This window comes from Lacrimispora sp. BS-2 (assembly GCF_040207125.1).
In the GTDB taxonomy this organism is placed as follows: domain Bacteria; phylum Bacillota; class Clostridia; order Lachnospirales; family Lachnospiraceae; genus Lacrimispora.
In genome coordinates, this window is the sequence record NZ_CP157940.1 from 3,283,459 (window position 1) to 3,398,801 (window position 115,343).

The following is a 115,343-nucleotide window of genomic DNA, read 5'->3' on the forward strand; positions in this document are numbered from 1 at the left end:
CACACCAATTCCCACGGCTCCTCCGTCTACGATCATATCAATCTTTCCGTTCATATCCTGACATACATGGTCAGCCGTAGTGGGGCTGGGCCGCCCGGAGGTGTTGGCGCTGGGCGCGGCCACCGGAACTCCGGCCAGCCGTATGAGGGCATTGGCCACCGGATCGGCAGGCATGCGCACTGCCACCGTATCAAGCCCTCCGGTGGTTCCATAGGGAACCAGTTCGCTTTTAGGGAAAATCAGAGTTAAAGGCCCGGGCCAGAACGCTTCCATCAAACGCTTTCCTGCCTCGGGTATGGCAGAAACCAAGGGAGGCAGATCATCAAAATCCGCTATATGGGCGATCAGCGGGTTGTCCGAGGGCCTTCCCTTTGCCGCATATATTTTTCCTGCTGCCTTTTCATTTAAGGCATTGGCTCCCAGCCCGTAAACGGTTTCCGTGGGAAATGCCACCAGGCCTCCCTTTCTTAATATCTCCGCAGGTTTCTTTAACAGTTCTTCCTCCGGTTGTTCTTTATCTTCTATTATAATTCGTTCTGTCTTCATATCACTCTGCTCTTTTCTTATAGGACGCTGACTTTTCAGACACGCCCCAACTTCCATTAATCATATCACAGGGCAAGTCTCCATGCAACTTTTTTGCTGGCTGTCAAAAGCTTTCCTTCCTGCTCCTGGAAATAAAACAATGGTTGCACGTTTTTCATATTAGTGATACCATAATAAAAACATTTTATTTGGGAGGAATACTACATGGAACTCATCATACCGGAAAACTATGACCCTAAGCTCTCGGTCAGAGAGACACAGGAGGCCATTAAATACATCAGGGATACGTTTCAAAAAGAACTTGGTAAGGAAATGAATTTGGAACGGATCTCAGCCCCCCTGTTTGTAGAGCACAGCAGCGGCTTAAATGATGATTTAAACGGCGTGGAGCGCCCGGTGCGGTTTGACATCGCCGGCATTCCTGACGAAGCCATTGAAGTCGTACACTCCCTTGCCAAATGGAAACGTATGGCCCTTCATGAATACGGCTTTCAGCCCGGCGAAGGCCTTTATACCAATATGAACGCCATCCGGAGAGACGAAGATTTAGACAACCTTCACTCCTGTTATGTGGACCAGTGGGACTGGGAAAAGGTCATCACAAAGGAGGAGCGTAACGAAGAAACCTTAAAGGAAACCGTCCGCAATATCTTTAAGATCATCAAGCACATGCAGCATGAGGTCTGGTACAAATACCCTCAGGCCGTAAAGCACCTTCCGAAAGACATTACCTTTATCACTTCCCAGGAGCTGGAGGACCTCTATCCGGACAAGACTCCAAAGGAAAGGGAAAATCTGATCACAAAGGAACACGGCTGCGTCTTTCTTATGAAGATCGGGGACAAGCTTGGAAGCGGAAAGCCCCATGACGGAAGAGCTCCTGACTACGATGACTGGCAGTTAAACGGGGACATCCTGTTCTGGTTTGAGAATTTAAACTGTGCCCTGGAAATCTCCAGCATGGGAATCCGGGTGGATGAAGAATCCCTGACAAAACAGCTTGAAAAGGCTGGCTGCGAAGATAGGAAAAGCCTGCCTTACCATAAAATGCTTTTAAACGGAGAGCTGCCCTATACCATTGGCGGCGGCATCGGGCAATCCCGCCTCTGCATGCTTTTGCTGGACAGAGCCCATGTGGGAGAAGTCCAGGCAAGCATCTGGCCAAAGGAAATGCGGGAGGAATGCAGGAAGCATAACATCATTCTTCTGTAGGCTGAATGGACCTCATCCGCCTTAAAAGGATAAATTAAAAGAGGGTGTTGCAATAATAGCAGTTATAGCTATTGAGTAGCACCCCCTTCTCTTTAGCAGGGCGTTTTCAGCCTGAAGGTCTGAACCATTTCCTTCAGCGTTTCAGCCTGCTTATAAAGCTGGGCCATTGCAGCGGTGCTTTCTTCGGACGCTGCCGAATTTGCCTGCACCAGGTTGGATACCTGGCTGATCTCGTCGTTTATACGGGCTATGCCGAAAGCTTGCTCTGACGATGCGCCGGCGATCTTTTCCGCCAATTCAGCGACCTGCTCTATCCCTCCCACTATTTTGTTAAAAGCATCTGCAGTGGTCTTAGCAATATTCATTCCATGCTCGGCCTTCTGTATGGAACTTTCTATCATATCTGTGGTTTCCTTTGCGGCTTTTGCCGAACGGGCTGCAAGGCTCCGCACCTCATCTGCCACTACCGCAAAGCCCTTTCCGTACTCGCCCGCCCTTGCGGCCTCTACCGAGGCATTTAATGACAGCAAATTTGTCTGGAAAGCAATGTCCTCGATCGCCTTTATTACCTTTGAGATATTTGAAGCGGACACGTTGATTTCATCCATGGCTCTGAGCATTTCCTCCATGTGCCTGTTTCCATCCATGGCTCCGTGACTGACGTCATTGGCACATGTTCTGGCCATTGCCGCATTATCTGCGCTTAAGCCGATCTGGTTTTTTACCTCCGTTATGGCTGCAGCTAATTCCTGAAGGGAGCCTGCCTGATGGCCTGCCCCTTCCGAAAGCCGTATGCTTGCTTCTGATATCTGACCGGCGCCGCTCAAAACCTGCCCTGACGTATCGCATATTTGAGACAGAATGCAGTTATTTTTCTCTACGATGCTGCTTAAGGCCATGCCAAGGACATCCTTTTCCGAATTTATTTTCACCTGGACGGTTAAGTCCCCGCGGGCTATTGCCTCGGCTGTCTGAGCCTGGTTTCTGGTATTTTCCACCATGGCCTTAAAGGATTTCATTAATTCTCCCACCTCATCCTTTGTGAGGACCCGGACGTTTGCGCTTGCATCTCCCACGGACAGCTGCCTCGCAATATTGTTAAGTATTTTAAGAGGGCGAACAATGCTTCCGTTTAAGGCCCTGCATATTATTACGCTTGCAACAACGGATATGATAGTCAACAGAAGAATTGCTGCCGAAAAAAGTGTAAAAGTTGCAGATGAAACGCTGCCTGCGGAATATGATCCGTAAATGGTGAAAAAGCTTATCAAAAAAATTAGAACGGTTATCATGTTTACTACGCCGAATCCTATTGCCATCCTTTTGCTAAGGGCAATTGAATTCTGTTTTTCATGTTTTTCCATTTGAACTGCACCCCTTGTTTTTATTTATATAGTTATAGTATATATCGACAGGTTTTTGTATAATTTTAGCAAAATAAAGATTTTGTTTATCTGCAAAGGGAGAAATGGGTCATTAATAAATTTTGCTGATATGAAAACCACACAAAAAGCAGTTGGAAAAGTAATACTACCTCTCCAACTGCAGGTAAATACGGCGTTTTTCCAGAGAAGATAAATAGATGCCCTTGATCATCTCAAAAGTCTTTCTTCCCTCAAGGCCGTCTATGGTCACAGGCCGGTCATACAGAATGGATTCGTAAAAATCCCTTATCTAAAGATGAGGGCCGCTTCCCCATATGATTTCCTTTCTTATAGTTTACATAAATTGATAAATATTATATAGATTGATCCCAATGATAACTACCATCAAAAACAGGAAAAGCCTGTCCACCACCTTCTCGTCAATCCTTTTATTAATCACCCGGCCGCTCATCCCGCCTAAGATCCCTCCTATCACCATGAGAACTAAAAGCCAGATAGAGAATTCCGGTACTGTTCCTGTTACCAGGGAATTCATAAGCCCTGTGATCTGGGAAAACAGGATGATGTAAAGGGAATTCTGGGCGGCTGCCTTGGTATCCATGGAAAAAAAGAAAAACAGCACCACCAGATTAATGGGGCCTCCTCCAATTCCCAAAAATGAAGAAAGTATCCCAAGCACCAGTCCAATCAACACACAAATTACCGGATTGGTCACATGATGGGTATGGATCTTGTCCTTTTTTATGGTATAGATCAGCGTTCCAAGAGTAATCACCAGGAGACATGCTGCCTGGACGGCCCCCACCATGTCCTTGTCTGCAAATAAGGAAGAAACCGCCTGAAACATAGACTTTCCCACAACTCCGCCTATTGCCGCCCCTATGGCAAGAGGCGTTCCCGTCTTCATATCCACCAGGGACTCTCCGCTCATTTTTCCTTTAATCACAGAATAACAAGTCATTGCAAGCACCGTACAGCCTGACAGAAAGCTTATGGCAGCTACGCTTAACACTCCAAATGCATCCAGGGTGGGCTTTATAATAACGCCTCCGCCTATTCCACAAATGGCGCCTGCAATGGATGCGCCAAAGCTGATCAACAAAAACAATCCATATAAATAACCACTCATTTTTCAAGATCCTTCCTCGCCGGTATTAGCGGCATTCTCTTCCATGTACATATGCCTTAAGGACATTGTATTTTTCATCAACTACCACCTGCCCCTTTTTCAGAGCAGCTTCGCCATCAGAGAACCACCGTTTTTCTATGTCCAGCGTTTATCATATCACACTTCAGATAAAACAGGCAAATAAAAAGAGGTAACTCCTGTATTCCCTTATCTTCCATTCAAATACTCCGTAACCCCCATTTATGGTAAGGCATAATTCTACTAAACATGTATTAGCATTTGTATACACCTGATTCATTGAAAAATAAAGGATTTATGAGATTCAAGAAAACTACAAGACATTTTATTGCATGAATAATCCTATTAAAAAATCTGATCGGCGTAGACAAGGAGCAGACAAAAAGGCTGGCCCGAAATTTGGGATACCCCCAGCAATTTGTTGTAATATTTTAACAGTAGGTATAATATAATAAAAAGGGCAATCGCCACAGGGTGGTTGGCTAATTAGAAAAGCAAAGACCTTCCCAACCGGCCAAAGTACAGGGAAGGCTTTTTGCATTTAGCGACATGTCTTAATGACGAATGTCAGCAGTGCTAGAAGGAACATACCAAAAGACATTAGGTCCTTAAAGTCAAGATTCTTCATGAGCAACACCTCCATTCTATGTAGAATCGAGGCCTACCATCCTATACACGATTGCCAGCAGTTTGTACCTGCCAGTATAATTATATGTTCTTAAGTTGGAACATACTATTAAATATATCTTACAAATTCCCTTGGGACCCTATTTCGCCAATACCGGAAACTGCAGCGCACCGTCCTGATCCGGCGTGAGTGTCACCGATTCTACAACCATTTTCCCTTCACCGTCCAGACAGAAAACCTTTCCGGATTCAGCAATCAGGGTGCCCTTGAGCATGACGCCGTCTGTATTAAGATAATACCACCACCACCCTTGTACTTGTACCACTTATTTGTGATCATTATCCCGGCACCATCAAATTGAAAAAGGCCCAGGATTATCCCAGGCCTAAAAGTTGTGATATAACAACAATTATTCAGTTTTTCTAGACTGCTTAATAATCTGATCTACATATGTACTCAATCCGGCAACCAGGACCCCCTGCGTAATAGCCGTAAATACCGCCATAGCAATTTCCTGCCCGGTCTGGCAGCTACTTGTGCCCAACACGTATATACCGCACAACAAAATGCCTACAGCCCCATTGATAAGGGGGATATACTTACCCTTGATGGTCTGGCTCTTTTTAATCGCCTGTCCTAAAAAGTACAAAACTACTGCCACTACGATCAGTTCCGGTTTGACATAATTCGTAATCTGTTCCATAAATTAACCCTCTCTTTCTTCCGGTTCCTCCGGCATGGATAATAAATTGTCTTTAAGTCTCGTTGCCACATCATTCCCGCCCAGGTCATGATAGGCGTCGTACATCCGCTTTACATTCTCTTTGGCATAAATGGGACAAAATTTCTTATCTTGGTAATAATTGTATACCCCGATTATTCTATCTCTAAGCAGCGCTTGCATTCCGTCATGGAGTGCTTTATTTTTTACGCTTTCCTCTGCTTATCTCTTAGCAAGCCTTCAATACCCCAGCCCAATAAAGCGGAAATAATTAAAAATAACCATTCCACCCATTGCCTGTCCATATACTCTATGATTTCTAACAAAGGATCATACCTCATTCTTTCTTATATCAATTTATAATATGGCCGGTCTTCTCCAAACAGCCAGTAACGCAGCCAGTCATCCAATATGATCCCTGCCCCACTGATCCAGAACCAAAAGAAAGTAAATAGCGGACAGATCTGCCCCAAGATATTGCCGGGCATGTTGCTGTAATCCCAAATCCCCCAGCCCAGCCATATATTAACTACACAACCGGTTAAAAACTCAAAATATGTAATTATAGCCGCACCAATTAACATCTGCTTTAAAAGGGGCATCTGCCAAGGAATCAATTCATTGATCAGGCCCAGGCACACAAAACACACACCGCCTAATACAAACATGGTCCAATGTGAACGGCCGCGGAATGCCAGCTCCATACCTATGTAAATAAACCCTCCTACCAACCAAAGGAATAAATATTTAAAAGCCTGCTTCATCGCTTTTCCCCTTTCTGTCCGGACAAGGCGGAAATTTGTGCCAGATATGTTTTTAAGACTTCGGATTAATATTTTACCGGAACGTCAGCACCATAAAAGATCTCCGACTCTGCTCCGGATGCAAGCTGAGCCTGCAGACCACTTATCATATATCCACTCCGGCTCGCGAGTGCAGATGTAACTGTTATTCCGGTATGTATTCCTGCGGATTTACACCTGCAGGAGCTCCCGCCTGGATGCTCATTTCAAATTGAAGCGGATCCACCAGCTTCTTTTTACGGTTTCTCATTTCCTTAAGCTGCTTTGCAAGGGCTTCCTCTCTTTGAGCGGCAACATCTTCTGCGGCCTGCTTTTCTGCCTCCTCAATATCTATAGGGCATCCGGCCTTTGCTGTCCCCGTTTACCTCGGCAGCCTTAAATCCCTTTACCGCACAATAATGTTTGGAAACTCCCTATATTCTGCATTAAAGGCCGAAAAGAAAGGCCAGTCTGAAAACCGGATAAAGTATGGAGAATACTACTATAAACATTATATTTTGGATTCTGAAATTATGATTACCCAAGAATGTTTAGATATAGATAAAATACTATGTTTTTGACATGGAGCAGGGGGATCAAAATGCTGTAAACATCTATGAGGAATTCGCTTAATTTGTCTACCGCTAAAAAAGGCATTGACAAAAGGTAGACAAAGGGCACCTTTTCCTGGAAAAGATGCCCTTAAATCCCGTATTTTGTTATCTTCCATTCAAATACTCCATAACCCCCATGTGGATCGTCCAGGCCAGCCGGTCCTGGTAATCCGGGGAGTTTAAAAGAGCAGATTCCTTCCAATTGGTTAAAAAGCCGCATTCCACGATCACGATCGGGGTCCGCACATGTAAAAGCAGATAATAGTTGTCGTTAGGCTTTGCCAGTCTGGTATTCTTCTCTCCCAGCACATAATCAAACCGGCTCTGTAAAATCTCAGCCAGTTCCTTTCCCTTATCGGACCTTTTATAGTAAAATACCTGTCCTCCGAAAACGTCCTCCTGATGATAGCTGTTCTGATGGATGCTGACCGTAAGTGCCGGACTTACATCATTGATGATCTCACAGCGCTTACTCATGTCCGCCATCTTTTTTCTGCTGTCCTTTTCCGAGTACAGTCCGTTGTCATCTTCTCTGGTCAGAATCACTTTCACGTCAGAAGCTTCCAGATATTTTTTTAACCGGTTCGCTATCTGCAAATTTATATCCTTTTCCAGGGTTCCGTCAATGCCTATCTTTCCCGGATCATTTCCTCCGTGCCCCGCATCTATAACGACCACAGGTTTTTCTTTTCCGGCTTTTGCATTGACTCCTGCCGCCATCTTTCCAGCCTGACTTGATATCACATATACCAGCACCAGCAAAACCAGCGCCATAAAAGGTTCCCACTTCTTAAATTTCACATTTTCTACCTGATTCATCTTCTTAATGAATTATATCTTTCAGTGAAATAAAAAAGAACTGCTCCCTGTGACTTTCCTGTCATTCTGAACTTAATACATTATAGTCCTTTGTCCCATCCGCAGTGATCCATTCCAGATATTGAGCCAGAATGCTGGGATACCCTTCTTCCTCCCACATCTTGTAACCGGCCTTGGCTTTGGCCTTGTCCCTGATGTCTGTAACCTTTCCTGCATAGCAGGCGGCATTAAGCTCTGCATAAACCTTTGCCATCTGCTCCTTCTGGGATCTGGTTAGCCCTTTTAGTGTATCAAGCCTCTCAAATTCATCCTGAGCCTGATTGTAAAACACCTTGCTTAAAAATCTTTTTCCAAACTCATTAAAATTTAAAAGATTTTTATCCGTGCTTCCCGTCTTTTTGGCCCAATCCTTCATATCCAAAGACTTTGTATGGTAACGGAAGCTTCCGTCATCTCCATAATATAAGATCCCATATTGGCAGGGCGGCGTGGACAAGGAACTGGTCACGATCTCATAGATCCCGGAATCGCTGCGGGATCTCATATAGTGCTGCACATGAAGGTGTCCGCTTAAAAACAAGGGAACCTCCCAGCTTTCCAGCTGGTCAATAAGCTGCTCACTGTGTTCAATGGTACAGTCCTGTAAGTATACTTCACTTTCATCAAGAAGATTATGGTGGCCCACAGGAATCACATTCATTCCCAGATTCCAGGCTTCCTCCATCTGTTCCTCTATCCAGTCATATGTATCATCCCGTATCATTCCCCCAACCAGATTTTTCGGTTCGTACTGGCATGTATCAAGCATTAAGGCCCTGGTATAATCGTTTACCTGGTATACGTAGCTTAAGGATGCAGGATCCCGGCTGACCGCCTCATTGTATCCAAAATCCTGATAAATCTCTTCAAATTTATCCGGGGTTATATTTTCCGCTCCCAAAAAGGTATCTCCCACAAACTGAGCTGCCTTGGAGTTATTGATATCATGATTTCCCGGAATAACGATCACAGGAATTCCGGCATCTTCAATCTCTCCAAGCTTTTCGGCAAGCTCTTCATGGCTCTCCTTTTCTCCTTCATAGGTCAGATCCCCGCTTAAGATCACCAGATCAGGCCGTTCCTTCTTCACCTCTTCTACAAAAGCATCCGTGATCTCCCAAATATATTGCATCACCTTGCCGTCACCATGGTCCACACTGTATTGAAAGCCCTTCTTAAAATCCGTCAAATCCCTGGCTAAATAATGGATATCCGTAGCGACAATGATCTTGCAGCCGTTGTCAAAGGCTTCCTCAGAAGGCTGTGCAGCCGGGTTCTCCGAAGTCTTGGGAAATTCTTCTATGGTGGGCGGTTCTGTCCTCGTTGTCTCTGTTTCCGGCGGTGAAGTGCTCTCTGCACTGGTGCTTTCCGGCACTGTTCCTTTCAAAGAACAACCTGCCAGCATACATACCGTGGCCAATAATGCTGCCAATACGATCCTGTTTCTCATACCTGACCTTCCTGTCTGTTCCACGTCATTTGTTTATTTTTTATCCAGCCGGATTTCATCCCATAAGTCTGACGGTTCAAATCCCAGCTTCCAGCAGGCCACACCTGCCAGGCCATACTGCCTTATCAGATTCATCTTAAGGCCTATGGAGCGCTCTTCTTCCAGCCACAGCTTTTTAAGCCCTTCCTCTGTCTGCAATTCTCCGTAATACTGGCCAAGCTCCTCCTGCCAATATAATTCCACCTGATTTTCGCTGACCCATTCCTTTGCACGGGCAATGCCCATGGCGGAAGAGGCAGTCTTTCCGTCTGGTCCCTCGGTCCACACCCTTGTATAGAGAGGAATCCCGTTGATCACCTTTTCCTTTGGCACCTGAGCCAGGGTATCCTTGATGCCTTTTTCCACATAATTAATGGAAGCCACAGAACCGGCGTCCCCGCCTGCATAATGTTCGTCATATCCCATTATAATTACGTAGTCAGCCACGATTCCCTGCTCTTTTCGGTTATAAAACTGATTGCCGGGAGCAGGAACATAATTATCTACGGACAAGACGATCCCTTTCTTGCGGCAAGGGATGGAAAGCTCCCGTATGAACTGAATATAATGGACTCCTGCTTCTTCCTTGATTCCCTCAAAGTCCAGGTTAATTCCGTCAAGGCCGTACCTGTCCACCTCCGACATAAGGGCTTCAATCAGCTTCCGTCTGGTGGAGGTCTTTGACATCAGGATTTCCGTATTCACATCCGGGCTGAAATTATTGATGAGGGCCCAGACCTTCATTCCCTTGTCATGTGCTTTCTTTACATAATCCGCCTGGGCCAGGGAACGGAAATTTCCTTCATTATCCGAAAGCTCAAACCAGGTCGGGGAAATGACATTGACTCCCTTTGTATTAGCAATCAGATTGTCAAAAGAACCATTTCCATCAAGGTTGGTCATCTGATGCCAGGCAAGACAAACTGGTTCCTTCATGGAAACATTGGTGTAAACCGGCTTTACAAAGGTGCTTACAGGAACCTCGCTGGCCACATCTCCCAGACGCTTGCGTTCCACATAGCCTACAAATCCGTCTTCCGTCCGTACCTTGTCCCACCTTTTCATGGATTCCAGTACAGTAACCTGGCTTCCGGGAGAAACCCACGTTACTATGGGGCTTTTCAGTCCGCCTTTCACCCTCACATTGCCCTTCTCGGAAACCAGCGCCTTTTGCTGGGCCTCCCAGCTATTATTTATAAAAACCCGTTTATACTGAATGCCGTCATAAGCCGTTACGCGGATATCCGTATAATTAGCCACCAGGCCAATGGACAAATAAACTCCCTTTTTATCCACCCATATCAGGGGCTTCCCTGAATCCCCGACAGTGGAATGATCCGCATAGACAATGGAGTCCGGCAGGGCATACACAAGAAGATTTTCATGGCTGTCCCAGTAAAACCGCTCATTCAGCATATCATTCACCCAATCAATGGGGAGATAGGTTTGGCCCTGCAGGTAAAGACCCTTTGCCTCCTGCAGATCCTCATTGAGATAAAGAGCCACTTCATCTCCTTTTACTCCCAGCAGTTCGGCTATATCTGCCTGTTCCTTTGACGGAATATACCGCTCCAGAAACTGCACCCCGAAAAACCCGGCGGTCACTAATAAAATCAATCCTAGCGCCGCAAAAACCGGCACTGTTTTTTTCTTCATCTGCTTTCCTCCTGCTAATGGATCATATTATCTTTTGCCTGTACTATCTTTTAGATATATCATGAACCAGCGGTTCATGATCGACATTCAACTTTCGCGCCGATGAACAAACTCATCTTCGCTCATTATATCACAATTCTTATTTTTTGAAATTTACATTTTCATTACATTACAAATCCCCTGATCCCGCCCTGACGCACTTAAACGGCCTTCTTAAGGCTAAAGATGGCATCCCCTATGCGTCCCTTTTGGCACTTACTAAAATTTACCGGTTGTAAACCCGGTCAAATCTTATTTCCCTCAGCTTACCGGTCTTTCCGTCAGGAATGTAATCGGCCATATAAAAACTATTATCCTCTCTTATCTCAAATATTTTATTCCAATCTTCTTCCGGCAGCTCTTCCCCATCTATAAGGATGGCAATTCCCTGATCACGGTATTTTTTAAGCCCTGCCAGATACTGACCTCTATCTGTCTGCCTGTTTCTTTCCCTGGCATCTTCTTTTTTCATCCACATATCCCCTTACATTTCTCTTATGTGCCGTATGGCAGGGGGAGGACCACAAGGGTTATGCCGTGACACACTTCCTCCCCCAGCGTCTATAAAAGCTGCTGATAAAATCCTATAATTTCACCTGTGACAGCAAACACGTCTACTGAAACCGGAATTCGAGCGATGGGTATATTAAGCCTCTTTTCTGCATTCCTTCTGGCTTCCTCGCTGCCAAACGACACGAGCGTCTTCCAGCTCTTTTCCGCTTTTTTCCCTTTTCTCTCAAACTCCAGAAACGCTTCCAGCTGCCACTCGCTTAAGCTCCCGAGAACAAATTGCCTGTCGCATCTTAAAAATTCTTCCAGACTGCCCTCCTTTACGGTCCCGTAATCCACAATCACCGCCTGGTAACCAGATTTTTTACACAATAAAAGCGTATCAATCCCCGCTTTTTCATAATAATCCGCTTCCAGCATCTGAAAACATCCGGTTTGTGCCTTTTCCTTTTCGCACAGTTTTCTTAAATTCCTGAAATCCCCATGGCTGTTCCATTCCAATACTGCGCACCGCTTTCTAAGAACTCCTCCCAGGTATCCTGCTGTCATAACCGTAAAATGGGTCGCTCCCACTCCTCTGCCGGTTCCAATGATCCCAATGGTCTCCTGGCTGACCGTTTTTTTACCGGAGCGTATAAGCTTCCATACCTTTTTTACCGTTTCCTTCATAAGGCGTTTACCCTTTCCCAGGAATACGGCCTTTGCCTGGAAGCATCCGGAAAATCCACTCCCTGATCCGTATTCCAAATAAGTGTCCCCTTTTTTTCTTCCTGCTTTTTATTTCTAAAATTTCTTCCAGAAGAGTATTATAAAAATCTCCCGTTTCTGCATTCATTTTAAAAGGATTCGGATAATAAGGGGCTTTTAAGCATCGGGAAGGAACTGTCCCGTCAGGCAGCCTTACCCTGGTTCCTCTGGTTACATGATTATAAACGATCCCATAGGAACTATGGCCTTTTACCACATATTCTGCGGAGAAAAAGGCACTGCTTCTGCTCCAGCTGCTGCCGTCGCATACCAGTATCACCACATCGGGATTTCCCGTCAGCGCCTGATCAACACTTTTTCCATAATCCAGAATGCGGATCTTATAAGGCGGCTCCTTCAGCTTCACTCCCGGGCCGTAATAGGGTCTCCAAACAAAGCCCTGATACCTCATCAGGCCAAAATGGTCCCTCTTTGCGGCTGCAAAGTCACCAAGCCCGGTGCCCATGCCGGAGTCATTCTTTTCTACAAATAAATTGGGGTATCCATGATTTCTAAGATAAACAGACAGGCCGATTCCAATATGAGTCGTTCCGGCCCCTGATTTGCTCCCTGCAAGAGCAATTGTAAGAGATGATGATTGTAGACGGTTTTTTGCAGCCGTTCCCATGTTTTTAAGCTGTCCCAGCCTCTCCCCCAGCTCCTGTGCTGATGAAAACCGTTCTTCTTTTTCCTTTTTTATGCACCGCTTCAGGACGGCAGCCAGATCGGCATCCATTGATGAAGCCGGTTTATAGGGCAGTTTGGGAAATTCTCCTGTAAATAGATAATGGATGATAGCACCAATGGCATATATATCTGTTCGTTCATCCAGTACTCCATCCTTTGAATACTGCTCCGGCGCCGCACATCCTACGGTTCCGTACCGCTCTCCGGGCATATTTGCATCCTCCACGGATGCAGCAAGTCCAAAGTCAATCAATTTAACGGTGTCATGGCACAATAACAGGTTCTTCGGCTGTAAATCCAAATGTAATATGGGGTTTGGTCCTGCGAGATGCAGGTAACTGATGATGCCGGCCAACTGGATTCCATATGATATGGCCAGTTCCCGCGATAGATGGCCCTGCTCTTTTACAAGGTCAAATAAAGATTCTCCTTCCAGATACTCTTCGATTAAATAACTATAAAATTCGTCTTCCTCTACGTCAAAAATAATGGGAATTCCAGGATGGCGCAATTCCTTAAGAACAAGTGCTTCTCGCCTTAGAAGTTCAAATTTCAGAAAGCTTTTAGGTACCCGCTTAATTGCCCGGTACTCCTCAAGCCCAAGATGAACCGCCAGAAATACTGTCCCTGCCCGGCCGGTTCCCAAGATGCCGCATAGCTGATATTTGCCAAACAGAACGGCGCTTACTTAAACCACCTCCCTTTGTCTGTCCAATATCATCTCTTGGGGTATATTCTAATATATTCCGTTTGTTTTTTCAACTATTTTTTATGAAAACCTCAAATTTATAATTATAATAGCAATTAATAAAAATTAATGCCAGCATAATCTTTTTTTGTCTGGCATCATTACGAACAATTCAGGCTTCTTTGTTAAATATAAGCTTTTCTTTTATTTGTTCAATAGATAACCCTTTTTCTCTTAAACGCTTAATTTCATTCACTAATTTTACTGTTAACTCCCGATTGTAATACTTCGTCAATTTTATATCTTTTAGTTATCAGCTTTATCTTTCAAACCACCTTTTCCTTCCATGTGAGCAATGTATGAATCTCCCCATTTTTCCAGACTGTCCAAGACCGGCTTAAATTGAAGGCCCAGCTCGCTCAACGAGTATTCCACTTTGGGCGGGATTGTATTGTATACGGTACGGGTAATCAAGCCATGTTCTTCCAAATTGCGTAACTGTTTTGTAAGTGTAGCCTGGGTAATGGGAGCTAATTCACGCTCCAATTCCTTAAACCGTAATGTCCGCTCACTTAAATAGTGAAGAATCAGCAATGCCCATTTCCCGCTCAATACCTTTTGAGAGGTAAAATAGGGACAGACACCGAACAGGTCTTTTTTTTCACTTTCATTTTTCACGAGAAATCCTCCATTACTATCCAATTAGATACTTACTATATTAAAAAATCGTACTTGTAATTTAATCTGTGCACACTATAATTATAGCATAAAGCACGGCAAAATACAATTTGCCAATTAGAGAATGGAGGATCAATCATGATTGATTATGCAGCTGTTTTAAAGGAAAACCCCAACGGAGTCCTGGCGACACAGGATGGCAGCAAGGTAAAGACCCGGGTGTTCCAGTATCTGTTTACAGACGGCGACAAGGTATATTTCTGCACCAGTAATAAAAAGCCTGTCTACGACCAGATCAAGGCCAGCCCTTATGTTTCTTTCTGCACCTATCCCGCCAACTTTACACCAGTGGTATCTGTTAATGGTAAGGCAGTCTTTGTAAACGATGTTTCCTTAAAAACCCGTGCACTGGATGAAAATCCCGGCATAAAGGGCATATACAAAACACCAGAAAATCCTGTTTTTGAGCTTTTCTACATTGATGTAGAGGAAGTGGAAACTTTCAGCTTTACAGAAGGCCCCAAGACTTATACCATTTAATCCCAAGCATAAATGTACCATCTTCAGGATGATTTTGGCTGCTGCTTTTCTTCGGAAAAGGATAAAAAGGATTTCATGCACACCGGATAAAATCCCTTTCACCAACGGTATTTTTCTGCTATAATTTACTCAAACTCAAAGGTAATACACGAATTTATGAGGTGCAGATATGATTGAGGATTATATTATAGCCACAATGAATATAGATACTATAAAGAAATATGGTGCACTGGACTTGGTCTGGCAGGTTTTTCTGAAATTTGAAGCTCCGGATTATACACCGGTGAGAGCATTGCAGGAGTAATCGCAACCAGACAACCGTGCCACATTTCTCTTTTGTTTTTGGATAGGGAACACCACCGGCAAGGAATTGGGCGGAAATTATTTAATACCATAACATCTTTCTATAAGAATGCGGGTATCTATGAAGAAATAACGATCAATTCATCACCTTATGCAGTAGAGGTATATCATAAACTTGGTTTTGTGGATACAGACACCGAACAACTTGTAAATGGAATACGGTTTACTCCAATGAAGTATAAATTCACTTAATACTTCTTGGCACAAGCAGACAGAACAGAAGTCTCTTATTGTATCAGCATTCAAACCCTGTGCAAACTTTTATTCACAGCAAAACATCACCGCTATAGCTGACTTATACAAAGTACAATTTTTACTTTGATAAAAAATTATTAAAAAATAAGAACAAACCTAAAACTCTCTTTCTATGCAAGTTTTGGGATTTGTTCTTATAAATCAATATGGCAAATAATGTTAGCAGGCAATTCCATCCAGACTGACACACAGAGATTCCGAAAAAATCACACAAAATAATATAAAACTATCATCACATCAAAAAATAAAACCGGGAAATTCCAATAATCTTATAGGATTCCCGGTTATTAGCATACAAACCTTAAAATTATATAAATTTTTTCACATAGTAATTGCTTTTTCGCTATATTATATAGTATAGTTATGTTGAGGAAGTATGTAAATATTCATTCACCATTTTAAAAAGAACAGGAAGTGATCCTATGAAGATAGAACGTATTAACGAAAATCAAATTCGCTGTACGCTTACCAGCTTTGATTTAAGCGTCAGAAACTTAAATTTAGGCGAGCTTGCCTATGGCAGTGAAAAAGCCCGCAACCTGTTCCGCGAGATGATTCAAAAAGCCTCTAACGAAGTGGGATTCGAAGCAGAAGACATTCCTCTCATGGTAGAAGCAATTCCATTGTCCAACGAAAGCGTAATGTTAGTAATCACCAAAATCGACGACCCGGAAGAATTAGATACAAGGTTTGCAAAATTTTCTCCATCAGCCGACGAAGACTTGGATTCCATGCCAGGAGACTTAGCAAGCGAGCTTTTGGAAGGCGCCGACGGACTGTTGAATCTGTTAGGTATTGACAAGAAAGAAGAACCGGAGGCAGAAGAACCAACAAAAGAGCAATCAAGTGCTTCCTCTATAAGAATCTATTGTTTTCAGAGCCTGGATCAGATATCTGATGCTGCAAGGACCATCGGACAGGTTTACGATGGCGAGAATACATTATATAAAAAACCTGATACCAGACAGTATTATCTGGTGATCAGGAACACCCCTGACAAATCTTTAAATTTCAGCCGTGTCTGTAACCTGCTTGCAGAATATGGCTCCAAGATTCATCAGGACTACGCCTCCGAAGCGTACTACAGGGAACATTACGAGGTGTTGATTGAAGGCCACGCCCTTCAGTCACTGGCCAAACTTTAATCCGTTCCTTTGTTCATAGTACTTCATCACAAACCAAAAATGAGGTTCGGCCCCTGAAAAGGACCGAACCTCATTTTAAAATCCCAAAGCTCCTTCCAGAAAAAATGCAAAAATCAATTCAAAAGTGGCATCGGTTTCCTTACATGGAATCAAGATCCAGTCATGAACCATTTTAGCCCCTTTTTTATAAATGATTTCCGTTCCCTGCAATTTTCCCGCCTTTTCCGCTAACAGTTCGCAGTCCGGCGTAAGAATCTCTTCTGTCCCGGAAAATACCAGAATCTTTCCCAGATGATCCCAGTTCCCATAAAGGGGAGAAACAAAGGGATGTTCCGGTTCCAAAGGACCGCAGTAGCGGGCGCCGGCCTCTTTCAGCCCTTCCACGGGAAGGATCGGATCTGTTTTTTTCATTATTTTTATCTTTGGATTATTAAGGGCAATATCAAGCCACGGGGACACTACGGCAGTCCTCACCGGCATAGGAAGGTTCCCCATGTCCCGCAGCTCCTGTAAAAGTGAAAGGGCCAGACCGCCGCCGGAAAAATCCCCAAACAGAAAGAACTCATCTTCCGGATACTCTGACATTAGCCAGTTGTAAACCCTGACCAGATACCGGTGGACATCTAAGGCTGTATACTCCGGAGCCAGCGGGCAGGAAGGTATGGTCACCTTTACCTGCTTTTCTATGGCAAATTGCTCCGCCATTTCCCTGTAACGCTCTGACGGCTCCAGAGTATAGGCCCCTCCCGGCAGCATGAGGATATGGGCAGCCTTTGCATAGCTTCCGTTTATGGTGACTCCGGGAAACCCATCCACGTTCCAGGCTTTTACCCTCACCCTTTTTGTAAACCGTTCCTGGGCCAGGGCTAACCTGCCTCTGGCAGGCTGTTCCAGCTCAAGAGCCATCTTTCTATCCGCTTTTTTAAGCCCGGCAAAAATCCTCGTCATCTCCGTTTTCATGCTCATGGCTTCCATCTCTCCTTTCCCTGTATTCCATGTGTTACGATTCCTTGCATAATCTGTTTAATTTTTTCAATTCATACAGAACAAACTGGCTGACAATGACCATTGAAGTAATATCCGCCACAGGCCCTGCATACAGAATTCCTTCCAGACCAAATGAAAGAGGAAGGATAAGAATCAGCGGGATCAATAACAAAAGCTGGCGCAGCATGGATAAAATGGAAGCCTTTAAGGGTTGTCCCGTTGACTGGAAATAGCTGGTGGACACAACCTGGAAACCGGCAGTAAAGATTCCCAGCATATACACCTTCAGGCAGCGGATGGCAAACTGGGTAAACTGCACATCCTCCGTCCCAAACAGACTTATAATCTGCTCTGTGAACAGCTGACAGGCCAGCCAGCCCGTAAAGGCAACTGTGGTTGCTGCCGCTGCTGCCAAAAGAAAGGTCTTCCTCACACGCTTTGGCTGATTCGCCCCCTTGTTAAAACCAAGAATGGGCTGGGAGCCGATACCGATCCCGATACAGATGGAAATAAGGATCATTCCTATCTTATTTACAACACCCATGGCGCTTAAAGCCACATCACCGCCGATGGCCGTCTTATTTCCATAATACACCAGAGAATTGTTCATGACAACCTGCAAAATGGTAGATGCCACCTGGGTGATGCCGCTTGATATCCCAAGAGGCAGCGCCAGCCTGCAGATATCCCCGTTAATGCGTAAGCCATTTTTATGAAGGCGCATATGTTTTCCTCTGTACACAAAATACAGCACAAGCACAACTGTGGAAATGATCTGTGAAGTAATGGTGGCTATAGCCGCTCCGGTCACGCCCCAATGAAATACGAAAATATAAATCGGATCCAAAATGGTATTTAAAGCGGCGCCGACTAAAATAGCGCACATGGATAAGGTCGGATTCCCGTCTGTCCTGGCCATATTGCTTAACACCACGGAAAGCATGTTAAAGGGAGTGCCCAGCAATATAATAGAAGTATACTGCCTTGCATATTCCATGGTATTGGCGGTTGCTCCAAAAATCTTTAGCATAGGTGTCATAAGCGGGAATCCCACAGCCATAAGTGCTATACTGGCTGCCAGGGTCACAAGGAAAACGGTCCCAAGAGTCTTGTCCGCCTCTTCCTCATTCTTTTCGCCCAGCTTAATGGCTGCATAGGCGCTTCCGCCCGCTCCCAAGAGAGTCGACATGGCTAAAATGATGGTGACAATAGGAAACGCTATGGTAGTCGCCGCATTTCCCAGATACCCGACGCCTTGTCCGATAAAAATCTGGTCAACAATGTTGTAAACCGAATTTACCAGCATGGAAACAATCGCCGGAAGTGCAAACTGCAGCAGCAAATGCCCCACGGGCTTATATCCCAGGGGATTTTCCCCCTGTTTTATCCTGTTTTGTTCCATAAAATGTTCTATTCCTTTCCTTTCTGCTCCACAATGTGATCATGGGCATTGCAGGCCATGCGGATGAGCATTTGCTCCGCCAGATCACGTTCCTCTTTGGTAAACCCCTTTAATATAATTTCCGCCCATTCATTTACGCTCTCCAAGGTCTTCTTCACAACAGAAGCTGCCTTGTCGGTAACGTAAATCCTCCGGATCCGTTTATCCTCCTGTGCCATTTCCGTCACAACATATCCCTCTTCCTCCAGCTTCTTAACCGCGCGGGTAGCAGTTGCTTTATCGTAATGACCAAAAGAAGCCAGTTCATGCAGGTTCATACCCGGATTTTTAAAAATCTGCAATAAAAAAAACTGTTGTCCACAGCCTATCTGATAAGAAGATAATTGATTTGCAAAATACATATTGTTCAGTCTCTGGATAATCGATATATATTTCCCGATTTCCTTGTGCTCTTTCATATTTTCCACCTCCAAGCCTTAAGGACGGCATTTTATCTTTTTTTAGATGATAATCAGCATATCACAATATAGTTGCATTCGCAACTATTTTTTTATGTAATAAAAAGCGATACCGATTTCGCAGAACCGGTACCGCTTATCACGATAACTTTTTACTTTGTTTTAAAAATCTCGCAGGTCTTTCTGCAGGCAGCATCCGTAACTGCGCAGCCGCCAAGTGATGTTTCCCTTAATTCAAATGGGATGGAACGCCCCACCATCATCATGGTATCCACCATCTGATCAAACGGTATGAACTGTTCTACTCCTGATAATGCCATTTCTGCACACACCAGTGCATTGGCAGCCCCTAAAACATTACGGTTCTGGCAGGGGTATTCCACCAAACCGGCTACAGGGTCGCAGACCAGCCCTAAGAGATTTACGATTGCAGAAGTAGCTGCATCCATGCACTGCTTGGGCGTTCCGCCCATGATTTCCGTTGCTGCTGCCGCTGCCATTGCGGCAGCAGCTCCAACCTCAGCCTGGCAGCCAGCCTGTGCTCCGGCCACGGTAGCATTCCTCATAATCAGATAACCAACCGCACTTGCTGTAAAAAGGCCATCTATGATCTGTTCGTCGTCTAAAGAAAACTCTTCTTCCAGAGCAAGCAGCAGCCCAGGCAGCACCCCGGAGCTTCCGGCTGTTGGCGCGGCCACAATAAGGCCCATGGAAGCATTCACTTCTAAAACAGCCAGAGAATAGGTAATCGCCTTAGATAACATGCTTCCGCATATGGATTTTCCTGATCTCCTTCTGTTCCGTACCTTTGCAGCTTCTCCTCCGATCAATCCGCCGATGGAAGCCACAGGTTGATCTAACGGCTTGTGGCAGGCTTCCTTCATAATACGGTAAGCTTCCTTCATCCGGCTTATAGTCTCCTCCGAATCCGCGCCAAACTCACTGGCTTCACGCTCCCGCATCACTTCTGAAATCCGGCAGTGATTTTCTTCACATAATTTCAATAATTCACTTCCTGATATAAAATCCATAAAAGCCTCCTAAACCTGAATAAGCATAACATCTTCTACTTTCGGATGTTCCCGCAGCTTTTCCAGCAATTCCTGTGGAATTTCCTCATCAGATTCCACCACAGAGTAAGCAGTTGCCCCTTTCTGTTCCCGGAACAGGCGCATAAATGCAATATTTACATTGCGCTCACTTAAGCTGGTAGCAATATAGGCCACCATGCCGGGATAGTCTAAATGCCGTATGACCAGTGTGGAATATTCTCCGGTAAAGTCTACATCAATGCCGTTGATCCTGACAATTTTAACTTTGCCGCCTCCTAAGGAAACGCCGCGGACGGACATGGTCCCGCCCTCTTCTCCTGACACATGGATCTCTACTGTGTTTGGATGAACTTCTGTTTCCTTTTCATCTACGCGGAAAGAATACTTTATCCCGCATTCATCAGCCAGCTGGAAGGAATTCTTAATTCTAAGATCATACGTCTCAAACCCCTGGATTCCTCCAAGAAGTGCACGGTCGGTTCCATGGCCCTTATAGGTCTTTGCAAAAGAACCGTACAAAACAAACTCCACTTCGCTGATCGGCTCATTGAACATTTTTTTAACCAGAAGAGCAATCGCCACAGCACCTGCAGTATGGGAGCTGGATGGCCCTACCATATTGGGGCCGATTACTTCAAAAATACTGATAGACGGCATAAACAGCCTTCTCCTTTCGCAGTCACCTTAACCTTAGTTATCTTTCTTAATATATTTATGATAATACAAGTCAACCAGCGCGCTGATCGCATTATCTCCGGATACGTTACATGCAGTTCCGAAGCTGTCCTGTGCAATATACATTGCCTGTAAAAGGCTGGCAATATCTCCTACTGCAGGTATTCCTACAATCGGGAAGAATGGAGTCGCCGTAAAGATAGAGCCTCCCGGAGCTCCCGGAGATGCAACCAGAGCCACTCCCAGTACACAGATAAACGGGAACAGGGTAAGGAATCCATGAGGCATACCGTAAATGAGCAGGGTCGCGGTCACACAGCAGGTAATGGTGATCATTGAACCTGCCATATGAATGTTAGCACACAGCGGAATTACGAAATTACGGATTTCTTCTGAAATACCATTGCTTTCCGCACATTTAATATTAACCGGAATGGTGGCAGCGGAAGACTGGGTACCAATGGCAGTCAGGTAGCCAGGCAGCTGGTTCTTCAGCATGGTAAGCGGATTTCTCTTTGTCAATATACCTGCAAAGGTAAAAGCTGCAAGCAGATAGATCAAATGAAGAAGGATAACGATCACAAATACCTTCCAAAGCACTGACATAATCGCAAAGGTAGTTCCCTGATAAGTCATCTTGGCAAAGGTTCCGCAGATGTACAAAGGAAGAAGCGGAATGATCACCCGGCCCAATACCTTTGTAATGATCTCGGAAAACTCTTTGATCACATTATAGAGGGTATCTCCGATCTCTTTGCCCCGCATGGTGCTGATGCATACTCCCAGAACAAAGGCCAGTACAACAGCAGCCGTTGTTTCAAGCAGCGGTGTGATTTCCAGTGAGAAATATCCGCTGATAGCCTTGTCGCTTGCAGAAGCAACTTTCGCAACTACCTCTTCATTCACAAAAGAAGGGAAAAACGAACTTGCTACAGCGTAAGATGCGCTTCCTGCCAGCAGTGTGGAAGCATAGGAAATCGCTGCGGTAAACGCTAACAGCTTTCCGGCTCCCTGAGACAGGTCTGCGATTCCCATAGTAACAAAAGCTACCACCATAAGTGGAATAATGAACATTAAAAACTGTTTAAACAAATCCGATACTGTTATCAATATCGAAGTTACAAAACTGGGGCAGTACATACCAATCAAAATACCAATGATAATTGCAATAATCAGCCTTGGTACCAGTCCCAATCCCTTCTTACTCTTTTTACTTTCCTCCATATCAATACCTTCCTTTCACTCGAATAAAATAAATTTTATTATTTTGTTTATTTGGTGTAATTTATTTTATCACAGATAACTTCAGATTGCAATATTATTCTATTTTTCTAATAAATAAACAAAAATCCTGCGCGTTTTTTGTCACATTGCACAAAAAGTTGCAGGGCTTTGTTTTGTCAACCGATTCTGCTGTATTAATGTTTATTCGTTTTACTTTTCTGTATTTACGCCTGCGTTCCGAATGTGCATATATACGGTATTTTTTGAAATTCCCAAATAAACAGCCACCTTTACAACCGCATCTTTCAGGGTAAAAACCCCCTGCTGGTGCAGAGAATTAATGATCTCCTTGTTTTTAAGAGACGGAAGTATCCCATCATCTTCCATTACCTCCTTCCGAACCTCCTGGACTTTGCTGAAAATCAATTCATCTAAATTATTTGCAAAAGTTTCAGTTTTAACCAGGGAATGAGTGGATATTTGAGGAATATAGCTGGACAGGATCTCGGCAAAGCCTGTATTTAAGTAAAAATTGATGCATAAAAGTCCGATAATCCTTTTTTCTTCCCCTCGTACCACGATGGTAGAGGATTTTAACGGTTCTTCTTTTTTGTTCTTGGTAAAATAGGAAATATAGCTTTTTTCACCATCTTTTTCGATTTCTTCCAGCATCTGGAGAGCCAGGTCCGTAATCGGCATCCCTTCCGTACGTCCTGTGTGGTGCCCATTGATGATCTTAATGACAGAATGTTCCGTATCCTCCAGGCTGTGAAGCACCATCTCATAGCCTCCCCCCAGGTAATCCGCCAGCCCTTCCATCATGATCTTATAAGATTCCAGTATAACTCGGTCAATCAGTGTTAAATGTACATTATAATCCTTCATTGTAATCATCCCCTATGTTCATTTTTTCAGGAATAATGCATTAATTTATGGAATTATAACATGCTATAAAATATTTTTCAATAAAAAACAGTAGTTACTTGAAAATAATGTAATTTATTACATTGAAAAGTCCAGACAATGGCTGCCTGGACTCTTTTTTTATTCCGTTTTTTTCTCAATACAAAGGAGGAAAGAGGCAAGCCACATACCAGTCTCCTAAGCCTCTGTGGCCGTCATTGCGTTCACCAAACCAGCCATCGTCAAGAACAAACAGCTCGACTCCCGTTTCTTTTGCTTGTTCATGATAAATGATAGGCATAATTGGACTCCTTTTATAATTTTCCTCCTGATGTAGCAATTCCTTCTATAAACTGCTTCTGGAATATAAGATATATGATAATCATGGGAATACAGGCCAGTAAGGATGCCGCCATAAGCTCCGGATAGTTTGTTTCAAACTGCCCCTGCAGCTTTGCAAGGGCGGCAGACAAGGGCATGGTATTCTGCTCCGTGTTTACCACCAAAGGCCACATCAGCTCTTTAAATCCAAACAGCGCGGTAAAGATGCCAAGAGCCACCATGGAAGATTTTGTAAGGGGGGCCATCACATAGAGAAAGGTCTGGCCGATATTGCAGCCGTCAAGCCGGGCCGCCTCCTCCAGGGAGGAGGGCAGCCCCATATAGGCCTGCCTTAACAGGAAGGTTCCAAAGGCCGTCACAAGCCCCGGAAAAAGCAGGCCAAAGGAGGTGTTTAGCATTCCCAGCCTGCTCACCATTAAGTACTGTGGGATAATAAAAATCTGGGATGGTACCATCATCTGAAACAGAACCAGAGAAAACGCCAGATTCTTTCCCCTAAAGTGAAGGCGTCCAAAGGCATATCCCGCCATGGTTGCGGTGAGAACTGCACAAATGACACGTTCCACAATGAGCAAAAGGGTGTTCCAATACAGCCTCAAAAAGTTCATCTTGCTCACCACCGAAAGAAATGCTTCCTTCCGCCATACTGTTGGAAAGATGATGAACGGATTCATCTGAGTGGCCTCTGATGTGCTTTTAAAGGCTGTTAAAAACATCCACAAAAAAGGCACCAGCATAATAACGGACCCTATGACAAGGATTAAGTAAATGATGCCTGATTTGATTTTTCTATTCTTATCCATATTTCTCCTTTCCTAGCTATAGTTCACCCATTTTTTCTGGCAGAACATCTGGATCACCGTTATCAGAAGAATGACCAGAAGCAGCAGCATGACAATAGAAGAGCCGTACCCCTTGTTTCCTTCAATAAAGGAATATTTATAGAAAAGATACACCAGGGACTGGGTCTTTCCCAGGGCCGGATTACTTCTCCCCATCATCATATAGATGCTGTCAAACACCTGCATGGCTCCTATAACTCTTGTCACGGTCACAAAAAACATGGTAGGTGATATTAAAGGCAATGTAATCGTAAAAAACTGGCTGATGCCATCCGCCCCGTCAATCTGCGCCGCCTCATAATAATCCCGGGGTATTTCCTGGAGACCTGCAAAAAACAGCACCATATTGTACCCGATCACGGACCAGATTCCTACAACAGCAACAGAGATGAAGGCAATATTGGGATTGGATATCCAGTTTACCCCGGAAAAGCCCATTCCCCGCAGGATATGGTTAAGCAGCCCGAACTCCGAATTATAAAGCCATCTCCAGACCATTGCCACCGCAGCAGGAGCTGCCACCATGGGCAGGAAATAAATGGTCCGCCATATAGAGCGCCCCCGGATCTTACCGTTTAAAAAGACAGCTATTAAAAGGGCAATGGCAATGGAAAAGGGGACCTCCACCAAGGCATATTTACATGTATTCCACAAGGCCTGCCATACAGTCCCATCACTGAAAAGCTGACCGTAATTGTCAAGGCCAATAAATACATTGCCTTTGCCAAAAGCCCCTGTTTTAAAAAGGCTTTGATAAATGGTCTGGAAAATGGGGATGATATTTAAAATAATAAGACCCGCCATGGTTGGAAGCAAAAACAGCCACCCCCATAAAAATTCACTTCTCTCCCGCCTTGATACCTTTGATTTTCTATTCATGCAGACCCTCCGTATTTCTTTGTCAAACGGATATTCCCAATCCGCTTCACTGCCTGATCCGGTTAAAAAGGGGAGGCGCTTAAAAAACCTGCCTCCCCAGCTCCTCTTATTCCTGTGCCAGCATAGCATTCATTTCCTGAGTAATATCCTTGCAGACATCCTCCACGCTCCTGGCTCCGGTCCACGCATCAATCAATTTTTCGCCGGTCATATTGTTCCACGCAACCGTTGATTTTGAGTAGGGCCTGATGACCAGGTCGCTCATCATATCTAAGTATGCCTGAAGGTTAAAGCCTGAATATGCCTTTATCCAGTTATCCGTTGTTCCTTCATAAGCAGAAATAACGATTCCAAGGTCAGACTGTTTCTGCTGGGCTTCCTTTGATCCCATATACTCGATGAGCTTCCATGCTTCCTCAGGCATGCCGGTATTGGCGGAAGCCGCCCAGCCCAGTCCATTATAAATGGAGATTCTCTTTCCAGAGGCCCCATCCTTGGGAAGGAGTGCGATGTCCCCGTTTGCTTTTACGTAATCATTATTGCAAAGCTCCGGAAGCATCCAGGAGCCAGCCGTAATCATAGCTACCTTGCCGGCTTCAAACAAAGCTTCCTCTGTATTTTCTGCCATCACTTCATATGACGGCGCATATCCCTCTTTCATCAGGCCGGTTATAAATGTTAAGGCCTTGATGGTTCCCGGCTGGTCAAATCCGGAGGTTTTCTTATCATCGCTGATCACATAACCGCCCATATCATAAACGATATTGTTCCAGCCTGCCTGGTCATTGGTGGGCCTTAAAGCAAATCCATACTGGCTTCCATCCCCTTTGGTCAGCTTTTTGGCTGCTGCTGCAAAATCATCCCAGGTCCAATCCTTGTGGGGATAGGGGATTCCTGCTTCATCAAACATGGTTTTGTTGTACCAAAGCGCGATGGTATCAATATCTTTTGGCACCGCATACTGCTTTGTGCCTTCCCAATTATAGATCTGCACAATGTCTTTTGGGAATTTATCCATTTCCAGCGTCTTGCTTTCCTTGATCCGGTCCGTTAAGTCCAAAAGCATTTCGTATTCGGAATACCTTGCAATCTCATTGGAATGCATCCAGAAAACATCGGGAAGAGATCCGCCGGTTGCCCCTGCTTCCAGCATGGTCCAGTACTGCTCCCATGGGGTTACCTGAATCTGTGTCTTAATTCCCGTTTCCTTTGTAAAGTCCTTCATGATCTCCGTAAGTCCCGGCTCCTGGTTCTTGTCCCAGATTGCAACCGTCAGGGTTCCCTGGGCACCGGTATTTCCCGGTTCACCGGAGCTTTCCGCTGCCTCAGTTGTTTCTCCTGCGCTTGCAGGGGCAGTTCCATTCCCGGTCTTGCTCCCGCAGCCCGCCAGTGTTGCTGCCATAACTGCTGCCATTGCTGCTGTCAACCACCATTTGCGTTTCATTTTGTTACCTCCCTTTAATTAGTCGATTTATATAGTTAAATCTGATTTTACAGCATATTTTTATATACTTTTCCATCTCTTACTGCTGATTATAAACCATTTTTCATCTACATTACATAGACTAATGTGACAGGTACATGGTGTTTTGTTATATTTACCGAACCTCTTCTCTCATCTTCTTCCGATACTGGAGAGGGGATTCTCCCTCCGTCTGAAGGAAGCTTTTGCAGAATACCGAGGTATCATGAAAGCCGCAGGATAAACCGGTTTCCGTTACGCTGAGGCCCGTATCCTCCAGCAGGCGCTTTGCTTCCATAATACGGTAGGCCGTTAAATACTGTTTTGGCGAAATCCCTTTATATTTCATAAAAAGCCTGTATAAGTAGGTCCGGTCGATCCCCACATATTTTGCCACATCTCCGATCTGAATGGGATAGCTGTAATTATGGCGTATATAGGATTCCGCCCTGGATAAATAGCTCTGCTCATACTCTCCCACTTCCTTTCCCCGTTTAGGGAGCCTGGAAAACAGCAGATAAAGATGCCCCGTCATCTCATCCACATGATGGCCCCCGTTCTGAAAGGCAGTCACCAGCCGTTCCATATCAGTCCGCCATTCATTCCCTTCATCAAAGTGGTAAACATACCCGCTTTCTTCCTGCCGGTAATCACTTAAAAGCCGTTCTGCCTCAGTCCCTGCAAAAGCTGCCCAGGCATATTCCCATGGCTCGTCCTTATCCGCCTGATAATAAGTGACCTCCTGAGGCTTAATTAAAAATGCATCTCCCTCCTTTAAGGCATATTCCTCGCCTCCCGTCCGATAGATTCCCTTTCCCCGGAGTATTACGTGCATCAGGTAATGCTTCCGGATCGCAGGTCCGAAAAAATGTCCTGATGAACATTGTTCTCGCCCGCAGTAATAAATGGTCAGTGCCCGTACCCATTGATTCATGCTTAACCCTCCATTCAACAAAACGACAATTTTATGAAACAAACGTCCTATCTTTTTTTCTGCTGCAATTATACAATATCCTCATCAGACAGACAAGGAAAAACAAGGAGGAAGGAACATGGTAAAAATAACTTTTATGGGGGCAGGAAGCACGATATTTGCAAGAAATGTCTTAGGTGACTGCATGTGCACTCCCGTACTCCGGGACGCCAGGATCGCTCTTTACGACATTGATCCGGTCCGCCTTTCGGATTCAGAGCTCATCCTGAATGCAATCAACAAAAATGTAAATCAGGGACGGGCTGATATAAAAACTTATCTGGGAGAGGAAAACCGGAAGGAAGCCTTGTCCGGTGCCACCTTTGTAGTAAACGCCATTCAGGTGGGCGGATACGATCCCTGTACCATAACTGACTTTGAAATCCCTAAAAAGTACGGCTTAAAGCAGACCATTGCGGATACCCTGGGAATCGGCGGCATCATGCGGGGTCTAAGAACCATTCCCGTTATGGAGGATTTTGCCAGAGACATGGAAGATGTTTGCCCGGATGCTTACTTCTTAAATTATACCAATCCCATGGCTATCTTAACTGGATACATGCAGCGTTATACGTCCATTAAAACCATTGGTTTATGCCACAGCGTCCAGGTATGCTCAGAAACCTTATTAAAGGGGCTTGATATGGAGGATAAGCTGGAAGGGCGGACAGAATTAATCGCAGGAATCAACCATATGGCCTGGCTCTTAAAGCTCCATGACAGGGATGGAAACGATCTTTATCCCGTCATCCGCCAAAAAGCCCTTGAGAAAAACCAGACAGAAAAACATAAAGATATGGTCCGCTTTGAATACATCAACCATTTGGGCTATTATTGTACGGAATCCAGCGAACACAATGCAGAATACAATCCATTGTTCATAAAATCCAGATATCCGGAAATGATCGAAGAATTCCAGATTCCCTTAGATGAGTATCCGAGGCGCTGTATCAAGCAGATCAACGAATGGGAGGAAGAAAAGAACTCGATACTAAACAACGGCCAGATCACCCATGAACGTTCTCATGAATACGCCTCCTATATTATGGAAGCGATTGTGACTAATAAGCCCTATAAAATCGGAGCAAGCGTATTAAACCACGGGCTGATCGATAACCTTCCTGCCGACGCCTGCGTAGAGGTTCCCTGTCTGGTAGACGGAAGCGGAATTACTCCCTGCCATGTGGGACGCATTCCTACCCAGCTGGCAGCCATGAACATGACAAATATAAATCCACAGCTTCTCACCATAGAGGCAGCCCGTAACAGAGATAGAAAAACCATTTACCAGGCAGCCATGCTGGATCCTCACACCGCCGCCGAACTGAACATAAAAGATATCCGCGCTATGGTGGATGAACTTATTGCAGCCCATGGCAGCTACATGAAAATGTACCATTAACAGAATTTCCCGGGAATCGTCATTTCAAGCTGCGCTTAATATCTGTATACTTGACCCTATCAAACATCCAAATGAAAGCGGATCGTCTGACAGGGTCTTTCACCATTTTGAGGGGGTATATATTTGAGTGAAAAACAGACAACTTATAAGAATGTAGCCGGGTTCCGCTGCTTAAGGAACATCAAACGGCAGACCAATGATCTGTACCTGGTTCACTGCGGAATCCAGCAGTGTCCTCCCGGATACACCTACGACCACAAGATTCCAAATGAATATCACCTGCACTTTGTGATAGGCGGCGCAGGGTCCCTGGAAGTTAATGGAAAACGGTATGATTTAAAAACCGATGACATCTTTCTCATTCCCAAGGGCCATCCCGTTCTTTACAATGCTGATTGCAAAAACCCCTGGGAATACATGTGGATCACCTTTGACGGAGAAATGGCGGAGGCTTATTTAAGCTATGCGAGCCTGTCTCCACAGCTCCCAGCCATCCATTCCCAGATTCCCAATCAGCTTTATCTTCCCATGATACACAAAATACTGGATACCAGCGAGCTGACCTTTGCCAATGAAATCAAACGGGTGGGATACTTATACGAAATACTGTCCACCCTGATCGAAATGCAGAATACCATAAGAATCATTAAAAAGAACCAGCACGACTATTCCATCGATACTTATGTGGATTATGCCCTTCAGTATATTAAGCTGAACTATGATCACATCAAAGTCCAGGACATTGCGGACTACATTGGGATCAACCGCTCCTATTTAACCTCAATCTTCAAAAAGCAGCTTCACGTTTCACCTCAGGAATACTTAATGAGGTTCCGGCTTAACATTGCCGCCCACCAGCTTTCCGCCACATCCTTATCCATTCAGGAAATCGCCACAGGAATCGGATATCATAACCCTTTAACCTTTTCCAAAATATTCAAACAGGAATTCGGCGTCAGCCCCAAGCATTACAGGGAAGAAAAACGGCAGCCATAAGAATTTCCTATAGCCATCGCTGCAGCTGCCAAATGAACATACAAACGTGTTCGCCCAGCTCCTTGGACACAAAAAAGCAGGAGGCTGGTCCTTTAGGACTGCCTCCTGCAACATATTCTATTTGTCTGCTAACACTTCATTAATCTGGGAAACCAGAACATCACAGTCTATTCCATGAACCTGGCAGGCTTCCTCCAGGGACTCACCCTGAGATGCCGGACAACCGAGGCAATGCATACCTGCACGCATTAACATAGGTGCAATGTTCTCGTCCATTTCTAGCAATGCGCCTATTAACATATCCTTTTGGATCTGCATCTTGTGTTCCTCCTTAAAAAATTGTACTTACTGTCTTTATAATATAATACTTTTACTTATGATTAGCAAGGACTAAATTCTATTTTTTCATTCAGGTTCCCTTCTGATGGTTTTTCTCAATTAAGAACCTTGACATTGTATACAGTATTATGTATAATACATTCATACAAAGATTGTAGGAATTATAATCTTTGACGGCACTCATTTATAACTTACACTTATACAGTTAGATTTCACGGAGGTAAATATTATGAGAACAGAATGGAGAGCCTTCACAGGCGGTGTTTGGGAACGGGAGATCAACGTCAGGGACTTTATACAGAAAAATTACACTCCTTATGATGGAGATGATTCTTTTCTTGCCGGACCAACCACAGAAACAAACGCTCTTTGGGCGCAGGTTATGGACTTATCCAAGCAGGAACGGGATGCCGGCGGCGTCCTGGATATGGATATAAAGACCATTTCCACCATCACCTCCCACGGGCCGGGATATTTAAATAAAGATAAAGAAACAATCGTAGGTTTTCAGACCGATAAGCCTTTCAAACGTTCTTTACAGCCTTACGGCGGCATCCGTATGGCAGAAAAAGCCTGTGCAGATAATGGTTATACCATTGATCCTGAAGTCAAGAAATTTTTTACAGTTCACAGAAAGACACACAATGCCGGTGTTTTTGACGCTTATACCCAGGAAATGCGCGACTGCCGTTCCAACCACATCATCACAGGCCTTCCGGATGCTTATGGCCGCGGACGTATTATCGGAGATTACCGCCGGGTGGCCCTGTACGGCATTGACCGCCTGATTGAGGATAAGGAAGAACAGAAGGATACGACCCGTACCACCATGTACTCTGACGTGATCCGGGAAAGAGAAGAGCTTTCTGAGCAGATCCGTGCCCTTAAAGAATTAAAGGAGCTGGGAAGAATCTATGGCCTTGATATTTCCAAACCGGCCGCCAATGTAAAAGAAGCGATCCAGTGGCTGTACTTAGCTTACCTTGCCGCTGTCAAGGAGCAGAACGGAGCCGCCATGTCCTTAGGCCGTACCTCCACCTTTATTGACGTATATGCACAGAGAGATTTAGAAGAGGGGACCTTTACCGAGGAAGATATCCAGGAGGCTGTAGACCATTTCATCATGAAGCTTCGTCTGGTCAAATTTGCCCGTACTCCGGAATACAATGAGCTGTTCTCCGGCGATCCTACCTGGGTAACAGAATCCATCGGAGGAGTCGGCATTGACGGACGCCATCTGGTGACCAAGACCTCCTTCCGCTACCTCCACACCCTTAAGAATCTGGGAACAGCTCCTGAGCCGAACTTAACCGTGCTCTGGTCCACAAAGCTTCCGGAAAACTTTAAGCGCTTCTGCGCTAAGACCTCCATCGAGTCCTCTTCTATCCAGTATGAGAACGATGATCTGATGAGAGTGACCCATGGAGATGATTATGCCATTGCCTGCTGCGTATCTTCCATGAGGGTTGGTAAGGAAATGCAGCTCTTCGGCGCACGTGCCAATCTGGCAAAGTGCCTGTTATATGCCATTAACGGCGGCATTGATGAAGTTACCAAAAATCAGGTCGGCCCTAAATACCGTCCCATCACTTCTGAGTACCTGGATTATGAGGAGGTTATGGCTGCCTATAAGGATATGATGAGCTGGCTTGCAAGGGTTTATGTAAACACCCTGAACGTCATTCACTATATGCATGACAAATACAGCTATGAGCGCATTCAGATGGCTCTTCACGATAAAAAGGTAACCCGTTGGTTCGCAACCGGTATTGCCGGACTTTCCGTAGTGGCTGACTCTTTATCCGCTATCAAATATGCCAAGGTAAAGACGGTCCGGGATGAAAACGGAATCGTGGTTGACTACATCGTAGAAGGAGACTTCCCAAAATACGGCAATAACGATGACCGGGTAGACCAGATTGCAAACGACCTGGTTCACACCTTCATGAACTATATAAAAGGAAACCATACCTACCGGGGCGGTATTCCAACAACCTCTATCTTGACAATCACCTCCAATGTCGTATATGGTAAGAATACAGGAGCAACTCCTGACGGACGTAAGAAAGGCGAAGCCTTTGCACCTGGTGCCAATCCAATGCATCATAGAGATACCCACGGCGCCGTCGCTTCCCTTGCATCGGTTGCAAAGCTTCCGTTTAAAGATGCCCAGGATGGCATCTCCAATACCTTCTCCATCGTACCGGGAGCTCTTGGTAAGGAAGATCAGATTTTCACAGGAGATTTAGAGGTAGATTTAGAGCTGGCTCTTAATGAAGACCAGAAGTAAGGAGTGGTTATTATGGCAGACCCAAAGGAGAAACTGATTGACGATATCGTCTCCATGCTTGACCAGTTCATGGCCGGAAAGGTTGGCCACATGAACATCCGTGTATCAGAAGACGATACGGTAAGTACCGATAAAACAATGGCAAAATCAGTTACCACCATGAACTCCACGGATTGTGCAGACGGAAATTCCGCCTGCAGAGTACCGACTTTGTTCGAGGCCATGGACACAGACGGGGAATACCCGGAAAGCAACCGGCTGTTTATGGAAGACACTTATTAATACAAAAGGAGGATCAGAAAATGACAAATATCAGCGAATCTCAAATCAATAACCTTGTTAATTTATTAGATGGCTATGTGGAAGAAGGCGGACATCACTTAAATGTCAATGTCTTCACCCGTGATACCCTGTTAGACGCCCAGAACCATCCGGAAAATTATCCCCAGCTTACAGTCCGGGTATCCGGTTATGCGGTGAATTTTATTAAGCTTACAAAGGAACAGCAGGATGAGGTGATTTCCCGTACGTTCCACAACAATATGTAATAAAAAGCAAAGAAGGCGATCTGTATGACAGGATATATACATTCCATTGAAAGCTTTGGTACCGTTGACGGGCCGGGCGTGCGCATGGTGATTTTTTTACAGGGCTGTCCCATGCGCTGCCAATACTGCCATAATCCGGACACCTGGAAAATGGCGGGCGGCACGCCGATGACAACAGAAGAACTATTAAAGCAGTTTGAATCGTCCCGGAATTTTTACCGGGGAGGAGGCATAACGGCCACCGGCGGGGAGCCCCTTATGCAGCTGGATTTTGTGACTGAGCTTTTTGAAGCCGCAGCAAAGAAAAACATCCATACCTGTCTGGATACCTCAGGTGTCACATTTCATGGGAATGATCCGGATTACAGGAAGAAAATAGACCGTCTTCTGGACTCTACCGATCTTATCATGCTGGACGTCAAGCACATTGATGACACAAAGCACAAAACACTTACAGGGCATTCCAATGAAAACATTCTGGATTTTGCCCAGTACTTAAGTGACCGGGATATCCCGGTGTGGGTCCGTCACGTGGTAGTACCCCAGATCACAGATGAAACCCCTGATTTATACAGGCTGGGGCGTTTTATCGGCGGACTTAAGAATGTGAAGGCCCTTGATGTCCTGCCTTATCATGACATGGGAAAGGTAAAATACGAGAGCCTGGGTATGGAATATCCTTTAAAGGATATTCCTCCCATGTCAAAAGAAGGAGCCGTTGCCGCCAAGAAGATCATCCTAAGCGGGATCAGGGATGTCCGCACAGGAATCCCTGATCGGTATTGCTCCCAAAATTAAACAATAATTGTACCATTTTCTACTTGAATATTTCTGATTTATAGTATAAAATATAGAAAAATCTATAAATTATAAGGAGGTATTTTATCATGGCACGTGTTATTAGTGACGCTTGCGTTAGTTGCGGAAGTTGTGAAGGTGAGTGCCCAGTAAGCGCTATCAGCCAGGGTGATTCTCAGTTTGTTATTGATGCTGATGCTTGTATCGATTGTGGCGCTTGTGAAGGCGTCTGTCCTACAGGAGCTATTTCTGAAGCATAATTATGAATACATAAATGCCTCTTCCTTTACGGAAGAGGCATTTTGTTATATCATGAACCTGCGGTTCATGATCGGCATTCAACCTTTGCAACCATGAACAAGCTCATCTTCGCTCTCTTGCGCTCATTATATCATCAAGTTCTTCATATCTGCATAATAATGGATCAGACGGGTATGCCTGCATATCCAGCTGATTCAAAAACAAAGGGTTGAAAGATGTTTTTCTTTCAACCCTTCATTAGGAAAGGACATTTCTAATATGAGAAAACCACTGATCGGCCTGACCCCCGCCCACGATACCGAAAGCGGTGATATTAAGGCGCGCCCTACTTATATGCGGGCGTTAAAGGCTGCGGGAGCTATTCCAGTCGTAATGCCCCTTAATGCCCCGGAAGAGGATCTAAGACAGCTTTCACAGGATCTGGACGGGTTTCTGTTTACAGGCGGCCCCGATGTACATCCCTTTCTTTTTGGGGAAGAGACACAGGCTCACTGCGGCAATGTATCCGCAGCCAGGGACCAGATGGAGATATCCCTGCTTCCTATGATTATGGAGCTTAAAAAGCCGGTTCTTGGGATCTGCCGGGGAATTCAGGTTTTAAATATCGCTCTCGGAGGAAACATCTGGCAGGATATCCCCTCCCAGGTAATACGGGAATTTCCTCTGGCTCATTCCCAGCCATTTCATTACGATATGCCGTGCCATAGGGTTGCTTTAAGGGAGGACACTCTCCTTGCCCGGATATCAGGAAGTTCCTCCATAAAGGTCAACAGCATGCACCATCAGGCTGTCAGGGATCTTGCTCCCGGACTTATTGCTTCAGCCCGCTCGACCGATCATTTGATTGAAGCCATTGAAATGCCTGGTTATCCCTTTTTTATTGGGGTTCAATGGCATCCGGAATATCTATGGGAAGAGAATGAAGAAGCGTTTCGACTGTTTCAGACTTTTGTAAAGGCTTGTAAAGAATAATCTGTTTGCGTAAAAAATCCGCAGTTCCTACTTTCATCGGCAGCTGCGGATTTCCTTGCCAGAGTCTGTTTGACTGCTCTATTATCTGAAAGTAGTGTGGTTTTATAACTTTTTTCCATTACGTCCGAATTTCTTTTTCTTGTTAAAAAATGGAATCCTGGAAGCGGCTGCTTCTGCACGCCCTTTGTTGTCCTTTTGATACGAACGCATAAGCTCGTCCAACTGCTTGAACCGTTCTTCTTCCTTTTCTTCCTTTAAATTCATTAAATATTCCATTTCCTTGATGACCTTGTCATTAACCAGGCAGCTGACATCCTGGCTCAACTGCTCATTATTTACTTCTAAAGCCCGTCCAATGATATGGTTCATGATCTCCTGGAACTGTTCCATCTTTTCCTGGGCTATGGAAATCTGCGCTGATGTTTGTACCTCCAGGTCTGCCCCATCCTCCGTACCAGATATTGCACTGTCCTTTAATTCCTGAGTCACCTGTCCCTCCAATAATTCATCTGGTATGACAGGGTCCCTGCCCTCCTCAACTACCTTGTCAAGCGCTGTCTTAATGGCCTTTAACTGATACCCCTTGTCCTTTAAGTCCTTGATCTGCTTGAATAAACGGATGTGTGCTTCAGTGTAATACCGGTGCCCCATCTCATTTCTGGGAATCTTTAACTCCAGCTCGTCCTCCCAGTATCTAAGGACATGTGACTCCACATCGACCTTCCTCGATGCATCCGATATTAAGTAATGTATCTCAGCCATAGCTATATCCTCTCCTTTGGTTCGTTTAGTTTTCATAACCTTACTATTTATATCATATGCTGGCTTCTGATGGATTATGAATGGGAATTGGAAATTTTTTGAAGGATTTGAGAAATTTTTGAAGGGAGAGGGTGGGAATGGCTGGGCCGCAGGGGCCATCATGGAGAAGGGATTCGAACCTCGAATCCCTTCTCCATGATGGGGGGCGTTCGCCCCATAGAAAAAGAGGGGTCCCTGTTCCCGAAAAGCAAAAATGCTTGCTTTTCGGGAACAGGGACCCCTCTTTTTCTATCCTGCTCATTGCCGGGCCATGTTTGCAAACTTCGTATATTCCGGTCTCCAGACCAGATTAATGGTCCCAATAGGGCCGTTTCTCTGTTTTGCAATAATAACCTCTGCAATATTAGGCATATCCGTATCCTTATTATAATAATCATCACGGTATAAGAACATAACCACGTCCGCATCCTGCTCGATGGCTCCGGATTCTCGGAGGTCGGAGAGCATGGGGCGGTGGTCTGGTCTTGTTTCGCAGGCCCGGCTTAGCTGGGATAAGGCAATTACGGGAGCGTTCATCTCTCTTGCCAGGGCTTTTAGGGATCTGGAGATTTCTGATATCTCCTGCTGGCGGTTTTCGCCGCCTTTTCCGCTTCCGCTCATCAACTGAAGGTAGTCGATGATGACCACGCTAAGACCGTATTCCAGCTTCATCTTACGGCATTTGGAGCGCAGTTCCCCAATGGAGATTCCCGGGGTATCGTCAATGATCAGCTTGGAATTGCCGATGACTCCGATCCCCTCCACTACGGCATCCCAGTCGGTATCGGATAAGGTTCCTGTTCTAAGCTTCTGGGAATCTACATTGGATTCCATGGCCAGCATACGATTTACCAGCTGTTCCTTTGACATCTCAAGGCTGAATACCATACAGGGCAGGCCCTTTTTTACAGCAATATGGTCTACCAGGTTCAGCACAAAAGCCGTCTTTCCCATGGAAGGGCGGGCGGCGATCAGGATGAAATCGGAAGGCTGAAGGCCGGAAGTCTTATAATCCAGGTCAATAAAGCCTGTGGGGATTCCGGTTACGGTTCCCTGGTTCTTGGAAGCCTCCTCGATCTTTTCCAAAACGTTCATGGCAACCTGGCGGATGGGTACGAAATCCCCGGAGTTACGGTTCTGAAGCAGATCAAATATGGTCTTTTCCGTAACAGCCATAATGGTTTCCAAGGGTTCTTTTCCTGCGTAGCAGGTGTTGGCTATTTCTTCATTTGCCTTAATAAGCCGTCTTAGAACCGCCTTATCACGGACAATATTGGCATAGGACTTTATATTGGCGGATGTAGGAACCGTGGTGATGATGTCCCTTACAAATTCCAGGCTTGAAACTTCGGGAGGAACATCCTTTTCCTTTAAACGGTTTTGAAGAGTTACCAGATCCACCGGCAAATTCTCATTAAAAAGCTCCAGCATGGCCTCAAACATGATGCCATACTGGTGCTGGTAAAAATCTCCTGCTGTAACGATCTCGGAAGCCGTGATGATTGCATCCCGGTCCATCAGCATGGAACCGATGACGGATTGCTCTGCCTCTATGCTGTGAGGCAGCACCCGTTTGATCAGGGCATCATCCATGTTCATGCCTCCTAGCTTTCCACTACCTTAACATTCAGTTTTGCAGTTACATCTTTATGAAGCTTGATCGGAACCTCATGAGAACCAAAGGTTTTAAGCGGTTCGGGAAGGACCAGCTTCTTTTTATCAATATCATATCCCAGCTGGCTCTTAATAGCAGCGGAAATTTCTTTTCCTGATACGGAGCCAAAAGCTCTTCCGCCCTCTCCTGCCCGTATGGACAAGGTAACAGATGCTTCTGAAAGCTTGGTTCCAAGCTCCTTTGCAGCCTCCAGCTGTTCCGCTGCGATCCTTGCCTCATTGGCCTTCTGAAGCTTTAAATCATTTAAATTCTTAGCGGTTGCCTCAATTCCCAGTTTTTTAGGGAGAATGAAATTTCTTGCATATCCGTCGTTAACCTTAACGATCTGTCCCTTCTTACCTAATGCCTTTACGTCTTCTAATAATACAACTTCCATTATGATATGTCTCCCTTCTCTAACATCTCTTTAATAACCGCTTTTACGCGGGTTTTCGCTTCTTCAATGCTGACGCCCGCAAGCTGTGCGCCTGCAATGGTACGGTGTCCGCCGCCGCCCAGCTTTTCCATCATGACCTGTACATTCACTTCATCAATGGAACGGGCGCTTATATACACCGCATGATTATAATCAGTCATTACAACGGAGGCCTTGATCCCGGCTATGTCCAGCAGCTCATTGGCTGCCTGGGCTCCTACGACCGTAGGGCTTCCGATTCCTTCCGAGGAACATACGCTGATCGCAAAGGAACCCTCGAAAATCTCTGCATCCCGGACAGCCTCCGCCTTTGCCTTGTAATCTTCCAGGTCATCGCGGAACATCTTACGCACACGGACCACATCCGCACCGTTTCTTCTTAAGAAAGCGGCCGCTTCAAAGGTCCTGACGCCTGTCTGGTTGGTGAAATTATTGGTATCAATGACGATTCCTGCATACAGGGCATCTGCTTCCGCAGATTTGATCTTAATCCCATCTGCAATGTATTGCAGCACTTCCGCTACCATTTCACAGGAGGAGGAAGCATACGGCTCTACATAGGAAAGAACCGCATTGTCAATGATCTCACTGCTCTGTCTGTGATGATCCAGGACTACAATGGTCTTTACAAGACGCAGAAGCTCCGGCGCGTCGGTAATGCTGGGGCGGTTTACATCCACCACTACTAAAAGGGTATTGGCATCCACCAGCTCCGCTGCCTTCCCCCCTGTCAGGAATAGATCTTCCGGGTAATCGGGATTACCCACAAAACGGTCCAGAATAGGACGGACCGAGGTAGTCACTTCATTAATAATGACATGGGCCTTCTTATCCATGGCCGTAGCAATGCGGTAAATTCCAATTGCAGCGCCAAAGGCATCGATATCTGTTAACCGGTGCCCCATGATCAGCAGCCGGTCCTTTGTTTCCATCAGCTCTCTAAGGGCGTGAGCTTTTACGCGGGCCTTTACCCGGGTGGTCTTCTCTACCTGCTGGGCCTTGCCTCCGAAATACTGGATCCGTTCACCATCTTTAATTACCGCCTGATCGCCGCCCCGTCCAAGAGCCATATCAATGGCGATTCTTGCAAATTCGTAATTCCGGTAATAGCTGTCTCCATTCATTCCGAGACCAATGCTTAAGGTCACTGCCATCTCATTGCCGATATTGACGGTTTTAACTTCCTCCAGAATGGAAAAACGGTTCTCCTTAAGCTCGGTGATATAGGACTGCTTAATGGCGATAAAGTACTTATCCTTTTCCAGCTTTTTAACGATTCCATTCATATTGGTAATGTACTTGGTGATCTTCCGGTCGATGAGGGCAGTAAGCAGAGAACGGCGTACTTCTTCCACACTCTCCAGCGCCTCATCATAATTATCCAGATAAATAAGGCCGGCAACCATTTTCTGGTCATCCACCATCTGCTTGTAGGTGAGAATTTCCGTTTCATCAAAAAGATAGACTGCCACAAGCATCTGTCCGGCAGCCTCCACTCCAACCGATGAAACAATGACCTCCGGTGATTCTTTCATATAGACAGCCTTTAAACGGATCTGGTATTTCCGTTCATTGCACTCGGCATGGAGAACGGCAGTACCCTCGTTAAGCTTTAACACTTCCTTAGTTATCTCCGGAAAAATGGTCATGATGTTCTTTCTCGTGACCTTTAGAGGTTTTTCTTCCCCTAACACCTCTGAAAACGCTGTATTCCCCCATAGAATCCTTCCGTTTTCATCCGTCATTCCATACGGAAGTTCCAGATCGGTAAGGAGCTGCTTCTGCATCCAGGAATATTCTGCAGAAAATTCCACAAGTCCGCTCATCAGAAGTCTCCTTCTGTAAGTATAAAGCCAGACTGCTATGCCTACATACAGGAGTGTAAAAAACGCCATGATAATGCCCGCCTTTGTACTGGCTGCGCCAATCACCGTATTGGCGGCGATCAGCAATGCGCTCAGATAAAGCGGCCACTGCATATACGTCCTCAGCTGTCCCTTTATTTTGAACTTTTCTTTCATATCTTTCTCCTTATGGAAAAAAGGGTTCTCTTTTCACTGTCCTAACATTATAACATAGTCATCTGTGTTCGTCCATTAAAATACAAAAACTAAGGAAATACAAGGGTTTCAGCAGATTTGAAACAATTTTTAAAGGGTTTTTGCGTTACATAAAACGCAAAAACCCCCTGTGACGGTATAACCATATGCCATTGTTATTTGATTCAGCCAGCCTTTTTCCTGGTTTTATACGACTTTACTTTTATCCATTATATATTGATCGATCATTTTAACAATCTGCGTTTTTTTATAGGGCTTTATAATAAAGCCAAAGGCCCGGATCTTCCAGGCTTCCAGCGAAAAGCCGGGAATACCGGAAAGTAGTACCACTTCCGGCGGGTCCGGCAGTTCATACAGCTTAGCTGCAAGGGTAATTCCGCTGATGTCCGGCATGACCACATCCGAAAACACCATATCAACCGGATTTTCTCTCACATATTGCATGGCTGCAATGGCTTCATTGAAGCTTCCGCACAGTTCAATGCCGTCTATTTCCTTTAAAATACGAGTTAGCTTCACTAATAATTCCTCTGAGTTATCCACTGCTACAACCCTGATGTTCATAATTCCTCCCTGGTTCATTCTAACTTTTTCAATGAATGTAATAATACTATTATACATAGAATTGAATATTCTTTCAACGGGTGACAGTAACAAAACATGGGATCAGCCTGAGCTATATCCGGTTATTTCTCTTTTGCTGCCTCTGATCTCAGGGAATGGACATGGCCCATTCATGTTTTGTCTTTTCCTTAACAAATTCATTTATAACCTGTTTTTGGTTATTCCATTCCATTTCTGTTCAATATTCTGGTTATTTTTACTGAATTTGATTCTTGATTCAGTCAAGCGAGTATTTGCAATCCGCGCCCCTACTTGCTCACAGCGTGCCCCGCTCCACCGGGCATAACCGAATAGCAGCTATTGCTGATTGATTCGGTTAAAATAAAAGAATGGATAAGATGACGATATTTTTTGTATCTGGATCGCGTGTACTTCGAGACAAGCTGAAACTGCTGATTGGCTTTGTCAATGGGATTGGATCAGAATGGCGGCTGGAACAGGAAATTACAGTGAATATGTCTTACCAATGGTTTCCTGGATCAGACTTGAATGAGCGTGGGATTGTGAAGCTATAACAAGAACAGGGAGCAATGTCAACATGACACCGCTCCCCCCATAATTGCTTCTATCCTCATAATGGCTATCTAAGCTTTTTGCTAAAATACAGATTTAAGCTGTCATCGTTGCAGTAAGTTTTATGCGGCTCTGCTATTTTATCTTTATACCAGACACCTTTGCCGTCAGGTATGTAACCACGCTTATGATACATTCTTTGAGCGCTGCCATATCCGCTGTGTAAGCCTACCCCAAGATAAACTACATCTGCATATTCCAAAGCAATCTTTTCAGCGGTATCCATTAGTTTAGAGCCTATTCCGCAACAACGGTATTTTGCTAATACACCAAAATCAACAATTTCGCAATACCCCATATTTGCGAAAGAACCCCAGGAAGAATCGACATACACATTTATATATCCAGCAACGTTACCTTCGTATTCCGCGACAAGAGAAACAGCTTTACCAGAAGCGTTGTCCGCTAACCTTTTCAAATACTTTTCTTCGTTTGCCTGCCAGCCTTGTGCTACTTCTTCTTTGCAGATAGTTTTAGGGTCTGTTTCAATCATTGTCCTTATTAAAACCTCCTCATCAAGGTAATAAACCATGCCTCCACCTCCCATTATATAAATAATCAGAAACTCAACTTTTGTTATTGTGATCATACCATACATTACAATAATTATCCATCAGCCTTATTAATCCATAATTGCAGCTCCTTCATTTAAATTTGAATAAAAAATGAAGCCATAACCCTGTGCGCCACTGCACAATGTTATGGCTTCATTGTCTTGAAGCTTTCTGCCGCCTCCAATATAGGGCCAGATTAAAAGAAAAACATGACGCTGCCTTTACAGCAGAATCATTCCGCCGTTTTTCCTGATTTCCACCTCAGAATGCCTTTTCAAATAATCCAGGGCCATCTGGGGAACCTCTGTCCCAATGCGTTTTATAACCCGGCATTCCCTGTATACCTCATAGCCGCCGGTGCCGCTGGCCCGGTAATCGCTCATGCAAAGGCTTAAAGAACGGTCTCCCATAGGCTCTCCCTTATACAGGATCTTTTTCACCCGTTTTCCCACAGGTTCTTTTAAGTCCACTTCAAAGGTTATCCCGAAAAAGTAATCATAATTATAGTGCTCCACTTTAGGCTTCAAAAACACATCGGATATCTCAATATTTCCATCTTTTAAAGTAAAATATTCAGCACAGCGTTCCAGGGCCTTTTTAAGGGCGTCTTCCTTTACCTCCAGGACCACAAGGGTATTGGAAAATGGATACACCCGGACCATGTCCCGCATGGTCACATGGTCCGGCAGGCTGATAGGCGAATTTCCCAGGCCAACGCAGGAAATATCCGCTCCCGAATATTCCAGCTGGACCTGATTGAAAAAATCTGCGATGGCTGACCCATGAAGGGCCATTTCCAGCTTATTCTCTTCCGGAACCGGCTCTTTTAAGCGTCCAATGTCCGCATCCAGCCATTCCTGCACTGCTTCCTCCAACGGAAGCAGGGACTCATAGGGCTCTTTCCCATGAACCTCTCCTGCCGGGCAGATGGAGGATTTCACTGAAACCTTTCCGTTTTCAAGCCTGATATCCAAACAGGCATACTGGATCGCATTAGGGGCCAGCTGCAGGGTATGGGTCCCATAAAGTTCTCTTCCGGGAACGGACATGTGCTGGTGTGCCGTCAAAAGGATATCATAATCCAGCTCCTTTAAAATACGGCAGCCCACATTTTCACCTGTTGTACTTAAAACCATTCCGTTGTCAAGATCACATTCATAGCCGCCATGATAAATGCATACGGTGACATCTGCCTGGCTTTTCAGCGCTTGCAGCTCTTCTGCAGCCGCTTCAAACGCATCGGTAATGTGGATCTTCTCTAAATGCTCCGGCTGCTCCCACACGTTTACATAATCCGTAACAATGCCGGTCACTCCCAGGCGAAGCCCGTTTTCCAGGGTAAAGACATGGCTCCTTGATATACGGGCCTTTCCTTCCAGATCCTTTGCATTGGCACAGAGGCAGACTCCCTGAAGCGCCTGAAAGTATTCTGCAAGGCATTCATAGCCAAAATTAAAGTCATGGTTTCCCGGGACTACGGCATCGTATCCAGCTTCATTATACACCCTTGCTATGGGGTTCCTCTCAGGGACAGCTTCTTTCCGGGAAGTGATATAGGTGGCAAAAGGGGCTCCCTGCAGGGTATCCCCTCCGTCAAAAATAAGGGTATTTCCATCCTTTTTAAAGTTAAAAATACAGTTTAAAAGCCCCATGGGCCGTTCTTCTCTGTCTCCGTAAGAGGTAGGGAAGAAGTATCCGTGAACATCCGAGGTGTAATAAATTCTTGCTTGTTTCTCCAACTGATCACCCCCTGGCCAGCTTTACGCGGATTTTGGTGGAAATGTATTCCACAATAAGAACCAGAACCACAAGGCCTACCAAAATAGCGCCTGCCTCATTCCACCTATAGGAATTCATGGCAAAGATCAGTGGTGCGCCAATGCCTCCGGCTCCTACAAGTCCCAGAACCGTTGCATCCCTTAAATTAATGTCAAACCGGTAGATCACCGTTGATGCAAAGTTGGGAATGAGCTGAGGCAGAATTCCATACCGTATTTTCTGGAAGGTATTACAGCCGCAGGCATCTAAGGATTCCAGAATCCTGGTGTCTAAATCCTCAATGGCTTCGATATACATCTTGGATACCATACCAATGGAGCAGACGGACATGGTCAAAAGTCCGGTAAAAGCACCGGGTCCGCTGACGCGGATGAACATAAGGCCATATACAAAGGCCGGAATGGTCCTCACCGCCATGATCACCAAACGGCTGAAATAGGCAATGGGAGCCGGCATTAAATTAGAAGCAGACAAAAAGGACAAGGGAATAGCAAGAACTGCCCCCACAATGGTTCCTAAAAATGCAATACAAATCGTTTCCAAAAGAAGATAGGGAACTCCCTGTACGGTCAGGTTAAACAGCAGCTTCCTGTCCGGATGAAAGATGCCGTTTAAAATATTTCCGGCAATCTGAAGCCCCCCAAGCCCGCCTCCTGAAAAATCCAAGGCAGAACCGGACCATAGAATGAGGGCCAGGATGACCATTGACACGGATATCTTATAAACCGTGTTCCTTGGGCGCTCTTCATATACTTTTTCAATCTGTTTATTCATCTGTCAGCCCTCCTACACCAGTTTCCGGCGGCAGTAACGGCTCACCGACTCAATTAAAAATACGGCAACAAACAGCATAATAAGGATCATGCCCACGCTGGGATATTCCCTCCAGCCTAATTTCTCATTCAGGATCAGACCAAGGCCGCCTGCACCTACATAGCCTAAAATAGCCGCGTAGCGGACATTTCCTTCAAAGCAGAACAATCCATTGGAAATGTAGGAAGGAAGCACCTGAGGAATGATGGCGCTCACAAAAGCCCGGACCTTGGTGGCTCCAATGGCTTCCATGGCCTCAAAGGCCCCCATATCGGCAGTTTCGATCTCTTCATATAAAATCTTACCCATATAGGCAAAGGTGAAAATCGCTATGGCCGTAGTTCCTGCCAGGGTACCCAGGCCGAACACATAAGTAGCGATCAGAGCGGTCACCAGGGTGGGAAGTGTCCTTACAATGCTTAAGAACAATCTCATGACGCCGACGATCGCAGCGCTTTTTATGATGTTGGTGGAAGCAGCCATTGCAAAGGGAATGACCACCACCGCGCCTGCCACGGTCCCCAGAAGAGACATCTTGATGGTGTCAAACAAAGGCTTCCACACCTGCGCACTATAGGAAAATGCCGGTGGAACCATCATCCCAAGAATAACAAAGAACTGGTTTCCCCTTTCCATTAAAATCCTCATGTCAAAGCCGGTGATTTTCACGGACAGCACGGTTAAAAACACCAGGATCAAGACAATCAGAGGAAGCCTGGAAGCCGGCCGAAAGACGGTCTTTCCGTCAGACAATACGATTTTCCTGGGTGGAAATATCTTGTCATATAAACTCATCCTGCTGCCTCCTCTTCTTTTCCTTCATATATTTTATCTAAAATATCCTGGGTAACTTCTGAGGCCGGGCCATCGTATACGATCTGGCCGGCCCGTATGCCTACAACACGGCTGGCATATTGGAGCGCCAGATCTACATGGTGAATGTTCAACAGGATGGTAATATTCATTTCCTTATTGATCCTTAAAAAGTCCCCCATAACCTGTTTTGCCGTAACCGGGTCAAGGGAGGCTACCGGCTCATCCGCCAGGATGATCTGAGGGTTCTGGGCAAGGGTCCTTGCAAGGGCAACCCTTTGCTGCTGGCCTCCTGACAACTGATCCGCACGGACAAAGGCCTTATCCAGAATCCCCACCTTGTCCAGAGCTTCTAAGGCTTCCAGCTTATCCTCTTTTGGATAAATGCCGAATAATGCTTTTAAAAACGGCAGTTCCGGTACCTTTGACATAAGGACATTGTTAATGACCCGGGTTCTGGTCACCAGGTTAAAGGACTGGAAGATCATGCCGATCCTGCGGCGGAAGCGTCTTAACTCCTTTCCCTTTAACTGCATCACATCGGTCCCATCCACTGTCAGGGTGCCTTCCGTGATATCATGCATGCGGTTGATGGTCCGAAGAAGGGTGGATTTTCCGGCACCTGAAAGGCCGATAATCGCCACAAATTCTCCCTGCTCAATTTTCAGATCAATATCTTTTAAGGCGTGAAAGCCATTGGGATACTTTTTGCCCACCTGATTAAATTCAATCATATTTTCCTCATTTCCCAGGATAGAGAGCGGAGGCGCCGCAAATGTTTTCCGTTTACGACGCCTCCACAGCCTGTATGTATTATTTATTTTGCATTTAATTCCTTGATCATCTTCTGTGCTGCACGTTCGTTATCATAGTCAGCGCTCTGGGCAGGCTCATATCCCATGTGGCTGTAGATGGCGATAACTTTCTTGCCCTCTTCTGTGTTTCCGATATTGATAAATGCATTCTGAACTGCCTTTTTAAAGCCATCATCCATGATCTTGGAGGTTTTGCTTACGCTGACCGTATCATTAAAGATTGGAGGGGTCACACCGATCACACCTGTTTCTTCCCAGATGGAACCGGCTCTGCCGTATTCAGAGTTCCATTTGTCCACATAATCCCTGCGGGCATCTGCATAGGTACAGAGAACATCCACCTGGCCGGAAGCAAGTCTTGCAAATGCACTTCCATAGGAATCAGACTGTACGGCATGGGAAAGATTTAAAATATTCTTCTGGAAATTATCCTGAAGCCATAAGGAAGGGTAAATGTATCCTGCTGGGGAGGAGGATGACATAACGCTCCAGTTTGCTCCGTCTAAATCCTCAAAGGTCAACTCTTCGCCTTTGTTTACCTTGTCTGCTAAGGCTTTCCCCTTTTCAGAAGGTCCTGCAATAATAAGCGCCCGGTAGGAAGTTGCCTGATCTGTAATTCCCTCGGTGGCTTTCCCGTCATTCCAGTCCTTTGCGGAATCGGAATTCTTACTCAGTGCATCTCTGGTAGCCGTAAGAACCACTTCTGCTCCATCATCATAAAGGACATAAGTTCCTCCGGGAATCAGACCGATATCTGCGGTACCTGCGGAAAGAGCTTCTCCAACCGCTTCATAGCTGGTGCCAACTGTAATCACTACTTCACCGATCTCATAGCCTTCTTTTCCCAACTCTGACTTCAGCATGTCTTTTAAAGGCTCTGTGGCGGTGACGATCTCTTCCGGCTCTCTGGAAGGAACAAAGTAAACATTCAGTTTGTCAATCTTTTTGTTCTCAGCTTTTGCAGTCTCTCCTGCTGCAGAGGTCCCTGCCTCCGTCCCTGCTGCGGTTGTGGCTCCTGTTTGGCTGCCGCCAGAACATCCGCCGATCATTGCTGCACAAAGTGCTGCTGCCATTAATACAGAAACTGTTTTTTTCATACTGCTCTCCTTTTTGTGTGGTTCATCGGTTCTTGGGATCATGGGTCATTACGCACTGTCCCCTACCTCTAGCTTTGTCGGGAGATAAATTGTCATATTGTCTTTGCGGCCTTCCTGGATCTGCTCCAGCAGAAGCTTGATCGCTGTCTGCCATACAATATCAGGAAACATCCGGACCTTGGTGTAAGTGGGCCATTTGGATTCTAAGGTCTCAATGTCCTTATAGATGACTACCGCCACATCCTTTGGCACGCGAAGTCCCGCATCCTGGAAGGCTTCCAAAGCACCTTCCGCGACTTCTTCGCTTCCTAAGAGCACCGCTTCCGGCAGACAGCCTGACTGGATTGCCTGCTTTGCCTGCTCATAACCGCTTTCCCTGCTGATATCGCCTATGTAAAAATTCCCTTCCTCATAAAAGCCTCTCTGCTTAAAAGTCGCCCGGATTCCTTCCAGCCTCCGGTAGCCGATCCTTACCTGGCCTTCTTCATAAAGGCCTCCGATATAGCCGACACTGCAGTATTTTTTCCTGTCCATGAGATAGTCCAGCATTTCATGGATTCCCTTATTAAAATCCATTACAATGCTGTCGTAGGCATAATCCTTTGGATCTGAATTGATGAATACGATTGCATAGCTCTGCATCCGCAGAAACTCCATCTCTTCCTCGGAAAAAACGCCGAAGGCCATGATACCGTCGTACTGTCCGGGCTTATTTTTATCCAGCCGCTCAAACCGCACATCATTTTTTCCTGACATGGACTTTACGATCAAGTCCAGGGAAGAAAGCCTGATATTGGTCCGGTCCTTCCGGATAATATGCCAGTCAGCCACTCCTATGACAATTTCTCTTTCTTTTTGCGCATGACGCCTCCTGGGTGGGACATATTTTAACTCGTGGGCAATTCTGAATATCCTTTTTTTCACTTCCAGACTCACTACAATGGTATCATCCTGATTCAGCACCCTTGATACCGTTGCAATGGATACATCCGCAAGCTGTGAAATTTCTTTTATTGTAGCCATAATCTATATCCTCACCTTTCAATTTTCATTATAATTGCAGTTTCTGCCACCGTCAATAAGCAAAGTAAAATTTTACTAAATTTTTACTTTATTGGAAGCCCATATTCAGAAAAAGGATGTCTCAAGGGTATATTTCCTAGCAGAAAACATACTTGAGACATCCTCTCATTGTCCAGGCCGGCACATGGATCTCAGGGCGGACAGGCTACTTCTCATTTCCTCCCAGGTTAAGCTTTGCAAAAGCATCTGCAAAGGCTGAATTGATGGGCTTATCCCCTTCCTTTTTCTGCTGGTTCAAATACTTGGCCACATCCTTTTTGGATACCCCGGCTCCTTCCTTAGTACGCCGTTCCTTAAAGGCTGAAAGCTTTTCCTTATAGCCGCATCTGCATACAAAGATCTGTCCGTCTCCCTTTCCCCTAAGCTCCAGCTTCTTATGGCACACCGGACATCTTGCATTGCTGGTCCTGGAAACTACCTCCCGGTGTCCGCACTCCCTGTCCTGGCAGACCAGCATCTCACTGTTTTTCCCTTTGACTGCCAGCATCCGCTTGCCGCAGTCCGGGCATTTGTGATTGGTCAGGTTGTCATGGTTAAAGCTGCCTTCCCCGGCCCTGATCTGGTGGATCAAGTCCCCGGAATACTGCCTGATATCCTTCATAAACGCGGCCCGTTTTAATTTTCCACCTGCGATTTCAGAAAGTCTCATCTCCCATTCAGCCGTCAGCTCCGGTTTCTTTAGATCCTCCGGCACAAGAGTGAGAAGCTGTCTGGCCTTGGAGGTCAAACAGATATCCTTTCCGCGCCGTTCCATAAGAAAACTGGAGAACAGCTTTTCAATGATATCCGCCCTTGTGGCCACAGTCCCAAGCCCTCCGGTTTCTCCCAGGGTCCTTGCCATATCCCGATCCTTTGTTTCCATATAGGAAACAGGATTTTCCATGGCAGAAAGAAGGGTCGCTTCCTGAAAGGGTGACGGAGGCTTTGTCTTTCCTTCGGTCATGGCGGCCGTCAGCCCCGTAAGCCGGTCCCCTTTTTTTATAACAGGAAGCTTCTGTTCCTTTAATTCCTGTTCCTCGTCTTCCTCATCCTGGTTTTCATATACTTCCTTCCAGCCCAGGGCCTTTACGGTCTTTCCTCTGGCTGCCAGAGTCTCTCCCCCTAAATCCAGGGTGATCTCTGTCTGTTCATATTCAAAGGGAGGATACAATACCGCCAGGAATCTGCGGACCACCAGATCATAGATCTTCCGCTCATCAACGGTCATATGATCCAGTTGGACAAACTGCTCCGTAGGAATGATGGCATGATGGTCTGTTACCTTCTTGTCATTTACAAAGGAAGGAGATGCCTGGATCTTCTGGTTCACCATTCTTCCTGCCAGCTTCCGGTACGGCCCAACGCCGCAGGCTTCAAGCCTTTCCCTGATAGATGGAACGATATCAGAGCTTAAATACCTGGAATCTGTTCTGGGGTAAGTCAGGACCTTATGGTTTTCATAAAGCCTCTGCATGATATTTAAAGTCTCTTTTGCAGAATAGTTAAATCTTCGGTTGGCTTCTCTCTGCAGCTCCGTCAGATCATAAAGCTGGGGAGAATCGGTCTTCTTTGGGACGCTTTTCACCTCCGTGACCACGCCTTCGCCCTGAGCTTTCATTTTACTTAAAAGGGCTTCTACCCGGTCCTTGTCAAAGGAACGGAAGCTCTTTGATTTCTCATCCCGCCAGGTAAAGGAAAGGGCCGGGCTTGTACATTTGGCCGTAATCCCATAGTAGGGCCTGGGAACAAAATTTTTGATCTCTTCTTCTCTTCTTGCGATAATCGCCAGTGTGGGCGTCTGCACCCGGCCGCAGCTTAAGCTGGCGTTGTACTTGCATGTCAGCGCCCTGGTTGCATTGATGCCCACCAGCCAGTCCGCTTCCGCACGGCACATGGCTGCATCGTACAGGTTATCATACTCATGGCCGTTTTTTAATTTTGCAAAACCTTCCTTAATGGCCTTATCCGTAACAGAAGAGATCCACAGCCTTTTTATAGGCTTCTTATTCCCTGCCTTTTCCAGGATCAGCCTGGCTACAAGCTCCCCTTCCCGCCCGGCATCAGTGGCAATGATGATTTCACCCACATCTGCCCGGTGGATCTGGGATTTTACCACACGGTACTGCTTTCCGGTCTGTTTGATGACTTCAAGCCGGAACTGGTCCGGCATCATGGGAAGATCTTCCATCTTCCATTCCTTATATTTGGGATCATAATCTTCAGGGTCCGCCAAGGTTACCAGATGGCCAAGCCCCCAGGTTACCACATATTTTTCTCCTTCTATCACACCGTCATGATTCTTTGTGCAATGCAGCACACGGGCAATGTCCCTGGCTACTGACGGCTTTTCCGCTATAATTAATGATTTCATCCAATTCCTCCAAACTCAATTCTTACCCAATTATAACGTATTGCCTGGGTTATTACAACTTTTACATAGGATCCGGACTTTTTTATTTTCCCATTAAACCCATAACAAAAAGGCCGGCCCTGTCATGCGGTTACAGGGACGGCCTTTCCGTAGGAGTTATGGTCCTTCACAGGTTAATGAAGGATATTCTCAGAGGGTTAGTCTGATGTATAGAATATTCACATTTAGTTAGTGTAGGCTAACTACCTTTATATTAGCATAAGACGGCTTATAATACAAGAGTTTTTTTGAAAGGATTTCTCATTAATCTTCTTGTCCCAATACGATGTTTTGTATCCAGAGTCCCCTCTTTACCAGTATAAAGCCAATGGCGCACTTCATGATATCCACCATCTGGCACGCAAAATATAGGGGAACGATTGGAATTGCCGTATATCGGCTGAGAACATAAGCAACCGGAATGCTGGCCACCCACATGAACACACTGTCAAACAAAAAGGTGACAATGGTCTTTCCGCCGGAGCGTAAGGTGAAATAAGAGACATTTATAAACGCGTTCATGGGCATACATAAGGCCAGAATACGGATAAACTGTGCAGCCAGGCTTTTGACCTCATCCGTAGTGTTATAGATCATCGGGAAAATCGGGGCCATGAAAGCCAGAAGGCCTCCGATCACCACACAGGAACCAACGGAAAATGCAATCAGCTTGTTATCCGTATCCCTGGCTTCCTCCATTTTCCCAGCCCCCAAAAGCTGGCCCACGATAATGGAAACCGCACTTCCAAGTGCTATGTATACCACGTTAAACACATTTCCTATGGTAGAGGATATATTAAGCCCTGCAATGGCTGTCAGGCCTCTTACGGAATAACACTGCATCAAAAATGCCATTCCTCCGGCCCACAAAGCCTCATTTACCATGAGGGGAGTCCCTTTAACGAGAATCTTGCCCACAAGGCCGGCCGGTATGTGAAGGCTCTCATAAGCTCCCACAATAAATGGGTTTTTCTTTTTATTTTTGTGGGTCCAGCCTATGACAATGGCAGTTTCCACAAATCTGGCGGTCACGGTAGCTGCAGCAGCCCCTGCAACACCCATAGCCGGAGCGCCGAATTTTCCAAAAATCAGGATGTAATTAAGCACAAGATTTACCAATACTGCCGCAATCCCCGCTTTCATGGGGATCACAGTTTCTCCGCACTCTCTCAGCGTACTGGTATAAGCCTGATTCACTCCAAAGGGCAGCATTCCCAAAATCATGACCAGTATATACATTCTTCCGTGGGCCAATGCAGCAGCAAGCTCCGAATCATTCCCTTCCCCATGGAGATACATGGCAATCAGGTTCTCTCCGGAGAAAAAAAACACTGCCGCAGCAACTGCACTTAAGAGCACACAGCAGATGATCTTAAACCGGAACGTATGACGGACACCGTCATGTCTGCCGCAGCCGAAGAACTGGGCTCCGAATATACCTGCGCCGGATATGATTCCAAAAATGCTGATGTTAAAGACAAACATCAACTGGTTTACAATGGCTACACCGGACATCTGCTCCGTTCCTACCATTCCCACCATAATATTATCCAACAGGCTGACAAAATTTGTGATACCGTTTTGAATCATAATGGGAATGGCAATTGTCAGCACCATTTTATAAAATGCCTTGTTTCCAATAAATTTTTTCATATGTGTTTCCAGTAAAAGCGCGCTTTTCTGTCATACCTCCGCCATGTGTATTTGCCGCCATATGCAGCCTTAATTTTTCCGTATTATAACTTTATATGGTATAGCGGTTTATGTCAACAGAATCTCACACTTTTATCTAATCTTCTATCTATTTCAGTTCCTCCCCGTTGGTTTCAATTACCCTTTTATACCAGTCAAAGGATGTCTTTTTCCTTCGGGATAAATCTCCGGTTCCATGGTCATATTTTTCTACGTAGATGAAACCGTAGCGTTTTGCCATTTCACCGGTGGAGGCGCTGACTAAATCAATGCAGCCCCTTGGGATCGATCTGCCAGCCCCAGTCGCTGGATTCCAGGTAAGGATGCTTTGCTCCTCCCATTAAGTTGCCTGAGGCTGCTGCCTGATCCGGAGAAACGGTGGCGCAGTTGGACATATAATAGCTGAAGGTATAATAATCCACACAGCCCTCTTTTATGGTTTCCAAATCTCCAGACTCCATCTGGATGGTGATCCCGTTTTCCCTGAAATAACGGTTCATAAAGCTGGGATATTCTCCCCTTACCTGCACATCGCCGCAGAACTGGTTTAAAATCTGGTTCCGCCTCTGAGCCTCTAAAATATCATCCGGATTGCAGGTCAAGGGATAGGTCGTAATATGGCAGATCATACAGCCGATCTTGCAGTCCGGATCAATCTCATGCCCGGCCTTAACCGCCAGGGCGCTGGCTACAAACTGATGATGAAGTCCCTGGAAACGGAGCTGGGGAATATCTAACTGATTGGTAAAATCTGTTGTTCCCTCATTTAAAATGCCTAAGGAAAGGAAACCGCCCATTGGCATTGTCCCTGCATTGACCTCATTAAAGGTCAGCCAGTATTTTACCTTTCCCTTATACCGTTTAAACAGAGTTTCTGCATATTTAACGAACAGCCCGATACACTCTCTGGACGCCCAGCCATTGTACTTTTCCGTAAGGGCAAAGGGCATCTCGTAATGGGATATGGTGACCAGCAGTTCTATGCCATGGTTTAAGCACTCTTCTATCACCCTGTCATAGAATTCCAGGCCGGCCTCATTGGGTTCCTCTTCCATGCCCGTAGGAAAAATCCTGGTCCATGAAATAGGGCAATATCTTCCTTATAATAGTGATAAAAATCAATGGCTTCATGGCTGGGATAATATGTGTCCGGTTCTATGGTCCTGGTGATCCGCTTGGATCTTATATGGGAACCTCCCGTACATACATCGGGATCTGCGATTCCTTTTCCTGCCTCAACCTGCTTTTTATCGCTGGCCTTTAAGCTTACAAAGCTGTTCATATTGGATATAAGCACAGGAGTGGTTAAGGATAAGCCAGCTTCCTTAATTTTCTCCATATCAAATTCTAACAGAAGGCTTCCCTTTATTACCCGGTCCCCTTCCTTGCAGTGAAGGGTAAAGCCTTCTCCTCCAAGGCGCACCGTATCAAGCCCTACATGGATGAGAACCTCTGCTCCTGTATCCGTAGTGATGCCAACCGCATGCTTTGTGTCGATCACCGCGCTGATGATTCCGTCCGCAGGAGCATATACCTTTCCCTCCTCCGGGATTATGGCTATCCCTTCTCCCAGCACTCCGCCTGCAAATACCGGAAGTTTCCGGCTCCCCTGCCTTCTCCTCCGGCTTATAAAGAATAAGGGTCATGACAAAGGATACGGTCAAAGAGATAATCATGGCAATCACACCATTTATCAGGTTGCCGAAGCCCTCGCCGCCGATCATGGTAATCAGGGTCAGGGAAGAAGGTGAACCACCCATGGAATGGGCTACCAGATGGGTAATTCCGGCATAAAGACCTGATGCTGCCGCTCCGATCACAGCTGCTATCATGGGTGTTTTGTATTTTAACGTCACGCCATACATGGCAGGCTCTGTAACACCTGCTACAATTGCTGAGATTCCGGAGGCAGATGCAGTAGATTTTACATTTTCATCCCTGGAACGGACTGCAACTCCCAGAGAGGCACCTCCCTGCGCCAGGTTGGAGCAGAACATGGTAATAAGTACAATTGCATCAAATCCGAAGGTTGCCATACTGATGGCGAACATGGGGATCAATGCATAATGCATTCCAGTCATAACGATAAACGGCATGGCCGCAGAGATCAGCATAATGGTGAGCCAGCCTGCTTTGCCATATAAGAAATTGATTCCGGCTGCCAGATAGTTTCCAAGAATGCTTCCCAAGGGTCCGACAACAACCAATGCAATGGGCACGATAATGAATATGACCATCAGCGGTTTCAAAAATACCTTTAAAAGGCTGGGGCAGACCTTATCAGCAAACCGTTCAACATATCCCATAATCAGAACGATAAGGAAGATAGGAAGAACGGAAGAGCTATATACGGCCGTTGTAACAGGCAATCCAAAATATGTGGTGTTTCCCTGATGAATTATTCTATTATTCAACTTTTCCGTCTTAATCCCCTAATGGAAAATAGATTTTTACTTAATATCAGTCATCTTCCTCTGGAACCAACTCCGTAGTTTCTTCCTTAGGCGGCATCACATAAGAAAAAATAACAAAACAGATAAGTCCTGCAATCAGTCCGGGTATGATTGGCTGGCTGAATTTGATCCCAAAGAGCACACCTGCAGAAATATGCTCAAGATACACAACAACGATAGTTCCTGCTATCAAAGAGGCAATGGTCCCTGCCGGTGATGCCTTTTTCCAGTAATGTCCCATGACATAGGGGAAGAAAGAGCCAGCCGCGCGAAGGGTAAAGCAGAACATGAGGATGGATACGATACTCTGGGTATTAAATAAAGCAATCAGCATGGAAGCCACACCGACCAGGCACATAACGATCTTTGTAACTCTCATGACAGACTGGCTGGAAGCGTTTGGCTTTAATACTGCCTTGTAAATATCGTTGGAAAAGATCGACCCAGCCCCCAGTAAGTCGGAATCTGAGCTGGACATGGTGGCAGAAATAATGCCGGAGAATAAAAGTCCGCAGACAACGGCCGGCATGGTATTAATCGCCAGGATGGGAAGCGCATAGCGGGCTCCCACCTCTGCAAACTGATCAGAGCTGAATTTCCCCATATTCATTAATGCCAGTGTTATAATACCGAGAATTGTAGGAACAAAGGCATAGATGAAGTTAATAAGCGCTGCCAGCCAGGCTCCGCCTCTTGCCGCCTTCTCATCCTTTGCCGCATAAAAACGTGATACCGCCTCCTGCCCCACGGAGAATGTAGCGGTGTACATGATAATAAGGGAAAGAATCCCAAATAAATCATAGCCCTGGAACATGCTTAAAGTCCCCTCCGGAATGTTAGCTGCCACATTGCTCCAGCCCCCTGCATACCGGAGCGCAAAAGGAACCGCTATGATCATACCGATAACGATCAGAAACACCTGGACAAAATCCGTTAAAGTAACGCTCCATAAGCCTCCCATAATGGAATAAACCGTTACCACCACCGCTACGATGATGACTGCCACCTGATAATCAATACCAAGCATCGTGGACAAAATGACCGCCGAAGCAATGAACTGTCCTGCCGTAAGCCCGACCAGGGGAAGAAGCATAATAATAGCCGTGATAATGCCGCAGGTCTTATTGTAACGTCTCCGGAAATATTCCGGCACGGTCTTGACCGTTGCCGCTCTGAACCTGGGAGCAACAAAGCTTAAAATGGAAAATGCAATTCCCATAGTGATTATGTACCAGGCTGCGCTGAGTCCAAAGCCTGACATCCCGTTCTGCACTACTCCCAGGGAGCTTCCCCCTCCAATTTCCGTAGCCGCCAGCGTACCGGCCATAAGAAGCGGCCCCAGACGGCGGCCCGCCACCAGAAAATCCGTATTGGTGGAAATCTTGGTGGATGAATACCAGCCGATCCACAGCATCAGCAGCAGATAAATGATAACAATGCCAGTTACAACAATATTTGCTCCCATAAAAACCCCTCCTGTTTTTTGTAAAAAAATTCTTTTGTAACTCCAGTCTAACATAATCACCGTCCCTGTCACACAACCGATTCTGTCAATTTCCCACCAAATATGCAGATTCCCTCTCTTATCTTGACTTCTGCCATAAATCTAAATACAATGGAATGAGATCGGAGGGACTTTTCTATGCTGAAGATTGCCATCTGTGACGACAGCAGGGAAGACAGAAAGAAAATTCTTGACTCTGTGTACGACTACTATAAAAAGTATGATATGGATGCTCAGATTGATGATTTTGAAACTGCCGGAAAATTACTTTCCGCAGAAGAAGCCTATGACATCTATCTGCTGGATGTCATTATGCCTGACATGACCGGAATAGAAACCGCCAGGCAACTGCTTAAAAAGGCCGAAGCTCCTGTTATCATATTCATCACTTCATCCCTGGAATCCGCGGTAGACGGTTACAGGGTGAGCGCCGCAGGCTTCATCCTAAAGCCCTTAATCCAACAGGATTTTGAGGAAACCTTAAGACGGGTCATGGAACAACATTTCAAATCCAGGGAAGCCACTATTTCCATTGTACATAACCGGGTCCCCATGGAGCTAAAGCTAAGCCGGATCCTATATTTTGAAAACAGGCTGCACCGGGTCTACATTGTCCTTAGAAACGGAGATATCCTTTCTATTCACCAAAAGCTTAATGAGCTTCAGGAAGAATTAAAGCCTCAAACCTGTTTTCTCCGGTGCCATCAAAGCTATATCGTAAATTTAAACTATGTGGAAGCCCTGGAACCCATGGGCTTTTTGATGATAAACGGGCAGACCGTTCCGGTTTCCCGCAATTTTTACAAAGAATGCAAGCATGCTTACTACCATTTTCAATTAAAGTGAGGCCGACATGAATGAAGCAGCATGTAACGTCGTATTAAATCTGATCAATCTTGCAGTCCGCATGATGCCTATTTTCGTTTGTCTGGAACCAAAGAGAAAAAACAGGGAAAACATCGCGGCCATATCGGCATACCTCTGGGTCATTATGTTTTCCCTGGAATCCCTGTTTCATATCAGGGAACCGGTTTTTCTCGTGATCCAGGGGATATTTTCCTGCCTCTTTTTTCTTCTGCTCCTCATATTTTTTAATGGGGAATTGATGAAAAAGGTATTTCTCTACTTATCCGCCTGGCTTTTTGCAGTCCTGTCCATGTCATTAAACGAATTTGCCGCCTCAGTCCTTGGAAAATCCCTATTCCTTTCCTATGGCCAGATCTGTGTCATTGTCTCTCTCCTGTCTGCCTGCGGATTCTATATCTTTGTCCGCTGCTGGCTGAAAGAGATGACCAGCCAGCTGTTCATTCAGTTATCCAAACGCTCCAACTTACTCCTGACCGCCTATCCGGCCATTTCACTGACCATTTCACTGTTTGGTACCTCCACCATATTTTCCAGAGAATCCCTGACAAAAAAAGGTTTTGAAGACGTTGTATTTTATCTGGCCTTCTGTACCATGATCCTGGTGCTTTATGTCATGATACTCTCCAGTACTCTGGAAGCTGTTTCAAGAAAAAAGACGGAAGAAGAGCTTTTGTTTGCAAGACAACTGATCGGAAAACAAAGGGAACATTATAATCAGATGCTGGAACATGCAGAGGAGCTTCGGATAATCCGCCACGATTTCAGGCACCACATCCACGCCCTTCTCAATATGGACAGGAACGAGCAGCGGAAATACCTCCTTGACTTAAATAAAGAACTGGATACCTCAAGGGAACAAAATTACTGTGAAAATCCTGCCGTCAACCAGATCCTTCAGGAATACGGCATCCGATGCCAGGAAAACCAGATAGAATTTGTGACCGGCCTGGATATTTCCGCTCATATCCCTATTGATGACCTGACTCTTTGCATTATCATAGGAAACCTGATGGAGAATTCCATGGAAGCCTGTATGAAGCTTAGGGAGAACCGCTTTATCCATTTGCAGGCAAGATGGAGGCAGGATCACCTGATGATGCTGGCGGAAAATTCCTATAACGGTCACATCAAAGAACGCGGGGGAAAACTACTATCCAGCAAGCAGGATGGCGGCCTGGGACTTTTAAGCATCCGCAGGATATTAAACCGGCCCGGTGATGATTTTGACGTGTACTTTAATGAAACTACCTTTACAGCTATGGTAAACATTATGGACCGTTCCAGGATTTCATTTGAATAGTCATAATCCTGAAATTCATCTGTAATACTATCACCAACTGGTAATAAACCCGGATTCTGTAAATGAATCATATATAGAAACTTTCTATTAATGTACATTATCTATAGCATATTTCAATTTGACTATTTTATATGGCTACGGCATAATAAAATAGTCAAATTGAAACAGCAGTCTGATACATAATAATCGACATCAACAGATTAGGTGCAGCCGTGATTGAAATAAAAAACATAAGTAAGACCTTTGGAAACCTGCAAGTTTTAAAAAATATCAGCCTGACCATAGAAGATGGAGAGGCATATGGGCTTGTAGGGCCAAGCGGAGTTGGAAAATCTACACTTTTAAATTGTCTTGCCGGACTGGATTTTTATGAGTCCGGATCTATTATTGTGGACGGCGTGTGCCTCGAATCCCTGGGAGAGAAGGAGGCAAGGCTTTTCCGTAAAAATATGGGAATGATTTTTCAGAACTTTTCTCTGGTAAACAGAAAAAATGTATACCAAAACATTGCTCTCCCCATGGAATGCTGGAAAATTCCAAGATCTGATATCAAAAAAAGGGTCTATGAGCTGGCAGAGATGGTAGGGTTGCAGGACAAGCTAAAGACCAGGCCTTCCGAGTTAAGCGGCGGACAAAAGCAGAGAGTCGCCATTGCCCGGGCTCTGACCATGAATCCCAAATACATACTTTCCGATGAAAGTACCTCCTCCCTGGACCCCAGCATCACCGCCTCTATTTTAAATCTCCTGGATAAAATACGAAAAGAAACGGGCATCACCCTTATCATGGTTACCCATGAAATGCCGGTGGTGCAGCAGTTTTGCAGTAAAATGACAATTATGGAAGCCGGAAAAGCAGTTGTCTCCGGAAATGTAAGAGAGCTTTTCTTCCAAAAGCCTCCTGCTCTGCAAAAGCTTCTTGGGATGAAGGAAGGAGAAATGATTCCCGGATCAGGGGTCAATCTCATATTTGAGCTTTCCTTTGATTCTCTGCTATGGGAGCTTGGAAAATTGCTGGAAAGACCTTATACCATGGTAAATTCAGACTTTTTTGAATTTCAGAACCAGAAACATGGCAATGTAACTATAAATATAAATGCAGAGGATTTGCCCGCTTGTGAGAACTATCTCCAATCTCGCGGCGTCGTTTACAGAACCGAGAGGAGGTCACTTTGATGAACACCATATCACAATGGCTGGAAAGATCCTATTTACTGCAATATTTACCTACGGTAATCCTACCGGCTATCCTGGCTACCCTTCAGATGGTTTTTGTCTCTGCCATTTTATCCATTTTTTTCGGCATGATCCTGGGTATCATTCTCTTTATTACAGACAAAGACGGGCTTTCTCCTAATCGGACAGTGAATTATGTCCTTGGAAAGATAACGGATATTATCCGGTCATTTCCCACCATGATATTGATTGTTGCCATTGGTCCATTGACCAGACTGGTGCTTGGAACAAGAATCGGAGCGGAAGCTGCCATATTTGCAATTACCATCGGCTGTACGCCCTTTGCAACCAGAATGACGGAGAATTCCCTCCAGACAGTGGATCCTCAGCTCATAAAAGCGGCCAAGGCCTTTGGCGCTTCCAAGCCTCAGATTATATACAAAATCATGTTAGTAGAGGCATTGCCAAGCCTTGTATCCAATTTCACCATTATGATGATCAACATGCTGAATATGACAGCCATGGCAGGAGCCGTGGGAGCCGGCGGTCTTGGGGCTGTCGCCCTGACATACGGGTACCAGCGGTTTGACTATGCAATTATGTATTTTGTAGTTATCATTCTTATTTTGTTCGTTCTTCTGATCCAGGGATTAGGAAAAATGATATATAACAAGCTGAATTAGCAAAGGAGAAAATAATGAAAAAAAGAACTTTATTTTTAGCTTTAACTGCCATGCTGGCAATCGCAGGCACAGTAGGATGCGGAAAAAATGATCTCCCGCCGAAAGCGGAAGAAACCACCCAAAGCGTAGAAAACCCAAAAGAGGCTTCCAAAAAAATTGTAATTGGCGGAACCTCTATATCCAAGGTTTACTACGATGCCATTAAAGATATCTTCGAAGCAAAAGGTTACGAAACAGAATTCAAAACCTTTGATTCCAACCCAGTGGTTCTGGAAGCATGTGCAAGCGGAGAGACGGACATGGCTTTGGGACAGCACAAAAAATTTGTTATGAGCTACAATAAAAATAACAATGCAAATCTTGACATGGCAAAACCATACGCCATGTATACAGGAATCGGCCTGTACTCTGAAAAACATTCCTCAACCGCAGAATTCCCTGACGGTGCAAGAATTGCAGTGATGAACGACGCCATGAATGAAGACATTGCCCTTCGGATTCTGGAAAGCCAGGGTCTGATCAAATTGAATGCGGACCAGAAGCAGGCAACCGTCGCCGACATCGTGGAAAACCCAAAAAAATTTGAAATCATTGAGATGGATCAGGGACAGACAGTGACCACTTTATCTGACGTAGACGGTGCATGTGTTTTCTTTACCCATATGGCTGCAGCAGGGAAGGATGCATCTTCTTATATTGCAAGAGATACTTCCATGATCAATTATCCCATGGGTGTCATTGTCCGGAAAGAGGAGGTGGATTCCGACTGGGCGGCTGCCTTTGCAGAGTGCTTTAAGGACCAGGCCGTTCAGGAAAAGATAAACAAGGCATTTCCAAATGTATTTGAATTCTATACAAGCGACGATCAGGTAAAGGAATAATGGCTGACCATTGGAAAGAAGATGTTTCAAAATTATATGCTTCTCTTGACCTTGCCCGTAAGGCCGTAGGAGTAAAGCTGATTGAAACAGAAGCCGAATTTCAAAGCGTGGAAGCGGTATTTCCTCAAAAGCCCATCCGTTACTGTCAGATGGTAAAAGGAGCCAGCGCAGGGCACAGCATTAAGGCCAATGCAAGTTCTTTCTCCTGCCAGAGCGGCCCAAGAGTCCTTGGAATCAACTGTGCCGATGAAAAGAACGCTCACGGAGAAAACTGGGCCAGATTAGGCCTTTACTCCAGCCTGGAATTAAGCGCACAGGTACGGGCAGGGCTTTCCTACTCCCAACAGCCGATGCACGGAGTGTTGGTACAGCCTTTAGAAAAGTATGAGGCCCCGCCGGATGTGGTCGTGATCGTGGCCAATCCCTACAGCATCATGAGAATCACCCAGGGATACGCTTATTCTTATGGGATGCCTGGGAACATCAATATGCTGGGCAATCAGGCCGTCTGCCTGGAATGCTCCGCAAGGCCATATGTGACCCAGGACATGAACATTTCCCTGTTATGCATCGGTACACGGCATCTGGCCGGTTGGGGAAAGGATGAGATGGCTGCCGGAATCCCTGTATCAAGATTTTCCAAGGTAGTTGACGGGATTTATCAGACCATTAACATCATGGAAGACGATGAAAGCAAAAAGAAGATTGCAAAGAATTTTGCGGAATGCAAAATTCCACTTGATATGAAATATCAGTATAATTACTATAAGGATTGTTAAGACAGGTTTAGATCTTGCAAAAAACAAGCATGAAAATCACCAGGAAAACCGGTATTTTTCATGCTTGTTTTATTTCCTGGCTTTTATCTCGAAAGAGGTATATCAAATAATCTGTACTGTATCATACAGTCTATTTGACATACCCTTTTTGCTTAAACATGAGTATTCAGATCGCTTCAGGATATTTTTTACTATTTTACTCAGTCTTTTGTCTTCTCACTGCATTTACAATCCATAATAAAATAACGGAACCAACAATAGAGACGATCAAGCTCCAGACATTAAATCCGGTAATGCCGGTTCCTCCAAGAAGGTTCATTAAAAACCCGCCTATTAAACCGCCGATGATCCCTACCACGATATTGGCGCCAGCGCCCATACTTTCATTATTACCAGTGAACATACTGGCAATCCAACCGGCAAGAGCACCAATAATAATCCAACTTATAATTCCCATCGTTTATTACCTCTCTTTAAAAGAATTATTTATAATGAAATTCATCATTATTTGTGTAAAAACCTGTTAGTCAATCAATTCAAAAAACAAATCATTTTGAATTATTATAAAACCAAATAAGCATCCTCGTAAGACATACGGGACACCATGTATAAGTTTTTGTCCTCACCAGGTATTTATAGTTAGTTTGTACCATAATTGTATTTTTTATACACAGCAAAAAAAAGGTACTGTTTCCAGCACCTTTTGGATAATAAAAGAACACATGATCTCATTATCTACTCTTGACTAAGATTTATTCCCATGATTCCTGCCTGCACTTCATTAATCCTGTCATTGGCAATAATTGCTTTCCCCTTTACACCCTCCAGACTATTTATTATCTCTCCATCCGGTACATTGGAGTAAGCACCATTATTAAACTTCAATACAGAATACTGAGCCTTGTTTTCGTAATAATACGGAACAATTAATTCATGATATCCATTTTCTAACTTATCACTGACAATGATTGGTTCGTTGATTAATGTAAATTCCTGGACAACGTGCAGCTTTCCACCATTTTCAGATAACAGCAATGCACTGCTTCCACCGGAGCCGCTGGTATAAGGACCTGTTACCATTACAAATATTTCATCCTTACCATCATCATTTAAATCAATATAGTTATAAAAATAATTTGTCGTTTCATAATATTCCTCCGGTACCTCCATGTCTTCAATGATCAGATCTCTTAGTTCTTTCAACGGTTTTGACTCCGCCTTCATGCCTGATATGCCTTCCGGTAACTTTAACATTGGCACTTCATCGGTTCCGCTGGTATTGGCAGCCGATGTTTCTTTAGAGCCAGTATTTTCAGAATATGTACTTTCTGACTGGGCCGGCTCTTTCTGGGTTACTTCCTCTGTTATTTCTGCAGACCCAGTATCCTTTTGCGTGCTTAATGCTCTATTTCCGCAAGCACTTATGGACAGTGTTACTGTAATTGCAAGGCTTCCTAATAGCAGCATCCCGTATTTTTTGTTTTTCATCTGAATATCCTCCATTTGTTTTTAGGTTATACTGTATTCTCACAAATAAATGTAACAAACTTGTATTATGCCTATGGGTTTTTTAAATATTCTTCCCACTGCATTTCCAAAATATCATCTTTTTCTCCCACTGGCTGAATAAACAGTATCTTGCCGCTTTCCTCTTCCATAGTGATTTGATATTTGATATCCTTTATTGTCAGAGATCCTTTCCATATAAGCATGGAACTCGACGGTGTCTCTGAGTTAACTAACAGGTAAGGAGTTATATCAATCTCTCTTAATATGGGACCATAAATAGTAATCTCTAAAACAGGAATCCTGCTCAGTTCCCGAAAACATTGTCTGCGCGCCTCATATAAGCTAAATCTGTCTCCTGTTTTAAGTTCAATAAGCTTTAGATTTGCATTGTCGTCAGTTAACAGCTTCATTTTTTCCTCTAGTGTTAACGTATTATTTTCTATTTTATCCATCTCAAAAACATTCATATTCATTTCTTTTGTCTCACTTAACAGCTTCCGGTCCTGATACTGAAAATAAAGATATGGAAAGATCAGGATTGCCAAAGCTAAGGCAGCTACCTTGGTCAGATATAATACATAATTAGATGTCCTGTTCATCGATACTTCCTTTCCATACCAATGTCACTGTAGTCCCTTTACCCACTTCACTCTCAAACAGCATCTCTCCTTTATGAATATTCATAATATTAGAACAAATAGCTAACCCCAGGCCTGCTCCCCCATCTGCTCTGGAACGGGCTTTATCCACCCGGTAAAAGGCTTCCTGAATTTTAGAAATCTCCTCTTTTGGCATACCCATCCCGTTATCCGTTATTGAAATCCATACATTACCACTCTTACAGCCAGTTTCTATCATAATCTTACCATTCACGCCAGCCGCTTTTCCGCCATTATCTAATATATTTAACAAAACATTTTTCATAAGTTCCATATCTGCTTTGATCAGAAAATTGATAGAAGATTTTTTTACAGCAATTTTCTTTTTGTCAAAAACAGGGTTCATTGCTTCCAGGGCATCTTCCAACAAATTCTGAACGGTACTGACGGAATAATTGGGTATTGCATTTTTTTCAATTAATAACTGCATCATCCTGTTTGAAAGTGTTTCCAGTCTCTTTCCTTCCGAAATAATATAGTCCACGGCATATAGGAAATCCTGCTCCTCCATTTTGCTTCTCTTTATTAAATCCGCATATCCTATCATGGCAGTAAGAGGCGTTCTGATTTCATGCGCCAGACTGCCTGCCAGCTCTTCCTGCTTTTTTGCCGTTTCCTTCAGCAACTGGATTTTTTCTTCTAATTGTTCCGCCATACCATTAAAATCGGATGCCAAAATACCAACTTCATCTTTCTCCTTATATTCCACTCTTTCCGTGTAGTCTCCTGACCTGATTTTTTTCACCGCATAAATCAATTTATGAATTGGTTTCGTTAATTTTATAACATTGACAGCGTTCAGCAATGCGCTTATGGCTCCCACAACAATTATGGTTATTATAAATATTCTTTGCTGCTCCTCTTTCTCTAAAAAAACCTGTGTGAGATCTTTATAAACCTCAATTATAATAGGTTGTCCAAGCAGCTCTGTCAGAACTGACATTTGTAAAAAATAACCCTTAGCATTCTTTTCCACACGATATACAATTCTATAAAGAGATAATTCACTACTCTCTTTATCTAAAAACCCTGCATTATCGTTCTGAAATAATACCTTTCCATTTTCATCCCTTATTCTATAAAATTCTCCATTCCAATTGTTTTTCAAAGTATCAATTGCTTCCTCAATACTTTTTATTGGTTCCTTATACAATGTACTGCTGTCATTCGCAAGCAGCGTTACCAGATCCCGATGAATGTTTTCAATATTTTCTTTTTCCCTCTCAACCTCCAGCAAATATGCTTTATGGAATGTCATTGACAGCAGTATAACGCCCTCTAATGTCAATGCGAACAGAACGACCAGAAATGTATTTGAGAATATCTTCCAGGAAAGTTTCATTTAATCCTCCAAACGGTATCCAATTTTAAATACAGATACCAATTGATCATATAGATCTAATTTTTTACGCAGCCTTTGTATATGCATATCAACTGTTCTGCTATCACCAGTATACTCCCCTTCCCATACTCTCTCATAAATCTGCTCTCTAAATAATGCCAAGTTTTTATTTTTAATGAATAGCACCAGTAATTTAAACTCTTTTTCTGTTAGTGTAATCTCCTGCCCAGCCTTTGTCACTTTGTGTGATGATACATCCACAGAAATATTTCTGTAAGACAAGACTTCATCTGTTTTATAATACCGCCTGAGCACGTTTTCAATCCTGGCCTGCAATTCCTCTATCTGAAAGGGCTTTGTCAGGTAATCATCAGCGCCTAACTTGAAGCCCTTTACTTTGTCCTGCACACTTCCTTTTGCAGTCAAAAATATTACCGGAATCCCCATAGGCCGGATAAATTCCATTAATTCAAATCCATTGACCTTTGGCAGCATGATATCCAGAAGAATCAGCGAATACCTTTTTTCCAAAACTTTATTTGCAGCCGCTTCCCCGTCATAGACCTGCTCACACTCATATCCCATGGTTCTCAAGCTTATCTTAATAAAATCAGATATAGGTTTTTCATCTTCGACAATTAAAATATTATGCATTTTTATTTCCTTTCTATCCAGTTCCCCTCTTTTCATAAAAAAACCAGGTCCCAAATCTGATTCATGGTATCTGCTAATATTTTTCTTATTATTATTTTATATTGTTCATCTTACTATATAAAATAACATATGGATGTATCAATCTTGTAAAAAACCGGCAAACAACTGGTTCATGGTGATTCTAAGTCCCAGCGGGTCAATGCTCCAGCCCCATCCACTTGTTTGTAAATAAGGATTTTTCACAGAACGGAGAATATTGCCCTCATTTGCTGTTTTATCATTCATATCTGCAGCTACACAGCGGCTGGCATAATAACTGAAGGAAAAGAAATCCACTGTATTTTTCAAAATCTCCAAATCCCCATTTTCCATAATAAGACTGACTCCCTTATCACGAAAGAGTTTACGGGCATAAGAGAGATAAGCCCCCCCGCACCTGTACATCAATGAAGAATAAATTTTCCTGTTCTTTTTTCACAGACTCCCAAACATCCTCAGGCTTACAGGAGTAAGGGTAAAAACTGCCTCCTGCAAACATACAGCCCACCTGATTGCCTGGATCATATTCATGGGCCAGCTTAGTAGCCAAAGCGCTGGCTACCAAAATATGATGTCCTGCCTGATAGGTAGTCTATAAGATAAAATCAAGGTCATGCAGATTGCCGGAATTAAAGGAGACATGGTTCCCACAATGGCATCTAACATGTTATTTCCGATTTCCTTCAGGGTTAAAGGTTCTTTCTTTTCTCCCCTTGCAACTTTACTTTCTTCTCCAAAGTCACCTAATTTTAAAACTTCCTGATAAGCAGTTCCGACATGGTTTCCAATAATAACCTGTAATTGTCCTCCCTGCCTTACAACTCCCATAACGCCGTCAATGGCTTTGACCGCCGCTTCATTTGCCTTACTTTCATCTTTCAGGACAAATCTTAAACGGGTCATACAGTGGGTAAGGCTGGAAATATTGTGCATTCCCTCAATATGTTCCACAATCGCTTTTGATACAACCGCATAATCTCTCGCCATCTTTACATTCTTTCTTATCAGTTGATGACTTTACATCGTTTACGCTGATTGTGATTATACTGTTTATCAAGTTCCTTGTCATCAATTCCAGGGCGTAAAAAAACAAGTGACGGAAATTCTCACTTGTTTTTTCTACGTAACAGTATGTTTTTTATTTCACAAATTTTCTAATTTAAAGTATTGTCCGTTCCTTTGGAAGTATACCGATACAGCTTCTTTCCCAGCCGTTCCACAATACTGATCGCAGGCATTTGAGTGGTAATATCATAGATTTCCAGGCGTATATAAGTTACATAGTAAGGCAAGAGAAATATTATTTTCCTCTAAATACTTAATAACGCAAGGAAAAGTATGGTTATCTTCTCTTTCAACATAAATGTATTCATATCCAGGAATCACCCATTTCGTCCATCCACATGGTGCCATAGCATCATCTAAGCACTCAACACCAGCAAGATATAATCCTTGGGAAAAGTTATCCCACGGTTTAAAGGAGCGGGAAAAATCAGTCATCGCACCCCAAATTCCTAAAAGATTCCCTTGGGCATCCTTTTTTGCTAAATGTGCTATTTCATTAAATTGTGAGTTAGCATTATTCCAAAGCTTTTGAATGAAACCTTTTCCGTCATCTGTACTGCCTTCTTTTCCAATGACAGCAAATGATTCTTTTGTGCATTTTTCAATTTTCATCAAAATACCCCCGGCAAATTCCTATTTATATAAATATTATGAAAAATTCAAGTTATTCTGCAAATTGTAATTCGTCCAACAATTAACTAATTCAAACGATTATGTAAATCAAATCGATATATACACTTCTCTGTTTCTCCGTTCAACCTCATATCATTTTGATCTGGCAGTTGAACTACCTCTTCTAAAATTCCGCCGGCATACTCACAGGTCTTCCTTGAAGCATAATTATTCGGATTACAGGTAATAATCAGGTATTCCATATGGTGTTTTCTTGCAAGTTCAAACAATAACATACAAGCCTTTCCTGCAAAATGATGTCCTCTGTATTCTTTGTCTATGCCATAACCAATATTGCCCCCATAGTAAACTTTTTCGTTGTGGCCAATACGTAAATCGCATTCCCCCATTTTGGTTCCACATTTATCACAAATATCAAAGTGATATGCCGGAAGCCAATCTTTATCTGCGTTACCTTCAACCGTTTTTTCTAATTTAAGAAATATTTCATCACTTCTAAGAAAGTCTGTATCTATAAACATAATTTGTCCCTTCCGAAGCTAACACTTCAAATAGTTTATTCTTCCTGTTTATCATTATATCCAAATTCAAAAGTGTATACATTCGTTAAACCATATGATTCTTATGGCATTCATTTTCAAACAAACATAACATTAAAAATCCCGCTTCATTTGCTCCAAATAAAGCGACTTATTATCAACTGTACGCATTGTAGCCAATATCCCATCTAAATGATCATACTCATGCTGCAATAACTCCGAAAGATCACCTTCCAAATACATTTTTTGCGGATTAAAATCCCCATTCAAATAAGAGATCTCTGCACGCTTGTAACGCTCTACTTTAACCATCAAACCTGGAAAGGACATGCAATCATCTAACAGCGTATATTTTTCATTATCAGGGAAAGACATTACTGGATTTATAAAAATATAGGTTTTATCCATAAACATGTATAGCAATCGCTTCTTAATTCCTATCTGTGGTGCAGCAACTGCACGACCCGCTCCATATCGTTCTCTATAATCCATAAGGGTGTCATGTAAATCTTGTTCCCACTCCGGTAAAGAATCAAGATAAAAATACTGCACTACATATTTATGGTCAATATTCAGTGCTTATATAAAATTGACTTTTTCTACAGCTTCGCATTATGCTCATTTAGTGTAACGGCGCTTAGACCCAATTACTTTTCTTTAACAGGCATCAGGTAATCTATGATTACTTTTTCGCCTCGGCGCAGCGGCTCAGAATAACGCTGATGGGTATAGACTTCACACCAATAGAAATTTTCGTAGTCAATTACTCCACCGGTTTTTTCAATAGCTTCCGTTATCAATAAATATGCTGAATCAAGTATATCTGCAATATTATTACCCTCAATCTGAACATGCGCGATTAAACCTTTCGGGATATGTCTAACAAACAGTCCTTCTGGTATTTCAGTATTGGTTTGTACAAAGTCACCAATAATCATATTGAAGTTCTGTTTATCGTTAAAATCATACATGAAGCCTATGCCGTCATTTTCGTCTATGTCATCACAGCACTTGACATCTGAAAGCTTGTTAAACTTCCCAATTGTATCTCCTTGAAAAAAGTCCTGCCATGCATGGCCAGCACTTGAAAAAGAGGTTTTACGGAACATTCCGACCATCAGACGTTCATCTGCTTCCTTGTAGATGATTTTTTTCATTTCTGCCATAATTCGCTTTCCTCCTATAAATCTCATTTCTGAAAAGTTAATCGGAAGGCAATCATTCAGTTTTGCAGACCCGAGTTTTGCCTGTGAAGGCGTGATCCCATGATGTTCTTTGAATGCCCGGGTAAATGCAGAATGAGATTGAAAACCATATTTTATCGCTATGTCTAAAACAGAAATATCATTATTCTTAAGCTCATGCCCGGCTATTGTTAATCTGCGTTTTCTCACATAATCAGAAATACTGATTCCTGTTACAAAAATGAAAATGCGTTGAAATAAGGATGCCGGACTCATAGCGATTTTAGATATTTCATTATAATCAATATCACAGCCATCAGATATAATCTTTTCCAGATATATTATAACGTCGTCAAAAGTTTTGCTGCTATCCATGATTACCTCCGCCATTTGATACATTATCAAATTTATAGGTTATGTGCTTTACATCTTACGTACTGTTTTTGTTCAGTTACTCTGCTTTATATTAAATTTTCCAATATACTCCATTAGGTAATTTACAAATATAACCAGTATGTATTTCTTTTACCCTTCCCGTATCAAAATCTCTGATTATAACATTTTCATGATATTCCGGATCTTCATACCATTGTGAAAAATATAAATCAGCCCCATCACGGAATAGTAATCCTTCCGTTTCCCCTATCTCTATTTTTTTATTTTCCGGCCAAACAATCTCATAGATTCCGTCGTTTCCTGCCCGGCAAAGCATAAGGGGCGAAACTTCTAACATAAGATTATAACAATCTTCCACAATCCCCAATGGCATTTCTTTTATCATTTCAAGCCTTTTGTTGTCTGGAAAATAGCTGTATATCTGTATTATTTGTTTGTAAAAATCAACACTTAAAAAATAAAATATTCCCTTGTCCCAGATTGGCCGCTCAATATATACATTTTCCTTCCGTTCAAATGGACTGTGTACCGTTCCCTCCGGATAATGAATCAAATGACAGACCATACCGGAAAACACTTCTCCAGATTTAACGATTTCTTCAGCCTCATATAAATCACAAAAGCAATTATTGCTATCTTTACAAAAATACCACTCGTTGGTACCATCGACCGGTTCAGGATATGAATCCGATACTCCTTCAATTTTTATTACATTCATCCAGTTTCCCCTTTTCCTTAATCCATTTGTATTTGATCATAACAAAGATGAAGTTAAAAATAAAGCACTAAATATTTTTAACCAATATTCAGCGCTTATTTATCTTTAGCTTTTTCTATTGTCTAAAAAGGATAGTGTAAGCCATTACGATACCACACTTTTTATGAACTTCTTATTTTACAAAAAAAGACCCCACATTCTCATGTGAAGTCCTTTCATATAATCGAACTTTCTTTTCCATTGCAAAACAATCCGGAAAAAACGTCCCAATATATTAAATCTGTTTAAAATCCTTTGCCCTACTCACAAACCCTTATAAAATAAGGATTTATTCCATAGTATAAGGCATCAGAGCAATATGATTACCATTCTCTCCGTCACCATTCTTCAGCACCCGTCAGCTATCTTTCTGAATATTCCAACGATTTATCCTGCTTCGTCAGCCCTTGTCCCGCTCGTTTTGATTTGTTTACAGATTTGTTTAAACAGGTATAAGGCCCTATAAAATTTGTTTACAAATCACTGGAATGAAGTATCTATTTCTAAAAGAGACTGATAAACCTTTTGGGGCTTTCTTTTTATGTATCAGTGCATTTTTATACAGTAAAATTAATTTTGACTAATATTGAATTATCTCATATCATATGCTATAATACAGTTAAGAGGAACAACCGCCCACTGGGGGTTGACCATAAGACATGGAAAATCCATCCGTCCTACTCGCCAAAGTATATCAGGGTGGGTTTTCTTTTTGTTGCAATGCTATTTCTATGTATTACTTACAAACTGTAATAATGAACGTAAGCAATGCAAGCAGAAACATACCAAAGGTCATCAAGTCCTTAAAGTCATATTTCATAAGCATCACCCCCATTCTATAGAGAATGAGGTCAACACACCCTGTACACGATTGTTCCATGACAATATTTTACCATATTCTTTTGGGTGTGACAACTTATATATGCCCCAACTAAACCCAAATAATCAGAATCCTAAGGATCGGTTCCATCCCCAGGATTCTGTCTTTTTATGCTGTTTTCAAACACTCCGGCATTGTCCTTCTTAAATTCTTAGGTCCTGGCTTAGCATAAATCTTTGTTGTTTTCAAGCTGGCATGACCCATCCAGTCCATAATGAAGTTATCTTTAGCCCCCTTGTCTTTTAATCTCTGACCAAAAGTATGACAGAAATCATGACTGCTGAAATCCTCGTTTTGAGTCATAGGGCATCATCCTTTCAATTAAAAATATCATATATGCCCTTAAAAATTGTGTCCAGTTAATTATAGCCGATCCACAAGTCCACTTCTTAATTAATTATTTTCTCGGCACAATTATTTTTCCTTTAAAATCTGTTTTAAAACCAGCCTTATTTTAACTACAACGTCATTAAATTTCAGTAACAACTTATAATTCCTCAGTCAGCAATTATAACGCCAACCTTCCTTAAAATCAGTAAAAATATAACCAGACATTTATAAAGGTTTTCATAGACAATTAACTAAAAAAAGACCTCACACCGCCATATGAAGCCTTTTTCAAATTAGAAAGTTAAATTGCAGCACTTTATAGTCTATTTAATATTTCAATAGTTTTATTATTTAATTTTATTAATCCATCCCTTTCCATTCTGGAGAATTCCCTTGACACGGAGGTTCGCTGTACTCCAAATCTATTAGCAAGCTCTGTTTTTGAAATAGGTAAAGTAATGATAGATGAACCCTGAAATAAACTTTGTGAATGCAAATATTCCATAATACTATTCCTTAATGACTTTCGCTTGGCAAGCCTGATTTTACCGCCCAGACTTATAGCACGATTGGAAATAAGAATCAAAAACTGTTTAAGTACATTGGGCCTTTTTATAAAAAGATCAAACAAAAATAACTTATTAACTTGCAATAAGGTCCCTTTTGTTTCAGAAAAAAAGGACAAGGGATACTTTGGTAAAGTTCCAAACAGGATATTACCGGCAATTATTTCATAGCTTTCAAAAGTATTTATAACTAATTCTGTCCCATATTCATCAATTTGCATGCTAACAATACTGCCAACCAGCAAAATTTCCAGACTAAGACATTTCTCACCCTCCAAATGTAAAAATTGCCCTTTATCGAAATGCTTAATTATCAAATCAGAATTCTTGCGAGCCAGCCTTATTTCATCATTTGTCAATTGACAGCCAATAAAAGTATTTTTTATCAAATCTACATATTTCATCAAAATTCGCCTCAAAATCGTAGCATGTGACACGGTGGGTTATCTAATTATATGCTAAAATTAATTAACTGTAAAGTATCGTTATTAGCAATTAAACTACAAAACAGGAGGTTTCCACAATAAAACATTGATCATGCCTGCAGAGGCTCTGCCGAATTCTTTGAAGAAAAAGAAAAATAATAAAGTATTCCTTGCAAGGAAAAACACCTGCCAGCAAAGAATTAATAAGCTGCATTATTCAAGATTTAAAAATCAAAACAATTAAAATCACTAAACATTACCGGGAGGTTAAGACCATGAAATCAATTAAATACAAGCTTTTACTGATATTTACAGCAATTATTCTTATCTTAAATATAGGCATAGGGACCTTTACAACAACTGCCATTACCAACCAACTTGTCCGGGATGGCCATGACCATTTAATGGATATGGCAAAGCAAGAGGCAAGGTATGTACAGGCAAGAATTGACGGGCAACTGGCATATATCAGTTCTCTTGCCCAAAATCCTATTTTATTAGATGAAAATCTGACGTTTGATGAAAAGGTTGCCTTTTTTGAAGAAGAAGCCAAAAGATCTGGTTATCTTGCTTTCGCCTTTGCTGATAAGGAAGGAAACGCAACCGTTTTCAACTCTAAACATGAAACCACTAATGTGGCTTCCCGCGAGTACTTTCAAACTGCCCTAAGTGGCCAGGCATCGGTATCAGACTTGATTATCAGCAGTGCTACCGGTGAACTTGTTACCATTTTTTCCGCACCTGTTTATGATCAGGGCCAGCTTGTAGGTATCATCTATGGAAGAAGGGATGGCAATACACTAAGTGAAATTGTAAGCAGCGTAAGTTATAAGCAAACAGGCTACGCTTATATGATTAACAATCAAGGCGTAACAGTGGGACACAAAAATACAGATTTGGTTTTTGCTCAGGATAATGACATTGAAAATATGAAAACTGATGAATCTTTACGAGAACTGGGAGAGCTTACCCAAAAAATGACTTCTCGTGAAATTGGCAGCGGGGAATATACATATCATGGGGTTACTAAAATCGCAGGCTACGCACCAATTCAGGATACTCCCTGGATTATCATATTCGGGGTTGAAAAAAATGATATTTTATCCAGTATCAACTTGCTGGTAAAAACCCTTGCTTTTATATCTATTGCGGCAATCCTCATAGGTGCATTAATAACGTATTTTGTCAGCAGCAGTATATCTATGCCTATTAAAACGGTCACTATTGCAGCACAGGAAATCGCTCAAGGCAAATTTGATGTTATGCTCTCTATAAAGTCCAAAGACGAAGTTGGCCAGCTTGCTGATGCGTTTAACCTTACCATTAAGCAGCTGGTAAATTATCAGGGATATATAGATGAAATATGCGATGCTTTACAAGATATGTCACATGGTGATTTAAGGATTGAGCTTCATAAGGAATATGCCGGCCAATTTAAAAAACTTAAAGATAATATGCAGGCACTACTTGAAAATTTAAATTCTACATTACTGCAAATTAATCAATCTGCAGAACAAGTTAATAGTGGCGCAGAGCAAGTTGCAAACAGTGCACAAGCCCTCTCCCAGGGAGCAACCGAACAAGCCAGCTCTATTGAGGAATTATCCGCTTCACTTGCAGAATTAACTGAACAAATTAGAAAAAGCGCTGAAAATGCAAAATCAGCACATGAGAAATCAGGATTTGCAGAAAAGGAATTACATGGCAGCATTGACCAAATGAAGGATATGATAACCGCAATGAATCAGATCACCTTAAAATCATCTGAAATATCTAAGATCATTAAAATTATTGATGACATTGCGTTCCAAACAAATATTCTCGCATTGAACGCTGCAGTTGAGGCCGCCCGTGCAGGTTCAGCCGGAAAGGGCTTTGCTGTTGTTGCAGATGAAGTCAGAAACCTTGCCGGAAAGTCAGCTGAGGCAGCAAAGAATACAACTGTTTTAATCGGTGAAACAATCAAAGCGGTTGAAAATGGATCCCGAATTTCCAGCAATACAGCAGCTTCTCTAGAGAAAAACGTAGAAGTGACAATGGAGGCAGTTGCATTAATAGACGAGATTGCACAAACTTCTCAAGAACAAGCAATGGCAATAGTTCAAATAAATCAGGGAATTGATCAAATTTCTTCAGTGGTTCAGACAAACGCTGCTACCGCGGAAGAAAGTGCCGCAGCAAGTGAAGAACTATCTGGTCAATCCAATGTTCTAAAGGAGCTTATTTCTAAATTCAGCCTTACTGAAACCAATTATTTGTTATATTCAAAGAATGATAATGTGGACTCTGATGATTCCTTTTTGCTTAATAACAACATGGTAAGCGTTACTGATGGAAAGTATTGAAATAAACATTAATAAGATTTAATTATTGTTATCTCTGAGATATAAAGTATATGGCTCAAATAAATACAGCTGCAAATTCCAATATGGTATTTGCAGCTGTATTTATTTGTTTTTATTACTTTCCTATGCTGACTTCAAACATTATGGCATTGGATTTTTAAAATTTCTCCAGCTGGGCTTCGCATAATTTTGAGTTGTCTTAATATCTGAATGTTCCAGATAAATAGCTTCCCTTTCTTCTTTCCTCACATTTTGCTCTTCTTGTTCAATATAAGAATCAACAATACAATGAAGAAGCTGGCTTAAATAATCTACCATATATACGATTCCTCCTCTCCCTGGCCTGACATTATAACGCCAAAGCCCAAAAGAATCTGTGGAGTTTATAACCAAATTTCTATATAGATTTTCATAAAATCGCAAAATAAAAAAAGACCCCGCACTTTCGTGCAGAGTCTCCCTGTAAACATCCAATTCTTCTGATGTTTGTTTATAACTTGCTTAAACCAGGCCCAAACGGCAATAAACCGCTTTATTCCATGGTGTAAGGCATAAGAGCGATATGTCTTGCTCTCTTAATTGCAACGGTAAGCGCTCTCTGATGCTTTGCGCAGTTACCAGTGATACGTCTGGGAAGGATTTTTCCTCTCTCAGACACATATCTTTTTAATTTATTTACATCCTTGTAATCAATAACGCCGTTCTTCTCTCCGCAGAATACACATACTTTTTTTCTTCTACGCATGCCGCCTCTTTTGAACTTAGCGCCATCAGCTTTATCATTTCTATTATATGCCATTGGTACTACCTCCTGTTAGATTTAGTTGAATGGAAGTCCTTCGTCTTCGACTCCATCCGGAATATTCATAAATCCATCGCCGATTGCACTGGAGGGTGCCGGTCTGGAGACTGGCTGATAGCCGCCGCCTTCTCCGGAAGATCCGCCCTTGCTGTCTGCGAATTCCTGGTCTTCTACAATAATATCTGTTGTATAAACCTTAATGCCGTCTTTATTCGTATAACTTCCAGTCTGGATCCTTCCGGAAATCAGTACTCTCATGCCCTGACGGAAATATTTCTCCGCAAACTCACCTGCTCTGTCAAATGCAACGCAATTGATAAAATCGGCTGTCTGCTCATTGCCGTCCTGATTCCTGCGTCCTCTGCGGTCAACTGCAAGGGTATACCTTGCGATCGCCATAGCACGCTCTCCCTGGGAATATCTTACTTCTGGATCACGGGTCAATCTGCCCATAAGGATTACTTTGTTCATACGATCACGCTTTCTTTATCTATTATGCCTCTTGTCTTACGCATAAGTATCTGATGACAGGCTCCATAATACGAATGTGTGCTTCCAACTCGTTGGGAGTTGTGGAATCGCCATCAAATTTGATGAAGTAGTAGAATCCTTCTTTCATTTTCTGAATCTCGTAAGCTAATCTCTTCTTACCCCATTCATCAACGTTTGTTACAGCGCCGCCGAAACGAGTGATATAACCCGTAATTTTTTCCATGGCTGCTGCTCTCTCTTCATCCTCGAGCTTTACGTTAAGAACAACGGTTAACTCATACTTGTTCATGCTTCTTTACCTCCTTGTGGTCTCTGGCCCCTGCTTTCAGTTGCAGGAGCAAGGAATCTATATGTCACGGATTAATATTATACCGGAAACATCTGATAAAAGCAAGTCCTTTTCTCATTTTTCCCAATCTTTTCCTTTGGTTTTCATCGTTTTAGGCCTTTGGCTGGCCATCCTGCCCTTTTAAGCCCCTTGTGTTCTTTTCCACCAGCTTCCTTGGTACCATGACCTGATGACTACATCCCATGCATTTTAAACGAAAATCCGCACCGACTCTTAAGATTTCCCACTCCTGGCTTCCGCAGGGATGGGGCTTTTTAAGTTTCACAATATCTCCAACCTCGTAATTCATATCATTCGCTGCCCCTTCCATCCATGACAAACTTTCCTTGTTTCCTGCTTATTTTAAAATAGAATCGATTTTTTCCAATTCTTCCTGTGTAAATTTAAGATTCTCAAGACAAGATGCGCTGTCCTCCAGCTGTTTTACGCTGCTTGCTCCGATCAGAACGGAAGTCACTGCTTCCTCCCGAAGCACCCAGGAAAGGGCCATCCGGGCCAGTGTCTGTCCCCGCTCAAGGGCCAGCTCATTTAACTGCCTTATCTGCCCCAGCTTTTCCTCTGACAAATAACGGCCGCCTACGGTCGTTCCCTTTCTTGCAGCCCTTGATTCCTGAGGGATGCCCTTTAAATACTTGTCAGTAAGCGCTCCCTGAGCCAGAGGGCTGTAGCAGATACAGCCTGCGCCGTTTTCAAGAAGTGTGGAGAACAGTCCATCTTCCGCCCCTCTTTCAAACATGTTGTATCTTGGCTGATGGATCAGGCAGGGAACTCCCATATCCTTTAACATAAGGATTGCTTCTCCCGCCTCCTGATTTCCGTAATTGGAGATCCCTACATAAAGGGCTTTTCCCTGTTTCACAATGTCAGCCAGAGCCCCCATGGTTTCCTCTAAGGGTGTCTCAGGATCCGGCCTGTGGTGGTAGAAAATGTCCACATATTCCAGCCCCAGCCGTTTTAAGCTTTGGTCCAGACTGGCCATTAAGTACTTTCTGGAACCCCAGTTTCCATAAGGTCCGGGCCACATATCAAATCCGGCCTTGGTGGAAATGATCAGCTCATCCCGGTATTTTCCAAGATCGCTTTTTAAGATCTCTCCGAAATTCTCCTCGGCCTTCCCCAGTGCCGGAGAGCCATAATTATTGGCCAGGTCAAAATGGGTGATTCCAATATCGAATGCCCTTAAAAGAATCTCCCGCTGCTCCTGCAAAGGCTTTTCCAGGCCAAAATTCTGCCATAACCCCAAGGACACCTTGGGAAGTAAAATTCCACTTCTTCCGCAACGCTTATATTCCATTCTCTCATATCTGTCTTCTGCTGCCTGATGCATACCTTTTCTCCTTTAATTCCTTTTAATCACTTTTTCATTCTTCGACCAGCAGCATATTCCGCTGCCAGACAACTTATTCTAAAATATAAGGCGGATTCCAACGAACCCGCCAAAGCTGACCTGCTTTATTTCCCTTCCAAGAAAGCGCTTAAGTGATTTCGTCAAAAAAGACTCCCTTTAAAGGACGGATTCGTTCCACCATGGACCTTCTGTCCTCAGGCACGTCTGGCATCCCATATCCAAACAGCCAGGAGGTCATTTCACTGATTCCCATGGACAAATGTGGTTTGATCCCGGCATCATCATTTACCGGGACAAGGGAGGAGCCTTCCCGGTTCAGCCTCCAACGGAACACTCCGTCATTTTGACGGATAAAGTCATCCTTTACTTCAATAAACAATTCCATCTCGCTGACCGGACAGTCTTCTTTTAGACGTATCACGGTAACAAACTGTTCCACATGAATGATCCTGCCCATAACAGCCGGTTTTAATGGACCTGCTTCCTTTATATAATCAGGCAGACAGATAAGCTCTCTCTGATTTTCTGCCGTCTCTCCGTAATAAGCCCATACGCCGGCCAGCTTTTCTCTTTCATCTCTGGTAAAAAGAAGGATCAGGTCCCCTCGGTCGCTTCTTACTTCCCTGCTTAAGTTCAGATAATATTCCTCGTCCCTGAGTGCATAGACCTCATACCTTTTTTCCAGCTGCCTACCCACAAATCTTGCAGCTTCCCTGCATTCATCCGACCGCTCCACAAAAGCGCGGCGGCTTAGGCGCTGCCGTCCTTTTTCGTTTAACGCCACCTCCGGAAGATCGCATATATAGGTAAAATCAAAAGGAAAGTAAATCGCCGGATTGGCAGGCACCAGAAAACAAAACCCCATCCGTTCCATATACATATCGGAAAAACAGCGGCTTAAAAGCCGCCTCATATATCCCTGATGGCGGCAATCCGGATCCGTAGCAACCCCGGCAATATAATCGATCTTCCATAAACGATCCTTAACCACCACCTCATAAGGATTGCGGTGCAGCATGGCTACCACCCGCTCCTCATTCCAGGCAGTGAGGATCTTATTTTTCTTTACCCTGTCCGAATAATAATAATCTATAAAGCTCTGGGAATCCTCAGAAAAAACCTTTTCCCAAAGCGGCCGGCTCTCGCCTTTTTCTTCCTGCTTTAAATACCGTATCATAGTTAAAAGCCCTTCTGAACGACTCCGTATTTTCTTGCAAAATCAATGGGGTAATAAGACATTTTCGCTTTTCTTAAGCCTTCCATTCCAACATCATCCTCCCGGTTGATAAGCACCGGCTTTTCCGGAAATGCATGGATCAAAAATTGCTGGTTAATAAACTGATAAAGCCCCTTAACAGTTGGGTCAGCCTTTTCAATGTGGATGACTGCCATGTTTTCAAAGGGGTTGTAGGTGCCGATGGTAAAGGCTTTTAAAGTTCCGTCGATATAAACGCCTGCCATCCTCACGTTAAGCAGGGAACAGTTCTTCAGTATATCATGGATCCCCATAACCTCATAATCCAGCTGCCGGACGAATTCCGCGGCTTCCACCTTATTCTCCCACCAATCATCCAGGAATCCCAGCACATTATCCCGGTCAGAACAGCAAAGGGTCCGGTATTCGTACCTGCCCTCATATTCTCTTAAAAAGGAGTTCAAGTGATTTTTCTTCTTATGAAGCTTTTTCCCAGCCAGAGTCCTCATGGCTTCCCCATCATAAAGATAATCCTTTAAGTCCTCTTGTTCTTTAACCTCAAACTTTTCCGGATCCAGCTTTAAGAATTTAATTGCCTCTTCATCTGCAAGAAAAATACGAAGAGGCTTTTTTAAAACCTGATTAAAATAATCTACCATTTCCTGAAAATAGTGCGGAAGATCTTCCTCTTTGCACATGGGCATTGCGGAAAAAGGCTCTCCGTCCTTTTCCATCAAAAACTGCAATGCCTTATCATCGCTTATGGCATATTTCACATGATAATAGTCTCTCCAGATAAAACTGTCTAAATAAACGCTGTCACAGGTTCTGTTGGGCCGCAAGGCATAAAAAGGCGCTATCTTTTTTATGTCCTCTGCCTCGATCGGCTTAAATTGTAAATTCATAGTTGTTCCCTTCTATATTACTGTTAACTTTTTTTTATAAAATCGTTGCCGCATTTCGGACAATGAATGCTGATCCTTCCTTTTCCTCTGGGAATCCTGATCTTCTGCCTGCAATTCGGGCATTTATAAATATGATATTTCCTGGTTTGCTGAAGCTTGAAACGCCACTTTCGGAATACTTCTGAGATTTGAAACCAAATCCGTTCAAATTTCTGGTTTTCCTTAAAACGTTTCCCAATATCCTTTGAAAACACGCGGAAATAGCATAAAAACAGAAAAACCAGAGCCCCAATGTCCAGCAACCTGCCGCCGCCAAACAAGCCGGCCACAAGAAAAATACAAGCTGCGGCGTTTAAAAACTGTCCCAGCCTGTCCATGCCGTATCTTCCAATCATAAAACGCGCAAAACGTTCTCTAAATCCATTCATCCAGTATCTGCCGCCTCTTTTCACTTTGCCTTAACTATAATAATGTATTGATTGAAAGTCAATGTTCCTGGGAAATATTTCATAATCTTTTCAGAATTGATGCTTAGACTTATCCCTGTACTGCTTGGGCGTCATACCATACCGTTCCTTAAACAGCCGGTGAAAATAACTGTTGTTTTCATAGCCCACTTCCGCAATGATCTCTTCCACCGGCTTTGATGTGGAGGTAAGAAAATTTGCCGCCCTCATCATCCGGATAAGCTGCAGACATTCCGTAAACGTCACCTGATAATGACGCTTAAACAAACGGCTGATATAATAAGGCGGCTGCATGGAAAGAGCTGAAAACTCCTCTAAGGTTGCGGAAGGATAATTATTCTCTAAATATTGATATGCATTCATTGCAATTTTTTCCTCATATTGGGCCATGTCATGCAATTCTGCCTTATCCGCATTATGAAACAGCTCCATAATAAGTATTCCCATGGTATCCTGATCAATGTCCTGTCTGTCCTTTTTATCTCTCATCATCGACCAGATCATATTCTCCAGCAGATTCTTCGCAGGCAGCATATCCTGCAAATGAAAGTGAAGGTAATCTGCTATAGAATTCTTTCCTGATGGGGACCCGGTAAAAAAGTGGCGCAGAACATTCCCCTCCTCAGCCATCAGCTCAAGATGAAAGAAAAATTCCGGCTGTAAAAAGAAATGAACTGCAATATCCTCCCCATCTGCGGATTCTACGGCATGGCTCGTCCCCTGCTTTATGAGCAGAAGATCATTGGTATCCAGCCGCAGGATACTGGTTCCGTTAATCACATGTACGGTGGATCCGCTATACATATAAACCAGCTCCACATAATTGTGACAATGATCCGGAATCGGAACCTTGTGAGGCTGACAGCACATGTCCATCACCTTTCTCTGTCCCATTGCAGAGTCCTCATCAACCGGGCTTCCTCCCGGTTCTTTCGCACAGTGGCACAGAGCCGAAGCTTTTTCCGTCCATAAACCATTCTTCCCCTCTGATGCGTTCCTTAAATATTTCAGAAGTTCTTTTTTCATGCTTCCCCTCCAAACGACATATTTTTATGCTTTTCCCCAGATTATTATACCATGAAAGCAATGAGCCAAGCGCCGCAAAGCGGCATTTGGGGAATGCAGCAAGATAATAGACGCTTACGTCTATTGTACCACCTTTACAGAATTATTTGCAAGAAAAGACGGTTTTTATGCAAATTAAGACATGGCTTATTTATTATATATTACATATAATCAGCTTGGAATTTTGTCCTAATACAACCATTTTTTTAAAGAGGTGAGCCATATGAAAAGGTACCCAATCCGTTTAGGTAATATAGACGAAGTGACTGCATTCGTCAAAGCAGTCAGCCAATACGACTGTGACATGGATTTATGCAAAGGAAGCGTTGTCATTGATGCCAAGTCCTTTCTCGGCCTTATGACCATTTGTCCGGATGCCGGTCTGGAGCTTATCATCTATGACAATGACCACGAGGAAATTCTGGACTCTCTGTCTGATTTTCTGCTCGAAAAAACAGCATAACCATTACATTGGAATGAAAAGATGCCCGGTAATCCAATGATTACCAGGCATCTTTTTATGTTTTCTCAATTAATCTTAAATTCATTTACCAGTTCCTTTAACAGCTCTGCCTGGTCGAAAAGCTCCTCACTGGAAGCAGCTCCTTCCTCTGCAGTAGCCGAATTAGTCTGGACCACGCCTGATATCTGATCAATTCCCACAGAAACCTGACTAATCGCCTCTGACTGCTGAACGGAAGCCTCTGAAACCCTTCCTATCATTTCGGAAACAGAACGTGTACTGTTCACAGCATTTACCAGGGACTCAGCTGCTTCATCCACAAGCCTGGAGCCATTTGCCACAGCCTTAATGGATCCTTCAATCAAATAGGTCGTGCTTTTGGCGGCCTCTGAGCTTTTAGAAGCCAGATTCCTCACCTCATCGGCAACAACTGCAAAGCCTTTTCCAGCCTCTCCCGCCCGGGCCGCTTCAACCGCTGCATTTAAGGCCAGAATGTTGGTCTGGAAAGCTATATCCTCAATAGCCTTAATGATCTTTCCAATTTCGCTGGAGCTTTCATTGATCTCTTCCATGGCCGAAACCAGCTCCCTCATGTGGTGGTTGCTGGTTTCCAGCTCCCGGGAAGCAAGGAGTGCCTGTTCATTGGCTCCGGTAGAGTCCTTTGCATTCTGTTCGATCTTATGAGAAATTTCACTGATCGTTGCCGCCAGTTCTTCCACAGAACTGGCCTGCTCTGTTGCTCCCTGGGCCAGGGCCTGAGAGCTGGCTGAAATGCTTTGGGAGCCGTAGGCCACCTGATCAGAAGTTGCAGTGATCCGCTGCATGGTAGTGGTAAACGTGCCGCTGATTTTGAGCAGGGATCTTTTAATTTTCTCAAAATCCCCTTTATAATCATACTGTAACTGGAAAACCAGATCTTTATCCGCAATCTGGTTTAATACTGCGGCGATTTCATCTATATAATTCACATAATTCTTCAACTGGCTCACCGTATTCCCCAGGGACGCCGCCACCATGCCGATCTCATCATTGCCGGATACATCCACTTGAATATCAAGCTCTCCCTCTGCGATCCGCTCAGCAATAGCCGACAGTTTTTTAAGGGGATTGGATATGCCCTTAGCCATAATGAAAATGATCAGAATGAGGACAAAAGAGCCCAGGGTAAAGACAGTGGTTATAATACCTAACACCGCTTTTTTAGAGGAAAGCATCTCTGACTGGTGAATGCTTGATAACACGAGCCAGCCCGAGTCTCCTACCCGGTTGATGGAACCAAAATATGGAACCTTTTCCATGGTATAATCGTAATTTCCTACTGCCTGACCGGCAAATGCATCCTTAATATTCTGGGAAATGTCAATTTCGGAAATGGTCTTCTGGATCAGGTCATTGTTGGGGTGATACACAATCTGCCCGCCATCTGTTGCAAGGATAACGGAGCCGGTCTTCCCGATCTTATAATTGCCTAAAATCGTAACCAGCTGGGATAATTTTATATCAACTCCCATTACTCCTAAGGGTTCCCCGGTTTTACTGTCATACACTCCGCTGACAGCGCTCACAATTGTCTGTCCCGTGCTCACATCCACATATGGCTCCGTCAGGATCGGATGATCCAGTTCCATAGACCGGTACCAGGGCCTTGTGGAAATATCCCATCCGTCTTCTGAAGTGAAATTATCGGACTGGGTCACCTGGTTCACATCCAGGTCCGCGATCCATGCGGCAATGATATTTTCCTTATCCGTAGCCTGGATATTATCAAGGGTTTTCTTTATCTCCGGATACCCATCGCAGTCTGGCAGCCTTACCTTTCCGGTTGCATTTGAAAGAAAGGCTTCCGTCTGGCTGTTTGCAGCTCCACTCTTTACCTCAGCCAAATAAAAAGTCAGGAATGAATTCACCTGGTTTGCTGCCGCAAGGGAAGCCGAATCCAGTGTCTGTACCGACTGGGCCTGCATGCTCTTTCCTGCCTGACCTGAAATGAATACTCCTGACAAAATAAAAATAAATACGACTGGAATGGAGATACCGAATAGCAACTTCGTAAAAATATGCTTTTTTCTTTTATGCTTCATAGACATCGTCCTCCTTTGTTTGGTTACATTAAATATAGCATGACGCAAACAGGTATGCAATAAAAAAATTACTAATTTCGACCGTTACAGACTGTCGCCCTGCAAATGTGGAAAATAGGATTTCATAACCTGTATTAACGTCTCTTTATCCTTCTCCTTTAAAGGGGTAAGAGGAAGCCTGTAGCTTTCATCACACAATCCCAAAAGGGACATGGCAGCCTTAACCGGCACAGGATTTACATCCATAAACAGGGCATTCATCATTGAAAGCAACTCCAGCTGCATATTCCTGCTCTTTTCTATTTCACCCTCAAAAAAGTACTTGCATATCATATGAGTTTCAAAGGGCATGATATTGGCTATGACAGAGATCACTCCCTTGCCTCCCAGGGAAAGGATGGGGACGATCTGGTCATCATTTCCTGAATAAAGGTCAAGCCTGTCGCCGCATAGGGCCGCAGTTTTCGCGATACTGGAAATATTTCCTCCCGCCTCCTTAATAGCCCGGATATTGGGGTGTTCTGAAAGCTTTAAATACGTTTCCGGATTAATATTTACCCCGGTACGGGTCGGAACATTATAAAGGATGATAGGGATCTCCACGCTGTCTGCCACTGCCGTAAAATGCTCCACCAGCCCATGCTGGGAGGTTTTGTTATAGTACGGAGTCACCTGCAGAAGTGCGGAGGCCCCTAAGGACTGAGCCTTTCGGGACAGGCGCACAGCGTGGGACGTACAGTTGCTTCCGGTTCCCATAATCACGGGGACCCGATGGTTTACATAATATACCACAAATTCTATCAGTTCCAGCTTTTCCTTTTCTTCCAGCGTGGCGGACTCCCCTGTGGTCCCATTGACCACAATGGCATCCGTGCCGTTTTCCAGCTGAAATTTCAGTAATTTTTCCATTGCCTTAAAATCCAGGTTTCCATGCTTATCCATGGGCGTAACGATGGCTGCTGCTGAGCCTTTAAAAATCGCATCTTTCATAGGCACTCATTCCCAAAATTAGAGGTTCATACTAACAAAAGTATGACAAACATCCCCTGTTGGTACCATACACAAATCATTTTTTTCATCATATAAACCATTATAAGGAGTGATGACCGTATGTATAATTTTCTTATTTTAGGCGGCGATTCCAGGCAGCTATATCTAAACCAGATATTAATCAAAAGCGGCTTTCAAACAACCCTTCACTATAGCAATGAGGATTCCTCATTTTCCATGGAAGAAGCCATGAAAAACAGCAATGTCATACTTTCTCCCATCCCATTTACCAGAGACAAAATCAACCTGTTTTCCGACAACAATATGGAGGATCTGGGTATCGGGAATCTTTTAAATCTTTTGACCCCTGACCACACCCTTTTCGGCGGAAGCATCCCTGCCTATGTAAAGGAATATGCCAGGGAAAACGGCATTGCATATTTTGACTATATGGACATGGAGGATATCACCATAAAAAATACCATTGCAACTGCGGAGGGCGCCATTGCCGAAGCAATCCGCTTAAGTCCCGGCTGCCTTCACAAAAGTAAATGCCTTGTGACCGGCTTTGGCCGGTGTGCAAAAACCCTGGCGCTGAAATTAAAGGGCCTGGATGCAGCCGTGACCATTGCCGGCAGAAAGGAAACACAGCTTGTTCAGGCGTCCTCCATGGGATTTCATGCCAGAGCGCTTTGTGATCTGTCCCCGATTATTGGGGATTATGAGTTTATTTTTAACACCATCCCAGCCCTTATCATTGAAAAAGAGCTGATCAGGTCCATGAATCCTGATGTAACCGTCATTGATATCGCCTCCGCTCCCGGCGGCGTTGATTTTGATTCCTGCAGGCAGCAGAATATCCGCGCCAGGCTTTGCCCTGGCCTGCCTGGAATCTACGCTCCCCAGTCATCTGCGGAAATTTTGTTTGAAGCAATTGTTAAGTCTCTGTCATAAAGGAGTGTCATATGAAGCTGGAAGGAATGAAAGTAGGCCTGGCGATCACCGGGTCCTTTTGTACTTTTGATAAAATAGAAAAGGAAATCAAGGTTCTGGTTGATAAAGGAGCCGATATATACCCGATCTTCTCCACCAATGTACAGACAACGGATTCCCGTTTTGGAGATACGGGAGAATACATTCATCGGATCTTTGACATGACAGGCAATAAGCCTATCCTGAATCTGGAGGAAGCGGAGCCCATCGGACCCAGAGGTTATCTGGATATCCTGCTCATCGCTCCCTGTACCGGAAACACCCTGGCTAAGCTTGCCAACGGCATCACGGATACCCCGGTGCTCATGGCAGCCAAAGCCCATTTAAGAAATTCCAAGCCTCTGGTGATCTCTCTTTCCACCAATGATGCACTTGGAATCAACTTTAAAAATGTGGGTGAATTATATAACGTAAAAAATATTTATTTTGTCCCCTTTGGCCAGGATGACCCGGTAAAAAAGCCCAATTCCATGATCGCACACACTAATCTCATCGCAGATACGCTGGAATACGCTTTAGAAGGAAAACAGATTCAGCCAGTCATTTTTTAATTTCTGTGATAAGGCTGCTGCAAGGTGAATGTTCGGTTGTAAATTGCACGAAACAGCAACCCGGAATAGTAAAGATCTATCTTGCAGCAGCTTTAAGTATATTATCATTTGAATTATGCTTTCCCGCCATATGGAAATAAGCTAGAATAAGAAAAATCACACGCTGAAAGGATCCTGTTTATGAACCAATCGGCACCTCACCCGTATGTTTTTGGTACATATGAAGAAGGAAGAAGGGTCTGTCTCCTCAGTACTCTTCCAAATATTTTAAATGCAAAATGTGGACAAGCCTTTTGCAGTATTTAAACCAGGTCCGCCTTGAACATGCCGCCGTAAGCTTGCCTGGAACCAAGCAGCCAATCATTAAGGCTGCCATGGATCATGGATTTGCCAATACCAAAGCCGCCTCAGCCGCCTTTCAAAAACAATATGGAAAATCTCCGGGAGAATAGCGGAAATTATTTGCAAGAAGTTATTTGCAAGAGCTACGGAAAAAGGGACAAGTAGTCTGGAATAAATCTCATCGGATTTTCAGGACAATCTGCTGGAACTGGTTAAGTATATGAAACGGCATGATATTCCTGGCAGTGGGGCGCCACCGGCAAATCAAGCATTGCCCCTAAGGGAATGATGGCCGCCGGAAAGACTATTGCAATGACCGCTATTGATCTTTTGGAGAACCCTGAGATTATAAATAAAGCAAAAGAAGAGCATATAAGGAACCTTGGCGGAAAGCCTTATGAGAGCACTATTCCGCCGGAGGTATCTCCCCGTTAGGAACTATCGTTCAAACAGAGAAGCTTTGCAATATACGTTTCTTCCTAGCCCTTTATTTTAAAATGCGGTTTATGTAGCTTTTTGAATCATATGAGTTATTTATATCATTTGAATTGTCCTGATTAAAGCTCATTAAATATTGTGCTCTTGATTGGTCATATATTTTAAATCCGAATTGCTTATATAGTTCTTGAACTGGATCGGATTTATAAACATTTAAAAATATTGGCTTGTTTACCTGTCTGGAAAGGGTTGTAATATGCCTCAGATAAAATGATTCTATTCCTTTCTGCCGAACAGGTTCGGTAAGCTGAAGGGATATCTCGCTAATCTTATCCGGCAGTTCATTAAATGCGAAAAATCCAACTGTTGTATTGTATAGCAGTATTTTCTGAAAACAACTATATTTTAGCATTCTATGAAAACTGTCCGTGTTTATTATAATTTGTATATCCTCGATCCAGCCACCATTGTATTCATCTACGTATTTCTTATGACAGGTTCTTTTTATATCAATGTATTTTTCCAAGTCATTTTCATCTGCATCTTGTAAGGAAAATCCTTTAACAATTAAGTCCTCTGATAATACCATATGCCCTCCTGATTGCCAGCGGCCATCTACCTGTTAACAGACCCATGGTTCATGACTTATGACTCATGTGGAAGGTGATGGCGGGTGCGTTATTTTGAAATCATATATTTGTATTATCATAATAGCTTGGGCAAATAATTATTACCATGTTTTTATTTTGTGCTATATAATGTTTTATCTTGTAATATATGCCGTCCTAACGATAGGAATCCTGTCCGTTTCATAAATTAAAATTCGGCCAAGAATGACAGGTACTTTTTCGGTTTTTAAGCATAACATAAGACAAATTGTTTTATTGAAAGGCAGTAAAATTATGGCTACTTGTCCTCGAGGACTGTTTCCTTATACCATTCGACGCGGCGATACACTATGGATGATCGCACAACGTTATTATACTTCCGTTGCTGCAATTAGAGCGGCAAATCCAGGCTTAAATCCACAGAATTTAACAGTGGGGCAGACCATTTGTGTTCCGGCAAGAAGAGCTCCCCGTCCTCCATTTCCAACTCCACCCTCCGGCGGCGGACCAAGCCGTTGTCCCGTAGGTCTTCGAACCTACACCATTCAGAGAAATGATACTTTATGGCAAATTTCCCAGAGATTCTGTACCACCGTGGATACCATTATGGCCGTGAATCGAGGCTTAACCCCTGGTAATCTGAGAGTCGGTCAGACGATCTTAATACCAGCCGGATACAGCCTGCCCAATCTACCTTCCTGGTTCCGTTCCCAGGATGTTCAGGATTACCAGAGTATCTCTCCGAGGGAAATGGCCGACAGCAGTGATATGACCTATCCGGGAGATACCTATTACTATAATGCTGATTCGGACGATACACAATAGCTGCCTTTTGGTGAACTATATTCCCAGGCGGCGGAATAATGATTTTCTGTAATTGATTGTATTACTGCCGATTATGCAGCCGGCACTCAGGTCTGCGCAATCCACAGATGAAACCGCCCTCTTTTTTCCCCTTGGTAAACAAGAGGGCGCAAAGTTTAAATAAATTCCTTCGTTTTTGCAGATAAGTGACTGGTAAAGAACTACCCTACAAATTTAACTCCAACTTTCAATTAAGGTTTGAGAGTTGGAGAATTAAGTTTTATCTGGTCAGCATCCTATGGGATGCTCTATCCACGTTCGGACAGCTTTCATCGTTTGTTTTCCACAATCTCAAGTAGTTCTCAACCAATTTATCTAGTTTCTTTAAATGGAACCTTCGAGTCGATCCAGTAGGATCATTAGGAAGTATTTCCGGGTATTACCCTTCTTGCTATCTCTTTTCCAATTCCTGTTTGACATCAGACTTATTTTATCCGATTTCAGAGGCTTTCAGAAGGGCGGCGACAACTAGATTTGAACTAGTAAGCGCCTAAAAAACGTAGGAAAAAGGAGGGTTTGGCGTGCCGGGATGGGTTTGCGCAAGCGGGGGGCAAACAAAAAAATTTTCTTTCTTATATAAAGCAACTATAAAATATTTAACTAGAATAGCAATAACCAAATTTTATATATTTCTACTATCCCATTATTGATTTTACTTATAGTATATTTCCTCACTTAGCGAGTTGATATAAATTGGGGGACGTATCGAAGTGGTCATAACGACCTGACTCAAAATAGGCGAGGGCAAATCCATGACTGAAATCCAAATAATCCTGTGTTCACAGGGTTTCCGAACCGCAAAACCAGGAATCCACGGCTCTATTCTAACACGCTCCTACCGCTTGTGCCACCCTGAAAAACAGGATAAAATTGAATATGGAGAGGTCCCTAAGTGGTCGAAGGGTCCGCACTCGAAATGGACTGTCCAGAATGGTAGATAGTACCGCAAAAGCCCTGTAATCATGCGGTTTTCCACAGGTTCAAATTGAATAATTTCTTAATATCTCTCTCCTACATCTCTCCAAAATCCACGGATAGAGGAGTTGCATGTGAGTAGATATACATTGGGAAGCGTATCGAAGTAGTCATAACGAGCTTGACTCGAAATCAAGTTGTCCGCAAGGGCATGTGGGTTCGAATCCCACCACTTCCGCAAGTTATAAGCTACATCTTTGTTGGTAATAAGCCAATGAGAATGTAGCTTTTTTTCATATCTAAAATGGTAATTGAAGTTTGCAGTACCCAAGTGGGTGCTGCATTTTTGCGTTAAGGAGGTTTTAAAATGAGTAAGCAAATTACTACTATCCCGGCAAGACAAAATCAAGTTGATAAAAAATTAAAGGTTGCTGCCTATTGCCGTGTCAGCACAGAGCATGAAGAACAAAAACAAAGTTTAAAATCACAAATAACTTACTATACGCAAAAGATCTGCTATAACCCGGATTGGGATTTTGCTGGTGTCTACGCCGAACTGGAATCTGGCACAAAAGTAGATAACAGAGATGAAATTCAGCGATTAATGAATGATTGCAGAAATGGAAAAGTAGATTTGATTTTAATGAAATCCCTTAGCCGTTTTAGGCGCAATACATTGGATGTCCTGCTTATGCTTGATGAATTATCTAAATTAAATGTAGTTGTCTACTTTGAAACAGAGGACATTTGTTCTAATGATGCTCGGATAAAAAAATATATTACTATGGCAACAGCGGCTTATCAGGAAGAAAGCAGACAAAAAAGTGAAGCTATCAAATGGGGTATCCGTCAGAGTAGTCACTATGGACATATAAAGCTGAATCACTCACAGTTTCTTGGCTACGGCAGAGATGACGATGGAAACCTTGTAATTATTGAAGAAGAAGCTAAAATTGTACGGCTTATTTATGATTTGTTTCTGCAAGGTTATGGCTGTCGCAAGATCAAGAAATATCTTGAAGATCACGCTATAAAAACTGTCACTGGTAAAGAGCAATGGAGCACATCAACCATTGATCGAATCTTATCCAATGATAAATATATTGGTCGTAATATTACTCCTAAAACCCATACTCCTGGTTTTCTTACAGGCAAACAAGAAGAAAACCGTGGACAGATTGATGTGATTATAATCGAAAATTCTCACCAAGCGATCATTAGTCAAGAGATGTTTGATGCTGTACATAATTTAAAAGGAAACATTAAGAGCAAAGAGGTAAATATAAAAGGAATCGGTTTCTAAAGCAGAATTTCTGCTATTTTTCAATCGGTTTCACCATAATACTGTGAATATTTCCATATTTTGCATGAATGTAATTGCTTTATTCGCCGTTGCGATGTATAATATATACAATATTTATTTGGCAAAGGATATTTTTAATGGACTATATGACAGCGAAAGAAGCAGCGGAAAAATGGGCAATCACTCCACGCCGGGTTCAGGTGCTTTGCGCACAGGGAAAAATATCGGGCGCTATTCGGTTTGGGGTTACTTGGGCAATACCTAAGAATGCTATAAAACCCAAGGATGGTCGATATAAAAAGTGACTTGAAAGAAAATATAGAAAGTAGGATTAATGAAATGTTTGATTTCACGGAAGCCAAAATAGAAAAACTGATTATTCACCAAGTGGGAAATAAGTTAAAAGATGAACCTTTGGTTCTGTCAGATATATTTGCAGATATTACAGATAGCTCTTTAACTAATTTAGTCGAGAGATATTTTTTTCAAAGATTTAAAGACAATGGGCAATATTCTTTTGGACACGAAACCAATTTAGCATTTAATGAATTATATCAGTACTCAAAAAATATTTTTCATGACCCTAATGAATTGAAAAAAAATTCAGAGAATATAGCAACGCATTTGTACAAGGTTTCGACACATCCCAACATAAAAAGCGGAGAATTATATATTGCTTACATTAGTAACGCAATACTAAACAATCAGCATTATGATGCAATAGGGATATTTAAATCGGAAACTAAGGAACCATTTTTGAAAATTAATAATAAAGAAAAAAACATAACTTTGAGTTGGGATACAGGGGTAGATACTCGCAAACTAGATAAAGGCTGTATAGTTTTTAATAATTGCGAGGATTTGGGATATAGCATTTTAATTGTTGATTCTGGAAATCAAATAGATACTAAATATTGGGTACAAGACTTTTTGGGGATAGAAAAAAATGATAGCTCTTTTCAAAAAACAAAGATAGTAGTTGATGCCTGTAAGCAATATATAAAAAAAGATTATCAAGGGGCTACAACAGAAAAAGTTGCCGCCTTGAATAGTGTTCTAAATTATATTGATTCTAATGAAAGTCTTCAACTAGATGAATTTAGTGATAGAGTAACCGATACAATACAAGAGGCTGAACAACTTAGAGAGTATATCCAGTCTTTTGCTGAAAAGAAAAACTTTCATGATATTCAAAACTTTGAAGTGGATCAATCAGCAGTAAAAACAATCAAAAAAACAATTAAAAATATAATTAAACTGGACTCTGCATTCGAAATAAAAGTTAAAGCATTTAGCGAACTGGATAAAAAGCATTTGGAAAAAGGTTACGATGAAGATAAAAAGATGCACTATTACAAACTTTATTTTAATGAAGAACAATAGAAAGGGGAAGCATTATGTCTGGTGAAAAATCTAAATCTTCAGGTGAATATGGAGAGAAAATAGCCAATGAATTATTAAAGTTAATTGGTTGGGAAAATGCACTTTCAGGCAAAGACATTCCTTGTGTAAGAAAAGACCATTTAGGTGCAAGTGGAAGCAGTAGGAATAACCATGGTGTGGACTATATCATAAAGTATTCTTGTCCATTAGTAAGTAAAACAGAAAGTAATATACTGGTTTCTGTTAAACATCGAAAAAATTACCCATCCGCACAAAAAAGCAAAATATCCGACTTCAAGGAGTTTTTAAAAGATATTGCAGAGGCCACTGAATGTTATCCCTCGCATGAATTGTTTAAAGATAATATAATTGGAACTAAAACTAAGAATGTTTGCAATGTAATTATGTGGTTCAGCGCTTTACAGGATGAACTGTGTGATGGAGTGATCGATGATATATTTGATTTTAGAAATAGCGATGCAGTTAATTATGGAACTGTCTATTTGTTAGATAATAAAAAAGCAACGTTTTTATACAGTAGTATACAGTACGCTCGAAAAAAGGATAATAAATTCTTCTATTTTTACCCTGATACAGGATTAAATATGGATACCGTATTTAGAACACACCAAGGTAATGTTCTACCTGTTCAATACATAAACTCACCGATACAGTTATTTAAAATTATAACAGATACAGGAGAGAGTCTTATTATTACAGTAGAAGATGAATTTAATATAGATTATTTTGAAAGATTACTACAATTTGCACGATTATTAACGGTAGGCTGGGCTACAAAAATTTTTATGGTTTTTCCAAACTATAATGACTACTCCAATTCTGAAAGTGTCAAAAAAAGCTTAAGTAGATTAGCTGACAGAAATTTTGCACAAAAAATTATAGTGGAGAGTCTTGATTACTCTGATTTTAGAAATTTAGGAGGTATCTGATATGCATGAAGACCAAATTTTGAGATGTTCTGAGATCTCTGTTGCGCAGATGTTACCGTTTGGATTTGCATTGAGACCTTTGCTAAATGACTCATGTTTAACAGATGGCGATTTGAATAATGTGTTGAAATCAAGAGGAGTTTTTTTAGGGAATACAGATAAAAAGAGTACCATACCTTTAATAGTAACAATGGTTCTAAGTCCCAAAGAATTTGAAACGTTGCAAGAAAGGCAAGAAACTAAAGAAAGTAATCCTAAACATCGCAACAGTACTATTAAAAGTAAAACCACTAATCCTTTAATCAAGGCTATTGCCGATTTTGAAATTCCTGTGGATAAAGTAGAAAAGACGAATGACATAGAACTACTTACACCTATGAATTTCGCAACGCTGAGCGAAAATCATTTGCAGTTAGAATATATCATTTCTCGCAAAGATTTAACAAAAGATTGGGTACGACCCGAAAGCCGACATTCTGGAAAGGTAAACATAAAAAAAGATGTTTCAAGTAATGTAGTTGAAATATGTAATGAATACACGTCAAAAGAAACTGATGATATCAATAAGCAAGTTATAAAAGAACTTCTTTCATTTTTAAAAGAAAATCAAGAAGTTGATGATAAAATGGAAACAGTGTCAGCTTCTGATTTTACTAATAGAGAGAGATTTAATTTCATGCTGCAGTTGGCAGCAGATAGTGATGACGGCTCCATGAAATTTGTTGAAATAAAAGATATTGAGTTGGGTCCGGATCCGGAGAATCCACCTAAAAATCCCAACAGCATCATCCAACAAAACGTTAAAAAAGTTATAATTAATGGGAATGCGCTAGAGCGTAATTCATTATTGACAAATGATACTGATAAAGATCACTTGATCTTTCGTAGTGTAGAAGCGAAATACGAGTTTAATTTTAAGGGAATAAAAGGCTCCTGTTTAATGCAATATGGATTTATGCATTTTTTTAGAAACCAGAACACTTCTCAAGAATTTCAAGTTGCATTACTGTATTTAAAGTCAAGATCAGCAAATAAAGCAAGTTTAAATAATTTTGTACTAGAGCAGTTTGAACGAATGAAAAAGAAAGCTCTTCAAAAAACACAAAAGGATTCTTAATCATTAATACAATTTTGCCCTGCATCTATTTTGACCTAATGACACATCGAGAAAGCCTGAAATCATTCGGTTTACAGGCTTTCTCATTTTTTATGCCTGCTTCCTTTTCTTGTTTTTTGTCTTGCATCTCTCCTAATTTGATGGAGAGATGCAGTTACTCGGTGGACTCTGAAAATCCCAGCACAGCCATGAGTGCAGATGCACTGGATAGCTTAGAATTGTAGTCCAAGTGTGCGTAAATATTTGCTGTGGTACTAAAATCCGAATGCCCCAGCCATTCCTGAATTTGCTTCATTGGTACATTATTTGCTAATAGCAGTGATGCACACGAATGTCTGAGATCGTGAAACCGTATCTTTCTCAGCTCATGCTTTTTCAAAAAGCTTGGGAATGTATGCGTAATATAGTTCGGTTCAATCAGGCGCCCCAGTTCATCCACATACAAATAATCCAAGTAATCCTTGCAGTAGGAGTTTCCGCAGAGCCTGCGGTATTCCTCCTGCTTTTTCTTTAGCTGAAGCAAATAATCACGAAATACAGGCACCAAGGGCAGTGTACGCATACTGGATTTGGTTTTTGCTCTGTCCTTGGCCTCCACCATCTTTTTTCCTTCCAGTTTATAGCTGTTGACCGTGTGGCGGATGCTGATGGTATTCTGTCGAAAGTCGATGGCAGTCCACCATAATCCTACAATCTCTGCTCGGCGCAAACCATAAAATGCGCCAAACAGGATAGGCATCTCCAGACATGTCCCTTTGGAGAACTCAAACAGCTGGTTAATTTCTTCGCTGTGGTAAAAGCTACCTACGAACTTCTGTGCCTTGGGGCGGGTGACTTTTTCTGCCGGATTGCTTACGATAATATCCATCCGTACAGCATCTTTCAGCGCCTTATGAATGTTTGCGTGATAACGCTGGAGCGTTTTTGCCGAAACCTTCTGCAATTCATGATTGTAAAACCGCTGAATATCACTGGCTTTCAGGTCTTTTAGCGCAATACCAAGCGGTTCAAAATATGGAACAATCACATTCTTCACTGCTCTGGTATAGCCCGCAAAGGTGATATTCTCAATATTAGGTTTCATTGATTGCAGCCACTCCAGCATATAATCCGAAAACATCTGCTCTGCATCTCCTGTCAGCTGCTTGGGAGGAACGAAGGCTTTTCGTATCTCTGCAAGCTTTAGCTCTGCTTTTTTCTAATTTCCTTTGACGGATAACTCCGTTGATACCCACTTTGTCGTAAGTGGTAAACCACTCGTCCTATATTAAATTAATGCCGCCTATTTGGGTGGCTGCTAAATTTTACTTTTTCAGTTTTTTACAGCATTCCGGGATTTTAACTGACCATGGTACTAGATCTCCGATATAATCCTTCGGTTCATCATCAAGATGAATTAACATTTGTTCCAACAGATACCTGAAGTATTCGTATGGTTTTAATCCGTTTGCCTTGGCTGTCTCGGCTATGCTGTATAAAACACCGCTTGCATGTGCACCATTGACTGAATCAACGATGTGCCAGTTATGCTTTCCGACGCAAAAAGCTTTGATACTTCTTTCGGCGTCATTATTATCCAGTGGGATCATTTCATCTTCAAGAAACGTACGAAGATATCGCTCCTGGTTTAGCGAATAGGTAATTGCACCATAGGTCTTGGAACCCTTATCGATATCTGGTCTTGCCTGAAGTCTTTTCAGCCATTCGAAATAGGCGTCAACCAGAGGCTTTACGGATTTCTTACGGTTATCCAGCCGTTCCTCGGCAGAAGCCTCCTTATACATGTTATCGATATGATAGATGGCAGAAATTCTCCGGTTGGCTTCATCTGCAATCAGTCCATTGGCTGTACCTTTTCCAATGGATTTAATAAGTTCGGTCCAGCGCCTTTTGGCATGTGCCCAGCATCCTGCAACTTTTAGCTCATCCGGCCTTTCATTGGCAAGTGTATGATACACCTGATACCCATCTGTCATAAGAATTCCGCTATACCCTTCCAGAAATCTTCTTGGATTATCAGCCTTTCTGGTTGGCTGGTATTCATACAGAAAGATTGGTGGTGAGCCATACCGTGTGGAAGTGTGATACACCCACATGTAGTTCTTTGAATTCGGGCTGCGTCCGTCGTCAACGACCTTAAATGGGGTTTCATCGCAATGGATCAGTCTACTCTCAAGTATCCTGCGATGCATCTCTCGGTATACCGGACCAAGATATCTTTCGCTTAGTCGGATCATCCATCCGGCCATGACCTGTCTCGAGATTCTCACGTCATTACGTAAGAATTCTTCAGACAGTCTGTTAATCGGAACTGCATTGACATACTTGGCATTAAAAATGGAGGCAGCTAAGGCTGGTGTCAGGATACTGTTCTTTAACAGACGTTCAGGCCTGTCGGCACGAATAATACCAGTATCATTCTTTCCTGCATAAATAGCTACATGATGTTCGTGCACAAGAAATTTCGCCGGAATGTATTCCAGATCCTTGTATACTTCATTTGGCAGACGATGATAGCCGAAAGGAAAAAGCGCTTCCAGTCTTTCGTCAGAAAGAGTGTGCTCTTCAACTACAGTATCGATATCTTTTAGATCAGTTTCCCGCTTACCTTTTGATTTACGCTGCTTGATGATCATGACTGTTTCGATATCCGGTTCTTTCGGAATTCCATCTTCAACAGTTTTCTCTGCTTCATTGAGGACACAGGAATTATCCAGGTCAAAAGACAGCTGTCCATTGATCTGGGAGGTCTGCTCCGTTTTACGTCCAAATCTCTGCTGTGTTAGCACAGCAAGATTTTCCTGAAGGCCCGAAATCTTTTTCATGAGTTGGTCATTCTGAGATTGTATTCTTTCATTCTGTTCTCTGATTACAGTGAAAGATTCATTCAGCTGCATATACATCGAAATGAGAAGATCTTTTGGAAGTTTATTCAGTTCGTCCGGTGTGATCGTTGATTTATTCATAAGACGATTATATCACCCGAAAAGCCAGTCGCATAGTGTATTAGAAGGAATTTTGGAATTTGTGGATAACGGTATTCTGCTTTTAATGTACAAAGATGAATAATACACATTCAAACTAAAAAACGATTGGGTTGACCTTTTTGATAACTTTTTTCTGATCAACAGAAAGTCCATCCATAAGCCAGCGATATTGTTGGGAAGTGATTTCTCTTGCGTCAGACTCATTACGTGGCCAGATGAAGCTGCCATTTACTAATCTTTTATACAGAAGGACAAAACCGTCCTGTTCATAAATTAGCGCTTTGATCCGATCTGTTCGCTTTCCACAGAAGAGAAATATATTTCCTGTGTCAGTAGGATCCAGCTGGAATTCATTTCTTACAATGGCAACAAGACCATCAATACCACGCCGTAGATCTGTGTATCCACATGCGATGTAAACATGGCGAAATCCGACTGCATCATTTAACATTGGCAACCACCCCTAAGACCATAGTCAATAATTCTTTCGAAGTATCACTATTGACAGAGATGAAAGCGCCATTCATCTGTATGGTCAGGCTTTTTGAGGAAATGTTGTTTGTATTATATGTATGATCTAAAGAGACCGGCGCTTCTGGTTCTTCAAGTTCAACAAACTTCGTACCAACAGACTGGAGTGCTGCTTCTTTGACACGTCGCAGCCAGTAATAATAAGAATTGCGTGACAGCTGATGCTGCTCGCAGTAGTCATCAACCTTTAATCCGCTCTGAGCTCTGTCCTGAAAAATATCAATCCATTGCTGGATTCGGATCTTGGTCGTCGCCACCCGCGTATCCATATGAGAAACCTCCTTTGAGATTATTTTAGAAACTGTGAAAAGTTGAAAACCAACTTTTCACACCTGCCAACATTATCTCAAACTTTTGGTAACATTTGTAGGCACGAGTGGTTTACCATTTACACTTTGTCTTTCGTTTTCCATGCTCATCCTTAAAACTTAGCACGGCATGGAAGTATCCGTTTTTTTCTTGAAGGTGTCCCGATAGCATAACTCTGCTCCTTTCCTGTCAGGAGCTCACCTACTGCTGATGGGTAAAGTATAGCATCAGAGTAAGTGAGCGTCCAGGCATTTCATCACTTTAAAGTATGAACATTTTATTAGACAATACCGAATCAAGTCAGCAGACGCGCCTTGGCGATGTGGTATTCCCGTCCAACCTTAATGCAGCCGATCTCACCGTCTTTGAGCAGCTTGTAGGCAGTTTTTTTGCTTACTGCCAGTAACCTGCATAAATTGTCCATGTTTAGTACATCAGGGTACTCCTGACGCATTACACGGTAAGCCTCTTTCTGTGTCAATGACATAATTCCTAACCTCCGTTAATTGGCGGTTAATACAATTCCCATTCGTTTTCCTCATCATAATTTTTCGCCTCCATTGTATTACCAGATTGTTGTTGCATTTCATATTGTTTATCCAATTGCTTTTGCTGCTGCCAGTGAATAAATTCTTCAATCAGACCGGCTATGGAACGGTGCAGGATGGCAGCCTGCGCCTGCTCTCCTGCAATGCGTTCCTGTATTGCTTTCGTCTGTGCAGCAATCAACTCCTCATATTTTCGCTCTGCCAGCATTTGCTCTATCTGGAGTTTGGTTTTGCCCTTAAAATCCTCGGGGCAGAGGTTGGTAAGAAATGTTTTCTCATAAATTTGCGGGTCATTTGGATGATTGCTGGCGCCCAGTGCTGCCAATACCTCGGACACCAGAGGAAAGTCGTGCCAAGCCGTATCAATCACAAAGTCATTAAATCCGATGCTTTGCAAAATATTTTCGCTGGTAAAATCACCATAGGACATCAGCTTCCAGTTAGAGCATTTGCGTTCCTCCTCAAGTCCATAGGTGCCGGCCTGTACCGTGAACAAAAGGCTTTTCTTTCTTCCGATGTCACAGTCAATACCGCATTCCGACAGCAGCAGTTTGAAGTCAGCTGTGTTGCTGCTGACCTGTACGCAGCGGGCAACATCCTCTGCAAGCTGTTGTTTCCAGCTAAGCTTGGCTTTGTATTCCCCATAGAAACGATGTCCTTTATGGGGCTTTTCATAGACATTTAAGCCATATTCCCGGCATAGGTCATCGGATCTGCCTCGCATCTGTTTTAGATCCTCCGGCGAGGCTTGCCACTTTCGGCCATCTACATGACTGACGGTATTCACCACATAATGAATATGCAGCTGGGGACCGTTGGTATGGACGGCAGCACAAATCTGAAGTTCTTTGAAGTGCTCATAGCGATCCATGAATTTCTGCCTGATTTCCAATGCCTGCTCCGGAGTGAGATTATCATAGCGATAAAAGCTTTGTACAAAGTGCGCATACTGACGGCCAATCCACGAAGATAGGGACGGTGTCAGTTTACTGCCGTTTACATGGATTCTCTCTTTTGAAAATTTGATTGTTTGTGACTTTATGGAGCTTGTCAGCCGTAGGCTAAGGGTCAAACGGTGCAAGCTATGCAATCGTTACTTTGTGTTAAAAAATAAACACCATGCAGAATATTGCAGCCGAAAAACAGAAAACGGTCGCACCTGCAAGCAAGCGGGGGCCGAAGCTGGTATTTAATGCAGAACTGGAAAAGCCGGAGAATTCTGCTCTCAGGGAGTATGAGCGAATCCGACGTATGAAACAGCCGCAGCTGGAGCGTGACCGTAATAAGGAAATGGCGAAAAATGAAGGCGAAGCACAGGAGAAATTTGATGCATGGTCGGAGCCTGCGATGGCGGCAAGAGAGAGGTTTGTGAATGAAGAGATTTCCGAGAGTGCATTCTTGTCGAAAATTAAAAAATGACAAGTTTTTAATTTGTAAGATACAGGATAAATGGCTAAAAAGTATATGTATTTACAAAGGCTTATCGTTTTTTCTTGTATGATGCTATAGCTTATGATATAATATAAAGTAAAAAATATATCACAGCGAGGTGGTATTGTATGGATTTGAGTGAAATAATTAAAAAAGTGCGTTTAGAACTGGGGATGTCCCAAGAAGGACTCGCTCGAGAACTTCATGTTGGATTCACTTCAGTGAACAGATGGGAAAATGGACATACAAAACCGAACCAGATTGCTCGACATGCTTTAATAGAACTTTGCAGAAATAATGATGTAGATTCCGGCTTAATTTTACTAATTGAAAAAGCCAAATAGTTATTAATGATGACTATAATTCTGCAAGAAAGGGAGATCTTTTTATGAAAGCCGAAAAAGAAATTGAAATAAGCTTTATTAAAAAGCTGCAAGATTTAAAATACAAATATCGTGAAGATATTCGAGATAAGGCTTCCCTTGAAGCTAATTTTAGAGAACAGTTCGAAAAATTAAATCGTGTTAAGCTAAGTGATTCCGAATTTGTTCGTCTTCGAGATACCATTGTTACTGCGGATGTGTTTGCAGCGGCTAAAATATTGAGAGAAACGAACACTTTTAAGCGTGATGATGATACACCTTTACAATACACACTTGTAAATATTAAAGACTGGTGCAAAAACGAATTTGAAGTAGTCAATCAGTTACGCATTAATACAGATAATAGCAATCACCGTTATGATGTAATTATCCTCATCAATGGTGTCCCTGTTGTTCAAATCGAGCTAAAAACCTTGCAAATTACACCCAAAAAAGCTATGGAACAAATTGTTAATTACAAAAACGATCCTGGAAATGGTTACACAAATTCATTACTGTGCTTTATGCAGCTCTTTATTGTAAGCAACGAAACCAATACCTACTATTTTGCAAATAATCATACGGAACATTTTTGTTTTAATGCAGACGAAAGATTTTTACCCATATATGAGTTCGCAGACAAAGACAACAAAAAAATCACAAACCTCTATGAGTTCACCACGAACTTTCTACCCAAATGCACTCTTGGCGAACTAATCAGTAGATATATAGTACTTGTGGTAAGCGAGCAAAAATTGATTATAATGCGTCCTTATCAGATTTATGCTGTCAAAGCAATCATTGATTGCATTAACGAAAACAGAGGGAACGGCTATATTTGGCATACCACTGGAAGTGGAAAAACGCTCACATCATTTAAGACATCAACACTTTTGAAGGATAATCCTGAAATCGAAAAGTGTCTATTTGTTGTAGATAGAAAAGATCTCGATCGGCAAACTCGATTGGAGTTTAACAAATTTCAAGAAGGCTGTGTTGAGGAAAATACCAATACCGAAAATTTGGTTAGACGGCTTACATCAGATGACTATAAAGATAAAGTCATTGTTACTACCATTCAAAAATTAGGGCTGGCTCTGGATGAAGACAGTAAACGAAACCAAGAGAAGAAAAGAAAGGGGCAGCTCACTTTTAAAGAAAGATTGGCAAAGCTCCAAAACAAGCGTATTGCTATTATTTTTGATGAGTGCCATCGCTCTCAATTTGGAGAGAATCATGATGCAATCAAAAACTTCTTCCCCAAAGCACAGCTTTTTGGATTTACGGGAACACCGATTTTTGAAGAGAATTCAACCTACAAACAGATAGATGGTACTATAGGCTCTTACATAACAACAACAGATGTTTTCCAACAAGAGCTTCATGCCTACACTATCACCAATGCAATTGACGATGGTAATGTATTGCGTTTCCATATTGATTATTTCAAACCTGATGACTCACAAAAAGCTGCAAAAGCAGGCTCCACAATAAGCAAAAGGAAGATGGCTGAAGCAATTCTTTCAAAACATGATGCATCAACCTACAACAGAAGATACAATGCTATCTTTGCTACGGCATCTATTAATGATGCTATTGAATATTTTGATTTATTCAAAGAATTGCAAGAAGAATTTGATAAAGCCAATCAAGACTTTACGCCTCTTAACATTGCTTGCATTTTCTCTCCGCCAGCAGAGGGGAATAAGGATGTCAAACAGCTTCAAGAAGACCTCTCGCAGGAAAAGGCAGACAACCAAGAAAATCCAGACAAGAAAAAAGCTGCTCTTAAAGCAATCATAAATGATTACAACAAGAAATACGGAACAAATCATAGCATAAATGAATTTGATCTATACTATCAAGATGTACAGAAACGCATTAAAGATCAACAATACAGCAACGCAGATTATCCGCATGAAAACAAAATAGACATTGTTATCGTTGTTGATATGCTGTTAACTGGTTTTGACTCCAAATATTTGAACACCTTATATGTGGATAAAAACCTGAAGCAACACGGCCTAATTCAAGCCTTTTCAAGAACAAATCGTGTGCTGAATCCTACAAAACCTTATGGAAATATTATTGACTTCAGAGGGCAAGAAAAAGAAGTCAATGATGCAATCAAACTCTTTTCGGGCAAGGAAAACGCTGAAAAAGTAAAAGAAATTTGGCTTGTAGATCCTGCACCCGTTGTGATTGAAAAGCTGGATAAAGCCGTTGCAGCACTTGAAAAGTTTATGAAATCACAAGGCCTTGAGTGCAAGCCTGAGGAAGTGAGCAATCTTAAGGGGGATACTGCTCGTGCGGAGTTCATTGACAAGTTCAAAGAAGTGCAACGCCTAAAAACGCAGCTTGACCAATATACCGAAATAAAAGAGGAGCAAGCCGCCGAAATTGCCGGGCTGTTGCCTGAAGATACCATACGGGCATTCCGAGGAGCCTATCTTGAAACAGCCGAAAGATTAAAAGAGCAGCAAGGAAAAGAAATTGAGGATAGAGTACCCGAGGTAGAACAGCTCGATTTTGAGTTTGTTCTGTTTTCCTCTGCTATTATTGACTACGATTATATCATGTCGCTTCTTTCTAAATATACTCAACCCGATGTACCGAAGAAAGAAAAGATGACGAAAAAGGAATTGGTGGACCTGATTGCTTCAACCTCTAATTTTATGGAAGAACGCAAGGATATTGAGGAATACATCGAGGAACTTGACAAGTATCTTAAAGCTTTCGAGGGTAATAAGGGACTTACTGAACAGGAAGTAATGGACGGTTATAAAAAGTTCAAAACTGAAAAATCGGCAAACGAGCTTGTGGCTCTGTCCGATAAACATGGTCTTGAGGCTCAGTCCTTGCAAGTATTTGTTGACGCTATTATGGAAAGAAAGATTTTTGACGGCGAAAAGTTAAGCGACTTGTTAGAGCCACTTGACCTTGGCTGGCGTGATAGAACCAAGAAAGAATTAGAACTTATGGATGACTTGATTCCACTGCTCAAAAAATTAGCCGGTGGGCAAGAGATCGTGGGGTTGAAAGCGTATGAATAAGAATGTGAAAACGGCACTAATTCCGAAATACAGGTTTTGGGAATTTGTTGAAAACGGTCCAGTTATTTGTGAAAATGGGAATTTGATTTTTAAGCAAGTTAGTAATAAAACTCATAATTCGGATTTGCCTATACTTGCTATTTCCCAAGAATATGGAGCAATTCCAAGAGATGAAATCGATTATAAGGTTTCAGTTACAGAAAAAAGCCTTGAAAGCTATAAAGTTGTGGAAAAAGGCGACTTTATAATTAGCCTAAGATCATTTCAAGGCGGTATTGAATACTCCACATATCATGGCATTTGCAGTCCTGCATATATAATTTTACGCAAAAAGATTGATGTTGAGGAGCAATATTATAAATACTATTTTAAGTCCAACAGATTTATTCAAGATTTAAATAAAGACCTTGAGGGAATAAGAGATGGTAAGATGGTAAACTATAATCAGTTTTCCAATATACTATTGCCTAAACCCGATAAGAAAGAACAACAAAAAATCGCAGACTGCCTAATCTCTCTTGATGATTTAATCACTGCAGAGGATAAGAAACTATCGGCACTGAAAGACCACAAAAAAGGTTTAATGCAAAAACTCTTCCCTGTCGAAGGCAAAACTGTTCCGGAGTGGAGGTTTCCGGAGTTTAGGGATTGTGAAGAGTGGGAATATTTTAAGCTTTCAGATATAGGCGAAATAATCACAGGTAGCACCCCGGCCACCAATAAAAATGAATATTATGGAGGGCAATTTATGTTTGCTTCTCCATCGGATATTTCCGATAAAAGATATTTAAATTCAACCAAAACAACTTTATCAGAATTGGGATTTCAACAAACAAGACATATTAAAGCGAATAGCATACTATTTGTTTGCATTGGTTCTACTATCGGAAAATTGGCTCAAAACCGGGAAGTCTGTGCTACAAATCAACAAATTAATTCATTGGTTCCATTTGAGAATTATCACAATAGTTTTGTTTATTTTGCCTTAGAATTCAGTTCCAATGTAATTAGTAATTTGGCAGGTAAACAAGCAGTTCCTATTGTAAATAAAACATTGTTTTCCAATGTAGTAATCCCGTTGCCACTTGAGAAGAAAGAACAAGAAAAAATTTCCGATTGCCTTTCTTCAGTTGATGAATTAATTGCTGGACAGGCTGACAAAATCAAAGCCTTAAAGGAACAGAAGAAAGGCTTAATGCAAGGACTATTTCCTTCTATTGAGGAGGTGAGTCGATGAGCACTAAAAGGTACACGAATTTAAAAGGGTTAGCACGCAATATCCGTGATACCCTTGGCACAGCAGACACACCCGACACAAAAAATTACTTCCTTCTTTTTGCTTATAATGGAACCGGGAAAACAAGACTTTCCGGAGAATTTAAAGATTTAGGCAAAAGAAGAATCCGTGGTAGTGAAGAAAAAGCACGAGATACTTTATACTATAATGCTTTCACAGAGGATCTTTTTACTTGGTACAATGACTTAGAAGCAGATACAGATAGGCAACTGCTTTTTAATACAAACTCTCGCTTTTTCGATGGTTTAAGAGATCTTGAAATGGAAACTCGTATACGTGAGTTTTTGAGGGTTCACGCTGATTTTGACTTTACTATCAATTATGAAGATGGCTATGTCAGTTTTTCACGAGAAGTCCAAAATAGAGAAGGAGCAGAAACTATTACTGGAATCAAAATCTCTCGCGGCGAAGAAAATATGTTTATTTGGTGCTTCTTTCTCGCCATAGTGCAACTGGTAAAGCTCGAAGCTCTGTCCTATGACTGGGTCAAATATATTTACATAGACGATCCAATATCATCTCTTGACGACAATAATGTTGTAGCGGTAGCGTGTCAGCTTGCAGAATTACTTAAGGATTGTCAAATCAAAACCGTTATTTCTACTCATCACGCATTGTTTTTTAATGTAATGTATAATGAGTTAAAAAAAGAGAGTACGGCAAGTCGTTTTTTAAGTTTTGACAAGGAAACATGCAAATATATAGTTAAGAATACAGGCGATACACCGTTTTTCCACCATGTGGCATTATTAAAAGAATTGAAAAAAGCAGCGGACAGCGGGAAAATCTATACCTATCATTTCAATATTTTGAGAAATCTCCTTGAGAAAACAGCAGCATTTCACGGATTTGATAATTTCTCAGCTTGCATAAAGCTAGAAGATGATGATTTAGACGGTGTAATCTATGCACGAATGACAAATCTACTAAGCCATGGAAATCATTCAATGTTTAATCCTGTTGAAATGGTTGATGACAATAAGGAAATTTTCAAAAAGGTATTAATCGGGTTTATGGAAACTTATAAATTTAACGATGACTTATTTACAGGGGAATAGAGGTGCCACTTATGAACAATATACAACAAAAAGAATTAGGCAAAACCCTTTGGGGGATTGCCGATAAACTCCGTGGAGCGATGAATGCGGACGACTTCCGTGATTATATGTTGTCGTTTCTTTTCTTACGCTATCTTTCTGATAATTATGAGACGGCTGCAAAAAAAGAGCTCGGTAGTGACTATACCAACTGTGAAAGGGAAATCGTAAACACTGTTGCAAATGAAACACACAATCAAGTTATTAGTAAATTAAAAAAACAGGTGATCGATTATTATGAAGCTTTGCCTGTTAATAAGCTACCTGTAAAAGAAGATGAAACTGATAAAAAAGTTATCCAAAAAGCAAGACAGACATTAATTGACGAATATGATAGCTTGCTTGAAAGTGGTAAGTTAACTCCCCTTGGTATTTGGTATATTAGAAATTTAGATCAGGTAAGCGTCTTTGAAAAGCAAATGCGCAGAAAGGTTCATTTTGTTATAAAGCCTCATTATTTGTGGAGCAATATATATGAATTGGCAAGAATACAAAGCAATCAGCTTTTAAAAACCTTGCAGAGAGGTTTCAAATTTATTGAAAACGAATCCTTTGATAGTACTTTTCGTGGTTTGTTTTCAGAGGTCAATCTTGACTCTGAAAAGCTTGGCAAAAACTATGAAGTGCGCAATGAAATGCTGTGCTCAATCATAACTCAAATTGCTAAAGGGCTTGCTGAGTTCACTAATGAAATTGACCTTTTAGGCAATGCTTATGAATATTTGATAGGTCAGTTTGCTGCTGGTTCAGGTAAAAAGGCCGGTGAATTCTACACGCCACAACAAATTTCCACTATCCTTTCCCGGATTGTAATACTTGATAGCCAAGAGCCTGAAAATGGTAAAAAACCATTTATCCACAATCTTTTAGACTTTGCTTGCGGATCGGGATCACTGCTTATCAATGTCAAGAAACAACTTGAACCTAATAGTATTGGGCAAATATATGGGCAAGAAAAAAATGTCACAACTTATAACCTTGCCCGTATGAATATGCTCCTTCATGGATTTAAAGATTCAGAGTTTCAAATTTTTCATGGCGATTCATTAACCAACGATTGGCCAATACTTAGCGAGATGAATCCAGCTAAAAAACTAAAGTGTGATGCTATAGTAGCAAATCCGCCTTTTAGTTATCGTTGGGAGCCAAATGATACTCTTACAGAAGATTTTCGATTTAAAAACTATGGCCTTGCTCCCAAGTCAGCAGCTGACTTTGCTTTTCTATTACATGGATTTCACTTTTTAAGTGATGATGGTACTATGGCGATTATTTTGCCTCATGGTGTTCTATTTCGTGGTGGAGCGGAAGAAAAAATCAGAACTAAACTGCTGAAAGATGGAAATATTGATACAGTCATAGGTTTACCGTCCAACCTATTTTTCTCTACCGGTATCCCGGTTTGTATTCTTGTGCTTAAGAAATGCAAAAAGCCAGATGATGTGCTATTTATAAACGCAAGTGAGTATTACGAAAAAGGAAAACGCCAAAATGTTCTTTTGCCAGAGCATATAGATAGAATTGTTGAAACTTACCAATTCCGTAAAGAGGATGACAAAAAGTATTCTCGCCGTGTATCTATAGAGGAGATTGAAAAAAATGGTTTTAATCTTAATATTTCCCGATATGTAAGTACGGCATCAGAAGAAGAAATCGTTGACCTTACTGAAGTGGGAAAAAATTTAAACAGCATTGAAGAGAGTATAGTTGCCGCTAAAAAACGACATAATCAGTTTTTAAGAGAATTAGGTCTTCCCGAACTGCAATAAAATTTTGTTTCTTTAATAAAGCTTTTATGGTGTAACGAATAAACAGGCTCCCATCAGCAGTTGTCAGGAGCCTGTTACCTATATCACATAAATTACATCACCTTTTATCTATAATTTTACCGGTGCCGTAAATGGTATATTTAACATTTACGTACCTTCTATTATATCCCCCTGATAGGAACAATTAAATTTTGGCTATCAAACGCCGATAGCCTATCCGTTGTGCAAAGTACTGCCCCTGTGCCACGCTCCAGAGAAGCCTTATCAATCACGCCGAATACTCGAGTGAGCTGGCTTTGGGGCGTAGCCGTTTTCTTGATTTCCATGGGGTACAACCTGCCGCTGTCTTCTAGCAGAATATCTATTTCCTTGGTATCCTTATCTCGATAGTAATAAATAAAAGCTTCTCGGCCGCAATTCTGATAGCTCTTAACAATCTCCGACACCACAAAATTCTCAAGAATCGCACCGCTCATGGCACCATTCATCAGGGTATCGCTATCGCTCCATTTGGTCAGATAGGCCACCAATCCACAGTCGTAGAAATACAGCTTTGGCTTTGTCACCATGCGTTTGAGCATATTGTTGAAGTAGGGATACAGATAAAATACAATTCCCAGTCACTCCAAAATGCCCAACCACTTTTTAGCGGTGAGCTGATCGATGCCCGCAGCGTCTGCAATGGTCTTGTAATTGAGCACCTGCCCGCATAGAGCAGCGGCAGCGGTGATAAATTCCATAAAACGGCTGTCGATAGCATCGGAGATTTCCTTTGCATCACGGTCGATATAGGTGCTGATGTAGCTTGCATCTGCAAATTTTTCGGCGTGAATTAGTTTATTCAATGTAGCGTACTTCGACCTTGAAACCATACTTCTCTAGGATATATTACTTGGTAAATTTATAGGTCACTCTATCATTCGGTTGAAACTTATCAGCTCGTTCCATAATTTTATCAGTTGAAATCTGTCCTTCACCCACGCCAAAGTCCACATCAATGTTGATGTAACTGTCTATTTATGTGGGATAAAAGAACTACCGTCTCCATATGTAATACTTAGTCTATTTCACACTTATACCAAATATTGATAAACCCAAGTATTTATGCGGAATAGTATCATTCCTATCAGGTCAACATTATATCCCAAGATCACTCCTCATACTATTAATTAGATTTATACGCGATACATGAATAATATTATTTATCGGATCTCCATCTTCCCCTGCATTTTGCCCTGAAATAAACACATTATGAATAACCACTTCAAATTCTACAAGACGATTTCGTACCTCTTGTCCTGCATAAAGATCAAATGCTACTTTATCACATTCACAAAAAGATTTATATTTATCTCTAGCAATATAATATTCATCTCTATTCTCTGATATCTTATTTTTTACATATTCTCTATTTGATATTTGAGTTTCAATATCACTTTTCCGTTCATAATCTAAATTCACAACATTTAATTGATTTTTATAATCTTCAGCTTGATAATCTAAGCTTCTTAGAACAGCATCATAATGTTCCATTGAATAATTTGGAGAATACTCAACAAATTTCATGATATCATTCGGTGATGAACTTGGATAAAGACTAATAATAGAAATTAATATTTTATAAACATCATTCAAGTTTTCCCTTTTGGATTGCAGCATTTTTTGCTGTATTTCCAATTTGCTCCTAAATCTTTCAATATAAGCATTTATAATTAGTGTAATTATAGCCACTGTTAAAGTTGCGCCTGCACTAATAAGAGCTGTTATCATTGTTTCTGATATTATAATACCTCCGCACTATATCATCTCTTTATTTTCTAACTATACTTCTTATCTTTTTGTACAGTTCCACCTTCTTCCTTAATCACATTACTTCGTTTCTTCTCTGCGTGAACTCTATTAAATACATTTGAGCTTATAATCCGCGGATTATTTTCTTTAACAAGATATTCAACATCACCTGTTATAGAATCTAGCAATCTTACATTGCCCATGTATTTTTCATTACTAAGCATTACATCAATTGTTCGTTTACACCATATTTCTTTGCCTGTGGATTTTAACTCCACAAAAAAAAACCTCTTTTATTGTATCACTTCACATGACTGTAAAACCAATTCTTAAATCCCACATTTCGAGCCGCATTATATACTGGCAAAAGAATATTCTCAAGGTTTTCTTGAAATTCGCCCTTTGATATACCTTCTCTATATAATTTCATAAGCACATCATTACTATTTACATGCTCTCTACTACATTTTAAAAATTCCTTATGTACAACATCATACTTCCACATCATCTGATAAGAAAAATACTCTTTGTCACACAATGCCGTAAAATATTTATTCCACTCTGGAAGGTTATTACTTTTGCTGCTATTTATACTTTTCGTAGTAGGATGCAAATTCCAAAATTCGTCATGGGCCACATAAGACCACGGAATAAAATGATCAATCGAAAGTGTTTCTCCCGTCAAAACTTTATTTCCATAAATATCAGTAACAGGAGTAATCTCCATAATTGTCTTCCAATACTTAATAACTTTATTTAGCTTCCTATCCTGAGGCGGCTCTAATTTACTGGAAATTCCCGGAACATTCGGATTTCGCCTTTGCAAGTACATAATTAAATTATATTGAATCCATCCCTTTAAAATCTCCTGATTCTTTCTTATATAAGTACACCATTCCTGTCGTACAGAGATAGAAGTACCCATTCCGCAGATATCAGAATAATAATACATCAATCTTTTTTCCTGATTCATTCTCGATGCAAGATTGGGTTTAGAAAGGTTCCATTCACTCCCCGCAAAGGCTTCAACAAAAGGAGCCTGTAAACGATAAGGAACAAAATAAGTCAAAGTCCGCTTCATCTCAAATATCTTCTTATCCTTACACTGTTCCAGATAGTTAAGAATATTTACCTTCTTTTCACTGGTTTTCATACCGCTGATTTCATAGATATAATGTACCAAAGCTTCCAGTGTATCAGATGGCCCCAAATTTAATTTATACTCTGACACCATATACCAGGAATCTGCAATCATTTCATTTATCAATTCTTGATATGTCAGTGTCTCTTTCCCAGAGATAACCTTATTTACAATTGCCTGAAACCAAAATATTTTATAAGATTCACTCATCTTATCAAACAGTCTTCCTAAACGCTCAACACTTAAATCTTCAGAATATGGTAACTGCATCATAGTATTCTCCGCCGCAATATCTCCCTTAAATATTTTTCAGATCCGGCATCTCAAGCCCCAATGCCCTGATAAAATCCTTTTCTGTCTCTAACTCCGCCTCTGCAATAAACCGGATAAATTTCTCCGGTTCTGCGTGTGCTCCTTCCAAAGCCTGAATATAGTCATTTCTTATATAAGGAGAAATAACACAAGGCAAATACCCCTTTTGTATCAAAGCCGTATTCATCAGCAGCCTGGCCGTCCTCCCATTCCCATCTTCAAATGGATGGATAAATATAAACCTCCGATGTAATTCTGCAGCAAAGGTAACCGGATCATAGTTGTTTCGCTCTTTTTCTATCCAATCACACAAATATTTTATCTCCTGTCCTATCTTGTCCGGTGCACAAACCGGATAAGATGAACCTGTAATAACGACACGTACCGTTCTATATACTCCTGCTTTGCTTTCAGATATTCCAGAATAAAAAAGCCGGTGAAGTTCCTTAATATCTGATTCTCGAATTGTTTTCTTATCAATCAGAGAAAACATGTAATCATAAGCGTGGCTGTGTCCATAAGCTTCCAATGCTTCTCTAAGTGATTTACCTCCAACTGTAATTCCGTCCTCCAGAAGCACCTTTGTTTCACTAATTGTCAATGTATTCCCTTCCAAAGCGTTTGAAGACCAAGTTGTAGAAATGCGAAAGAAATCACGTACCTGTTTCAACATCTCCCCTTCAAACGGTCTGGCTTTCCTTATAACCTGATGGCATAATTCCACCTTTTTTATAAAATTAGTATCCAACCTTTCCCCAACCTTTCTTAATTTAGGCTCTGATAGCAATGTCTCAAACTCTGCTACAATCTCCTGATTCACTAACTTAACCATCCCTTATTTAATTACTGCCAAATATTCTGTGCTTTATTCAAAGGTTTCTATAAACTCTATCTATTTTTTCTTATCTCTAATTTTGCATAATGACCTGTAAACATTATAGCATACTTTACCCTCTTTAATAATAATATCCTAACTATTTTCTTCTAAAAAAATATATTTCTTTCGCATATTGCTCCTATGGTCTTCAACCATAGGAGCAATTAACAGCATACAATGAATCTGATTTTAGTCTACAAGACTAATTCTACACTCGTGCCGGGAATACTTATAAATCCTATCCGATAACACATCCTCCTTCGGCACTTCACTTTCATTTATCTGGCCAACCGTTTTCTGCAACTCCCCATAATCCAAATTTCCATCATCAGGAACCAAAATAGTTTCATGCAGGCTGGACGGCAATATAACAATATCTGAATTCTGAGAATCAGCGAAATCCTTCAAACACCCATCGTATAAAATACACCCGGCGCCGTTAAGCTGTTTTCTATTTGAAAGGATATATAAGGGTGGCTTCTGCGAATCAAAATCCAACAAATCATCTACCATCTCCTCCATTTCCAATTCCTCTAAATGTCCTTTCAATATATCACACATAATCTCTTTCATTGTTTTAATTTCCGACGGCAGCAATATGGGAGTATTTCTCATTGCCAGACGATACAGTTCCTCTTTCTCCACTCCCCAAGGTTCCATATGAGAGTTATGAATCAATGCCGTCATCTGACCCCCTCTATGTTCATCCAGAATCAGATAGAACACCACTGCCAGGTCCAAAAATTCAAAATATGGAACATCCTTTAAAAGCTCCTTATTCTTTTCCCTCTGAATCAGCTTAAAAGCCACCTTATCCTGCAGATTAGTAAAATCCAAAAGCTCTCTTATATCACCAAAAACTACATCATTGTTCTCCTTATACGCGGATATAATATCTTCCAGAATTTCCTGCAGTGACATCCCATGGGTAAAATGCATATAATATGAATTTAAGTAAATTGTTGGAGCAATATTTTTACTTGCCTTTCCAATAATTAGCCCATCCAGCACTATTCCGTTATTTTTTGTAATTTTCTGAATGCGAATCTCATAATCACTTCCTAATCTCTCCTGCACTGCTGCTCTAACTTCTTCTAAAAACTGATTGTAATTCATTTGTTCTTCCTCCATTATCTTTTTCATATTTTAAACAATAAAAAGAAGCATCTCCTTAGAAATGCCTCTGACAGAAAAATCACTTATTCTTTTACCCATTTCACGTAGACAATCTCAAACTCATTTTCCAATGCAACATAAATGGAGCTATTATCTCAACCCAGACTATAGCTACTCCTCCCATGCTCAAGACTGTTCTTCATTCCCTCTTTCATAACCAAACCGAACTCTTCCCACCAGATAAATAGGCACGGTTATCTTCCGGCCTGCTATACCGCCATAAGTATCTCCTTTCAGCAAATAAACAGCCTCTACCTTTTCATCTTCTAAAATCTGCTGCGCTGTCTCCGTCTCTGATTTTCCATCCTTTACCTCCACGCCATAGCTATTATCATTTTCCCAACGTTTTATAAGGAAATCAATCTCCCCTTCCTTATAGGTTCCAGACATTGGAGCTATTCCTGTTATCTCAAATCCCCTGATTCGCTTCAATAGTTCAATATACACAAAACATTTACTTACCATTCCTCTAAGCGCAGGCAAATCAATTCCTACCACATCCATAAAATATCTGCATACTCCAACATCCATAAAATAAAAATGGTTGTGCAAAGATACGTTCACGGGATCACATCCATTGGCCTTGCCACAATAACCTATGATATCTGAACAATATAGCCAGTCTATAACTGCACTAATACTTTTCCTCGTGGTTCTATTGCTTTCTCCGTTATAAATAATACGGGATAATTCTGTAATTAAATCACCATACTCCTTTTTCTCCCGGACAGAAAGCTGTGCAATCGCAGGAAATATCTGCTCCAGTAAAATCATTTCCTGTATACCGCCTAAGACTCTTGTTGATTCTTCTATAAAAGTCCCGATAATCTGCGTCAAAACCTTTTTGCATTCTTGCATATCCTGTGTTTCCATATAACAATTTATGACATCCGGATAGCCGCCTATTTCACAATATATTTTATAATATTCTTTTAATTCATCATATTGCAAGGGATTACTGGAACCAAGCAAATCAACGCCATTATAAAGTTCCCTTTTTCCAAATGCCGCTACAAATTCTTCGAATGACAATGTATTAAGCATCAAATTCTCTGTGTCTCCTGCTGAAAGAAAATACCCCTTTTCCAATGTCTTCCCTAAGTAACTGCCTGCAACTATAAAATGGCATAAAAACTCTCTTGAAAATTCTCTGATTCTAGAATACACTTTCGCTGATTCCTGAATCTCATCTATAGCAATAATGGTGTCTTTATTATCCTCGAACTGGGAATCGAACAATCGGAAAGCTTCATGCAGCGCCTTTTCTATCCGCGGCTCTCCGGGCTTCCAGGCAGATGCCTGTTCCATGCAAGCCAGAAATTGTTCACCGGACAGCTGAGCCATATTGATATAGATATAAATTTTGTAATTTTCTTTTGCAAATTTATCCAGAATAAA

Annotated in this window: 121 protein-coding genes, 1 tRNA gene and 2 pseudogenes (2 of these 124 only partly in view); 38 read left to right on the top strand and 86 right to left on the bottom strand. The window is 42.4% G+C overall.

The window, feature by feature from the left end:
• Window positions 1–546, bottom strand: the 5' portion of a protein-coding gene (locus ABFV83_RS15370; protein WP_349945021.1) for an L-threonylcarbamoyladenylate synthase. The gene continues 543 nt to the left of window position 1, outside the view; only the first 546 of its 1,089 coding nucleotides appear in the window; it begins with the start codon at window positions 544–546; the stop codon falls past the left edge of the window.
• A 204-nt stretch (window positions 547–750) separates the two neighbouring features.
• Here ABFV83_RS15370 and asnA point away from each other — a divergent pair, with 204 nt between their 5' ends.
• A complete protein-coding gene (asnA, locus tag ABFV83_RS15375; RefSeq protein ID WP_349945023.1) occupies window positions 751–1,758 on the top strand; it encodes an aspartate--ammonia ligase in 1,008 nt (335 codons plus the stop codon).
• Window positions 1,759–1,850: 92 nt separating this feature from the next.
• Here asnA and ABFV83_RS15380 read toward each other — a convergent pair whose 3' ends face one another.
• From ABFV83_RS15380 to ABFV83_RS15435, 12 genes are all read right to left on the bottom strand, one after another.
• Window positions 1,851–3,122, bottom strand: coding sequence for a HAMP domain-containing methyl-accepting chemotaxis protein (locus tag ABFV83_RS15380; protein WP_349945025.1), 1,272 nt, complete (start codon window positions 3,120–3,122; stop codon window positions 1,851–1,853).
• A 355-nt stretch (window positions 3,123–3,477) separates the two neighbouring features.
• Window positions 3,478–4,272, bottom strand: a complete 795-nt coding sequence (locus ABFV83_RS15385; protein WP_349945027.1) for a sulfite exporter TauE/SafE family protein — start codon at window positions 4,270–4,272, stop codon at window positions 3,478–3,480.
• Between the two features lie 785 nt (window positions 4,273–5,057).
• On the bottom strand, window positions 5,058–5,243 hold the full coding sequence (locus ABFV83_RS15390) for a hypothetical protein (RefSeq protein ID WP_349945029.1): 186 nt from the start codon (window positions 5,241–5,243) through the stop codon (window positions 5,058–5,060).
• Between the two features lie 84 nt (window positions 5,244–5,327).
• Window positions 5,328–5,621, bottom strand: a complete 294-nt coding sequence (locus ABFV83_RS15395; RefSeq protein ID WP_349945031.1) for a phage holin family protein — start codon at window positions 5,619–5,621, stop codon at window positions 5,328–5,330.
• A gap of 365 nt (window positions 5,622–5,986) precedes the next feature.
• Window positions 5,987–6,403 carry a hypothetical protein gene (locus tag ABFV83_RS15400; protein ID WP_349945033.1) on the bottom strand — a complete coding sequence of 139 codons (417 nt, stop codon included), beginning with the start codon at window positions 6,401–6,403 and terminating at the stop codon, window positions 5,987–5,989.
• A gap of 737 nt (window positions 6,404–7,140) precedes the next feature.
• Window positions 7,141–7,836, bottom strand: a complete 696-nt coding sequence (locus ABFV83_RS15405) for an N-acetylmuramoyl-L-alanine amidase (protein ID WP_349945035.1) — start codon at window positions 7,834–7,836, stop codon at window positions 7,141–7,143.
• Between the two features lie 79 nt (window positions 7,837–7,915).
• Window positions 7,916–9,343: a metallophosphoesterase gene (locus ABFV83_RS15410; RefSeq protein WP_349945036.1), complete on the bottom strand. Its 1,428-nt coding sequence runs from the start codon at window positions 9,341–9,343 to the stop codon at window positions 7,916–7,918.
• Between the two features lie 33 nt (window positions 9,344–9,376).
• Window positions 9,377–11,038 (bottom strand): glycosyl hydrolase family 18 protein, encoded by a 1,662-nt coding sequence (locus ABFV83_RS15415; RefSeq protein ID WP_349945038.1) that lies wholly within the window; start codon window positions 11,036–11,038, stop codon window positions 9,377–9,379.
• Window positions 11,039–11,303: 265 nt separating this feature from the next.
• Window positions 11,304–11,549: a hypothetical protein gene (locus ABFV83_RS15420; RefSeq protein WP_349945039.1), complete on the bottom strand. Its 246-nt coding sequence runs from the start codon at window positions 11,547–11,549 to the stop codon at window positions 11,304–11,306.
• 89 nt (window positions 11,550–11,638) lie between these two features.
• Window positions 11,639–12,334: a hypothetical protein gene (locus tag ABFV83_RS15425; protein WP_349945040.1), complete on the bottom strand. Its 696-nt coding sequence runs from the start codon at window positions 12,332–12,334 to the stop codon at window positions 11,639–11,641.
• Window positions 12,264–13,697 carry a serine/threonine-protein kinase gene (locus ABFV83_RS15430; RefSeq protein WP_349948937.1) on the bottom strand — a complete coding sequence of 478 codons (1,434 nt, stop codon included), beginning with the start codon at window positions 13,695–13,697 and terminating at the stop codon, window positions 12,264–12,266. Before ABFV83_RS15430 ends, ABFV83_RS15425 begins: the two co-directional genes overlap by 71 nt.
• Window positions 13,698–14,015: 318 nt before the next feature.
• A complete protein-coding gene (locus tag ABFV83_RS15435) occupies window positions 14,016–14,387 on the bottom strand; it encodes a helix-turn-helix domain-containing protein (protein WP_349945042.1) in 372 nt (123 codons plus the stop codon).
• Window positions 14,388–14,525: 138 nt separating this feature from the next.
• Between ABFV83_RS15435 and ABFV83_RS15440 the strand changes: the two genes are divergently transcribed.
• From ABFV83_RS15440 to ABFV83_RS15455, 4 genes are all read left to right on the top strand, one after another.
• Window positions 14,526–14,927, top strand: a complete 402-nt coding sequence (locus ABFV83_RS15440) for a pyridoxamine 5'-phosphate oxidase family protein (RefSeq protein ID WP_349945044.1) — start codon at window positions 14,526–14,528, stop codon at window positions 14,925–14,927.
• A 169-nt stretch (window positions 14,928–15,096) separates the two neighbouring features.
• Entirely contained in the window at window positions 15,097–15,231 is a 135-nt protein-coding gene (locus tag ABFV83_RS15445) for a hypothetical protein (RefSeq protein WP_349945045.1), read from the top strand.
• 23 nt (window positions 15,232–15,254) lie between these two features.
• Entirely contained in the window at window positions 15,255–15,482 is a 228-nt protein-coding gene (locus tag ABFV83_RS15450) for a GNAT family N-acetyltransferase (protein ID WP_349948938.1), read from the top strand.
• Window positions 15,483–15,967: 485 nt separating this feature from the next.
• The gene (locus ABFV83_RS15455) at window positions 15,968–16,690 is read left to right on the top strand and encodes an adaptor protein MecA (RefSeq protein WP_349945047.1); all 723 of its coding nucleotides are present in this window, start codon (window positions 15,968–15,970) and stop codon (window positions 16,688–16,690) included.
• A gap of 75 nt (window positions 16,691–16,765) precedes the next feature.
• Here the strand turns inward: ABFV83_RS15455 and ABFV83_RS15460 are convergent, their stop codons facing one another.
• The 12 genes from ABFV83_RS15460 to ABFV83_RS15515 all read right to left on the bottom strand — a co-directional run bounded on the left by ABFV83_RS15460 (window position 16,766) and on the right by ABFV83_RS15515 (window position 27,850).
• Window positions 16,766–17,656, bottom strand: a complete 891-nt coding sequence (locus tag ABFV83_RS15460) for an alpha/beta hydrolase (RefSeq protein ID WP_349945048.1) — start codon at window positions 17,654–17,656, stop codon at window positions 16,766–16,768.
• 34 nt (window positions 17,657–17,690) lie between these two features.
• Window positions 17,691–19,079 (bottom strand): MATE family efflux transporter, encoded by a 1,389-nt coding sequence (locus ABFV83_RS15465; protein ID WP_349945050.1) that lies wholly within the window; start codon window positions 19,077–19,079, stop codon window positions 17,691–17,693.
• A gap of 8 nt (window positions 19,080–19,087) precedes the next feature.
• Entirely contained in the window at window positions 19,088–19,537 is a 450-nt protein-coding gene (locus ABFV83_RS15470; protein WP_349945052.1) for a MarR family transcriptional regulator, read from the bottom strand.
• 152 nt (window positions 19,538–19,689) lie between these two features.
• A complete protein-coding gene (gene sdaAA / locus ABFV83_RS15475) occupies window positions 19,690–20,568 on the bottom strand; it encodes an L-serine ammonia-lyase, iron-sulfur-dependent, subunit alpha (protein WP_349945054.1) in 879 nt (292 codons plus the stop codon).
• A gap of 9 nt (window positions 20,569–20,577) precedes the next feature.
• Complete coding sequence (gene sdaAB / locus ABFV83_RS15480) at window positions 20,578–21,246, bottom strand: L-serine ammonia-lyase, iron-sulfur-dependent subunit beta (RefSeq protein WP_054741862.1); 669 nt, start codon at window positions 21,244–21,246, stop codon at window positions 20,578–20,580.
• Window positions 21,247–21,279: 33 nt separating this feature from the next.
• Window positions 21,280–22,488 carry a dicarboxylate/amino acid:cation symporter gene (locus tag ABFV83_RS15485; RefSeq protein WP_349945055.1) on the bottom strand — a complete coding sequence of 403 codons (1,209 nt, stop codon included), beginning with the start codon at window positions 22,486–22,488 and terminating at the stop codon, window positions 21,280–21,282.
• A 210-nt stretch (window positions 22,489–22,698) separates the two neighbouring features.
• Window positions 22,699–23,373 (bottom strand): PAS domain-containing protein, encoded by a 675-nt coding sequence (locus ABFV83_RS15490; protein WP_349945057.1) that lies wholly within the window; start codon window positions 23,371–23,373, stop codon window positions 22,699–22,701.
• Between the two features lie 175 nt (window positions 23,374–23,548).
• Window positions 23,549–23,692: an alpha-galactosidase gene (locus tag ABFV83_RS15495; RefSeq protein WP_349945059.1), complete on the bottom strand. Its 144-nt coding sequence runs from the start codon at window positions 23,690–23,692 to the stop codon at window positions 23,549–23,551.
• Between the two features lie 13 nt (window positions 23,693–23,705).
• Window positions 23,706–24,536 (bottom strand): carbohydrate ABC transporter permease, encoded by an 831-nt coding sequence (locus tag ABFV83_RS15500; protein ID WP_349945060.1) that lies wholly within the window; start codon window positions 24,534–24,536, stop codon window positions 23,706–23,708.
• 12 nt (window positions 24,537–24,548) lie between these two features.
• Window positions 24,549–25,454 carry a sugar ABC transporter permease gene (locus ABFV83_RS15505; protein WP_349945062.1) on the bottom strand — a complete coding sequence of 302 codons (906 nt, stop codon included), beginning with the start codon at window positions 25,452–25,454 and terminating at the stop codon, window positions 24,549–24,551.
• A 106-nt stretch (window positions 25,455–25,560) separates the two neighbouring features.
• Window positions 25,561–26,898, bottom strand: a complete 1,338-nt coding sequence (locus ABFV83_RS15510) for a sugar ABC transporter substrate-binding protein (protein ID WP_349945064.1) — start codon at window positions 26,896–26,898, stop codon at window positions 25,561–25,563.
• Window positions 26,899–27,052: 154 nt separating this feature from the next.
• Entirely contained in the window at window positions 27,053–27,850 is a 798-nt protein-coding gene (locus ABFV83_RS15515; protein WP_349945065.1) for an AraC family transcriptional regulator, read from the bottom strand.
• 118 nt (window positions 27,851–27,968) lie between these two features.
• On the opposite strand from ABFV83_RS15515, the gene ABFV83_RS15520 reads away from it, so the two are divergent.
• A complete protein-coding gene (locus tag ABFV83_RS15520; protein ID WP_349945067.1) occupies window positions 27,969–29,291 on the top strand; it encodes an alpha-glucosidase/alpha-galactosidase in 1,323 nt (440 codons plus the stop codon).
• A 123-nt stretch (window positions 29,292–29,414) separates the two neighbouring features.
• A complete protein-coding gene (locus tag ABFV83_RS15525; protein WP_349945069.1) occupies window positions 29,415–30,287 on the top strand; it encodes an AraC family transcriptional regulator in 873 nt (290 codons plus the stop codon).
• 117 nt (window positions 30,288–30,404) lie between these two features.
• Here the strand turns inward: ABFV83_RS15525 and ABFV83_RS15530 are convergent, their stop codons facing one another.
• Window positions 30,405–30,605, bottom strand: coding sequence for a DUF1858 domain-containing protein (locus tag ABFV83_RS15530; RefSeq protein ID WP_054741877.1), 201 nt, complete (start codon window positions 30,603–30,605; stop codon window positions 30,405–30,407).
• Between the two features lie 250 nt (window positions 30,606–30,855).
• On the opposite strand from ABFV83_RS15530, the gene pflB reads away from it, so the two are divergent.
• The 6 genes from pflB to ABFV83_RS15560 all read left to right on the top strand — a co-directional run bounded on the left by pflB (window position 30,856) and on the right by ABFV83_RS15560 (window position 35,495).
• A complete protein-coding gene (gene pflB, locus ABFV83_RS15535; RefSeq protein WP_349945071.1) occupies window positions 30,856–32,916 on the top strand; it encodes a formate C-acetyltransferase in 2,061 nt (686 codons plus the stop codon).
• Window positions 32,917–32,928: 12 nt separating this feature from the next.
• The gene (locus tag ABFV83_RS15540; RefSeq protein WP_349945073.1) at window positions 32,929–33,198 is read left to right on the top strand and encodes a hypothetical protein; all 270 of its coding nucleotides are present in this window, start codon (window positions 32,929–32,931) and stop codon (window positions 33,196–33,198) included.
• 20 nt (window positions 33,199–33,218) lie between these two features.
• Window positions 33,219–33,464, top strand: a complete 246-nt coding sequence (gene grcA3, locus ABFV83_RS15545; protein ID WP_349945074.1) for an autonomous glycyl radical cofactor GrcA3 — start codon at window positions 33,219–33,221, stop codon at window positions 33,462–33,464.
• Window positions 33,465–33,488: 24 nt separating this feature from the next.
• On the top strand, window positions 33,489–34,262 hold the full coding sequence (gene pflA / locus ABFV83_RS15550; RefSeq protein WP_349945076.1) for a pyruvate formate-lyase-activating protein: 774 nt from the start codon (window positions 33,489–33,491) through the stop codon (window positions 34,260–34,262).
• A gap of 89 nt (window positions 34,263–34,351) precedes the next feature.
• Window positions 34,352–34,522, top strand: a complete 171-nt coding sequence (locus ABFV83_RS15555) for a 4Fe-4S binding protein (protein WP_025231031.1) — start codon at window positions 34,352–34,354, stop codon at window positions 34,520–34,522.
• Window positions 34,523–34,781: 259 nt separating this feature from the next.
• A complete protein-coding gene (locus ABFV83_RS15560; RefSeq protein WP_349945078.1) occupies window positions 34,782–35,495 on the top strand; it encodes a gamma-glutamyl-gamma-aminobutyrate hydrolase family protein in 714 nt (237 codons plus the stop codon).
• Window positions 35,496–35,597: 102 nt separating this feature from the next.
• On the opposite strand, the gene ABFV83_RS15565 is transcribed toward ABFV83_RS15560, so the two are convergent.
• From ABFV83_RS15565 to ABFV83_RS15655, 19 genes and pseudogenes are all read right to left on the bottom strand, one after another.
• Complete coding sequence (locus tag ABFV83_RS15565; protein WP_349945080.1) at window positions 35,598–36,257, bottom strand: helix-turn-helix domain-containing protein; 660 nt, start codon at window positions 36,255–36,257, stop codon at window positions 35,598–35,600.
• 297 nt (window positions 36,258–36,554) lie between these two features.
• Window positions 36,555–37,889 (bottom strand): replicative DNA helicase, encoded by a 1,335-nt coding sequence (gene dnaB / locus ABFV83_RS15570; protein ID WP_349945082.1) that lies wholly within the window; start codon window positions 37,887–37,889, stop codon window positions 36,555–36,557.
• Window positions 37,890–37,900: 11 nt separating this feature from the next.
• The gene (rplI, locus tag ABFV83_RS15575; RefSeq protein WP_349945083.1) at window positions 37,901–38,347 is read right to left on the bottom strand and encodes a 50S ribosomal protein L9; all 447 of its coding nucleotides are present in this window, start codon (window positions 38,345–38,347) and stop codon (window positions 37,901–37,903) included.
• A complete protein-coding gene (locus ABFV83_RS15580) occupies window positions 38,347–40,407 on the bottom strand; it encodes a DHH family phosphoesterase (RefSeq protein WP_349945084.1) in 2,061 nt (686 codons plus the stop codon). Before ABFV83_RS15580 ends, rplI begins: the two co-directional genes overlap by 1 nt.
• Window positions 40,408–40,632: 225 nt before the next feature.
• A complete protein-coding gene (locus ABFV83_RS15585) occupies window positions 40,633–41,010 on the bottom strand; it encodes a response regulator (protein WP_349945086.1) in 378 nt (125 codons plus the stop codon).
• 640 nt (window positions 41,011–41,650) lie between these two features.
• Window positions 41,651–42,136 (bottom strand): GNAT family N-acetyltransferase, encoded by a 486-nt coding sequence (locus ABFV83_RS15590; protein WP_349945088.1) that lies wholly within the window; start codon window positions 42,134–42,136, stop codon window positions 41,651–41,653.
• Between the two features lie 282 nt (window positions 42,137–42,418).
• Window positions 42,419–43,936 (bottom strand): bifunctional UDP-sugar hydrolase/5'-nucleotidase, encoded by a 1,518-nt coding sequence (locus tag ABFV83_RS15595; protein WP_349945090.1) that lies wholly within the window; start codon window positions 43,934–43,936, stop codon window positions 42,419–42,421.
• 4 nt (window positions 43,937–43,940) lie between these two features.
• Window positions 43,941–44,750 carry a phosphonate ABC transporter, permease protein PhnE gene (gene phnE / locus ABFV83_RS15600; protein ID WP_349945091.1) on the bottom strand — a complete coding sequence of 270 codons (810 nt, stop codon included), beginning with the start codon at window positions 44,748–44,750 and terminating at the stop codon, window positions 43,941–43,943.
• A gap of 12 nt (window positions 44,751–44,762) precedes the next feature.
• Window positions 44,763–45,584 carry a phosphonate ABC transporter, permease protein PhnE gene (gene phnE, locus ABFV83_RS15605; protein WP_349945093.1) on the bottom strand — a complete coding sequence of 274 codons (822 nt, stop codon included), beginning with the start codon at window positions 45,582–45,584 and terminating at the stop codon, window positions 44,763–44,765.
• Window positions 45,581–46,336 carry a phosphonate ABC transporter ATP-binding protein gene (gene phnC, locus ABFV83_RS15610; RefSeq protein ID WP_349945094.1) on the bottom strand — a complete coding sequence of 252 codons (756 nt, stop codon included), beginning with the start codon at window positions 46,334–46,336 and terminating at the stop codon, window positions 45,581–45,583. Before phnC ends, phnE (ABFV83_RS15605) begins: the two co-directional genes overlap by 4 nt.
• Window positions 46,337–46,419: 83 nt before the next feature.
• Complete coding sequence (locus ABFV83_RS15615; protein WP_349945095.1) at window positions 46,420–47,514, bottom strand: phosphate/phosphite/phosphonate ABC transporter substrate-binding protein; 1,095 nt, start codon at window positions 47,512–47,514, stop codon at window positions 46,420–46,422.
• 48 nt (window positions 47,515–47,562) lie between these two features.
• Window positions 47,563–48,537 (bottom strand): substrate-binding domain-containing protein, encoded by a 975-nt coding sequence (locus ABFV83_RS15620; protein WP_349945097.1) that lies wholly within the window; start codon window positions 48,535–48,537, stop codon window positions 47,563–47,565.
• Window positions 48,538–48,742: 205 nt separating this feature from the next.
• A complete protein-coding gene (locus ABFV83_RS15625; protein ID WP_349945098.1) occupies window positions 48,743–50,947 on the bottom strand; it encodes a DNA topoisomerase III in 2,205 nt (734 codons plus the stop codon).
• Window positions 50,948–51,250: 303 nt separating this feature from the next.
• Window positions 51,251–52,639 (bottom strand): MATE family efflux transporter, encoded by a 1,389-nt coding sequence (locus tag ABFV83_RS15630; RefSeq protein WP_349945100.1) that lies wholly within the window; start codon window positions 52,637–52,639, stop codon window positions 51,251–51,253.
• 148 nt (window positions 52,640–52,787) lie between these two features.
• Window positions 52,788–52,919 carry a family 1 glycosylhydrolase gene (locus ABFV83_RS15635; protein WP_349945101.1) on the bottom strand — a complete coding sequence of 44 codons (132 nt, stop codon included), beginning with the start codon at window positions 52,917–52,919 and terminating at the stop codon, window positions 52,788–52,790.
• A gap of 25 nt (window positions 52,920–52,944) precedes the next feature.
• Complete coding sequence (locus ABFV83_RS15640; protein WP_349945103.1) at window positions 52,945–53,733, bottom strand: glycoside hydrolase family 1 protein; 789 nt, start codon at window positions 53,731–53,733, stop codon at window positions 52,945–52,947.
• Entirely contained in the window at window positions 53,685–54,254 is a 570-nt protein-coding gene (locus tag ABFV83_RS15645) for a glucose PTS transporter subunit IIA (protein WP_349945104.1), read from the bottom strand. The genes ABFV83_RS15640 and ABFV83_RS15645 overlap by 49 nt, the downstream gene beginning before the upstream one ends.
• 295 nt (window positions 54,255–54,549) lie before the next feature.
• Window positions 54,550–55,092 (bottom strand): annotated as a pseudogene (locus ABFV83_RS15650) (PTS transporter subunit EIIC); the annotation flags it as partial.
• Window positions 55,093–55,138: 46 nt separating this feature from the next.
• Window positions 55,139–56,596, bottom strand: a complete 1,458-nt coding sequence (locus ABFV83_RS15655; protein ID WP_349945106.1) for a sodium:solute symporter family protein — start codon at window positions 56,594–56,596, stop codon at window positions 55,139–55,141.
• Between the two features lie 177 nt (window positions 56,597–56,773).
• Here ABFV83_RS15655 and ABFV83_RS15660 point away from each other — a divergent pair, with 177 nt between their 5' ends.
• The 6 genes from ABFV83_RS15660 (at window position 56,774) to ABFV83_RS15685 (ending at window position 62,320) form a co-directional block, all read left to right on the top strand.
• On the top strand, window positions 56,774–57,481 hold the full coding sequence (locus ABFV83_RS15660; RefSeq protein ID WP_349945107.1) for a LytTR family DNA-binding domain-containing protein: 708 nt from the start codon (window positions 56,774–56,776) through the stop codon (window positions 57,479–57,481).
• Between the two features lie 7 nt (window positions 57,482–57,488).
• The gene (locus ABFV83_RS15665; protein ID WP_349945109.1) at window positions 57,489–58,802 is read left to right on the top strand and encodes a GHKL domain-containing protein; all 1,314 of its coding nucleotides are present in this window, start codon (window positions 57,489–57,491) and stop codon (window positions 58,800–58,802) included.
• Between the two features lie 212 nt (window positions 58,803–59,014).
• The gene (locus ABFV83_RS15670) at window positions 59,015–59,977 is read left to right on the top strand and encodes a methionine ABC transporter ATP-binding protein (protein ID WP_349945110.1); all 963 of its coding nucleotides are present in this window, start codon (window positions 59,015–59,017) and stop codon (window positions 59,975–59,977) included.
• On the top strand, window positions 59,977–60,660 hold the full coding sequence (locus ABFV83_RS15675) for a methionine ABC transporter permease (protein ID WP_349945112.1): 684 nt from the start codon (window positions 59,977–59,979) through the stop codon (window positions 60,658–60,660). The genes ABFV83_RS15670 and ABFV83_RS15675 overlap by 1 nt, the downstream gene beginning before the upstream one ends.
• A gap of 14 nt (window positions 60,661–60,674) precedes the next feature.
• A complete protein-coding gene (locus ABFV83_RS15680; RefSeq protein WP_349945114.1) occupies window positions 60,675–61,541 on the top strand; it encodes a MetQ/NlpA family ABC transporter substrate-binding protein in 867 nt (288 codons plus the stop codon).
• The gene (locus ABFV83_RS15685) at window positions 61,541–62,320 is read left to right on the top strand and encodes a DUF169 domain-containing protein (RefSeq protein WP_349945116.1); all 780 of its coding nucleotides are present in this window, start codon (window positions 61,541–61,543) and stop codon (window positions 62,318–62,320) included. Before ABFV83_RS15680 ends, ABFV83_RS15685 begins: the two co-directional genes overlap by 1 nt.
• Before the next feature lie 196 nt (window positions 62,321–62,516).
• Here ABFV83_RS15685 and ABFV83_RS15690 read toward each other — a convergent pair whose 3' ends face one another.
• The 14 genes and pseudogenes from ABFV83_RS15690 to ABFV83_RS15755 all read right to left on the bottom strand — a co-directional run bounded on the left by ABFV83_RS15690 (window position 62,517) and on the right by ABFV83_RS15755 (window position 73,277).
• Window positions 62,517–62,777: a GlsB/YeaQ/YmgE family stress response membrane protein gene (locus ABFV83_RS15690; protein WP_349945118.1), complete on the bottom strand. Its 261-nt coding sequence runs from the start codon at window positions 62,775–62,777 to the stop codon at window positions 62,517–62,519.
• Between the two features lie 278 nt (window positions 62,778–63,055).
• Entirely contained in the window at window positions 63,056–63,808 is a 753-nt protein-coding gene (locus tag ABFV83_RS15695; RefSeq protein WP_349945119.1) for a hypothetical protein, read from the bottom strand.
• Window positions 63,809–63,879: 71 nt separating this feature from the next.
• A complete protein-coding gene (locus tag ABFV83_RS15700) occupies window positions 63,880–64,428 on the bottom strand; it encodes a hypothetical protein (protein ID WP_349945121.1) in 549 nt (182 codons plus the stop codon).
• Window positions 64,412–65,830, bottom strand: coding sequence for a HAMP domain-containing sensor histidine kinase (locus ABFV83_RS15705; protein ID WP_349945123.1), 1,419 nt, complete (start codon window positions 65,828–65,830; stop codon window positions 64,412–64,414). Before ABFV83_RS15705 ends, ABFV83_RS15700 begins: the two co-directional genes overlap by 17 nt.
• Window positions 65,831–66,484, bottom strand: coding sequence for a response regulator transcription factor (locus ABFV83_RS15710; protein WP_349945124.1), 654 nt, complete (start codon window positions 66,482–66,484; stop codon window positions 65,831–65,833). It lies immediately after the preceding gene.
• 159 nt (window positions 66,485–66,643) lie between these two features.
• Window positions 66,644–67,109: pseudogene (locus tag ABFV83_RS15715) on the bottom strand (family 1 glycosylhydrolase); the annotation flags it as partial.
• A complete protein-coding gene (locus ABFV83_RS15720) occupies window positions 67,082–67,510 on the bottom strand; it encodes a glucose PTS transporter subunit EIIB (protein ID WP_349945126.1) in 429 nt (142 codons plus the stop codon). The gene ABFV83_RS15720 and the pseudogene ABFV83_RS15715, both read right to left, overlap by 28 nt.
• Window positions 67,511–67,774: 264 nt before the next feature.
• Complete coding sequence (locus ABFV83_RS15725; RefSeq protein WP_349945128.1) at window positions 67,775–68,200, bottom strand: GyrI-like domain-containing protein; 426 nt, start codon at window positions 68,198–68,200, stop codon at window positions 67,775–67,777.
• Between the two features lie 86 nt (window positions 68,201–68,286).
• Window positions 68,287–68,742: a GNAT family N-acetyltransferase gene (locus ABFV83_RS15730; protein ID WP_349945130.1), complete on the bottom strand. Its 456-nt coding sequence runs from the start codon at window positions 68,740–68,742 to the stop codon at window positions 68,287–68,289.
• A 132-nt stretch (window positions 68,743–68,874) separates the two neighbouring features.
• Window positions 68,875–69,312, bottom strand: coding sequence for a peptide deformylase (locus tag ABFV83_RS15735; protein WP_349945131.1), 438 nt, complete (start codon window positions 69,310–69,312; stop codon window positions 68,875–68,877).
• Window positions 69,313–69,407: 95 nt separating this feature from the next.
• Entirely contained in the window at window positions 69,408–70,319 is a 912-nt protein-coding gene (locus ABFV83_RS15740; RefSeq protein WP_349945133.1) for an AraC family transcriptional regulator, read from the bottom strand.
• A gap of 91 nt (window positions 70,320–70,410) precedes the next feature.
• Complete coding sequence (locus ABFV83_RS15745) at window positions 70,411–71,058, bottom strand: hypothetical protein (protein ID WP_349945135.1); 648 nt, start codon at window positions 71,056–71,058, stop codon at window positions 70,411–70,413.
• Window positions 71,059–72,085: 1,027 nt separating this feature from the next.
• Window positions 72,086–72,280 (bottom strand): site-specific integrase, encoded by a 195-nt coding sequence (locus ABFV83_RS15750; RefSeq protein WP_349945136.1) that lies wholly within the window; start codon window positions 72,278–72,280, stop codon window positions 72,086–72,088.
• 343 nt (window positions 72,281–72,623) lie between these two features.
• A complete protein-coding gene (locus ABFV83_RS15755; RefSeq protein WP_349945138.1) occupies window positions 72,624–73,277 on the bottom strand; it encodes a Crp/Fnr family transcriptional regulator in 654 nt (217 codons plus the stop codon).
• A 296-nt stretch (window positions 73,278–73,573) separates the two neighbouring features.
• On the opposite strand from ABFV83_RS15755, the gene ABFV83_RS15760 reads away from it, so the two are divergent.
• The gene (locus ABFV83_RS15760; protein ID WP_349945140.1) at window positions 73,574–75,643 is read left to right on the top strand and encodes a methyl-accepting chemotaxis protein; all 2,070 of its coding nucleotides are present in this window, start codon (window positions 73,574–73,576) and stop codon (window positions 75,641–75,643) included.
• Window positions 75,644–75,784: 141 nt separating this feature from the next.
• Here the strand turns inward: ABFV83_RS15760 and ABFV83_RS15765 are convergent, their stop codons facing one another.
• The 10 genes from ABFV83_RS15765 to ABFV83_RS15810 form a co-directional block, all read right to left on the bottom strand.
• On the bottom strand, window positions 75,785–75,961 hold the full coding sequence (locus tag ABFV83_RS15765) for a hypothetical protein (protein WP_349945141.1): 177 nt from the start codon (window positions 75,959–75,961) through the stop codon (window positions 75,785–75,787).
• Window positions 75,962–76,175: 214 nt separating this feature from the next.
• Window positions 76,176–76,442 carry a 30S ribosomal protein S18 gene (rpsR, locus tag ABFV83_RS15770; protein ID WP_038283310.1) on the bottom strand — a complete coding sequence of 89 codons (267 nt, stop codon included), beginning with the start codon at window positions 76,440–76,442 and terminating at the stop codon, window positions 76,176–76,178.
• A gap of 21 nt (window positions 76,443–76,463) precedes the next feature.
• A complete protein-coding gene (locus tag ABFV83_RS15775; RefSeq protein WP_349945143.1) occupies window positions 76,464–76,916 on the bottom strand; it encodes a single-stranded DNA-binding protein in 453 nt (150 codons plus the stop codon).
• Window positions 76,917–76,938: 22 nt separating this feature from the next.
• Window positions 76,939–77,226 (bottom strand): 30S ribosomal protein S6, encoded by a 288-nt coding sequence (rpsF, locus tag ABFV83_RS15780; protein WP_349945145.1) that lies wholly within the window; start codon window positions 77,224–77,226, stop codon window positions 76,939–76,941.
• Between the two features lie 151 nt (window positions 77,227–77,377).
• On the bottom strand, window positions 77,378–77,575 hold the full coding sequence (locus ABFV83_RS15785) for a DUF951 family protein (RefSeq protein WP_054741362.1): 198 nt from the start codon (window positions 77,573–77,575) through the stop codon (window positions 77,378–77,380).
• Window positions 77,576–77,623: 48 nt separating this feature from the next.
• A complete protein-coding gene (locus ABFV83_RS15790; protein WP_349945147.1) occupies window positions 77,624–78,613 on the bottom strand; it encodes an aldo/keto reductase in 990 nt (329 codons plus the stop codon).
• 148 nt (window positions 78,614–78,761) lie between these two features.
• Window positions 78,762–79,811, bottom strand: coding sequence for a GNAT family N-acetyltransferase (locus tag ABFV83_RS15795; RefSeq protein WP_349945149.1), 1,050 nt, complete (start codon window positions 79,809–79,811; stop codon window positions 78,762–78,764).
• Between the two features lie 2 nt (window positions 79,812–79,813).
• Entirely contained in the window at window positions 79,814–80,734 is a 921-nt protein-coding gene (locus tag ABFV83_RS15800) for a phosphatidylglycerol lysyltransferase domain-containing protein (protein ID WP_349945150.1), read from the bottom strand.
• A gap of 23 nt (window positions 80,735–80,757) precedes the next feature.
• Entirely contained in the window at window positions 80,758–81,162 is a 405-nt protein-coding gene (locus ABFV83_RS15805; RefSeq protein WP_349945151.1) for a hypothetical protein, read from the bottom strand.
• Between the two features lie 90 nt (window positions 81,163–81,252).
• Window positions 81,253–82,227 carry an AraC family transcriptional regulator gene (locus ABFV83_RS15810; RefSeq protein ID WP_349945153.1) on the bottom strand — a complete coding sequence of 325 codons (975 nt, stop codon included), beginning with the start codon at window positions 82,225–82,227 and terminating at the stop codon, window positions 81,253–81,255.
• A 262-nt stretch (window positions 82,228–82,489) separates the two neighbouring features.
• On the opposite strand from ABFV83_RS15810, the gene ABFV83_RS15815 reads away from it, so the two are divergent.
• Window positions 82,490–82,729 (top strand): HPr family phosphocarrier protein, encoded by a 240-nt coding sequence (locus ABFV83_RS15815; RefSeq protein WP_349945154.1) that lies wholly within the window; start codon window positions 82,490–82,492, stop codon window positions 82,727–82,729.
• Window positions 82,730–82,794: 65 nt separating this feature from the next.
• Here the strand turns inward: ABFV83_RS15815 and ABFV83_RS15820 are convergent, their stop codons facing one another.
• Together ABFV83_RS15820 and dapA are read right to left on the bottom strand one after the other, a co-directional pair.
• Complete coding sequence (locus ABFV83_RS15820; protein ID WP_349945156.1) at window positions 82,795–84,810, bottom strand: methyl-accepting chemotaxis protein; 2,016 nt, start codon at window positions 84,808–84,810, stop codon at window positions 82,795–82,797.
• Between the two features lie 84 nt (window positions 84,811–84,894).
• Window positions 84,895–85,800 (bottom strand): 4-hydroxy-tetrahydrodipicolinate synthase, encoded by a 906-nt coding sequence (gene dapA, locus ABFV83_RS15825; RefSeq protein ID WP_349945158.1) that lies wholly within the window; start codon window positions 85,798–85,800, stop codon window positions 84,895–84,897.
• Window positions 85,801–85,920: 120 nt separating this feature from the next.
• Here dapA and dpsA point away from each other — a divergent pair, with 120 nt between their 5' ends.
• The 3 genes from dpsA (at window position 85,921) to ABFV83_RS15840 (ending at window position 87,796) form a co-directional block, all read left to right on the top strand.
• Window positions 85,921–86,754, top strand: a complete 834-nt coding sequence (gene dpsA, locus ABFV83_RS15830) for a dipicolinate synthase subunit DpsA (RefSeq protein WP_349945160.1) — start codon at window positions 85,921–85,923, stop codon at window positions 86,752–86,754.
• An 11-nt stretch (window positions 86,755–86,765) separates the two neighbouring features.
• Window positions 86,766–87,344, top strand: coding sequence for a dipicolinate synthase subunit B (locus tag ABFV83_RS15835; RefSeq protein WP_349945162.1), 579 nt, complete (start codon window positions 86,766–86,768; stop codon window positions 87,342–87,344).
• 239 nt (window positions 87,345–87,583) lie between these two features.
• A complete protein-coding gene (locus ABFV83_RS15840; protein ID WP_349948939.1) occupies window positions 87,584–87,796 on the top strand; it encodes a helix-turn-helix domain-containing protein in 213 nt (70 codons plus the stop codon).
• Window positions 87,797–88,173: 377 nt separating this feature from the next.
• Here ABFV83_RS15840 and ABFV83_RS15845 read toward each other — a convergent pair whose 3' ends face one another.
• Window positions 88,174–88,713 (bottom strand): hypothetical protein, encoded by a 540-nt coding sequence (locus tag ABFV83_RS15845; protein WP_349945163.1) that lies wholly within the window; start codon window positions 88,711–88,713, stop codon window positions 88,174–88,176.
• A 313-nt stretch (window positions 88,714–89,026) separates the two neighbouring features.
• Between ABFV83_RS15845 and ABFV83_RS15850 the strand changes: the two genes are divergently transcribed.
• From ABFV83_RS15850 to ABFV83_RS15880, 7 genes are all read left to right on the top strand, one after another.
• The gene (locus tag ABFV83_RS15850) at window positions 89,027–89,557 is read left to right on the top strand and encodes a LysM peptidoglycan-binding domain-containing protein (RefSeq protein WP_349945165.1); all 531 of its coding nucleotides are present in this window, start codon (window positions 89,027–89,029) and stop codon (window positions 89,555–89,557) included.
• 1,106 nt (window positions 89,558–90,663) lie between these two features.
• Window positions 90,664–90,749: transfer RNA gene (locus tag ABFV83_RS15855), tRNA-Ser, on the top strand.
• 129 nt (window positions 90,750–90,878) lie between these two features.
• Window positions 90,879–91,814, top strand: a complete 936-nt coding sequence (locus ABFV83_RS15860) for a recombinase family protein (protein WP_349945166.1) — start codon at window positions 90,879–90,881, stop codon at window positions 91,812–91,814.
• 137 nt (window positions 91,815–91,951) lie between these two features.
• Window positions 91,952–92,119: a DNA-binding protein gene (locus ABFV83_RS15865; RefSeq protein ID WP_349945168.1), complete on the top strand. Its 168-nt coding sequence runs from the start codon at window positions 91,952–91,954 to the stop codon at window positions 92,117–92,119.
• Window positions 92,100–93,197, top strand: a complete 1,098-nt coding sequence (locus ABFV83_RS15870; RefSeq protein WP_349945170.1) for a nucleoid-associated protein — start codon at window positions 92,100–92,102, stop codon at window positions 93,195–93,197. The genes ABFV83_RS15865 and ABFV83_RS15870 overlap by 20 nt, the downstream gene beginning before the upstream one ends.
• Before the next feature lie 14 nt (window positions 93,198–93,211).
• Window positions 93,212–94,147 carry a hypothetical protein gene (locus tag ABFV83_RS15875; protein ID WP_349945172.1) on the top strand — a complete coding sequence of 312 codons (936 nt, stop codon included), beginning with the start codon at window positions 93,212–93,214 and terminating at the stop codon, window positions 94,145–94,147.
• 1 nt (window position 94,148) lies between these two features.
• Window positions 94,149–95,264, top strand: a complete 1,116-nt coding sequence (locus ABFV83_RS15880; protein ID WP_349945174.1) for a hypothetical protein — start codon at window positions 94,149–94,151, stop codon at window positions 95,262–95,264.
• Between the two features lie 154 nt (window positions 95,265–95,418).
• Here the strand turns inward: ABFV83_RS15880 and ABFV83_RS15885 are convergent, their stop codons facing one another.
• The 6 genes from ABFV83_RS15885 to ABFV83_RS15910 all read right to left on the bottom strand — a co-directional run bounded on the left by ABFV83_RS15885 (window position 95,419) and on the right by ABFV83_RS15910 (window position 100,729).
• Entirely contained in the window at window positions 95,419–96,384 is a 966-nt protein-coding gene (locus tag ABFV83_RS15885; protein WP_349945175.1) for a site-specific integrase, read from the bottom strand.
• A gap of 184 nt (window positions 96,385–96,568) precedes the next feature.
• Window positions 96,569–98,230, bottom strand: a complete 1,662-nt coding sequence (locus tag ABFV83_RS15890; protein ID WP_349945177.1) for an IS66 family transposase — start codon at window positions 98,228–98,230, stop codon at window positions 96,569–96,571.
• A gap of 115 nt (window positions 98,231–98,345) precedes the next feature.
• Window positions 98,346–98,702 (bottom strand): IS66 family insertion sequence element accessory protein TnpB, encoded by a 357-nt coding sequence (tnpB, locus tag ABFV83_RS15895; RefSeq protein WP_349945179.1) that lies wholly within the window; start codon window positions 98,700–98,702, stop codon window positions 98,346–98,348.
• Window positions 98,692–99,051 (bottom strand): IS66 family insertion sequence element accessory protein TnpB, encoded by a 360-nt coding sequence (locus ABFV83_RS15900; RefSeq protein ID WP_349945181.1) that lies wholly within the window; start codon window positions 99,049–99,051, stop codon window positions 98,692–98,694. Before ABFV83_RS15900 ends, tnpB begins: the two co-directional genes overlap by 11 nt.
• A 335-nt stretch (window positions 99,052–99,386) precedes the next feature.
• Window positions 99,387–99,578, bottom strand: coding sequence for a helix-turn-helix domain-containing protein (locus ABFV83_RS15905; RefSeq protein WP_349945182.1), 192 nt, complete (start codon window positions 99,576–99,578; stop codon window positions 99,387–99,389).
• Between the two features lie 26 nt (window positions 99,579–99,604).
• Window positions 99,605–100,729: a relaxase/mobilization nuclease domain-containing protein gene (locus ABFV83_RS15910; protein ID WP_349945184.1), complete on the bottom strand. Its 1,125-nt coding sequence runs from the start codon at window positions 100,727–100,729 to the stop codon at window positions 99,605–99,607.
• Between ABFV83_RS15910 and ABFV83_RS15915 the strand changes: the two genes are divergently transcribed.
• The 7 genes from ABFV83_RS15915 to ABFV83_RS15945 all read left to right on the top strand — a co-directional run bounded on the left by ABFV83_RS15915 (window position 100,680) and on the right by ABFV83_RS15945 (window position 108,648).
• Window positions 100,680–100,832 (top strand): DUF6076 domain-containing protein, encoded by a 153-nt coding sequence (locus tag ABFV83_RS15915; protein WP_349945186.1) that lies wholly within the window; start codon window positions 100,680–100,682, stop codon window positions 100,830–100,832. The two genes, ABFV83_RS15910 and ABFV83_RS15915, sit on opposite strands and share 50 nt — an antisense overlap.
• Window positions 100,759–101,058: a hypothetical protein gene (locus ABFV83_RS15920; RefSeq protein ID WP_349948962.1), complete on the top strand. Its 300-nt coding sequence runs from the start codon at window positions 100,759–100,761 to the stop codon at window positions 101,056–101,058. Before ABFV83_RS15915 ends, ABFV83_RS15920 begins: the two co-directional genes overlap by 74 nt.
• A 140-nt stretch (window positions 101,059–101,198) precedes the next feature.
• A complete protein-coding gene (locus ABFV83_RS15925) occupies window positions 101,199–101,414 on the top strand; it encodes a helix-turn-helix transcriptional regulator (RefSeq protein ID WP_349945187.1) in 216 nt (71 codons plus the stop codon).
• 44 nt (window positions 101,415–101,458) lie between these two features.
• Entirely contained in the window at window positions 101,459–104,485 is a 3,027-nt protein-coding gene (locus ABFV83_RS15930; protein ID WP_349945189.1) for a type I restriction endonuclease subunit R, read from the top strand.
• Complete coding sequence (locus tag ABFV83_RS15935) at window positions 104,478–105,722, top strand: restriction endonuclease subunit S (RefSeq protein ID WP_349945191.1); 1,245 nt, start codon at window positions 104,478–104,480, stop codon at window positions 105,720–105,722. Before ABFV83_RS15930 ends, ABFV83_RS15935 begins: the two co-directional genes overlap by 8 nt.
• On the top strand, window positions 105,719–106,840 hold the full coding sequence (locus ABFV83_RS15940; RefSeq protein WP_349945193.1) for an AAA family ATPase: 1,122 nt from the start codon (window positions 105,719–105,721) through the stop codon (window positions 106,838–106,840). The genes ABFV83_RS15935 and ABFV83_RS15940 overlap by 4 nt, the downstream gene beginning before the upstream one ends.
• A gap of 11 nt (window positions 106,841–106,851) precedes the next feature.
• On the top strand, window positions 106,852–108,648 hold the full coding sequence (locus tag ABFV83_RS15945) for a type I restriction-modification system subunit M (protein WP_349945195.1): 1,797 nt from the start codon (window positions 106,852–106,854) through the stop codon (window positions 108,646–108,648).
• Window positions 108,649–108,809: 161 nt separating this feature from the next.
• Here the strand turns inward: ABFV83_RS15945 and ABFV83_RS15950 are convergent, their stop codons facing one another.
• From ABFV83_RS15950 to ABFV83_RS15985, 8 genes are all read right to left on the bottom strand, one after another.
• Window positions 108,810–109,268: a DUF4143 domain-containing protein gene (locus ABFV83_RS15950; protein WP_349948940.1), complete on the bottom strand. Its 459-nt coding sequence runs from the start codon at window positions 109,266–109,268 to the stop codon at window positions 108,810–108,812.
• Window positions 109,269–109,493: a hypothetical protein gene (locus ABFV83_RS15955; RefSeq protein ID WP_349945196.1), complete on the bottom strand. Its 225-nt coding sequence runs from the start codon at window positions 109,491–109,493 to the stop codon at window positions 109,269–109,271. It lies immediately after the preceding gene.
• 292 nt (window positions 109,494–109,785) lie between these two features.
• Window positions 109,786–110,418, bottom strand: a complete 633-nt coding sequence (locus ABFV83_RS15960) for a hypothetical protein (RefSeq protein WP_349945198.1) — start codon at window positions 110,416–110,418, stop codon at window positions 109,786–109,788.
• A 47-nt stretch (window positions 110,419–110,465) separates the two neighbouring features.
• The gene (locus ABFV83_RS15965; protein WP_349945199.1) at window positions 110,466–110,717 is read right to left on the bottom strand and encodes a recombinase family protein; all 252 of its coding nucleotides are present in this window, start codon (window positions 110,715–110,717) and stop codon (window positions 110,466–110,468) included.
• Window positions 110,718–110,740: 23 nt separating this feature from the next.
• Window positions 110,741–111,853 (bottom strand): HNH endonuclease domain-containing protein, encoded by a 1,113-nt coding sequence (locus ABFV83_RS15970; protein WP_349945200.1) that lies wholly within the window; start codon window positions 111,851–111,853, stop codon window positions 110,741–110,743.
• 25 nt (window positions 111,854–111,878) lie between these two features.
• Window positions 111,879–112,712 carry a Fic family protein gene (locus ABFV83_RS15975; RefSeq protein ID WP_349945202.1) on the bottom strand — a complete coding sequence of 278 codons (834 nt, stop codon included), beginning with the start codon at window positions 112,710–112,712 and terminating at the stop codon, window positions 111,879–111,881.
• A gap of 246 nt (window positions 112,713–112,958) precedes the next feature.
• On the bottom strand, window positions 112,959–113,885 hold the full coding sequence (locus ABFV83_RS15980) for a DUF5688 family protein (protein ID WP_349945204.1): 927 nt from the start codon (window positions 113,883–113,885) through the stop codon (window positions 112,959–112,961).
• Window positions 113,886–114,071: 186 nt separating this feature from the next.
• A protein-coding gene (locus tag ABFV83_RS15985; RefSeq protein WP_349945205.1) for an AAA family ATPase crosses the window boundary here: on the bottom strand, window positions 114,072–115,343 show its 3' portion. 111 nt of this gene lie beyond the right edge of the window; the window shows 1,272 of its 1,383 coding nt (coding positions 112–1,383); the start codon falls outside the window, past its right edge — the gene reads right to left on this strand; it ends in the stop codon at window positions 114,072–114,074.

What these genes read in the sequence shown, in the direction of transcription:
- asnA (WP_349945023.1), top strand. Translation starts at nt 751, where the DNA reads ATGGAACTCATCATACCGGAAAACTATGACCCTAAGCTCTCGGTCAGA.
- ABFV83_RS15380 (WP_349945025.1), bottom strand. Translation starts at nt 3,122, where the DNA reads ATGGAAAAACATGAAAAACAGAATTCAATTGCCCTTAGCAAAAGGATG.
- ABFV83_RS15385 (WP_349945027.1), bottom strand. Translation starts at nt 4,272, where the DNA reads ATGAGTGGTTATTTATATGGATTGTTTTTGTTGATCAGCTTTGGCGCA.
- ABFV83_RS15395 (WP_349945031.1), bottom strand. Translation starts at nt 5,621, where the DNA reads ATGGAACAGATTACGAATTATGTCAAACCGGAACTGATCGTAGTGGCA.
- ABFV83_RS15400 (WP_349945033.1), bottom strand. Translation starts at nt 6,403, where the DNA reads ATGAAGCAGGCTTTTAAATATTTATTCCTTTGGTTGGTAGGAGGGTTT.
- ABFV83_RS15410 (WP_349945036.1), bottom strand. Translation starts at nt 9,343, where the DNA reads ATGAGAAACAGGATCGTATTGGCAGCATTATTGGCCACGGTATGTATG.
- ABFV83_RS15415 (WP_349945038.1), bottom strand. Translation starts at nt 11,038, where the DNA reads ATGAAGAAAAAAACAGTGCCGGTTTTTGCGGCGCTAGGATTGATTTTA.
- ABFV83_RS15420 (WP_349945039.1), bottom strand. Translation starts at nt 11,549, where the DNA reads ATGAAAAAAGAAGATGCCAGGGAAAGAAACAGGCAGACAGATAGAGGT.
- ABFV83_RS15440 (WP_349945044.1), top strand. Translation starts at nt 14,526, where the DNA reads ATGATTGATTATGCAGCTGTTTTAAAGGAAAACCCCAACGGAGTCCTG.
- ABFV83_RS15445 (WP_349945045.1), top strand. Translation starts at nt 15,097, where the DNA reads ATGATTGAGGATTATATTATAGCCACAATGAATATAGATACTATAAAG.
- ABFV83_RS15455 (WP_349945047.1), top strand. Translation starts at nt 15,968, where the DNA reads ATGAAGATAGAACGTATTAACGAAAATCAAATTCGCTGTACGCTTACC.
- ABFV83_RS15460 (WP_349945048.1), bottom strand. Translation starts at nt 17,656, where the DNA reads ATGAGCATGAAAACGGAGATGACGAGGATTTTTGCCGGGCTTAAAAAA.
- ABFV83_RS15465 (WP_349945050.1), bottom strand. Translation starts at nt 19,079, where the DNA reads ATGGAACAAAACAGGATAAAACAGGGGGAAAATCCCCTGGGATATAAG.
- ABFV83_RS15470 (WP_349945052.1), bottom strand. Translation starts at nt 19,537, where the DNA reads ATGAAAGAGCACAAGGAAATCGGGAAATATATATCGATTATCCAGAGA.
- sdaAA (WP_349945054.1), bottom strand. Translation starts at nt 20,568, where the DNA reads ATGGATTTTATATCAGGAAGTGAATTATTGAAATTATGTGAAGAAAAT.
- sdaAB (WP_054741862.1), bottom strand. Translation starts at nt 21,246, where the DNA reads ATGCCGTCTATCAGTATTTTTGAAGTAATCGGCCCCAATATGGTAGGG.
- ABFV83_RS15485 (WP_349945055.1), bottom strand. Translation starts at nt 22,488, where the DNA reads ATGGAGGAAAGTAAAAAGAGTAAGAAGGGATTGGGACTGGTACCAAGG.
- ABFV83_RS15490 (WP_349945057.1), bottom strand. Translation starts at nt 23,373, where the DNA reads ATGAAGGATTATAATGTACATTTAACACTGATTGACCGAGTTATACTG.
- ABFV83_RS15495 (WP_349945059.1), bottom strand. Translation starts at nt 23,692, where the DNA reads ATGCCTATCATTTATCATGAACAAGCAAAAGAAACGGGAGTCGAGCTG.
- ABFV83_RS15500 (WP_349945060.1), bottom strand. Translation starts at nt 24,536, where the DNA reads ATGGATAAGAATAGAAAAATCAAATCAGGCATCATTTACTTAATCCTT.
- ABFV83_RS15505 (WP_349945062.1), bottom strand. Translation starts at nt 25,454, where the DNA reads ATGAATAGAAAATCAAAGGTATCAAGGCGGGAGAGAAGTGAATTTTTA.
- ABFV83_RS15510 (WP_349945064.1), bottom strand. Translation starts at nt 26,898, where the DNA reads ATGAAACGCAAATGGTGGTTGACAGCAGCAATGGCAGCAGTTATGGCA.
- ABFV83_RS15515 (WP_349945065.1), bottom strand. Translation starts at nt 27,850, where the DNA reads ATGAATCAATGGGTACGGGCACTGACCATTTATTACTGCGGGCGAGAA.
- ABFV83_RS15520 (WP_349945067.1), top strand. Translation starts at nt 27,969, where the DNA reads ATGGTAAAAATAACTTTTATGGGGGCAGGAAGCACGATATTTGCAAGA.
- ABFV83_RS15530 (WP_054741877.1), bottom strand. Translation starts at nt 30,605, where the DNA reads ATGCAGATCCAAAAGGATATGTTAATAGGCGCATTGCTAGAAATGGAC.
- pflB (WP_349945071.1), top strand. Translation starts at nt 30,856, where the DNA reads ATGAGAACAGAATGGAGAGCCTTCACAGGCGGTGTTTGGGAACGGGAG.
- ABFV83_RS15540 (WP_349945073.1), top strand. Translation starts at nt 32,929, where the DNA reads ATGGCAGACCCAAAGGAGAAACTGATTGACGATATCGTCTCCATGCTT.
- grcA3 (WP_349945074.1), top strand. Translation starts at nt 33,219, where the DNA reads ATGACAAATATCAGCGAATCTCAAATCAATAACCTTGTTAATTTATTA.
- pflA (WP_349945076.1), top strand. Translation starts at nt 33,489, where the DNA reads ATGACAGGATATATACATTCCATTGAAAGCTTTGGTACCGTTGACGGG.
- ABFV83_RS15555 (WP_025231031.1), top strand. Translation starts at nt 34,352, where the DNA reads ATGGCACGTGTTATTAGTGACGCTTGCGTTAGTTGCGGAAGTTGTGAA.
- ABFV83_RS15560 (WP_349945078.1), top strand. Translation starts at nt 34,782, where the DNA reads ATGAGAAAACCACTGATCGGCCTGACCCCCGCCCACGATACCGAAAGC.
- ABFV83_RS15565 (WP_349945080.1), bottom strand. Translation starts at nt 36,257, where the DNA reads ATGGCTGAGATACATTACTTAATATCGGATGCATCGAGGAAGGTCGAT.
- dnaB (WP_349945082.1), bottom strand. Translation starts at nt 37,889, where the DNA reads ATGGATGATGCCCTGATCAAACGGGTGCTGCCTCACAGCATAGAGGCA.
- rplI (WP_349945083.1), bottom strand. Translation starts at nt 38,347, where the DNA reads ATGGAAGTTGTATTATTAGAAGACGTAAAGGCATTAGGTAAGAAGGGA.
- ABFV83_RS15580 (WP_349945084.1), bottom strand. Translation starts at nt 40,407, where the DNA reads ATGAAAGAAAAGTTCAAAATAAAGGGACAGCTGAGGACGTATATGCAG.
- ABFV83_RS15585 (WP_349945086.1), bottom strand. Translation starts at nt 41,010, where the DNA reads ATGAACATCAGGGTTGTAGCAGTGGATAACTCAGAGGAATTATTAGTG.
- ABFV83_RS15590 (WP_349945088.1), bottom strand. Translation starts at nt 42,136, where the DNA reads ATGATTGAAACAGACCCTAAAACTATCTGCAAAGAAGAAGTAGCACAA.
- phnE (WP_349945091.1), bottom strand. Translation starts at nt 44,750, where the DNA reads ATGAATAAACAGATTGAAAAAGTATATGAAGAGCGCCCAAGGAACACG.
- phnE (WP_349945093.1), bottom strand. Translation starts at nt 45,584, where the DNA reads ATGAGTTTATATGACAAGATATTTCCACCCAGGAAAATCGTATTGTCT.
- phnC (WP_349945094.1), bottom strand. Translation starts at nt 46,336, where the DNA reads ATGATTGAATTTAATCAGGTGGGCAAAAAGTATCCCAATGGCTTTCAC.
- ABFV83_RS15615 (WP_349945095.1), bottom strand. Translation starts at nt 47,514, where the DNA reads ATGAAAAAAACAGTTTCTGTATTAATGGCAGCAGCACTTTGTGCAGCA.
- ABFV83_RS15620 (WP_349945097.1), bottom strand. Translation starts at nt 48,537, where the DNA reads ATGGCTACAATAAAAGAAATTTCACAGCTTGCGGATGTATCCATTGCA.
- ABFV83_RS15625 (WP_349945098.1), bottom strand. Translation starts at nt 50,947, where the DNA reads ATGAAATCATTAATTATAGCGGAAAAGCCGTCAGTAGCCAGGGACATT.
- ABFV83_RS15630 (WP_349945100.1), bottom strand. Translation starts at nt 52,639, where the DNA reads ATGAAAAAATTTATTGGAAACAAGGCATTTTATAAAATGGTGCTGACA.
- ABFV83_RS15635 (WP_349945101.1), bottom strand. Translation starts at nt 52,919, where the DNA reads ATGGCAAAACGCTACGGTTTCATCTACGTAGAAAAATATGACCATGGA.
- ABFV83_RS15640 (WP_349945103.1), bottom strand. Translation starts at nt 53,733, where the DNA reads ATGGAAGAGGAACCCAATGAGGCCGGCCTGGAATTCTATGACAGGGTG.
- ABFV83_RS15655 (WP_349945106.1), bottom strand. Translation starts at nt 56,596, where the DNA reads ATGGGAGCAAATATTGTTGTAACTGGCATTGTTATCATTTATCTGCTG.
- ABFV83_RS15660 (WP_349945107.1), top strand. Translation starts at nt 56,774, where the DNA reads ATGCTGAAGATTGCCATCTGTGACGACAGCAGGGAAGACAGAAAGAAA.
- ABFV83_RS15665 (WP_349945109.1), top strand. Translation starts at nt 57,489, where the DNA reads ATGAATGAAGCAGCATGTAACGTCGTATTAAATCTGATCAATCTTGCA.
- ABFV83_RS15675 (WP_349945112.1), top strand. Translation starts at nt 59,977, where the DNA reads ATGAACACCATATCACAATGGCTGGAAAGATCCTATTTACTGCAATAT.
- ABFV83_RS15680 (WP_349945114.1), top strand. Translation starts at nt 60,675, where the DNA reads ATGAAAAAAAGAACTTTATTTTTAGCTTTAACTGCCATGCTGGCAATC.
- ABFV83_RS15685 (WP_349945116.1), top strand. Translation starts at nt 61,541, where the DNA reads ATGGCTGACCATTGGAAAGAAGATGTTTCAAAATTATATGCTTCTCTT.
- ABFV83_RS15690 (WP_349945118.1), bottom strand. Translation starts at nt 62,777, where the DNA reads ATGGGAATTATAAGTTGGATTATTATTGGTGCTCTTGCCGGTTGGATT.
- ABFV83_RS15695 (WP_349945119.1), bottom strand. Translation starts at nt 63,808, where the DNA reads ATGAAAAACAAAAAATACGGGATGCTGCTATTAGGAAGCCTTGCAATT.
- ABFV83_RS15700 (WP_349945121.1), bottom strand. Translation starts at nt 64,428, where the DNA reads ATGAACAGGACATCTAATTATGTATTATATCTGACCAAGGTAGCTGCC.
- ABFV83_RS15705 (WP_349945123.1), bottom strand. Translation starts at nt 65,830, where the DNA reads ATGAAACTTTCCTGGAAGATATTCTCAAATACATTTCTGGTCGTTCTG.
- ABFV83_RS15710 (WP_349945124.1), bottom strand. Translation starts at nt 66,484, where the DNA reads ATGCATAATATTTTAATTGTCGAAGATGAAAAACCTATATCTGATTTT.
- ABFV83_RS15720 (WP_349945126.1), bottom strand. Translation starts at nt 67,510, where the DNA reads ATGGCGAGAGATTATGCGGTTGTATCAAAAGCGATTGTGGAACATATT.
- ABFV83_RS15725 (WP_349945128.1), bottom strand. Translation starts at nt 68,200, where the DNA reads ATGAAAATTGAAAAATGCACAAAAGAATCATTTGCTGTCATTGGAAAA.
- ABFV83_RS15730 (WP_349945130.1), bottom strand. Translation starts at nt 68,742, where the DNA reads ATGTTTATAGATACAGACTTTCTTAGAAGTGATGAAATATTTCTTAAA.
- ABFV83_RS15740 (WP_349945133.1), bottom strand. Translation starts at nt 70,319, where the DNA reads ATGGATAGCAGCAAAACTTTTGACGACGTTATAATATATCTGGAAAAG.
- ABFV83_RS15745 (WP_349945135.1), bottom strand. Translation starts at nt 71,058, where the DNA reads ATGAATGTAATAAAAATTGAAGGAGTATCGGATTCATATCCTGAACCG.
- ABFV83_RS15750 (WP_349945136.1), bottom strand. Translation starts at nt 72,280, where the DNA reads ATGACTCAAAACGAGGATTTCAGCAGTCATGATTTCTGTCATACTTTT.
- ABFV83_RS15755 (WP_349945138.1), bottom strand. Translation starts at nt 73,277, where the DNA reads ATGAAATATGTAGATTTGATAAAAAATACTTTTATTGGCTGTCAATTG.
- ABFV83_RS15760 (WP_349945140.1), top strand. Translation starts at nt 73,574, where the DNA reads ATGAAATCAATTAAATACAAGCTTTTACTGATATTTACAGCAATTATT.
- ABFV83_RS15765 (WP_349945141.1), bottom strand. Translation starts at nt 75,961, where the DNA reads ATGGTAGATTATTTAAGCCAGCTTCTTCATTGTATTGTTGATTCTTAT.
- rpsR (WP_038283310.1), bottom strand. Translation starts at nt 76,442, where the DNA reads ATGGCATATAATAGAAATGATAAAGCTGATGGCGCTAAGTTCAAAAGA.
- ABFV83_RS15775 (WP_349945143.1), bottom strand. Translation starts at nt 76,916, where the DNA reads ATGAACAAAGTAATCCTTATGGGCAGATTGACCCGTGATCCAGAAGTA.
- rpsF (WP_349945145.1), bottom strand. Translation starts at nt 77,226, where the DNA reads ATGAACAAGTATGAGTTAACCGTTGTTCTTAACGTAAAGCTCGAGGAT.
- ABFV83_RS15785 (WP_054741362.1), bottom strand. Translation starts at nt 77,575, where the DNA reads ATGAATTACGAGGTTGGAGATATTGTGAAACTTAAAAAGCCCCATCCC.
- ABFV83_RS15790 (WP_349945147.1), bottom strand. Translation starts at nt 78,613, where the DNA reads ATGCATCAGGCAGCAGAAGACAGATATGAGAGAATGGAATATAAGCGT.
- ABFV83_RS15795 (WP_349945149.1), bottom strand. Translation starts at nt 79,811, where the DNA reads ATGATACGGTATTTAAAGCAGGAAGAAAAAGGCGAGAGCCGGCCGCTT.
- ABFV83_RS15800 (WP_349945150.1), bottom strand. Translation starts at nt 80,734, where the DNA reads ATGAATTTACAATTTAAGCCGATCGAGGCAGAGGACATAAAAAAGATA.
- ABFV83_RS15805 (WP_349945151.1), bottom strand. Translation starts at nt 81,162, where the DNA reads ATGAATGGATTTAGAGAACGTTTTGCGCGTTTTATGATTGGAAGATAC.
- ABFV83_RS15810 (WP_349945153.1), bottom strand. Translation starts at nt 82,227, where the DNA reads ATGAAAAAAGAACTTCTGAAATATTTAAGGAACGCATCAGAGGGGAAG.
- ABFV83_RS15815 (WP_349945154.1), top strand. Translation starts at nt 82,490, where the DNA reads ATGAAAAGGTACCCAATCCGTTTAGGTAATATAGACGAAGTGACTGCA.
- ABFV83_RS15820 (WP_349945156.1), bottom strand. Translation starts at nt 84,810, where the DNA reads ATGAAGCATAAAAGAAAAAAGCATATTTTTACGAAGTTGCTATTCGGT.
- dapA (WP_349945158.1), bottom strand. Translation starts at nt 85,800, where the DNA reads ATGAAAGATGCGATTTTTAAAGGCTCAGCAGCAGCCATCGTTACGCCC.
- dpsA (WP_349945160.1), top strand. Translation starts at nt 85,921, where the DNA reads ATGTATAATTTTCTTATTTTAGGCGGCGATTCCAGGCAGCTATATCTA.
- ABFV83_RS15835 (WP_349945162.1), top strand. Translation starts at nt 86,766, where the DNA reads ATGAAGCTGGAAGGAATGAAAGTAGGCCTGGCGATCACCGGGTCCTTT.
- ABFV83_RS15845 (WP_349945163.1), bottom strand. Translation starts at nt 88,713, where the DNA reads ATGGTATTATCAGAGGACTTAATTGTTAAAGGATTTTCCTTACAAGAT.
- ABFV83_RS15850 (WP_349945165.1), top strand. Translation starts at nt 89,027, where the DNA reads ATGGCTACTTGTCCTCGAGGACTGTTTCCTTATACCATTCGACGCGGC.
- ABFV83_RS15860 (WP_349945166.1), top strand. Translation starts at nt 90,879, where the DNA reads ATGAGTAAGCAAATTACTACTATCCCGGCAAGACAAAATCAAGTTGAT.
- ABFV83_RS15865 (WP_349945168.1), top strand. Translation starts at nt 91,952, where the DNA reads ATGGACTATATGACAGCGAAAGAAGCAGCGGAAAAATGGGCAATCACT.
- ABFV83_RS15870 (WP_349945170.1), top strand. Translation starts at nt 92,100, where the DNA reads ATGGTCGATATAAAAAGTGACTTGAAAGAAAATATAGAAAGTAGGATT.
- ABFV83_RS15875 (WP_349945172.1), top strand. Translation starts at nt 93,212, where the DNA reads ATGTCTGGTGAAAAATCTAAATCTTCAGGTGAATATGGAGAGAAAATA.
- ABFV83_RS15880 (WP_349945174.1), top strand. Translation starts at nt 94,149, where the DNA reads ATGCATGAAGACCAAATTTTGAGATGTTCTGAGATCTCTGTTGCGCAG.
- ABFV83_RS15885 (WP_349945175.1), bottom strand. Translation starts at nt 96,384, where the DNA reads ATGTTTTCGGATTATATGCTGGAGTGGCTGCAATCAATGAAACCTAAT.
- ABFV83_RS15890 (WP_349945177.1), bottom strand. Translation starts at nt 98,230, where the DNA reads ATGAATAAATCAACGATCACACCGGACGAACTGAATAAACTTCCAAAA.
- tnpB (WP_349945179.1), bottom strand. Translation starts at nt 98,702, where the DNA reads ATGTTAAATGATGCAGTCGGATTTCGCCATGTTTACATCGCATGTGGA.
- ABFV83_RS15900 (WP_349945181.1), bottom strand. Translation starts at nt 99,051, where the DNA reads ATGGATACGCGGGTGGCGACGACCAAGATCCGAATCCAGCAATGGATT.
- ABFV83_RS15905 (WP_349945182.1), bottom strand. Translation starts at nt 99,578, where the DNA reads ATGTCATTGACACAGAAAGAGGCTTACCGTGTAATGCGTCAGGAGTAC.
- ABFV83_RS15915 (WP_349945186.1), top strand. Translation starts at nt 100,680, where the DNA reads ATGGAGCTTGTCAGCCGTAGGCTAAGGGTCAAACGGTGCAAGCTATGC.
- ABFV83_RS15920 (WP_349948962.1), top strand. Translation starts at nt 100,759, where the DNA reads ATGCAGAATATTGCAGCCGAAAAACAGAAAACGGTCGCACCTGCAAGC.
- ABFV83_RS15925 (WP_349945187.1), top strand. Translation starts at nt 101,199, where the DNA reads ATGGATTTGAGTGAAATAATTAAAAAAGTGCGTTTAGAACTGGGGATG.
- ABFV83_RS15930 (WP_349945189.1), top strand. Translation starts at nt 101,459, where the DNA reads ATGAAAGCCGAAAAAGAAATTGAAATAAGCTTTATTAAAAAGCTGCAA.
- ABFV83_RS15935 (WP_349945191.1), top strand. Translation starts at nt 104,478, where the DNA reads ATGAATAAGAATGTGAAAACGGCACTAATTCCGAAATACAGGTTTTGG.
- ABFV83_RS15940 (WP_349945193.1), top strand. Translation starts at nt 105,719, where the DNA reads ATGAGCACTAAAAGGTACACGAATTTAAAAGGGTTAGCACGCAATATC.
- ABFV83_RS15945 (WP_349945195.1), top strand. Translation starts at nt 106,852, where the DNA reads ATGAACAATATACAACAAAAAGAATTAGGCAAAACCCTTTGGGGGATT.
- ABFV83_RS15960 (WP_349945198.1), bottom strand. Translation starts at nt 110,418, where the DNA reads ATGATAACAGCTCTTATTAGTGCAGGCGCAACTTTAACAGTGGCTATA.
- ABFV83_RS15970 (WP_349945200.1), bottom strand. Translation starts at nt 111,853, where the DNA reads ATGATGCAGTTACCATATTCTGAAGATTTAAGTGTTGAGCGTTTAGGA.
- ABFV83_RS15980 (WP_349945204.1), bottom strand. Translation starts at nt 113,885, where the DNA reads ATGAATTACAATCAGTTTTTAGAAGAAGTTAGAGCAGCAGTGCAGGAG.